Raw genomic sequence first — 111676 nt, forward strand, 5'->3', positions numbered from 1 at the left:
GGCAAGGCGTTGTCCCTGCGTTCGGCCAAACCTGCAGCGGCGCCTGCGAAAAAAGCGGCCGCCAAACCTGCAGCGAAAACACCGGCCAAAGCGCCTGCGAAAGCCCCAGTGAAAACCGCTGCAAAACCAGCCGCGAAGAAACCCGCAGCCGCCAGCGCTGCCAAACCTGCGGCGAAAACCACAGCGGCCAAACCAGCTGCCGCCAAACCGGCTGCTGCAAAACCAGCCGCCAAACCAGCGACGAAAACCGCTGCTGCGAAGGCGGCTCCGACCAGAACCGCCGCTGCAAAACCTGCTGCCAAGCCAGCCACCAAAGTGGCCGCTAAACCAGCAGCAAAACCAGCCGTTAAAGCCGCCGCTAAACCAGCCGCCAAAACGGCTGCTGCCAAGCCTGCGGCGAAAACCGCTGCCAAACCGGTTGCTGCCAAACCTGCTGCCAAAGCGGCGGCGAAACCAGCCGCCAAGCCTGCGGCAAAAGCGGCAACCAAACCCGCTGCAAAACCGGCTGCCGCCGCGAAGCCTGCAGCAACCGCAGCCAAGCCAGCGACCGCCGCTAAAGCGGCTGCCAAGCCAGCAGCAAAACCTGCTGCAAAACCTGCGGTGAAAAAACCTGCCGCTGCCAAGCCAGCAGCAAAACCAGCTGCAGCGAAACCGGCCACGGCGCCTGCTGCCAAACCTGCCGCACCGGCAACTCCGGCTGCGGCCGCAACGCCTGCACCCGCCACTACCTCGACCACCCCAACCACGCCATCCCCGGCGCCGGTGTCGAGCGTCGCCAGCAACCCTTCCAGCGCTTCCTAAGCGCCGGTCGCCGCGNCCTGCAGCGCGTCGCGGTTCAGGTTGGCCGCAGGGCCGGCCAGCACTTCCAGCCAGTCACTCGATTCCTTCGAATGACGCTTCCAGCCTTGCGCGGCGCCTTCAAGTCGCGACAGCAGCGCACGCTCCGCCTCCAGCTCCAATCCCTTGATCTGCTCGCGCATCCCCTTGAGCACCGGATCGGTGTCGGCCAGGGTTTTCCACTGCATGCGCAATGCGCGCAACGGTTGCACGACGTCCCGGTCCCAGGGCTCTGTCAGTTCCAGAAGCTGCCGCGCACGTGCCTCGTCACAGGTCGCATCGCGTTGTTCCAGCCATAAACCGCACAGCATCAGGCACACGTTGGCCCCCGCCGATTGCAGGCGCAGGCAGGCATCCTCCACGCCGGGACGGGCGTAGACGGCAAGGGCAAAGCTCCACAGGTCAGAGGACATCGTGCTACTCGCGCCAGTTGCGAACGAAGCTGGTAGACTCCGCCGCCATTATGATCCGACTTCAGAACCTGACTTTACAGCGTGGCCCGCAACGTCTGCTAGAAGACGCCGAGCTGACCCTGCACGCCGGCCACAAAGCCGGCCTCATCGGTGCCAACGGTGCCGGCAAATCCAGCCTGTTCGCCTTGCTCCGTGGTGAATTGCACCCGGACTCGGGCGACTGCCTGCTGCCGGCCGACTGGCGTATCGCCCACATGCGCCAGGAGGTCGACACGCTCGAGCGCCTGGCGGTCGATTATGTGCTCGACGGCGACCTGCGTCTGCGCGAAGTACAGCGTGAGCTCGCGGCAGCCGAAGAGGCCCACGACGGCACCGCGCTGGCCCGTCTGCACGCCGAGCTCGACAGCGCCGACGGCTACACCGCCGATGCGCGGGCACGCAAGTTGCTCGCCGGTCTCGGGTTCACCAATGAGCAGATGGATCGTCAGGTAGGAGATTTCTCCGGTGGCTGGCGGATGCGTCTTAACCTTGCGCAGGCTTTGATGTGCCCATCAGACCTGTTGCTGCTCGACGAACCGACCAACCACCTGGATCTCGACGCCATCATCTGGCTCGAAGAGTGGCTGAAAAGTTACCCCGGCACCTTGCTGCTGATTTCTCACGACCGAGACTTCCTCGATGAAGTGGTCGATCACGTGGCCCACGTCGATCAGCGCAAGCTGACGCTCTACCGTGGCGGCTACACCGCGTTCGAACGCGCCCGTGCCGAGCGTCTGGCCCAGCAGCAACAGGCCTACGAGAAGCAGCAGGCACAGCGTGCGCACATGGAAAGCTACATCGCCCGGTTCAAGGCCCAGGCGACCAAGGCCCGTCAGGCTCAGAGCCGGATCAAGGCGCTGGAGCGCATGGAAGAGCTGTCGGCCGCCCACGTCGACTCGCCGTTCGATTTCGTGTTCCGCGAGTCGACCAAGATCTCCAGCCCGCTGATCGATCTGTCCGATGCGCGTCTGGGTTATGGCGAGAAAACCGTGCTGGAGAAGGTCAAGCTGCAACTGACCCCCGGCGCGCGGATCGGCTTGCTCGGCCCCAACGGCGCGGGCAAGTCGACCCTGATCAAGAACCTTGCCGGCGAGCTGTCACCGCTGGCCGGGCGCCTGACTCGCGGTGAGAACACCGTGGTCGGCTACTTCGCCCAGCATCAGCTCGATTCGCTGGATTCCAAGGCCAGCCCGTTGCTGCACTTGCAGCGTCTGGCACCGACCGAGCGCGAGCAGACCCTGCGCGATTTCCTTGGTGGTTTCGACTTCCGGGGCGCGCGGATCGACGAGCCTGTGCTGAATTTCTCCGGTGGCGAAAAGGCCCGTCTGGCTCTGGCGTTGATCGCCTGGGAACGGCCGAACCTGTTGTTGCTCGACGAACCGACCAACCACCTCGATCTGGAAATGCGCCTGGCGCTGACCATGGCGTTGCAGGAATTCAGCGGCGCGGTGCTGGTGGTTTCCCACGATCGGCATTTGCTCAAGAGCACCACCGACAACTTCTTCCTGGTCGCAGACGGCAAGGTCGAGGAGTTCGATGGCGACCTCGAGGACTACGCCCGTTGGCTGGTGGAATACCGTCAGCGCAATGCGCCGGTCAGCAACACACCGGTCAACCCGGACAAGACCGACAAGAAGGCCCAGCGTCAAGCCGCTGCTGCGCTGCGTCAGCAACTGGCGCCGCACAAGCGCGAGGCTGACAAGCTCGAAGCCGAGCTCGGCAAGCTGCACGAGAAGCTGGCGAAGGTCGATGCCAGCCTTGGCGACAGCGACCTCTACGAGCCGGCGCGCAAGAACGAATTGCGTGACCTGCTGGCCGAACAGGCCAAGCTGAAAGTCCGCGAAGGCGAACTTGAAGAAGCGTGGATGCAAGCCCTGGAAACCCTGGAAAGCATGCAGGCGGAGCTGGAGGCGTTGTCCTGATGGAAGTCTTCAAACTTCCATTGCCGGCGATGTGGGTCGAGCCGATCTGGCTCGGCGTGCAGATTTTGCTGATCCTGTTGGCCGGCTACTTCGCCCAGCGCGTCGTCGCCCGATTCCTGACTCGCCTGGGCGAGAAGTATCCGTTCCCGCCGCAGTTGCTGATGCCGCTGCGGGGCGGTCTGCGCTGGCTGATCATGGGCAGTGCGCTGATCTTCGTGCTGGAGCGCCTCGGGGTCTCGGCCACAGTGCTGTGGACCGCACTGTCGGGCTTCGTCGCGGTGGCGGCGGTGGCGTTCTTCGCCATGTGGAGTGTGCTGTCGAACCTGCTCTGCGCAATTCTGATCTTCACCGTCGGCCCGTTCCGTCTTGGCGATGTGGTCGAACTGGTCGACACCACCGACAAGCCCGGCGTCAAAGGCCGGGTGGTGGCGATCAATCTGCTCTATACCACCTTGATCGAAGCTGAAGAGCTCGGCACCGGCAGCGCCATGGTGCAAGTACCCAACAGCCTGTTCTTCCAGCGTTCGGTGCGACGCTGGCGCGGCACGGATGTCTTTCCTTCCAGCGGTTTCGAAAAGTGACCGGACGCCGGCCACGTTGGTCGGCGGCCACAACATCCGACAAAAAAACGGTAGTCATCCAGTCCAAACCGCATTAGTTTTGAGGATTGTCACGAGTCCGAGTCGAGGTGTGCGATGGAGCTTCAAACATGGCTGGCGTTTTTTGCCGCCTGCTGGGTGATCAGTCTTTCTCCGGGTGCCGGCGCCATTGCGTCGATGTCCAGCGGCCTGCAGTACGGTTTCTGGCGCGGTTACTGGAATGCCCTGGGCCTGCAGATCGGCCTGGCTATGCAGATTGCCATTGTGGGCGCCGGCGTCGGCGCGATCCTCACCGCTTCGGCCACAGCGTTTCATGCGATCAAATGGTTCGGTGTTGCCTACCTGGTTTACCTCGCGATCAAGCAGTGGCGCGCACAGCCGATGGACATGAGTGACGACGCGGCGGTCCGGCCGATCGGCAAGCCGCTGGCTCTGGTGTTTCGTGGCTTTCTGGTGAACATCAGCAACCCCAAGGCGCTGGTGTTCATGCTGGCGGTGCTGCCGCAGTTCATCAATCCGCATGCGCCGTTATTTATCCAGTACGTGGTGATCGGTGTGACCATGATCGCGGTCGATCTGATCGTCATGGCCGGCTACACCGGTCTGGCGTCGAAGGTGCTGCGTCTGCTGCGCACACCGACACAGCAGCGACGCATGAACCGCACGTTTGCCGGGCTGTTCATCGGCGCCGCGGCGTTCATGGCGACATTGCGCAAAGCGGCCGCATAAAGCGTACAGGCACAAAAAAGGCGACCTTTTCAGGTCGCCTTTTTCGTTTCCGGCGGTTGATCAGCGCAGGATTACCGGCGCGGTATCTCGCGGCAGATTGTTGCGTTGCTGCGGCTCACGCGGCTGCTCGTAGCTTCCGCCGCCGAGCTGCATGCTCAGCTGTCCGGCCACGTCTTCGCCCAGCGCCTTCGACACGTCACGCACCACCCGCGGGCGGTTGAGCGAGATCCTGATGTCGCGATGGTTCACCAGTTTGGTGTCCTGCGCTTCACCCATCGCCGTGAAGGCCGAAGTGATTTCGAAGGTCTTGGTGTTGATCAGGCTGAAATCGGCCACCAGCGTCAGGCCCAGTACGGCGGAATAGCTGTCGGTGTTCGCCAGCTCGTTCACGTCCTGGGTGAAGTCGATGTCCGACACGGTGCCGAACAGCACGTAGTCGGCACCCTTGAAGTTGCCGGCCTTGATCCGCTTGATCACGTCGTAGACGTCACCCTTGGACGACGCGGTGTACGGCGTGCCCTGCACCAGCTGGAACATACCGGTACGCAGGATTTCACCCTTGATGTCGCCGGTGAATTTACGCAGTTCGGTCTGTTCGATATAGCTGGTGGTGGCTTCGAGCTCGTTGTAGCTCGAAGAACCGCTGGAGCTGTAGTAACCCTCACGGTAATTGTTCTGGGCCGAAACGATGTGGATGTACTGCTCCACACGTTCCTGGTACGCCAGATCCGTCACCGCGACTTTCGGGGCCGCTTGCACGCTGAACGCGCAAGCCAGGGCCATCATGCCAATCCATGTGCGCATCGATTAACGCTCCGTGGTTTTGCGGATCTCTTTCTCGTCCATCCACTCGGCCAGACCGCTTTCAACGTCGATCAGTTGCAGGCTGAATTTGTAGAAGACGTCCTTGTAGTCGCTGCTGCGCTTGACGATCGAGCTGATCGAACCTTCAAGACGGTATTTGGCGGCGATCATGTTGCCAGTCTTGGCCACGGTGCTCTTCTTGTACAGGCCACTCTGGTTTTGCAGCTTGAGCTGGTCGACCTGACTCTGCATCGCGGTGTTGTCGCTGGCGAAGCGGGCGGTGCCGGACTTCATCAGTTGGGTTTTGATGCTGGTGGTGATTTCGCGGGTGTCGATGTATTCGCTGGTCTTGTTCTTCACGTCGTAGACCTGCACCACAGGACGACCCTGCAGAATGCCGGACTGGGCCAGGGAACGGGTCATCGACTCGGCGATCATCTGCAGGTCGGTGGAACCGAACTCGTTGGTCACGGTTTCAACGGCCTTGGTGTCGCCGTAGCTGATGTTCTTGCTGCCCAGGGTCGGTGAAGTGTTGGCGCAACCGCTGGCCAGCAGGGCGAGGACGGCGATGAAGGAAAAGCGTGCAAACATGGGAATGCTCTCTGAATCGGGAATAGGGTGTCGGGCTTACGGCGTCTTGAGTTCCAGACGGAAATCCACGGCTTTCGGCGTCGGGGCAATGCCCTGGATGAAGCTGGTCTGGGCGCCGTACATCATCTGGCTTTTCCAGACTTCTTCTTCGGCGATCGGGAAACCTTCCGCGCCGAGCCAGGCGAAGCGGTAGTAGAACGTCTTGTTGCTGTTGAGGGTGTTGCTCAACTGCACGTTGACGGTCATGAAGCCGTTTTCCCGGGCCACGCGCATCGCGCCGACCACGATGTGTTTCTGCGGGCCCATGGCCACGACCTTGCTCGCGGCACTGCCCGGCTCCGGTGGTGGCGGTGTGGCGCAGCCGCTCGCCAAAAGGGCGAGGGCGGCGACAGCGATGAGTTTGAAGCGCATGCAAAGACTCCGTTCTTAAGGTTGTTTGAGGCTGGCCACGGCGGTGGCGCCAGCGCTCGGGGTGACGTGGGCGGCGATACCGGCAGCGAACACCTGATTGCCGACGGCGCGCAGGGTGATCACCTGATAACGCTGGTCGACGGTGACCTTGACCTGAGAGCCACCGACGGCGCTCGGCAGAGTGACTTGGTGCTCACCTTTCTTCAAGCGCAGACGGACCACTTGTGTGGTGTCCGGCAGGGTACGCCACGTACGGGTATCGGCACCTTCGAGCACAGCTGAAGAAATACCCACCGCCAGACCCGCCAGCGGGTTGGTTTCGTTGATCTTCTTCTGCGCCACACCTTTGGTGATCGCGCGCACGGTGGTGCGCAGGATGATCCCCGGCATGTCATCGCGCAGGGCGCGACGGGACATGGCGGTGGTGCTGTTCAGTGCGGTCAGGTCGACCTGTTGGCCATCGACGCCGATCTGCGCGAACGTCGCGGTGGAGGTGTCAGGCTTGATGATCGGGAACGACAGCGGAGTAATCACTACGTTGTTGGAGATTGGCAGCGGCAACGGCACGCGGATCGAATCGCGGGCCGGCGCCAGACCGCTTTGCACCACGATCAGAATGTCGCTGTCGTCGCTCTTGACCGGCTTGTCGAGATTGACCAGCGCCTGCTCCAGCAGCGGGGTGTTCGGGCGCAACTCGGCAGCCTTGCGGTAGCCCGGCGCAGCGAGGTCTTTCTCGCCCAGGGCTTCATAGACGAAACCGGCCAGGTAATGGCTGAACGCACTCTGGTAGCTGTTCTTCAGGCCGACCACTTCCGGCGCGTCGAGGCTGGCCATCGGGTAGCCCTGCAAATCCTTGTATTCGGTCTTGATGCCTTCTTTCTCGGCTTCCTCTTCGCTCTTGAGGTATTCCTTGTCGCGCAGGTCGGCGATCACCGCTTCGCGTTCATGAGTCTTCTTGATCGCGGTGCGGGCGCCGTCGAAATCGTTGACCGCCAGCAGGTTCAGGGCCATCTGCGTGGTCAGCATGACTTTTTCGTAGTCGTAGCCTTCGTAGCGGCGCACCTTGTCATTGACCAGGAAACTGCCGAACTGGGCCAGGTACTTGTCGGTGTCGAGCTTGACCGAGTCTTCCCACTTGCCCACCACCTGGTCGGCGCTGGTCCAGGCACTCTGGCTGCCGGACAGATCGCCCTTGGCGCGCAGCAGTTCACCCTTCTCGAAGTAATAGAGCAGGTCCTTGTCCGGGCCGGTGTTGTTCTTTTCCAGCAGGGTCAGGGCGGCGTCGACGTTGCCGGTAGCCAGTTGCTGGTTGGTCTGGGCCAGTTCGGAATCGTAGTTGCGAAACGCCGAACAGCCGGACAGCAGGGTGACAGCGCTGAGCGCGATCAGAGTGGGAGCGCGGAATGCCATGGGGGTACTTCTTCCATGAGTAGCGACAGCCTCGGGTGCGGGTCGGGCTGCTGGGACCGATCGGCAGTGGCGCTGGCCTCCTGCCAATTCCTCATAAAAAGAGGAGCTTTAATGCCGCAACGCGATAGCGCGGGCGCGGCATTATAAGCGGGCGATGCTGGCTATGTAATAGCTTTTTAATTGCATCGTTTAGTTGGGTGCCATTACTTATCCGGCAATCTGGCATTGCCGATGACGTTGGCGACATCTCTCAGAACTCGCAGGTTGACCAACTGGTGATCGCGGTCGATGCGCAGGATGACCGATGACGCTCCGGGTGCATCGGGCGCATTGGGCGCATTGAATCGATGATCGCCTTTCTTCAGTCGAATGCGTGCCACCAGTGTCTTGTCGGGGAGCGTGCGCCACGTTCGGGTGTCGGCTTCCTCAAAGGGGTCGTGCTCGGTGACGACCAGCGAGGCCTTGGCCGGATTGCGTTCGTTTTCCTGGGCCTGGGAAATGGCGGCCATGTTGGCGCGGAACATCGCCCGGGAAATGATCGCCGGCATGTCATCGCGCAGCGTACGAAACGCCATGTCGGTGACGCTGTTGATCACGGTCAGCGGGCGTTTGCGGCCATCCACCAGGATGTGGTCGAACGCCGGTGTGATGGTGTCCGGCACCAGGATGGGAAACGAGATCGGCGCGGTAATGACCAGATTTTCATTGAGCCGCACCGGGATCGGCACCGTTACCGAGCTGCGGGCCGGCGCCAGACCGCTCTGGACGACGATCAGAACATCGCTTTCATCATCCTTGGCCGGCGGTTTGTCGAGATTGCGCAACGCCTGTTCGAGGAAGGGCGTGTTCGGGCGCAACTCGATCGCCTGGCGATAACCCGGTGCGGCCAGATCCCGTTCACCCAGCGCTTCATAGGTGAATCCGGCCAGGTAATGGCTGAAAGCACTCTGGTAGCCGTTCTTCAGTTCAATCACCGCCGGCGCATCCAGGGTGGTGACGGGATAGCCCTGCAGATCCTTGTATTGCACGACGATGCCTTGAGCTTTGGCCTGTTCCTCGAGCTCTTCATACTGGCGCTCCCGCTGGCGGGCGATCAGTGCTTCACGTTCGTGGGTCTTCTTGATGTCTGCCCGGGCGCCGTCGAAATCACTTTCACCCAATTGGTTGAGGGCCATCTGTGTGGTCAGCATGACTTTTTCGTAGTCATAGCCTTCGTAGCGACTGAGCTTGTCATTGACCAGCATGGTGCCCATTTCATAGGCAAACCGGTTGAGCAGCTTCATGGGGGTGGAAGGCACGGCTTCTTCGCGCTGGAACACCATCCGGTCGGCGCTGCGCCAGGCTTTCTGGCTCTGCGGGCGGGCGTTGGCGAAGCTGAGAATCGAACCCTTCTCGAAGTAGTAGAGCAGGTCTTTGTCTTCCCACGGGTTGTGCCACTCCAGCACATCCAGGGCGCCCTGATAGTCGCCGAGCATCAACCGGTCATTGGTCTGCTGCATTTCCAGGTCGTAATTGCGGTAGGCGGCGCATCCGCTCAGTTGCAGGATCGTGCTGATGAATACCGGGAGTAGCAGGCGTTGGCGCATGGAGTGCAGCTCTTCCTGGAGCAGAGAGGCGAAAGGTGAAGGATTATAGGGGTGGGCAGTGGCCATGTGCCGGGTATTGGAGAGAAAGCTTGAGGGAATCGCGCTCGAAGTGAACAATATGTAACTTCGCATTTCCACTTGAGACTCATTCATGACTGCCGCGTCCCGATTTCTGGCCTGGCTGGTGTTCCCGTTGTGCGCCCTGAGCAGCTTCAATCTGCTGGCCGACACCGTGGAAGGCGCGCCGCAAGCGCTGCACCTGCTCGATTACATCAGCGCCGATTACCCGCCGACGGTCGAGGCAGGCAAGGTCATCGACGACGGCGAATACCGCGAGCAGCTGGAATTCACCCAGGTGCTGCAAGGGTTGATCGCCGGCCTGCCGGCCAAACCGGAGAAAGCGGCGCTGGAACAAGGCGTCAGTGCCTTGCACTCCGCGATCACCGCGAAACAGGACGGTGCAGACGTCGCCCGTCAGGCCCGGCAACTGGGGGCGAAACTGGCGGTGGCTTATGAAGTCAGCCAGGCCCCGATCATCACGCCCGATCCGACCCGTGGTGCGCCGCTCTACGCGCAAAACTGCTCGGTGTGCCACGGCGACGCGGGTGCCGGCGACGGCCCGGCGGGCCTCGGCATGACGCCGGCACCGGCCAATCTGCGCGACGCTGCGCGGATGGATCACCTGAGCCTGTATGCGATCTACAGCACCCTCGGCCAGGGCGTCGAAGGCACTGACATGCCAGCCTTTGCCGATCAATTGGACGACCGTCAGCGCTGGGATCTGGCGACCTATATCGCGCAGTTCAGCGCCGATCCGGCCACGGCCAAATCCGACAAGACCTACAACATCGCCGACCTCGCCCGCCAGACCCCGGCCGAAGTGCAGGCTGCCGAGGGCCCTGAAGCCGCCGCGATCTTCCGTGTGCAACGGGCGCAGCCGCCGCAGGTCAAGCGCGGCCCGGCGCAATTGCTCGACTACACCGCCGCGACCCTGGACAAGAGCCTGGCGGCGTACCGCGCCGGTGAGCACGATCAAGCCTATGACCTGTCGGTTGCGGCTTATCTGGAAGGCTTCGAACTGGTCGAAAGCTCGCTGGACAACGTCGACGCCAACGTGCGCAAGGACACCGAAAAATCCCTGATGGCCTATCGGCAATCGCTGCAGGACGGCTTGCCGGTGGAGCAGGCCGAGCAGCGTCTGGACGCGGCCAAGGCCAAGCTCAAGGAATCTGCCGGCCTGTTGGGCAGCGACGGTCTGAGTTGGTCGCTGAGCTACATCTCCGGTCTGTTGATTCTGCTGCGCGAAGGTCTGGAAGCGATTCTGGTGCTGGCGGCGATCCTTGCATTCCTGCGCAACACCGGCCAGCAATCGGCGGTGCGCAGCGTCAACGTCGGCTGGGGGCTGGCGTTGCTGGCTGGCCTGGGAACCTGGGCGCTGGCGGCCTATGTGATCGATGTCAGCGGCTCCCAGCGTGAACTGTTGGAAGGCGCCACGGCGCTGTTCGCCAGCGTCATGGTGTTGTGGCTCGGGGTGTGGATGCACGACCGTCGGCACGCGGCAGCCTGGCAGGATTACATCAAGCAGAGTCTGGTTGGCGGAGGCGGCCGTTTCGGGTTTGCGATCCTGGCGTTCTTCTCGGTGTACCGCGAACTGTTCGAAGTGATCCTGTTCTACGAAACCCTGTGGCTGCAGGCCGGTCCCGCCGGGCATAACGCGGTACTTGCTGGAGGTGCGACGGCGCTGGTGCTGCTGTTCGGTCTGGCGTGGGTGATCCTGCGCGGCTCGGCGAAACTGCCGCTGGCGCTGTTCTTCAGCATCAACGCGGCGCTGCTCTGCGCGCTGTCGGTGGTGTTTGCCGGTCATGGTGTGAAGGCGTTGCAGGAAGCCGGGATCTTCGGCACCCGGCCGGTGGCGTTCTTCGATTTCGACTGGCTGGGGATTCATGCCGATGCCTACTCGCTGACGGCGCAGGCCGTGGCGATTGCGGCGATCATCGTGCTGTATGGCCGCAGTTGGGTGGCTGAAAAGCGCCGAGTGGCGGCTTGAGATGATGCGCGTATGGATCGATGCCGACGCCTGCCCGAAGATGGCCAAGGAGCTGGTGGTGAAGTTCGCCCTCAAGCGTCGCTTCGAAGTGGTGCTGGTGGCGGGGCAGCCGCAGAGCAAACCGGCGCTGGCGATCGTCAAGCTGATCGTGGTGCCGAGCGGCCCGGATGCAGCGGATGATTATCTGGTGGAACACGCGGTGCCGGGCGAACTGGTGATCTGCAGCGACATCCCGCTGGCCGACCGGCTGGTGAAGAAGGGCGTTGCAGCGCTGGACCCGCGAGGCAAGGAGTTCGACGCGCAGAACATGGGTGAGCGGCTGGCGACTCGCAACCTGTTCACCGATCTGCGTGAGCAGGGCCAGGTCACTGGCGGCCCGGCGCCGTTCGGTGACCGCGAAAAGCAGGCGTTCGCCAATGCGCTGGACCGGATCCTCACCAGGCTCACCCGCAAAACCTGAACATTGATCGTTCCCACGTCGAGGCGTCGAACCGTCTGCGTGGGAATGCCTCTCGGGACGCTCTGCGTCCCGGCCTCACCGCCGATGCAAGGCAGACGCGGAGCGTCCAAGGCTGCATTCCCACGCGGAGCGTGGGAACGATCGCTATCGCCGGTCAGGCGTCGTTTTCGTGGGTCAGCTCAAGCACCCGATCCACCAGCTTGTTGATCCCCGAAGCCGCCTCGCTGATCGTCTGCGCCAGCATGTACGCCGGGGTGGTCACCAGTTTGCGTGCCTTGTCTTCGACGATATCGGTCACCGCGCAGTCTTCATGGGTGGCGCCCATCTTGTTCATGGCGGCGGCCGTGTCGGCATCGTTGCCGATGGTGCAGGTCACGCCCGGGCCGTAGATCTTCGCGGCCAGTGCCGGCGAGATGCAGATCAGGCCAACAGGCTTGCCCGCTTCGGCAAAGGCTTCGGCCAGTGCCAGCACTTGCGGCTGCACGCTGCAGCCGGCGCCTTCGATGGCGAAGTTCGACAGGTTCTTCGCCGCACCGAAACCGCCAGGCACGATCAGCGCATCGAAGTCCTCGACATCGGCCTCGCGCAGATCCTTGACGTTGCCCCGGGCGATGCGCGCCGATTCCACCAGCACGTTGCGCGACTCGGGCATTTCCTCACCGGTCAGGTGATTGATCACATGCAATTGCGCGATGTTCGGGGCGAAGCACTGTACCTGGGCACCGCGCTGGTCGAGGCGCAACAGGGTGATGACACTCTCGTGGACCTCGGCGCCGTCGTAAACGCCGCAACCGGACAGGATCACTGCAACTTTTTTGCTCATGGGTTTCTCTCCAGATTCATGGCGCTAAATGTCCTCTAATTTGTCGTTCGTTGCCATAGGATCAAGCCGCGGCTACGCCTAGGATCTGTGCTACAGACTCCGACCAGGGCGCGTCATGAACTTCATCCTGTATGCGGTACCGTTTTTCTTCGTGTTGATTGCGGCGGAGCTCATCGCCGACCGCTGGCGCGGGGTGAGCAACTATCGCCTGGCCGATGCGGTGAGCAGCATCAGCACCGGGGTGTTGTCGACCACCACCGGCCTGTTGACCAAAGGCGTGGGCCTGGTGACCTATGGGTTTGCCCTGGAGCATCTGGCGCTGTTCAGCTTGCCTGCGGACAGCGTCTGGGTCTGGGTGTTTGCCTTTGTCTTCTATGACTTCTGCTATTACTGGCTGCATCGCATGGGCCATGAACGGAACATCCTCTGGGCGGCGCATTCGGTGCATCACCAGAGCGAGGACTACAACCTTTCCACGGCCTTGCGCCAGACCAGCACCGGGTTCCTGCTGAGCTGGATCTTCTACCTGCCGATGGCCGTGCTCGGGGTGCCTTTGCTGGTGTTTGTCAGCGTTGCCGCGCTGAATCTGCTGTATCAGTTCTGGGTCCATACCCGGCACATTCCCAAGCTCGGCTGGTTCGAGTGGTGCTTCGTCACGCCGTCCAATCATCGGGCCCACCATGCACAGAACGCTCTCTACATGGATCGCAACTACGGCGGGGTGTTCATTATTTGGGACCGTCTGTTCGGCTCGTTCCAGGAAGAGGACGACAACGAGCCGGTGATTTTCGGCGTGACCACACCGCTGGCAAGCTGGAATCCGTTGTGGGCCAACCTGCAGTTCTACGCGCAGCTGTGGGACGATGCTCGCCGTGCCGAGCATGTGTGGGACAAGATCCGCATCTGGTTCATGCGCACCGGCTGGCGTCCGGCAGACGTTGCGGCGAAGTACCCGATGAACAAGCCGGACCTGAGTCAGTTCCGCAAATTCGAAGTGCCGCTGAACAGCCGTCAGCAGTGGTACGTGGGGTTGCAGTTTGCCGCCTATGTGGCGCTGGGCAGTTATCTGATGAATCTGGAACACAGTCTGCCCACCCGTGCATTGGTACTCGGCTGGGGCGCGGTGGCGTTCGGTTTGTTCGTGTTGGGCGTGGCCCTGGAGAATCGCCCGTGGGCGGGTAAGCTGGAAGTGCTGCGGCTGGCATCGAACCTGCCGCTGGTGTGGCTGGCGCCGCTGGTCGGGCTGTGGCCGGCCAGCCCGGGGATATGGGTCGGTCTGCTCTGTTACAGCCTGCTCAGCGGCATCGGGCTGTATGGCTGTCGCCAGCGGCTTAGTCGGCTGGCGTCTTAGGATCGGCGGCGTTGGTCATTTCGGTTTTGTGCCGTTCGGCCTTGGCCAGCAGCTCGGCCTGTTCTTCCTCGTAAACCTTTTTCGCCAGCCGGGCATTCTTGAACCGGCGGCGCAGCCACAGGCCCAGGCCGAGTATCAACAGCGCGCCCAGTACCCACAACTCATACTTCTTGATGCTGCCGAGCATGCCTTCGAGCACGGCGCCGAAGTGGTAGGCGGCAGCAGCCAGGGCGGTGGCCCAGATCGCGGCGCCGATACCGTTGAGCAGCAGATAACGTCCCGGCGGATAGCCCGAGAGGCCGATTGCCACCGGCATCACCGTGCGCAGGCCGTACACGAAGCGAAAGCTCAAGACCCAGATGTCCGGGTGCTTGCGGATGTGTTCCAGCGCGCGGTCGCCCATCATCTGCCAGCGCGGTTTGCGCGCCAGCAATTTGCGTCCGTGCTTGCGGCCCAGGAAGTACCACAGCTGATCACCGGCGTAGCTGCCGAAGAACGCCACGACCACCACCAGTTTGATGTCCATGTATTCACGGAACGCGAGGAAGCCCGCGAGCACCAGGATGGTTTCGCCTTCGAAAAACGTCCCGAGAAACAGGGCAAAGTAGCCGAAGTCATGCAGAAATTGTTGGAGCATTGTCTGGGTGCTGGCGAAATGAACGCGCAGCCTAACCCTTCGGACACATTCAGGAAAGTGTCGAAATGTGTCTCGACGTGAACATTTCCTACACGGACAATGGAAAGCGACTACCTGTCGCAGGGGTGCACATAACTGTCATACGACCGTCATAATGGCCATCTATAACTGTCACGCTCGCCCGTTTGCGCGGGCTCAGGAGTCTGCCGTGAGCTTTACCCCAGCCAACCGTCTGTTCCCTGCCACCCGCCTGCGTCGCAATCGCCGTGATGATTTTTCCCGGCGGCTGGTGCGTGAGAATGTGTTGACGGTCGATGACCTGATCCTGCCAGTGTTCGTGCTCGACGGTGAAAATCGCCGCGAAGCTGTGGCTTCGATGCCGGGTGTCGAGCGCCTGACCATCGATCTGCTGCTTGAAGAGGCCGCCAAATGGGTCGAGCTGGGAATTCCGGCGCTGGCGCTGTTCCCGGTCACCCCGCCTGAACTCAAATCCCTCGATGCCGCCGAAGCCTGGAATCCCGAAGGTATCGCCCAGCGCGCCACCCGTGCCCTGCGTGACCGATTCCCCGAGCTGGGCGTGATCACCGACGTCGCCCTCGACCCGTTCACCACACACGGTCAGGACGGCATTCTCGATGAAGAAGGCTATGTGCAGAACGACATCACCGTCGATGCACTGGTCAAACAAGCCTTGTCCCACGCTGCTGCGGGCGCCCAGGTGGTTGCCCCGTCGGACATGATGGACGGCCGCATCCAGGCGATCCGCGAAGCGCTGGAGCTGGCCGGTCACGTCAACGTGCGGATCATGGCCTACTCGGCCAAATACGCCAGCGCCTATTACGGCCCGTTCCGCGATGCCGTGGGTTCGGCGGCGAACCTGGGCAAGGCGAACAAGGCCTCCTATCAGATGGACCCGGCCAACAGCGACGAAGCCCTGCACGAAGTGGGCGCGGACTTGTCTGAAGGCGCGGACATGGTCATGGTCAAACCCGGCATGCCGTACCTGGACATTTTGTTCCGGGTAAAAGATGCCTTCAAAGTGCCGACCTTCGTCTATCAGGTCAGCGGCGAATACGCCATGCACATGGCGGCGATCCAGAATGGCTGGTTGAGCGAAGGCGTGATCCTCGAATCCCTGACCGCCTTTAAACGTGCCGGCGCTGATGGCATCCTGACTTACTTTGCTGTCCGTGCCGCTCAATTGTTACGAGAGCAGAAATAGCCCTCCCAGGAACATTCGATGAATACCGAAGGACTCACTGAAGTTGCCGTAAAAGACGCTCAACCCGTGGTCGAGCAGATTACCGAAACCCCGCCGGAACTCGAGCCTGCGCCACCCGCGCAGGCGGCAGAGCCCGTCGTGGCGGTTCCGGCGATCGCGATTCCCGGTCTGGATGACAGCAGCCTGTACATCCACCGGGAATTGTCGCAACTGCAGTTCAACATCCGCGTGCTGGAACAGGCGCTGGACGAGTCCTACCCGTTGCTGGAGCGGCTGAAGTTCCTGCTGATCTTCTCCAGCAACCTCGACGAATTCTTTGAAATCCGCGTCGCCGGCCTCAAGAAGCAAATCACCTTCGCCCGTGAACAGGCCGGCGCCGATGGCCTGCAACCGCACCAGGCCCTGGCCCGCATCAGCGAGCTGGTGCACGGTCATGTCGACCGCCAGTACGCGATCCTCAACGACATCCTGCTCCCAGAGCTGGAAAAGCATCAGGTGCGCTTCATCCGTCGTCGTCACTGGACGACCAAGATCAAAACCTGGGTGCGTCGCTACTTCCGCGACGAAATCGCGCCGATCATCACCCCGATCGGTCTCGACCCGACGCACCCGTTCCCGTTGCTGGTGAACAAAAGCCTGAACTTCATCGTCGAGCTCGAAGGTATCGATGCCTTCGGTCGCGACTCCGGTCTGGCGATCATCCCGGCGCCGCGTCTGTTGCCGCGGATCATCAAGGTGCCGGAAGAAGTCGGCGGCCCCGGCGACAACTATGTGTTCCTGTCGTCGATGATCCACGCCCACGCCGACGATCTGTTCCAGGGCATGAAGGTCAAGGGCTGCTACCAGTTCCGCCTGACCCGGAACGCCGACCTTGCGCTCGATTCCGAAGACGTCGAAGACCTGGCGCGCGCCCTGCGTGGCGAGCTGTTCTCCCGCCGTTACGGTGATGCCGTGCGTCTGGAAGTCGCCGACACCTGCCCGAAACACCTGTCGGACTACCTGCTCAAGCAGTTCAACCTGAGCGAGACCGAGCTGTATCAGGTCAACGGTCCGGTGAACCTGACGCGTCTGTTCAGCATCACCGGCCTGGACAGCCATCCGGAGCTGCAATACACGCCGTTCACGCCGCAGATTCCGAAACTGCTGCAAAACAGCGAAAACATTTTCAGCGTGATCAGCAAGCAGGACATCCTGCTGCTGCACCCGTTCGAGTCGTTCACCCCGGTGGTCGATCTGCTGCGCCAGGCCGCCAAGGATCCGCATGTTCTGGCCGTGCGCCAGACCCTGTACCGTTCCGGCGCCAACTCGGAAATCGTCGATGCGCTGGTGGACGCCGCGCGTAACGGCAAGGAAGTGACGGCGGTCATCGAGCTGCGTGCGCGCTTCGACGAAGAATCCAACCTGCAACTGGCCAGCCGTCTGCAAGCGGCCGGTGCGGTGGTGATCTACGGCGTGGTCGGCTTCAAGACCCACGCCAAGATGATGCTGATCCTGCGCCGCGAGCAGGGCGAGATCGTGCGTTACGCGCACCTCGGCACTGGTAACTACCACGCCGGCAACGCCCGCCTGTACACCGACTACAGCCTGCTGACTTCCGACGACGCCTTGTGCGAAGACGTCGGTAAACTGTTCAGCCAATTGATCGGCATGGGCAAGACGCTGCGCATGAAGAAGCTGCTGCATGCGCCGTTCACCCTGAAGAAGGGCATGCTCGACATGATTACCCGCGAGACGCAATTTGCGCTCGACGGCAAGCCGGCGCACATCATCGCCAAGTTCAACTCGCTGACCGATCCGAAGATCATCCGCGCGCTGTACAAGGCCAGCCAGTCCGGCGTGCGCATCGACCTGGTGGTGCGCGGCATGTGCTGCCTGCGTCCGGGCATCGCCGGGGTTTCGCACAACATTCACGTGCGCTCGATCATTGGTCGCTTCCTTGAACACACCCGGGTGTTCTACTTCCTCAACGGTGGCGAGGAGCAGATGTTCCTGTCCAGCGCCGACTGGATGGAGCGCAACCTCGACAAGCGCGTCGAGACTTGCTTCCCGGTGGAAGGCAAGAAGCTGCTGACCCGGGTCAAGAAAGAACTGGAGCTGTACCTGACCGACAACACCCACAGCTGGAGCCTGCAATCGGACGGCCGCTACATCCGCAACACGCCAACCGGCAACCAGAACCCGCGCAGTGCCCAGGCGACGTTGCTGGAGCGGTTGGGCAGCCCGATTCTACCGGTCAGCAGCTGACCGCAGGTTTCATAGCCATAAAAAAGGCGATCCATCCGGATCGCCTTTTTTGTGCCTGCCCGTTACTCAATGCACGGTCAGAACAATCCCCACCCGCGTCAGCCATTCGGCCTCAAGCCCGAAATCCGCCTGGGTCAGCTGATTTTCATCCAGCCAGTTCTCAGGGAATTCCACGTCGAGGTGGTTGCCGTTGGCATGCAGCGTCACTTGCGGCATCGCCTGGGTGCCACGGATGTGGTGGAACAGGATGGCGAAGCGCAGCAGCACGCATAGGCGGATCAGTTTGTCGCCGTCGTCGCCGAACTCGGCGAACTTGTCCTTGGGGATATTGCGGCGGTGGCCGCGCACCAGCAGGGCAAGCATTTGCTGATCTTCGCGGGAGAACCCGGCGAGGTCCGAGTGCTCAATGAGGTAAGCGCCGTGCTTGTGGTAGTGATAGTGAGCGATGTCGAGCCCGACTTCGTGGACTTTCGCCGCCCAGCCCAGCAGTTCGCGCCAGATGCCGTCTTCCAGTTCCCAGTCCTCTGCCACTTGATCAAAAGCATGCAGGGCTTTGCGCTCGACGCGCGCGGCCTGTTCCAGGTCGACGTGGTAGCGCTCCATCAGCGAGGTCAGGGTGCGTTCGCGCACGTCTTCGTGGTGATGGCGGCCGAGCAGGTCATACAGCACGCCTTCACGCAGCGCGCCCTCGCAGTGATCCATGCGTTGCAGTTCTAGGGCGTCGAAGATCGCTTCGAGAATCGCCAGGCCCGCCGGGAAGATCGCCCGACGATCCGGCTTGATGCCTTCGAAATCGATCTTGTCGACATCGCCGAGCTTGAACAGGCGGCGCTTGAGCCACGCCAGACCTTCGGCATTCACTTCGCCGGTGCCGTGACCGCCGGCCTTGAGCGCCAGGCCGATGGCGCGGATGGTCCCCGAGGAGCCGATGGCTTCATCCCAGGTCAGGCGATGCAGGGCGTGTTCGATGCTCATGATTTCCAGCCGCGCCGCCGTGTAGGCCTGGGCGTAGCGGGCCGGGGTGATCTTGCCGTCCTTGAAATAGCGCTGGGTGAAACTCACGCAGCCCATTTGCAGGCTTTCGCGCAGCAGCGGTTCGAAACGCTGGCCGATGATGAATTCGGTACTGCCGCCGCCGATGTCGGCGACCAGGCGTTTGCCCGGGGTGTCGGCGAGGGTGTGGGACACGCCGAGGTAGATCAGGCGGGCCTCTTCACGGCCGGAGATGACTTCCACCGGATGGCCGAGGATTTCTTCGGCACGGCGGATGAATTCGCCACGGTTGCGCGCCTCGCGCAGGGCGTTGGTGCCGACGATCCGCACGGCGCCCAGCGGCATGCCGTTGATCAGTTGGGCAAAGCGCTTGAGGCAGTCGAGGCCGCGCTGCATGGATTCTTCGTTGAGCTGGCGCTCATCGTCGATGCCGGCGGCCAGCTGAACTTTTTCTCCGAGCCGTTCGAGAATACGGATTTCGCCGTTCTGGGCCTTGGCCACGACCATATGGAAGCTGTTGGAGCCCAGGTCGATCGCGGCGATCAGGGACAGATTCTTGGCTTGGGATTGCGGCATGGTCAGGGGGTCTCGGTCGATAACCCCGACATCGTGCCACGATCAAACGCTGCCGCCAACGCGCATGGTTCAAACCCTTGATCCTGCGCATAAAAGCCAGGGACCGTTGCGCACTCAACGACGCTGATCGTTCCCACGCTCTGCGTGGGAATGCCTCAACGGACGCTCTGCGTCCGCTTTTGGGACGCGGAGCGTCCCGCGCTGCGTTCCCACGCAGAGCGTGGGAACGATCGGGTAGCAGGCTGTTTCAGGCAGTCGCTTCCACGGTGCCAATGAAATTCGCCAGTTCCGGCGTCTGCGGATCGGCAAACAGCACTTTCGGATCGCCCACCTCGTGCACCTTGCCCTGATGCATGAACACCAGTTTGTCCCCGACCTCCCGGGCGAAGCGCATTTCGTGGGTGACCATGATCAGCGTCATGCCTTCCTTCGCGAGCTGGCGGACCACGCTGAGCACTTCGTTGACCAGCTCCGGATCCAGCGCCGAGGTGATCTCGTCGCACAGCAGCACCTTCGGCGACATCGCCAGCGCCCGGGCAATCGCCACGCGCTGTTGCTGACCGCCGGAGAGACGCTCAGGGAAGGCATCGAACTTCTCACCCAGACCCACACGTTCCAGCATCCGCCGCGCGAGTTCCTGCGCTTTGGCCTTGGGCACTTTCTGTACCACTTGCGGCGCGAGCATCACGTTTTCGCCCACCGTCAGGTGCGGGAACAGGTTGAACTGTTGGAACACCATCCCGACCTTTTGCCGCAGGCTGCGCAGGTCGGCGCGGGCGGCGTCCAGGTATTCGCCGTCGACTTCGATCACGCCGTCGTTGATCGATTCCAGACCGTTGAGGGTGCGCAGCAGAGTGGATTTGCCCGAGCCGCTGCGGCCGATGATCGCCACCACCTGGCCTTCCTCGACGCTCAGGTCGATGCCTTTGAGCACGTGGTGATCGCCGTAGTATTTATGCAGGGCGGAAATTCTAAGCAGAGGCATGCAGTCTCCTTTCCAGGTAGCGCGCACTGAGGGACAGGGGGTAGCAGAGCAGGAAGTAGCCCAGGGCGACGAGGCCGTAGACCATGAACGGTTCGAAAGTGGCGTTGGCGAGCATGCCGCCGGTCTTGGTCAGTTCGGTGAAGCCGATGATCGAGGTCACCGCGGTCCCCTTGACCACTTGCACCGAGAAACCCACGGTTGGCGCTACGGCGATGCGCAGCGCCTGCGGCAGGATCACGTAGCGCAGTTGCTCCAGCGGATTCAGCGCCAGGCTCGACGAAGCTTCCCACTGACCGTGGGGAATCGCCTCGACGCAGCCGCGCCAGATCTCCGCCAGATAAGCACTGGTGAACAGCGTCAGGGCAATCGCCGCCGCCATCCACGGCGAAATCTCCACCCCGGCCAGCGCCACGCCGAAAAACACCAGAAACAGCTGCATCAACAGCGGTGTGCCCTGAAACAGTTCGATCCAGGTGCGGGCGATGCTGCTGGGCAGCGGGTTCTTCGAGATGCGCATGATCAGGATCAGCAACCCGACGATCCCGCCGCCGATGAACGCCACCAGCGACAGCGCCAGCGTCCATTGCAGGCCGGTGAGCAGGTTGCGCAGGATGTCCCAGAACGTGAAGTCGCTCATTGGCTGCTCCTTGCGCTGCTTTTCGAGAGGTAGCGCCGCCCGAGCCAGTTCAGCAACTGCCGGATCAGCAGCGCCATGCACAGATAAATGAGGGTGGTCAGGGCGTAGGTTTCAAAGGCGCGGAAGTTGCGCGACTGAATGAAGTTGGCGGCGAAGCTCAACTCCTCGGTGGCGATCTGCGAACACACCGCCGAACCGAGCATGACGATGATGATCTGGCTGCTCAGCGCCGGCCACACTTTGCCCAGTGCCGGCAGCAGCACCACGTGGCGGAACGCTTCGAAGCGGCTCATCGCCAACGCCGCCGCTGCTTCCAGCTGCCCGCGCGGAATCGCCTGGATGCCGGCGCGGATGATCTCGGTCGAGTACGCACCGAGGTTGATCACCATCGCCAGTACCGCTGCCTGCCACTCGGAAATCTGCACGCCAAGGGACGGCAGGCCGAAGAAAATGAAGAACAGCTGCACGAGGAACGGCGTGTTGCGGATCAATTCCACATACACACCGAAGATCGCCGAGAACGGGCGGATGTTCCACGCCCGTACCAGCGCCCCGACGATGCCCACGCCAACCCCGAACAGCGCGCCGATGGCCGTCAGCTCAAGGGTGAACAACGCCCCGCGCAGCAGCAGGTCGGTGTTTTCCACCACCGGCAAGAAATCGAACTGATAGGCCATGAAAGTCTCCCGCGTCGCCGATCAGAGGTCGGCCGGCAGCGGCTCTTTGAGCCAGGTCTGCGCATTTTTTTCCAGTGCGCCGTCAGCCTTGGCGGTGGTCAGGATCTCGTTGACCTTGCCCAGCAGCGCCGGCTCGTTCTTGTTCACGCCGACGTAGACTGGCGAATCCTTGAGCTTCACTTTCAGCGCCGGTACGCGTTTGGGGTTCTTTTCGCTGATCGCGACCATCACCACGTTGCCGCTGGCGATCAGGTCGACCTGGCCTGCGAGGTAGGCGGCGATGGTCGAGTTGTTGTCTTCGAAGCGCTTGATGGTCACGCCTTCGGGGGCGACCTTGGTCAGCTCGATGTCTTCGATGGCGCCCCGGGTGACGCTGATGGTCTTGCCCTTGAGGTCGTCGAGGGTGCTGACGGCCGCGTCCGGCGGGCCGAACACAGCGAGATAGAACGGCGCATAGGCGCGGGAGAAATCGATGACCTTCTCGCGCTCGGGGTTCTTGCCGAGGCTGGAAATCACCAGATCGACCTTGCCGGTGGTCAGGAACGGAATGCGGTTGGTGCTGTTGACCGGGGTCAGTTCGAGTTTGACCTTGAGCTGGTCGGCCAGCAGTTTCGCGGTGTCGATATCGAGGCCGCGCGGTTTCATGTCCGGGCCGACCGAGCCGAACGGCGGGAAGTCCTGGGGCACCGCGACTTTCAAGGTGCCGCGCTTGACCACGTCATCCAGACCGTCGGCATGGGCGGGGGCCTGGCTCAGCATCAGACCGGCAAACAGGGCGGCGAGGAGGGCGCTGTAACGCTTCGTCATGGACAATCTCCGGATCGGCGGGAAGTGAATTCTGCGATCGGACAGAGCACGGGCCGTGCCAAAACGCCGATTTCGCTACGCAAAGCCACGGGTTTAGCGGGTTTGTTCGGTCTTACTGGCCTGAACAGTCAGGTCGGGTTTCGCACTGCGATAGCGCATCGGCTTGCGCCGCCGAACCCCGCTGGGGCACGACTTGCCTGATGCCTCGAATAGCATTACAACTGGCCGCACCTTGGCCTGTCCGTCTGGAAAACCATGAACTCGATCTCCCGCGCCGTACCCGAAGTGGCGCTGCAAGCGATCCGCAAACTGATTACCGAGCAGGGCTTCGGCCCCGGCGATGCGTTGCCTTCTCAGCGGGATCTGGCGGTTCAGCTGGGCGTCAGCCGCGCGTCGTTGCGTGAGGCGTTGTCGTCCTTGAGTGCGCTGGGTGTGGTCAGCATTCAGCCGGGTAAAGGTGTGTTCGTGCAGGCGCCGGTCGAGTTGCCTCGTGGCGAGGGTGCACCGGCCTGGCCGTTTGCAGCCCAGGCTTCGCCGCTGGAAATCTTTCAGTTGCGCTACGCGCTGGAAGGGTTCGCGGCCGGGCTGGCGGCGGTGACGCTGAGCACGTTTGATCTGGACGAACTGGAAGACAACGTCGCGGCCATGCGCGAGCAGCTGCGCGCCTGTGACTTCGAGGCAGCGGCGAAACTGGATTTCGAATTCCACCGGCGGATCCTGCTGGCCAGCGGCAATCAGGCGATGCTGAGCATCCTCACCGCCAGCGCCGACATCTTTCTGGAAAGCCAGAAACTACCGTTCATCCGCGCCGAGCGGGCCATGGAAACCTGGCAAGAGCATCGCAAGATCCTTCGCGCACTGGCCCGTCGGGCGTCAGCCGCTGCACAGAAAGCCATGCAGGAGCACGTGCGCAACGCGGCCCTGCGCACCGGAATATCCTTCATCGCCCCCGCCAGCGCGTGACTTGAGCTATACCCAAACTCATCGAGTGCCATAGCAAGACTCAATCATCTGCGGCTTCCTGAACAAGGGAAGGGCGGCTATGATGGGCCACGTTTTTTTGCTTACAACCTGGAGAATTCCATGAGCAGCGATCTGATCAAACACGTTAGCGACGCTAGCTTCGAAGCCGACGTACTCAAGGCCGAAGGCGCTGTCCTGGTCGACTACTGGGCTGAATGGTGCGGCCCTTGCAAAATGATCGCTCCGGTTCTGGACGAGATTGCAGAGACTTACAAAGGCAAGCTGACCGTCGCCAAGCTGAACATCGACGAAAACCAGGAAACCCCTGCCAAGCACGGCGTACGTGGTATTCCGACCCTGATGCTGTTCAAGAACGGCAACGTGGAAGCGACCAAGGTCGGCGCTCTGTCGAAGTCGCAACTGGCTGCTTTCCTCGACGCCAACCTCTAAGCGTCGCGGTAAGGATTGTCCTGAAAAAGCCCCGCAAATTGCGGGGCTTTTTGCGTATTCAGGGCTAGACGCTCCGAAACTCAGGTGGTACATTCGGCCCCGCACTGGTTTCTCCACTGCCCCCTGCTAGCCGTCGCCGACGCACTCCTTTTCGAATAAGTAAGCGATCCTGTCGCCTTCTCCGCGGCGCGGCCTCATTAAGCCAAAAGCTTAATTTCCCCCCCTCCATAAATGATTACGTCATTCCTATATGAATCTGACTGAACTCAAGCAAAAGCCGATTACCGAACTGCTCGAATTGGCCGAACAGATGGGCATAGAAAATATGGCCCGTTCGCGCAAGCAGGACGTGATTTTCTCCCTGCTGAAAAAGCACGCTAAAAGCGGTGAGGAAATCTCCGGTGATGGCGTGCTGGAGATTCTCCAGGACGGCTTCGGCTTCCTGCGCTCCGCTGACGCTTCTTACCTCGCCGGTCCTGACGACATCTATGTCTCGCCGAGCCAGATCCGCCGTTTCAACTTGCGCACCGGTGACACCATCGTTGGCAAGATCCGTCCTCCGAAGGAAGGCGAGCGTTACTTCGCCCTGCTCAAGGTCGACACGATCAACTTCGATCGTCCTGAGAACGCGAAGAACAAGATTCTCTTCGAGAACCTGACCCCGCTGTTCCCGACCGTGCGCATGAAGATGGAAGCCGGCAACGGTTCCACCGAAGACCTGACCGGTCGTGTGATCGACCTGTGCGCCCCGATCGGCAAAGGCCAGCGCGGTCTGATCGTTGCACCGCCGAAAGCCGGTAAAACGATCATGCTGCAGAACATTGCAGCGAACATCGCCCGTAACAATCCTGAAGTTCACCTGATCGTGCTGTTGATCGACGAGCGTCCGGAAGAAGTGACCGAAATGCAGCGCACCGTGCGCGGCGAAGTGGTTGCCTCGACCTTCGACGAGCCGCCGACCCGTCACGTGCAAGTGGCTGAAATGGTGATCGAGAAGGCCAAGCGCCTGGTCGAACACAAAAAGGACGTGGTGATCCTGCTCGACTCCATTACCCGTCTGGCCCGTGCCTACAACACCGTGATCCCGAGCTCCGGCAAGGTGCTGACCGGTGGTGTCGATGCCCACGCCCTGGAGAAACCGAAGCGTTTCTTCGGCGCCGCGCGCAACATCGAAGAAGGCGGCTCGCTGACCATCATCGCCACTGCGCTGGTTGAAACCGGCTCGAAGATGGATGAAGTGATCTACGAAGAGTTCAAGGGCACCGGCAACATGGAGCTGCCACTGGACCGTCGTATCGCCGAGAAGCGTGTGTTCCCGGCCATCAACATCAACAAGTCCGGTACTCGTCGCGAAGAGCTGTTGACTGCCGACGATGAGCTGCAGCGTATGTGGATCCTGCGCAAACTGCTGCACCCGATGGACGAAGTGGCGGCCATCGAGTTCCTGGTCGACAAGCTGAAGACGACCAAGACCAACGACGAGTTCTTCCTGTCGATGAAGCGCAAGTAATACTCTGTTGTTTGAAAAAAGCGCCCCATAAGGGCGCTTTTTTTTCGCGTCGGATTATTTGTATCTGGATTGAAATGCACGTGGCTGATAACTTTCGCGCTTTCCAAGGACTCTGTATCCAGAACGAGAAAGGTCATGCACACGTTTGGCAGTCGCCGTGATATCGACGGATTACGAGCTCTGGCGGTTATTCCCGTCGTACTGTTTCATTTTGGATTCAGTACATTCAGTGGCGGCTTTGTCGGGGTTGACGTTTTTTTCGTCATTTCCGGCTTCCTGATCACAACGATTCTATTCCGCGAAATCAGCGCTCAACGCTTCAGCTTCATTGATTTCTGGGCACGCCGTGCCCGCCGCATCATTCCTGCCCTGAGCGTGGTCATGCTGGTGACGCTGGCACTGGGCTGGTTGCTGCTGACGGCCAAGGACTTCGCCGAACTCGGGCGAACAGTGCGCTATCAGTCGCTGTTCATCTCCAACATTCTGTTCATGCGCGAGGACGGCTATTTCCAGCCAGCCTCGGATCTGAAGCCGCTGCTGCATACCTGGTCGCTGGCGGTGGAAGAGCAGTACTACATCTTCTTTCCGCTGTTGATGGCGGTGCTGATCCGCTATTTCCGCCATTGGCGCTGGATGCTGTTCGCCGTGTTGCTGGTGTCGTTCGGCTTGAACATCGCCAACATCGAACACAAGCCGGAATTCACCTTCTTCTCGCTGCCTACCCGGGCCTGGGAGTTGCTCTGCGGTGCGATGCTCGCGGTAATTCCGGCGCCGAAGCAGGCGGTGCGTCCGTGGTTGTATCAGGCCGTGGGGCTGGCCGGCCTGGCGGCAGTGCTGGTCGCGGTGTTCACTTTTGACAAATCCACCGTGTTTCCGGGCTGGGCAGCGTTGTTGCCGGTGCTGGGGACGACGGCGCTGATCTGGTCGGGCGCGCAAGGTGCGAGCCTCACCGGGCGGCTCTTGAGTCTGCGGCCGTTGGTCTGGGTCGGCTTGCTTTCGTATTCGCTCTATCTTTGGCATTGGCCGGTGTTTGTCTACGCCAACGCGATTTCCATCGATGGCATTCAGCCTGTTGAAGCAATCGGCTGGATAGCCTTGGCGCTGGGCCTGGCCTGGCTGAGTCTGCGCTATATCGAGCTGCCGTTTCGCGAAAAACGCTTGCTCGCCTCGCGTAATGCAGTGCTGGCAGGCAGTCTGGCCGCCATCGTTGCACTCGTGGCGACGGGGTCGGCGATCCGTTCCGCCGACGGTGTCCCTCAGCGTCTGACCGGTAAAGCGCTGGAGTATGCACAGTCCCGTGAGTGGCGTGCAGGGCAGATGAAATGCATGCTGGTGACTCAGGATAAAGAGCTGGACAAGGCCTGTCTGGTGGGTGGCAACGAGGATGTTCCGGCCACTCAATTGTTCTGGGGCGACAGCCACGCCGCCGCCTTGCTGCCGGCCATCGAGAATAATGCCCGTCGCGAGGGGCGTCCGGTTTGGCTGTACAGCATGAGCGCGTGCCCGCCGATTCTCAGCGACGACCCGCGTCAGCGCTGCAAGGATTTCAACGAACAGACCATGGAACGTGTGCGCAGCCTCGGCATCAAGGATGTGGTGCTGGCGTCCAACTGGAGCCTTTACGTGTATGGCCGCGAAGACGGCGATAAGAAGGTGCTGCTCAATTCGCAAGACGATACCGTCCAGGCCGAGCAACGCATGGCCGCAGCGCTGAAAGCGCGGGTTGCCGCATTGAGGGCGACGGGGGCGCAAGTCTGGCTGTTCAAGGAGGTGCCGCTGCAACGCAAAGGCGCCATCAACCGCTTGACCAGCCTGGCGCGGATCGGAAGGTCCGCCGAAGGGCTGGGTCGTCCGCTTGAGGAACATCTGGCGCGCCAGCATTTCCTCAGCCGCCTGTTCGAATCCATGAGCGCCGCTGATCCGGGTGTGCACGTGATCGATCCAACACCGCTGATGTGCAGCAATGGCGTCTGCAGCATCGAGGTCAACGGCCATTCGCAGTACAAGGATGAGGATCATCTTTCGGACGCGGGGAGCTCCCGGCTGAGCCCGCTGTTTGCGCCTCTGCTGCTGGGGACGAGCCACAATTGAGCGAGGCCTGATGTTGACGGGCTGCTGTTTGCCCGTCAGAGCAGGTAGGATGTACGCCTATTTTGAGGGTGCCATCGTCAATGAAATTCAAGGATCTTCGGGATTTCGTGCAGCAGCTTGAGCAGCGCGGAGAGTTGAAACGCATCCAGATTCCCGTCTCGCCGGTGCTGGAAATGACCGAGGTGTGCGACCGCACGCTGCGGGCCAAGGGCCCGGCGCTGCTGTTCGAAAAACCGACCGGCTACGACATTCCGGTGCTCGGCAACCTGTTCGGCACTCCTGAGCGGGTGGCCATGGGCATGGGCGCCGAGTCGGTCAGCGAACTGCGCGAAATCGGCAAGCTGCTGGCGTTCCTCAAGGAACCGGAACCGCCGAAGGGCTTGAAGGACGCGTGGTCGAAACTGCCGATCTTCCGCAAGATCATCGCGATGGCGCCGAAAGTCATCAAAGACGCACCGTGCCAGGAAGTGGTCATCGAAGGCGACGACGTCGATCTGGCGATGCTGCCGGTGCAGACTTGCTGGCCGGGCGACGTGGCGCCGCTGATCACCTGGGGCCTGACCGTCACCAAAGGCCCGAACAAGGATCGACAGAACCTCGGCATCTACCGTCAGCAAGTGATCGGCCGCAACAAGGTCATCATGCGCTGGCTCAGCCATCGTGGCGGCGCTCTGGATTTCCGTGAGTGGTGCGAGAAGCATCCGGGCCAGCCGTTCCCGGTGTCCGTGGCCCTTGGCGCGGATCCTGCGACCATTCTTGGCGCGGTGACGCCGGTGCCGGACAGCCTCTCCGAATATGCCTTCGCCGGTCTGCTGCGGGACAGTCGCACCGAGTTGGTGAAGTGCCGAGGCAACGACCTGCAAGTGCCGGCGACTGCCGAAATCATCCTCGAAGGCGTGATTCATCCGGGCGAGATGGCCGATGAAGGCCCGTACGGCGACCATACCGGTTACTACAACGAAGTCGACAGCTTCCCGGTGTTCACCGTCGAACGCATCACCCACCGGATCAAGCCGATCTACCACAGCACCTACACCGGCCGTCCGCCGGATGAGCCGGCGATTCTTGGCGTGGCCTTGAACGAAGTGTTCGTGCCGATCCTGCAGAAGCAATTCCCGGAGATCACCGACTTCTACCTGCCGCCGGAAGGCTGCTCGTACCGCATGGCCGTGGTGACGATGAAGAAGTCGTATCCGGGCCACGCCAAGCGCGTGATGCTGGGTGTCTGGTCGTTTTTGCGACAGTTCATGTACACAAAGTTCGTTATCGTCACCGACGACGATATCAACGCGCGGGACTGGAACGACGTGATCTGGGCCATCACCACGCGCATGGACCCCAAGCGCGACACGGTGATGATTGACAACACGCCGATCGACTACCTCGACTTCGCCTCGCCGGTGTCGGGGCTTGGCTCGAAGATGGGCCTGGACGCCACCCACAAGTGGCCGGGCGAAACCACTCGCGAGTGGGGCCGCGTCATCGTCAAGGATGACGCCGTCACCCAACGGATCGATGCCATCTGGAATCAGTTAGGAATAGATTGATGCGTGTAACCCTGCAGCCCTCCGGAGCGGTGCTCGAGATACAGCCCGGAGAGCGGATTCTCGATGGTGCACGGCGCCTGGGCTACGAATGCCCGCAAAGCTGCCGCAATGGTAACTGCCATGTGTGTGCGGCGCTGCTGGTGGAAGGTCGGGTCGAACAGGCCGGCAAGGTGCACGACCACGGCGAGTTCTACACTTGCATAGCGGAGCCGCTGGAAGACTGCATCGTGCTGTGGGATGGCGTGCTCGCGCTGGGAGAACTGCCGGTGCGCAGCGTGTCGTGTCAGGTCATCGAATGCCGGGACGTCGGTGGCGATACCTTTCGTGTGCGCCTGCGGGCACCGGCCGGCAAGCCGCCGCGCTATCACGCCGGTCAGTATTTGATGATCGAGCGCGAGAACGGCGAGAAATCGGCGTTCTCCATGGCTTCGGCGCCTCACGGCGGGCGCGATCTGGAAATCCATGTGCTGGCGCGCGAATCCAGTGCGCTGAGCCTGATCGATCAGCTCAGGCGCAACCCGATGGTGCGGGTCGAACTGCCGTTCGGCGATACCCACCTGGCGGAACTGCCGGACGGGCCGCTGGTGCTGATCGCCGCTGGTACTGGCATGGGCCAGATCCACAGCCTGATCGAGCATTGCCGGGCCACGGGCTTCAAACACCCGGTGCATCTGTATTGGGGCGTGCGTCGTCCGGAAGATTTTTATGAAATCGAGCATTGGGACGAATGGCTGAAGTTGCCCAATCTTTTCCTGCACAAGGTCGTCAGTGATCAGTGCGGCTGGGAAGGGCGCTGCGGCATGCTGCACGAAGCGGTATGTGAGGATTTCCCTGATCTGAAATCGCTGCACGTCTATGCCAGTGGCTCTCCGGCCATGGTCTACGGCACGCTGGATGCGCTGGTCGAAGCCGGGATGGATGCCCATCAGATGCGTGCGGATGTGTTTGCTTACGCACCCCGCTCCTGACTTCGTTATAACTCTCCATATAGCCGATCGGTATTTATGTAATTACATAAATGCCGGTAGGTTATATATCCATCAGGCAATCAATTAAGCACTGTGCCATGGCACTCAAATTGCCTTAAAACATATGTGCCTTATTGTTACAGCGGTGCGTTCTATTAAGTAATTCTTCACCCGCGGGGAGCTGAACGCTATTCGCCATGAGCGCCATTGAAAACGCTTTTCTGAACCTGGCTTACCCTCCGCGGCTCGATCTTGGGCCGCAGCTGACGCACGAACAACTTCTCGCTTCCATGCAATCGACCATGGCACGCCACAAGGGCGGGCCGGTGTGGCTGTTCGCCTACGGTTCGCTGATCTGGCGGCCGGAATGCACAGCCGTCGAGCGGGTGCGCGGGCGCGTGCATGGCTACCATCGTGGCTTGTACCTGTGGTCTCACGAGCATCGCGGCACGCCGGAAATGCCGGGTCTGGTCTTTGGTCTGGATCGTGGCGGTTCGTGCAGCGGCTTCGCCTACCGGTTGCCGGAAGACAATCTGGACAGCGCGCTGTATGCATTATGGAAGCGCGAGATGCCGTTCCCGTCCTATCGGCCACACTGGCTCAACTGCCGACTCGAAGATGGCAGCCAGGTTCAGGCCTTGGGATTCGTATTGGAGCGACACCTGCCCAGCTATGCCGGTAACTTGCCGGATCATGTGCTGAGCCAGGTGTTCGAAAGCGCTTGCGGGCGTTACGGCACCACTCGCGATTATGTCGAGCAGACCGCCCACGCCCTGCGCAGCCACGCCATGCCAGACCGGAATCTGGAGGCGCGGCTCAAGCGCTGTAAGTCAAAGGCCGATCAGGCGACTGCTTCGCGGCTCTGACTGGCGACTTGCTTGTGCCACAGAGTCGGGGCCAGGAAGGCCATCGACAGCAGGCAAGCGCCCACCAGTAGCACGAAACCGCCATCCCAGCCGAAGTGGTCCACGGTGTAGCCCATCGCTGCACTGGCCGCGACCGAACCACCCAGATACCCGAACAGACCGGTGAAGCCTGCGGCAGTGCCGGCGGCTTTCTTCGGCGCCAGTTCCAGCGCCTGCAGGCCGATCAGCATCACCGGGCCGTAGATCAGGAAGCCGATGGAGAACAGCGCGATCATGTCGACGGTCGGGTTGCCGGCCGGGTTCAGCCAGTACACCAGCGTCGCCACGGTCACCAGTGCCATGAACACCATGCCGGTCAGGCCACGGTTGCCACGGAAGATCTTGTCCGACATCCAGCCGCACAGCAGCGTGCCCGGAATCCCCGCCCACTCGTAGAAGAAATAGGCCCACGAGGTTTTATCCACGGTGAAACCCTTGGCTTCCTTCAGGTAGGTCGGCGCCCAGTCCAGCACGCCGTAGCGCAACAGGTAAACGAAGACGTTGGCCATGGCGATGTACCAGAGCATTTTGTTGCGCAGCACGTATTTGACGAAGATTTCCTTGGCGCTGAATTCGTCTTCGTGGCTGGCGTCGTAGCCTTCCGGGTAGTCGTTCTTGTACTTCTCGATCGGCGGCAGGCCGACCGATTGCGGGGTGTCGCGCATGGTGACGAAAGCGAATACCGCTACTGCCAGGGCGACGGCAGCCGGGACGTAGAACGCTGCGTGCCAGTCGTTGAACAGGCCCATGCCGATCAGGAACAGCGGGCCGATCAGACCGCCACCGACGTTATGCGCCACGTTCCACACCGACACCACGCCGCCACGTTCCTTCTGCGACCACCAGTGCACCATCGTGCGTCCGCTCGGCGGCCAGCCCATGCCCTGGGCCCAACCGTTGATGAACAGCAGGATGAACATCATGGTCACGCTGGAGGTTGCCCAAGGCGCGAAACCGAAAATGAACATCACCCCGGCCGATACCAGCAGGCCGAACGGCAGGAAGTAACGCGGGTTGGAGCGGTCGGATACCAGGCCCATGAGGAACTTGGAAAGGCCGTACGCGATGGCGATGGCCGACATTGCCAGGCCCAGATCGCCACGGCTGTAGCCTTCGTCGATCAGGTACGGCATGGCCAGCGAGAAGTTCTTGCGCAGCAGGTAGTAACCCGCGTAGCCAAAGAAGATGCCGGCGAAGATCTGCCAACGCAGGCGTCGGTAGGTGCTGTCGATTTTTTCTTCAGGCAATGGAGCCTGATGTGCGGCAGGACGAAAGAAAGCAAACATTCAAGAGCTCCAGATTTCTTGTTTTGACTGCGGATGCGAATGTTACAGTTTCGTTACCGAAAATAGCACCGCTTCCCATCGGCAAAACAGTGGAAAATGTTGGAAGTCGCACGTTCTTTTACGAACCTGTCGCTCTGCTGTAAGAACAGGGCGTTTTCACTACTTGTGAATGTGGACTGGCTTAGACTCGCGATCCGTCGACCGATTGATCAGCAGAGATGAATGATGGCTTTGAAGGTTCGCATGCTCATGCGCCGATTATTGGCGGCGGCGGTTATCACTGTTGCGGTGCTGGGATTGATTTACGCCGATCACCCGGCCCAGTCCGGTTTGCGCAATGCCACGGTGCTGATCATCCGCCATGCGGAAAAGCCGACTGAGGGATCGGTGCTCAATGCCCGGGGCGAAGAACGGGCCCGCGCCTATGCCGACTACTTCAATCCATTGAAGCTCGATGGCCAGACGCTGATCCCGGAGCGGCTGATCGCCGCCGGCGACAGTCCCGAGAGCTCGCGCTCACGTTTGACCCTGACGCCGCTGGCCGAGCGTCTGAATCTGTCTATCGAGCAGCCTTATATCAACGGCGAGGTGCATGAACTGGTCAAGCTGTTGCGCAAGAGCAATCAGGCGCCGACGGTGCTGATCGCCTGGCACCACGGGCACATCAACAAACTGCTGAAAGCCTTCGGCGGCGACGCAACAGCGCTGATGGGGCAGCGAAAATGGCCGGATGATGTCTTCGACTGGCTGATCGTTCTGCGCTTCGACGACGAGGGTCGGCTGATTCCGTCTCGCAGCCTTAAGGTTCAGGAGCATCTGTTGCCGGGCGACACTGCACAGTCGCCCGGCAGTTGAGGCGAGCCGCGCCTTCAGCGCACCTGCACCACAACCTTACCCACTGCCTTGCGCTGTCCCAGGTCATTGATCGCCTGCGCCGCCTCGCCCAGCGGATAGACCTGCGACACCAGCGGCTTCAGCTTGCCCTCGGCAAACCAGCCGAACAATTGCTGGAAGTTCGCCGCGTTGTCCTGCGGCTGGCGTTGGGCGAAGGAGCCCCAGAACACGCCGAGTACCGCCGCGCCCTTGAGCAGAGCGAGGTTGACCGGCAGTTCGGGAATGCGTCCGCTGGCGAAACCGACTACCAGCAGGCGGCCGTTCCAGGCGATGGCGCGGATGGCCTGGTCGAACAGGTCGCCACCGACCGGGTCGTAGATCACGTCGGCGCCCTGGCCGTCGGTCAGACGCTTGATCTCGTCCTTGAGGCTGGTTTCGCTGTAGTTGATCAGTTCGTCGGCACCGGCAGCCTTGGCCACGGCAAGTTTTTCCGCGCTGCTGGCGGCGGCAATCACCCGGGCGCCCATGGCTTTGCCGATTTCCACGGCGGCCAGGCCAACACCACCGGAAGCGCCAAGCACCAACAGGGTTTCGCCCGGTTGCAGGTTGCCGCGCTGCTTGAGGGCGTGCATCGACGTGCCGTAGGTCATGCTGAACGCGGCGGCGGTGTTGAAATCCATCGAGGGCGGGATCGGCAGCACGTTATAGCCCGGCACTGCGACCTGCTCGGCGAAGCTGCCCCAGCCGGTCAGGGCCATGACCCGGTCGCCGACTTTCAGGTGACTGACCTTTTCACCCACTTCGCTGACCACGCCGGCGGCCTCGCCACCGGGCGAGAACGGGAAGGGCGGCTTGAACTGGTATTTGCCCTCGATGATCAGCGTGTCCGGGAAGTTGACCCCGGCGGCGTGCACGTCCAGCAGGATTTCATTCTTCTTGGCGACAGGACTGGCGACGTCTTCCAGCACCAGCGATTCGGCAGGGCCGAAGGCTTTGCACAGCACGGCTTTCATCAGGGCTATTCCTTTGGGAGTGATGGCCGATAAGTGTAGGTGTGGCAGTCAACGGGTCAACGAGCATGCCCGGCCCTGATAGTCCGCCATAAGCTTGTGCTTGCGCGGCGGGTCGTTATGCTAGGCCGCAAACCGGATAAGGAGCGAATTGTGAAAGCGTGGATCATGTTGTTGCTGGCCCTGTCTCTGCCTGTGGCAGCGCTGGCCGAAGAAGCCAAAGAGGGCGAGGCGCCGAAGGTCAACTACATCACCCTGAGCCCGCCGTTCGTGGGCAACTACGGGCTCGATGGCACCCCGAAGCTCAAGGTCTACAAGGCCGACGTGGCACTGCGGGTGACCGGCGAAGAGGCGACCAAACTGGTCAAGGCCAACGAGCCGCTGATCCGCAATCAGCTGGTGGCGCTGTTCACTCAGCAGACCACCGATGCGATGGGCAGCATCGAGGGCAAGGAAAAACTGCGTCAGGAAGCCTTGAAGCAGACCCAGCAGGTGATGAATGACGAGACCGGCAAGCCGGTGGTCGAGGATCTGTTGTTCAACAACCTGATCATTCAGTAAACATCGTCGCGGTTGTTCACGACGCCAGGCTCTTGCGAAACCGTGCCAGGGCGATGAAAAAGAACAGTAAACCGATCACGACCAGCGCCAGCAAATCAGGCCACACTACGCTCAGCCCGGCGTCGCGAAACAGGATCGCGGTGCCGAGGCTGACGAAGTGGGTGGACGGTGACCCTTGCATGACCCATTGCAACCACTGCGGCATGCTGTCCAGCGGTGTGCTGCCGCCCGACAACAGCAGCATCGGGATAATCACCGGGATGGCCAGCAGGCCGAACTGCGGTGTCGAACGCGCCAGCGTTGCCAGGAAGATACCCAGCGCGGTGCTGGCGAACAGATAAACGGCCGTGACCAGCAAAAACAGGCTCAATGAGCCGGATAAAGGTACGCCCAACGCACCTTTGACAATCACTTCCAGTGACAGCCAGGTGCATAGCACCACCACCAGCAGATTGCTCCAGACTTTCGCCAGCATGATTTCCAGTGCGGTCAGCGGCAGCACCAGCAAATGATCCAGGGTGCCGTGTTCGCGCTCGCGCAGGAGCGCGGTGCCGGTCAGAATGATCGCCAGAATGGTGATGTTGTTGACGATCTGAATCACGGCCAGAAACCAGCCGCCCTCAAGATTGGTATTGAACAGGGCTCGAGTCGTCAGTTGTACCGCAGACCCGGTCTGCACATCACCCTGGCCTGAATATGCCAATAATTCACGCTGAAATATTCGGCTGATGTAGCCGGCGCCCATGAACGCCTGGCTCATGGCGGTGGCGTCGACGTTGACTTGCAGGGCTGGCTGGCGACCCGCGAGCAGGTCGGTCTGAAAACCGGCGGGGATATTGATGACGAACGTGTATCGGCCGCTGTCCATGACTTCATCCAGTTGCTCGTAGGGCAGCGTTACCGGCGTCTGGAATTCCGGAGGCTGCAGCGCCTCAGCCAATTGGCGCGAAAGGGCGCTGTGATCCTCGTCGACAATCGCCACGCTGGCGTTATGCACGCCGATCACTGAACCGGCGGCTGGCATATAGATGGCCACGGTGAAGGCGTAGAACAGGAACAGCAGTAACACGCTGTCATGGCGCAGGCTCGTCAGTTCCTTGAGACCCAATCGCAGGATGTGTACGAGTTTGTGCATCAGGCCTCCTGCTTCTTCAGCATGATCAGGCTCAAGCCGGTGAACCCGATAAAAAAGCCGCCCAGCGCCAGACATTGTGGCCAGAGTTGACGCAGGTCCAGAGCTTTGGTGAACGTTCCTACGGCGATGTCGAGGAAGTGACCGGCCGGAAACAGCAAGCCCATCACGGCGGCGGCTCCTTCCAGCGAAGAACGCGGCACGATCAGACCCGAGAACTGGATGGTCGGCAGGCTGGTGATGATCATGGTGCCGAGGATCGCCGCGATCTGCGTTCGGGTGAACGCTGAAATCAGCAGGCCCATGCTGGTAGTGGCCAGTACATACAGCAGCCCGCCGAACGCAAGGGTCGGCAGGCTGCCCTTGAAGGGCACGCCGAACAGCCAGCGATTCATCGCCACGAGCACGGCGAGGTTGACCAGGCTGACCAGCAGATAGGGTAGTTGTTTGCCCAGCAGAAATTCGAGGCGGGTCAGGGGCGTGGCGTAGAAATTGGTGATCGAGCCCAGCTCTTTCTCGCGCACGATGCCGAGCGCAGTCAGCATCGCCGGAATGAAAGCCAGAATCAGCGCCATCACGCCGGGGCCGATGGCATTGACGCTGACCACATCCTGGTTATAGCGAAAGCGGGTCTGCAGCGTGGCCGGGGCTGACAGGGTCAATGCCGGGCTGCTTTGTTCGGCAAGTTGCTCAAGATTGGCCAGATGGACGGCCTCGACGTAGTTGCGACTGGTCTCGGCGCGAAAGGGCATGCCGCCATCCAGCCATGCCGCGACTTCCGGCCGATGTCCGGCGTACAGGTCGCGGCCGAATCCGGGCGGGATCTCCAGCGCCAGTTTGATTTCCGAGCGTTGCAGCCGGCGGTGCAGAGCCTGTGCATCTTCGATGGGCGGCTGTTCGGCGAAATAGCGGGAGCCGCGGAAGGCCTCCAGATAGGCGCGGCTTTGTGGCGTTTGATCCTGGTCATAAACGGCGAAGGCCAGGTTCTCTACATCCAGGGAAATCCCGAAGCCAAAAATCACCATCATGAAAATGGCACCCAGCAGTGCAAACGCCATGCGCACTTTGTCGCGGATCAGTTCTTTGCCTTCGCGGCGAGCCACTGCCGTCAGACGACCGAAACTGAAAACCTGCTCCCTGACGGAGCTGGCCGGCGCCTTCGGGGCCGGTGACGGCGCGGGAGGCGGAGCGGTTTCGGCACTACCCTGAGCCTGTTCAAGGCAGGTCACGAACGCCGCCTCCAGGGACTTGCCGCCAAACTGTTGTTGCAGTGCCGTCGGCGTGTCACAGGCCAGCACTTTGCCCGCGTGCATCAGGGAGATGCGGTCGCAACGCTGAGCTTCGTTCATGAAATGGGTGGAAAGGAAAATGGTCACGCCTTGATCACGGGACAGTTCGATCAACAGACGCCAGAAATCGTCTCGCGCCGCGGGATCAACTCCAGAGGTCGGCTCATCCAGAATCAGCACTTCCGGGCTGTGCAAGACCGCGACCGCCAGTGACAGGCGCTGGCGTATTCCCAGAGGCAAGGCCCCGGACGATTGATTGGCGACACCGTGCAGATCGAAGCGTTGAATCAGCGCGTCGATGCGCTGGGCGCTCTCGGTTTTCGGCAAATCGAACAGGCGTGCGTGCAGTTCAAGGTTCTGCCGCACGCTGAGTTCGCCATACAGCGAAAAGCTCTGAGACATGAATCCGACCCGTTTGCGCGTGGCCAGATCCTTCGCATCCACCGGATTGCCCAGCAGCGTTGCGCTACCTTCGCTGGCGGGCATCAGTCCGGTCAGGACTTTCATTGTGGTGGTCTTGCCGCAGCCATTGGAGCCAAGGAAACCGAAAATCTCGCCTCGCCCGATCGCGAAGCTGACGTGGTCCACAGCCGTAAAGTTGCCGAAACGCAACGTCAGGTCGTGAGCTTCGATGGCAATGTCGGTGCTGCCGGTGTAAGGCGGGATGTGCAGCGGTTGAGTGGCGTGACGGCTTTCGCCCTGAAAATGAGTGAAGGCGTCATCAAGCTTGCCGCTGGGCGTGACAGCAGCCAGTTCGCGGCTCAGACCGGTGGCGATCATCCGGCCGCCGTCGAGCATCAGGCAATGCTCGAATTGTTCAGCTTCCTCCATGTAGGCCGTGGCGACCAGCAGGGTCAGCTGCGGTCGTTGGCGCCGAACATCGTCGACCAATTCCCAGAACTTGCGGCGCGAGAGCGGATCGACGCCGGTGGTCGGCTCGTCGAGGATCAACAGATCCGGTTCGTGAATCAGCGCGCAACACAGTCCGAGTTTCTGTTTCATGCCACCGGAGAGTTTGCCGGCCGGTCGATCGGCGAACCTCAGCAGATCAGTGGCGAGCAACAGGTTGTGCAGGCGCTGCGCGCTTTCGTCGGCAGAGAGGCCGAACAAGGTGGCGAAAAATTGCACGTTCTCGCGGATCGACAGTTCCGGGTACAGGTTGCCGCCCAATCCCTGCGGCATGAAAGCGATACGCGCGTACAGCGTGTTGCGGTGGCTGCGATCCTGGATCGGACCGCCAAGCACTTCCAGTTGCCCTTGCTGGAGGGCTTTCACGCCCGCAATCAGCCCCAACAGACTGGATTTGCCCGCTCCGTCAGGGCCAATCAAGCCGCAGCGGGTACCGGCCGGCAGGCTGAACGCGATGCCATCCAGGGCTTGCCGCTCGCCATAGCGGTGAGTGATGGCGTTCGCGTGAACCGCGACGCTGTTCATTGCAGATGGGCCGGCCAGTCGATCGGCGCGGTGCGCACATAGCCCGTGCCGGGCATGCCGGGCTTGGCCTGGGGGACGTCGCCAGGTCGGGTCAGGCGCAACTTGACGCGAAAGACCAGTTTTTGCCGCTCGTCGCGGGTTTCGACCTCTTTGGGTGTGAATTGCGATTTGGCCGCCACGAAACTGACTCTCGCCGGCAATGCCTGGTCGGGCAGGGCGTCGAGCAGGATCCGCGCTTCATCGCCGACCGCCAGACGCCCGGCGACGGAGGCCGGCAAGTAAAGATTCATGTATTGGTCGCCGGGATCGATCAGCAGCAGGACTCGGCCGCCGGCACCCAGCACTTCGCCGGGTTCGGCCATGCGCAGCTGGATCAGCCCGTCGATCGGCGCGCGCAGACGGCTGTCATCGATCTCGCTGGCCAGTTGCGCAACCTGGGCCTGGGCTGCACCGATGGCCGCGCTGACTGCAGCGACCTGTGCCCGGGCAGCAGTCACAGCAGCGCTAGCGGTGCCGATCCGTGATTGCAGTTGATCGATGACCTGCGCGCTGACAAAACCATGCTTGAACAACGACTGTGAGCGGCCAAGTTCCTGCTGGGCCAGCAGTTGCTCGCTCAGGCGCAACTGTACGTTGGCCTGGGCGGCGGCGAGGTTCTCGCGGGCGCGGATAACCTCGGCTTCGGCCTGATTGCGCTGGGCCTCGAGGGTTCGGGTGTCCATTCGAGCAAGCAGTTGCCCTTTGCTGACCTTGTCGCCTTCATCGACCAAGACCTCGGCGAGACGTCCCGGAGTCTTGCTGGCGATCTGCACTTGCGTGGCCTCGAGTCGCCCGTTTGCGCTGTGAAGCCCCTCGGGAAGGCGGTTGCTCATGGACTTCCAGTAGCCGAAGCCTCCGGCCGCCATCAACAACAGGATGAGGGCGCCGGCGTATAACAGAGAGGAGCGTCGGTACGTTGACATGAGGGCATCCTGCGGCTTGGGCGTTCAGTCTGACGGGTAAAGCGATGGCATCGCTTGATGTCTGTCAAATGATCGGCGACGCAGGCAGCGCTGAGTCATGTCAGTCGCAAGGGGCAACGCCTCTCAGCGCAAACCGAGTACTGCCGCCCACTGCTCGGCCGTCACCGGCATCACCGACAGTCGCGAGCCCTTCTGCACCAGCGGCATCTCGGCCAACGCGGTCTGCTGTTTCAGATAATCCAGCTTCAAGACCCGGGTGAAAGTTTCGACGTGGGCGACATCAATCGCGCTCCAGGCGTTTTTATCCGGGGTGGCTTTCGGGTCGTAGTAATGGCTTTGCGGTTCCAGTGCGGTGGGATCCGGGTACGCGGCTTCGATTATTTTGCCGATTCCGGCAATTCCCGGCTCCGGGCAGCTGGAGTGGTAGAAAAAGAATTCGTCTCCCACCGCCATGGCCCGCAGGAAATTGCGTGCCTGATAGTTGCGAACCCCATCCCAGCGCGCTTTGCCGAGCTTCTCCAGGCCCTTGATCGAGAGCTCGTCGGGCTCGGATTTCATCAGCCAGTAGGCCATGGTGTGTGCTCCTCAAGCGGTCATTGGGCAGGTTGTCCGGCAATTTTATGACAAACCGACGGTCGGTTGACGTCAGCATTTGCGCAGAGGTTCACGTTGTCGCAAAATGCCGGCCTTTAAAGCTTGACGCTGCTGCACGGCCTACGAATGGAAACCGCTGCTGTCATCGTGATGATGTGCCTTGAGGGGGGCAATCGATGAAACGCAAACCGGATTTGCTGTGGACTTTGGTAATTTTGTTCGGTCTGGGCGTCGTGACCACCGGTTATGCGCAAAGTCTGTGGGCCAACAAGGCCGATGCACCGATTGAAGTGGCGCAACAAGTACAACAGTCGACAGCCTTCAAGCGCTGACACTGCCTTTTCGACGCCGCTGATCCGCGCGGCGTCTATCTCGCGAAATACCACGCCTTGTCTGTCACCGTTCCCTGCAACGGTACATCCCAGCTCGCTTGCGCGAGACGTTCGACTTTCTGACATTCATGGGCCAGGCCCAGCAGCGTCGGCTTGCGCCAGTTCTGTCGTCGGGCCAGATACGCCAGGCTGCGGTCGTAGAATCCGCCGCCCATACCCAGGCGTCCGCCGACATCGTCAAACCCCACCAGTGGCAACAACACCAGATCCAGCGCCCAGACCTTGCGCTGACGCGCCAGATTGGCGCGCGGTTCAAGAATGCGGAAACGGTTGGGTTTGAGTTTTTCGCCGGGGCGGATTTGCTGAAAGACCATTTTGGTCCGTGGCCAGGCACTGAGCACTGGCAGGTAGGTTTTCTTGCCCCGACGCTGGGCGGCGCGCAGCAACAGGCGCGGGTCGATTTCACCGTCGGTGGGCAGGTATAGGGAAATGTGTTTTGCCCGGCGAAAGTGCGGGTCTTGTGCCAGTTGTTTATACAGGCCTTCGGCGGCCTGGCGTTGTTCGCTTCGCGTCAGCGAGCGGCGGGCCTTGCGCAACAGGCGGCGCAGTTGGGGGCGGGGCAGCAACGCGGGTTCGGTCATGGTTCGGCTTCGGCAGGGTGGGACGAAAACGTACGCATAAAAAATCCGATGCCGGCATGCACCGGCATCGGATTCGAATCAGGCTCCCCGGATGAGCCGCTGTCGACTTAGCCCTTGAACCCGAGAGTTCAAGGTGGAGGATGCAGTAGGCTTTAAGGCTTTCCGTCTGGCGGACATGCACACCAGCCCAACGTGCAACCCCCAGGGTAGTGCAAATCGGCTCAGGGACATCGTCAACTGGCAAGCACCCCAGGGAGTGCGGCGAGTATAACTCAAGCGGCCTGGCGAATCAGCCCTTGCTGATGTCCGGATCGTCGGCCAGCACCAGATCGACACGATCGAGCAAGTCACGCACCTGTTCACGGGTCGAACCGCTGGCCTGGATGTCCGGACGCTCTTCTTTGTGCAAGAGATCGTGGGTGATGTTCAGCGCGGCCATCACGGCGATGCGGTCGGCGCCGATGACTTTGCCGCTGCTGCGGATTTCGCGCATCTTGCCGTCCAGGTAGCGGGCGGCGCTGATCAGATTGCTGCGCTCTTCCTGGGGACAGATGATCGAATACTCTTTGTCGAGGATCTGCACGGTAACGCTATTGCTTGAACTCATGAGTCTTGCTCCAGGGCCTTGAGGCGCGAAATCATCGATTCGACCTTACGCCGGGCGATTTCGTTTTTTTCAATGAGGTGCGCGCGTTCCTCGCGCCAGGTCTTTTCCTGAGCATGTAAGAGTGCATTTTGACTCTTTAGTTGCTCGACTCGGGTAATCAGCAGTTCGAGTCTGGCCATCAGCGCTTGCAGGTCGGTGTCTTCCATTGTGTCCACTGATTCGGTCTGATGGGTTTGGCTGGCGGACAGCCTTTAATGGTCTTGGCGAGTCTGTCGATGTAGGATACAAGGCCTTCATTCTAGACATAGCGCCGTCTGGCGCCTAGCTGCCCATGCCCATTCAGAATTCCCCGTACCAAGGCTTCGCCACCCTGCTGAACTCCAGCGGTCACTCCGTTTCGCCTGCCGAACTGCACGGCCTGTTGCTCGGCCGCAGTTGTGCCGGCGCCGGCTTCAATGCCGAAGAGTGGCTGATCGACGCCGCCGAGCTGCTTGAAAGCGAGCCGCAGGACAACGTTCGCAACGCGCTGATCGGTCTGCAGGAGATGGTCAAGAGCGAACTCACCGGCGACGACGTCACCGTGGTTCTGCTGCTGCCGAACGATGACGCACCTCTGGCCGAGCGCGCCGCCGCGCTGGGCGAATGGTGCCAGGGCTTCCTCACCGGTTTCGGCCTGAACTGCCGCGATAGCAGCATGCTGAGCACCGAAGCTACCGAAGTGTTGCAGGATTTGGCAGCGATCTCCCAGGTGCAAGACGCCCTGGAAGAATCCGAAGACGGCGAAAGCGACTATATGGAAGTCATGGAGTACCTGCGTGTAGCGCCGCTGCTGCTGTTCTCCGAAACCAAAAAGGCCGACGTGCCGCCAGCGGCCAAGCCGTCGCTGCACTGATCGCGTGCCAGGGAAAGCCATCTGCCCATGATCCATATCCCGAAAGCGGAATACGCCCGACGCCGCAAGGCGCTGATGGCGCAGATGGAACCCAACAGCATCGCGATCCTGCCGGCCGCCGCGGTCGCCATCCGCAACCGCGATGTCGAGCACGTCTATCGCCAGGACAGCGACTTCCAGTACCTCAGCGGTTTCCCCGAGCCACAGGCGGTCATCGTCCTCATGCCCGGTCGCGAACATGGCGAGTACGTGCTGTTCTGCCGTGAACGCAACGCCGAACGCGAACTCTGGGACGGCCTGCGCGCCGGCCAGGAAGGCGCGATCCGCGATTTCGGCGCCGATGACGCTTTCCCCATCACCGACATCGACGACATTCTGCCGGGCCTGATCGAAGGCCGCGACCGGGTGTATTCGGCGATGGGCAGCAACCCGGAATTCGACCGCCACCTGATGGACTGGATCAACGTGATCCGCTCCAAGGCGCACCTCGGCGCTCAGCCGCCGAACGAATTCGTTGCCCTGGATCACCTGCTGCACGACATGCGCCTGTATAAATCGGCGGCAGAAGTGAAAGTGATGCGCGAAGCGGCGCGGATTTCCGCCCAGGCCCACATCCGGGCGATGCAGGCCAGCCGTGCCGGGCTGTACGAGTACAGCCTCGAAGCCGAGCTCGATTACGAGTTCCGCAAGGGCGGAGCGAAAATGCCCGCCTACGGTTCGATCGTCGCTGCCGGGCGCAACAGCTGCATCCTGCATTACCAGCAAAATGACGCGCTGCTCAAGGACGGCGATCTGGTGCTGATCGACGCCGGTTGCGAGATCGACTGCTACGCCAGCGACATCACCCGCACCTGGCCGGTCAACGGCAAGTTCTCGGCCGAGCAGAAAGCGATCTACGAATTGGTATTGGCTTCGCAGGAAGCCGCGTTCGCCGAAATCGCTCCGAACAAACACTGGAACCAGGCGCACGAAGCCACGGTTCGGGTCATCACCGCCGGGCTGGTGAAGCTGGGGTTGTTGCAGGGCGAAGTCGACGAATTGATCGCTACCGAGGCCTACAAAGCGTTTTACATGCACCGCGCCGGCCACTGGCTCGGGATGGATGTGCATGACGTCGGCGAATACAAGGTCGGCGGCGAATGGCGGGTGCTGGAAGTCGGCATGGCGCTGACCGTGGAGCCGGGCATCTACATCGCCCCGGACAATCAGAACGTAGCGAAGAAATGGCGCGGCATTGGCGTGCGCATCGAGGATGACGTGGTAGTGACCAAGAGCGGTTGTGAAATCCTGACCGGCGGCGTGCCGAAAACCGTCGCCGAGATCGAAGCCCTGATGGCGCAAGCACGGACCTGCGCGGCATGAGTCGGGTCAATCTGGCAATCATCGGTGGCGGTCTGGTCGGTGCCAGTCTGGCGTTGGCCTTGCAGGCCGGGGCCAAGGCCCGTGGCTGGAAGATCGTGCTGATCGAACCGTTCGCCCCCGGTGACAGCTGGCAGCCGAGCTACGACGCGCGTTCCTCGGCGCTGTCTTTCGGTTCGCGGCAGATTTATCAGCGGCTGGGCGTGTGGCAGGAAATTTCCCGCCGCGCCGAGCCGATCAAGCAGATTCACGTGTCCGACCGTGGTCGTTTTTCCACCGCTCGCCTGTCGGCGATGGAAGAGGGCGTTCCGGCGCTCGGCTATGTCGTTGAAAACGCCTGGCTCGGCCAGTGCCTGTGGCAGCACCTCGACAAAGAGGTGATCAGCTGGCGCTGCCCGGCGGAAGTTTCCCGCATGGAACCGTTGCCCGACGGCTATCGCCTGACCCTCAACGATGAAACCTCGGTCGAGTGCGATCTGGCGGTGCTCGCCGATGGCGGCCGTTCCGGTCTGCGCGAGCAACTGGGCATCAACGTACGCAAGCGTCCGTATAACCAGAGCGCGCTGATCGCCAACATCACGCCGAGCGAAGCGCACAACGGCATGGCCTTCGAGCGCTTCACCGACGAAGGTCCGATGGCGCTGCTGCCGCTGCCGGAAAACCGCTGCGCGCTGGTCTGGACCCGTCTGGGCATGGACGCGCAACGGCTGGCCGACCTGAGCGAACGTGATTTCCTCAGCGAGCTGCAAGGCGTGTTCGGCTACCGTCTCGGCACCCTGAAGCAGGTCGGCGCGCGACATCTGTATCCGCTGTCGCTGGTGGAAGCCGAAGAGCAGGTGCGTTCGCATCTGGCCGTGCTCGGCAACGCCGCCCACAGCCTGCACCCGATTGCCGGGCAGGGTTTCAACCTGTCCCTGCGCGATGCCGATGCGTTGGCCGCCGCGCTGCTGGCCAGCGACAAACCGCTGGGAGATTTCGCCACGCTGCAGGCCTATCGCGAGCGTCAGCGTCTCGATCAGGACCTCACCGTCGGTTTCTCCGATCAGGTTACGCGCCTGTTCGGCAGCACCCAGCCGCTGGTGTCGCTGGGGCGCAACATCGGCCTGCTCGGCCTCGATCTGATGCCGCCGGCCAAACGCTGGTTCGCCCGTCAGGCCATGGGGCTGGGGACGCGGCCGGATGCGTGAGTGGCTGATCAGACGGTTTGGCAAGGCGCGGCTGATGCGCTGGATCATGACGCTCTACCCGCCGTACTTCGGCGCCGGTGTCCGGGTGCAGCACATCAGCGATGACTTTCGTGACATCCAGGTCTCGATGGGCCTGGGCTGGTACAACCGCAATTACGTCGGCACCCAGTTCGGCGGCAGTCTGTATTCGATGGTCGATCCGTTCTTCATGTTGATGCTCATGGAGAACCTCGGCTCGCGCTACATCGTCTGGGACAAGGCCGCCGACATTGATTTCATATCGCCGGGCAAAGGCCCGGTGTTCGCCCGGTTCAACATCGACGACACCCTGCTCGACGAGATCCGTCGGCAGACCGCCAGTGGCGAGAAATACCTGCCGCAGTTGCAGGTCGACATTCATGACGGCGCCGGCAATCTGGTGGCGCGGGTCGGTAAAACCCTTTACGTGCGGCTCAAGCCGCCAGCGAGACAGGCTTAAAGCATGGAAATGCGCGCGGATGTGCTGATTGTCGGAGCCGGAATGGTCGGCAGCGCCCTGGCGCTGGCGTTGCAGGGCAGCGGGCTGGAAGTCCTGCTGCTCGACGGCAGCCCGTTGAGCGTCAAACCCTTCAATGGCGACGCACCGTTCGAGCCACGGGTGAGCGCACTGTCGGCGGCCAGCCAGCGGATCCTCGATCGCCTCGGCGTATGGGACGGCATCGTCAATCGACGCAGCAGCCCTTACACCGACATGCACGTCTGGGACGGCAGCGGCACCGGGCAGATCCACTTCTCGGCCAGCAGCGTGCACGCCGATGTGCTCGGCCACATTGTCGAAAACCGCGTGGTCCAGGATGCCTTGCTCGACCGTCTGCACGATTGCGATATGGGCCTGCTGGCCAACGCGCGACTGGAGCAGATGCGCCGTTCCGGTGACGACTGGCTGCTGACCCTGGCCGACGGCCGCACCTTGCGCGCGCCGCTGGTGATCGCGGCAGACGGCGCCAATTCTGCGGTGCGCCGTCTGACCGGTGTCGCCACTCGCGAGTGGGATTACCTGCATCACGCCATCGTCACCAGCGTGCGCAGCAGCAAGCCGCACCGCATGACCGCGTGGCAGCGTTTCACCGATCACGGGCCGCTGGCGTTTTTGCCGCTGGAGCGTGACGGTCAGCAGGACTGGTGCTCGATCGTCTGGTCTACCACGCCGAGCGAAGCCGAACGGCTGATGGCGCTGGAGGAAGCGGACTTCTGCCGTGAGCTGGAGCGCGCGTTCGAAGGTTGCCTCGGCGAGGTCATCAGCGCCGACCCGCGCCTGTGTGTGCCGCTGCGTCAGCGTCACGCCAAGCGCTACGTGGCCGAAGGCCTGGCGCTGATCGGTGATGCCGCACACACCATTCACCCGTTGGCGGGGCAGGGTGTGAACCTCGGCTTCCTCGACGCCGCGGTGCTGGCCGAAGTGCTGTTGCAAGCGCACGAACGCGGCGAACGCCTGGCGGACGTGAAGGTCCTGAGCCGCTTCGAACGCCGACGTATGCCGCATAACCTGGCGCTGATGGCCGCGATGGAAGGCTTCGAGCGGTTGTTCCAGGCTGACCCGCTGCCGCTGCGCTGGCTGCGCAACACCGGGCTGAAAATCGTCGAGCAGATGCCCGAGGCCAAGGCGCTGTTTGTGCGTGAAGCATTGGGACTGACCGGGGACTTGCCGGCCCTGGCCAAGGCCTGACGACGGTCGTGCAACATCTGGTAACTCCTTGGGAAAGTGTTCGATTGAGCTCGTAAATGTGAGTCCTTATCATTTGGGCCACTTTTCCCGACCGAGAGACCGCTCCCATGTTGGCATCCAAGCGTGTTCTGACCGCACTGGCCCTGACCCTGATCGGCAGCACTGCCGCCCAGGCCGCCGACGAGGTGGTGGTCTACTCCTCGCGTATCGATGAGCTGATCAAGCCGGTGTTCGATGCCTACACCGCCAAGACCGGGGTGAAGATCAAGTTCATCACCGACAAGGAAGCGCCGCTGATGCAGCGGATCAAGGCCGAAGGCGAGAACGCCACCGCCGACCTGCTTTTGACCGTCGATGCCGGCAACCTCTGGCAGGCCGAGCAGATGGGCATTCTCCAGCCGTTTACCTCGAAAACCATCGACGCCAACATTCCCCTGCAATATCGCTCCTCCAGCCACGCCTGGACCGGCCTGAGCCTGCGCGCGCGGACCATCGCCTATTCCACCGAACGGGTGAAACCGGGCGAGCTGACGACCTACGAAGCATTGGCCGACAAGAACTGGGAAGGCCGCCTGTGCCTGCGCACGGCGAAGAAGGTCTACAACCAGTCGCTGACCGCCACCATGATCGAAGTCCACGGTGCCGAAAAAACCGAGAAGATCCTCAAGGGCTGGGTCAACAACCTGTCCACCGACGTGTTCTCCGACGACGTCGCGGTGCTGGAAGCGATCAACGCCGGCCAGTGCGACGTCGGCATCGTCAACACTTACTACTACGGCCGCCTGCACAAGCAGAAGCCGGAACTGCCGGTGAAGCTGTTCTGGCCGAATCAGGCGGATCGTGGTGTACACGTCAACCTGTCGGGCATCGGCCTGACCAAACACGCCCCGCACCCGGAAGCGGCCAAGGCTTTGGTCGAGTGGATGACCACGCCTGAGGCGCAGAAGATCTTTGCAGACGTGAACCAGGAGTTCCCGGCGAATCCGGCGGTGAAGCCTTCGGAAGAAGTGGCGGCGTGGGGACAGTTCGTGGCTGATACGCTGCCGGTTGAAGTGGCGGGCAAGCGTCAGGCTGAAGCGATCCGAATGATGGATCGGGCGGGTTGGAACTGAGTTTTTACATACAACAACATTGATCGTTCCCACGCTCTGCGTGGGAATGCAGTCCCCGACGCTCTGCGTCGCATCATCGACAGCGTGACGCGGAGCGTCACAGAATGTGTGCCCACGCAAAACGTGGGCACAATCATTTGAACGAGACTGTTTCCTTGGCCCACCCCGCCCAACGCCGCTGGTACCCCATCGTCTTCGCCATCGCCGCGTTGGTGCTGCTCCCCCTCAGCGTGCTCCTGCTCTCATGGCAAACCATCGACCACCAGATCTGGTCGCACCTGTGGGAAACCCAGATGCCACGCCTGCTGGGCAACACCCTGACGCTGGTATTCGGCGTCGGTGTCGGTGTGACACTGATCGGCGTAAGCCTCGCCTGGCTCACCAGCCTCTGCGAATTCCCCGGCCGCCGCTGGCTCGACTGGGCACTGATGCTGCCGTTCGCCATCCCGGCCTACGTGCTGGCGTTCGTCTTCGTCGGCCTGCTGGATTTCGCAGGCCCGGTACAAACCCTGCTGCGAGAATGGTTCGGCACCGGCCTGCGCCTGCCGCGAGTGCGCTCCACCGGCGGGGTGATTCTGGTGTTGGTGCTGGTGTTTTATCCCTATGTCTACCTGCTGGCGCGTACTGCGTTCCTGGCTCAGGGCAAGGGCCTGATGGAAGCGGCGCGAGTACTCGGCCAGTCACCGTGGCAGGCGTTCTGGCGTGTGGCATTGCCGATGGCGCGGCCGGCCATCGGTGCCGGCGTGGCGCTGGCGTTGATGGAAACCCTGGCGGATTTCGGTGCGGTGTCGGTGTTCAACTTCGACACCTTCACCACCGCGATCTACAAGACCTGGTACGGCTTCTTCAGCCTGCCAAGCGCCGCGCAACTGGCCAGCCTGTTGCTGCTGGTGGTGATGCTGGTGTTGTACGGCGAACGTCGCGCGCGCGGCGCCAATCGGGCGAGCAACGAGCGGCCACGGATCAAGGCGCTGTATCACCTGCGCGGGCCCAAGGCCTGGGCGGCGACCGGCTGGTGCGGTCTGGTGTTTGCCTGTGCATTTGTCATTCCGGTGCTGCAACTGGTGGTGTGGTTCTGGCAGCGCGGGCGCTTCGATCTGGATGAGCGCTACGCCGGGCTGATTCTCCATACGCTGTATCTGGGCGGCACGGCCGCGTTGATCACAGTCAGCGTGGCGATGTTGCTGGCCTTCGCCCGGCGTCTGGCGCCGACCCGGACGATCAACTCCGCAGTCGGTCTGGCCAATCTCGGTTATGCCTTGCCAGGCTCGGTGCTGGCGGTGTCGATCATGCTCGCGTTCAGTTATCTGGATCGGGAGCTGGTGATTCCGCTGTCCGGCTGGCTTGGCGGGGCGGGCAAGCCGTTGCTGCTGGGCAGTCTGGCGGCGTTGCTGCTGGCGTATCTGGTGCGGTTCGTGGCCGTGGCCTATGGGCCGCTGGAAAGCAGTCTGGCGCGTATACGGCCTTCTTTGCCTGAAGCGGCACGTAGCCTGGGTGTCAGTGGGCCGCGACTGTTTTTCAAAGTGTATCTGCCGTTGCTGCTGCCCGGCACGCTCAGCGCCGCGCTGCTGGTGTTCGTCGACGTGCTCAAGGAAATGCCCGCCACCCTGCTGATGCGCCCGTTTGGCTGGGACACGCTGGCGGTGCGGATTTTCGAAATGACCAGCGAAGGCGAATGGGCGAGGGCGTCGCTGCCGGCGCTGACGTTAGTGCTGGTCGGTCTGTTGCCGGTCATCGGTTTGATCCGACGCTCGGCGCACAGAAACACTTAGTCGTCAGTCCTGAATCATGCGGCTACAATGCGCGGCATTCGGTGCGGTCCGTCTGACAGACCCTGTCGCTGAAATCGGCTGAAAGCCCTTTTTGACAGGGTTTTCCGATCCGTGCAGCAGCGCCCCGCACCTTCGCCACGCCCGGAAGGAGAAACCCATGGGACAGCGTACGCCTCTGTATGACCTGCATCTCGCCCTTGGCGCGAAGATGGTCGATTTTGGCGGTTGGGACATGCCTCTGCATTACGGCTCGCAGGTCGAGGAACACCATCAGGTGCGTCGCGATTGCGGGGTGTTCGATGTTTCCCACATGACCGTGATCGATGTCACCGGCCCCCAGGCCAAGGCCTGGCTCCAGCATTTGCTGGCCAATGACGTCGAACGCCTGCACAGCCCCGGCCGTGCGTTGTACAGCACCATGCTCAACGAGCGCGGCGGTATCGTCGACGACATGATCGTCTACCGCCTCGAGGACGGTTATCGTCTGGTGGTCAACGCCTCCACCCGCGATCAGGACCTGGCCTGGATGCAGGCACAGTTGGGCAGCTTCGATGTTCAGATGACCGAACGCTCTGAGCTGGCGATGCTCGCCATTCAAGGTCCCCATGCCCGGCACAGGATTGCCGAGCTGGTGACCCAGTCCCGCGCCAACCTGATCCAGATGCTCAAGCCTTTCGAGGGCCACGTCGACGGCGACTGGTTCATTGCGCGCACCGGCTACACCGGTGAGGACGGTCTGGAAATCGCCCTGCCGGCCGATCAGGCCCCCGGATTCTTCAACGATCTGGTGGGCGCCGGCATTTCCCCCATCGGCCTCGGTGCCCGCGACACGCTGCGGGTCGAGGCCGGCATGAATCTCTACGGTCAGGACATCCACCAGGACGTTTCACCACTGGCCTCGAACATGGCCTGGAGCATCGCCTGGGAGCCGGCCACGCGTCGGTTCATCGGTCGCGACGCGCTGGAGGCGGAAAAAACCGCCGGCGTGCAGCACAAACTGGTCGGCCTGGTGCTTGAAGAGCGCGGGGTTTTGCGGGCCCATCAGGTGGTTCGTATCGCTGATGTTGGCGAAGGGGAGATCACCAGTGGTAGTTTCTCTCCTACGCTTAGCAAGTCGATTGCCCTGGCGCGTGTACCGATGGCGACTGCCGACCGCGCCGAAGTGGAAATCCGTGGCAAGTGGTATCCGGTACGCGTGGTCAAACCGACCTTTGTCCGTCACGGCAAAACCTTGATCTAAACCTTTTCCGGCGGGCACGACCGCTGACAATTTCTTGAGGACACCGAGCATGAGCAACATCCCAGCTGAACTGCGTTTTGCCGAAAGTCATGAATGGGCGCGTCTGGAAGCCGACGGCACCGTCACCGTGGGCATCAGCGATCATGCCCAGGAAGCGTTGGGTGATGTGGTGTTTGTCGAGCTGGCAGAAGTGGGCAAGGTGTTCGCCGCCGGTGATACCGCCGGTGTCGTCGAGTCGGTGAAGGCCGCTTCCGACATCTACTCCCCGGTCGGTGGCGAAGTGATTGCCGTCAACGAAGACCTGGCCGGTTCGCCGGAAGAACTGAACAACGATCCGTACGCCGCGTGGATCTTCAAGCTCAAGCCAAGCGACAAGGCCGAGCTGGACAAGCTGCTCGACGCTGCCGCCTACAAGGCTGCCATCGGCGAATAAGCTTCACGCAACACCGCAAAGCCCCGACCCGTCGGGGCTTTTTTCTGCCCGGGACTTTGGCCGTCGGGGTGGCTGCTATGCTGGTTTGACCGTGTTGCATTGACGCCGAGCCGCCAGCCAAGAGAGAGCCCGTCATGTCCCAGTTGCCATCCCTGAGCCAGTTACGCGATCCCCATGCCTTTCTGCGCCGCCACCTCGGCCCCGATGCTGCAGAGCAGCAGGCGATGCTCGACAGCCTCGGCCTCGGCAGCCGGGTCGAACTGATCGAGCAGACCGTGCCGCCGGGCATTCGCCTCAACCGCGAGCTGGACCTGCCACCGGCGCTGGACGAGCAGGCAGCGCTGGCCAGACTGCGCGGTTACGCCGAGCAGAACCAGGTCTGGACCAGCCTGATCGGCATGGGCTACCACGGCACCCTGACCCCGACCGTCATCCTGCGCAACGTGCTGGAAAATCCCGGCTGGTACACCGCCTACACGCCTTATCAACCGGAAATCGCCCAAGGCCGGCTCGAAGCGTTGCTCAACTTTCAGCAACTGACCATTGACCTCACCGGCCTTGAACTGGCCAACGCTTCGCTGCTCGATGAAGCCACCGCCGCGGCAGAAGCCATGGCCTTGGCCAAACGTGTGGCAAAGTCGAAAAGCAATCTGTTCTTCGTCGACGAAAACTGTCATCCCCAGACCATTTCCGTGGTGCAGACCCGCGCCGAAGGCTTCGGCTTCGAGCTGATCGTCGACGCTGTGGATAACTTGAAGCAGCACCAGGTGTTCGGCGCACTGCTGCAATACCCCGACACCCACGGCGAAGTCCGCGACCTGCGGCCGCTGATCGATCACCTGCACGCGCAGCAGGCGCTGGCCTGCGTGGCGGCCGATCTGCTCAGTCTGTTGCTGCTGACCCCGCCGGGCGAACTGGGTGCCGACGTGGTGTTCGGTTCATCCCAGCGCTTCGGCGTGCCGATGGGGTACGGCGGCCCGCACGCGGCGTTTTTCGCCAGCCGCGAGGAATACAAACGGGCGATACCGGGACGGATCATCGGCGTGTCGAAAGATGCCCGTGGCAACGTCGCGCTGCGCATGGCCCTGCAAACCCGCGAGCAGCATATTCGTCGGGAGAAGGCCAATTCGAACATCTGCACCGCCCAGGTGTTGCTGGCCAATATCGCCAGTTTCTATGCGGTCTATCACGGCCCGGAAGGGCTGAAACGAATCGCCCAGCGGGTGCACCGGCTGACCTGCATTCTCGCCGCCGGGCTCGAACGCCATGGCATCCAGCGCCTCAACCAACACTTCTTCGACACCCTCACACTGGACGTGGGCGGGGCGCAAACCGCGATCATCGAAAGCGCTCAGGCCGCACAGATCAACCTGCGCATCCTCGGCCGTGGCCAATTGGGTCTGAGCCTCGACGAGGCCTGTGATGAAAACACCGTGGCCAGACTGTTCGATGTGCTGCTGGGCGCCGATCACGGGTTGAGCATCGATGATCTCGACGCCGAAACGCTGGCCTCCGGTATTCCCGACACGCTGCAACGCAGCACGCCGTACCTGCGCCACCCGGTGTTCAACGCCCACCACAGCGAAACCGAGATGCTGCGCTACCTCAAGCAACTGGAGAACAAGGATCTGGCGCTCAACCAGTCGATGATCCCGCTGGGCTCCTGCACCATGAAACTCAACGCCACCAGCGAAATGATCCCGATCACCTGGCCGCAATTCGCCAATCTGCACCCGTTCGTGCCCCGGGAGCAGGCTGTCGGTTACACGCTGATGATCGAGGAGCTGGAGCGCTGGCTGTGCGCGATCACCGGGTTCGATGCGATCTGCATGCAGCCCAACTCCGGCGCCCAGGGCGAGTACGCCGGGCTGCTGGCTATCCGCAAATACCACGAGAGCCGCCAGCAGGGCGGGCGGGATATCTGCCTGATCCCTTCTTCGGCCCATGGCACCAACCCGGCCTCGGCACAGATGGCCGGGATGCGCGTGGTGATTGTCGAGTGTGACGACGCTGGCAATGTCGATCTGGAGGACTTGAAAGCCAAGGCGTCCGAGGCCGGGGCCAGGCTGTCGTGCCTGATGGCGACCTACCCGTCGACCCACGGCGTGTACGAGGAAGGCATCAGCGAAATCTGCGAAGTTATCCACCAGCACGGCGGCCAGGTTTACATGGACGGCGCCAACCTCAACGCTCAGGTCGGGCTGGCGCGGCCGGCGGACATCGGCGCCGACGTGTCACACATGAACCTGCACAAGACCTTCTGCATTCCCCACGGCGGAGGCGGGCCGGGCATGGGGCCGATTGGCGTGCGTGCGCACCTGGCGCCATTCGTTGCCAACCATCCGGTGATCCCGATCGACGGGCCGCAACCGCAGAACGGAGCGGTCAGCGCCGCGCCATGGGGCAGTGCGAGCATTCTGCCGATCAGCTGGATGTACATCGCGATGATGGGGCCGCAACTGGCGGATGCCAGCGAAGTGGCGATCCTTGCGGCGAATTACCTGGCGCAGCACCTGTCCGGTGCGTTCCCTGTTCTGTACACCGGTCGCAACGAGCGAGTCGCCCACGAATGCATTCTGGACCTGCGGCCGTTGAAGGCTGCCACCGGCATCAGCGAGGAAGACGTCGCCAAGCGCCTGATGGATTACGGCTTCCACGCGCCGACCATGTCGTTCCCGGTGCCGGGCACCTTGATGGTCGAGCCGACCGAGAGCGAGTCCAAGGCCGAACTGGATCGCTTCATCGGCGCGATGCTGAGCATTCGCGCAGAAATCACCGAGGTGCAGAACGGCAACTGGCCGGCCGAGGACAACCCGCTCAAACGGGCACCGCATACCCTGGCCGATATAACCGGCGTGTGGGAACGGCCGTACAGCATCGAGCAGGGCATCACGCCGGATGCGCACACCAAGGCGCACAAATATTGGCCGGCGGTGAACCGGGTCGATAACGTCTATGGCGACCGCAACCTGTTCTGTGCCTGTGTGCCGGTTGACGATTACCGCTGATCAGCGGGCAAAAAAATGCCGCTCGTGTGAGCGGCATTTTTGTTTGTCCGGAAGGTTATTCCGACGCCACGGCGTTCTTCGCCAGAATCGCGTTCGCCAGTTCCATGTCCGTTGCCTGCAGGCCCGGGTTGTCGGCGCGGACTTTCTGCATCGCGGCTTCCAGGTACGGGCCACGGATACCGCCGTCGCTGGCGACGAAACTGCCGGCGTCGTCCTGGGCGGCAACGATCAGTTTGTGATCCTTGAAAGTCAGGTAGGTCGAGCCGGTGGTGGCACCGGACGAAATGACGTTACGCCAAAAGCTGTCGGCCATCGCTGAACCAACAGGGAGGGACAGCAAGGCGAGGGTAGCGACAGCAAGTTTGAGACGCATGTTGGGTGACTCCACTGGTGTTGAATAACCGGTTGGATCGTCGTTTCCCCGATCCGGTTCCGTGAGCACTTATTTCTGCTCGCTCTGTGGTGTCACCCGCAATACTTCTTCAAGGGTTGTCAGCCCCGCCGCGACTTTCTGCGCACCGGACAAACGCAGGCTGCGCATGCCTTCCTTGAACGCCTGCCGGCGGATCGCGGTGAGATCGGTGTCGGGGCTGATCAAGGCCTTGAGGTTGTCGCTCAGTTGCATGATTTCGTAGACCCCGGCGCGACCGTGATAACCGGTGTCACGGCACTCCAGGCAACCGATGGCCCGTTGCGCATTGCCCGGCAGCGGTGCCTGCCACGGCCGGGTCAGGGTTTGCCAGTCTTCTTCGTCCAGAGTCAGCGGCGCCTTGCAGTGCGGGCACAGGGTTCGCACCAGTCGTTGCGCCATCACGCCGAGCACGGTGGCCTTGATCAGGTAATGCGGCACGCCGAGTTCCAGCAGGCGGCTGATGGCGCTCGGCGCGTCGTTGGTGTGCAGGGTCGAGAGCACCAGGTGTCCGGTCAACGCCGCCTGGATCGCCATTTCGGCCGTTTCCAGATCGCGGATCTCGCCGATCATGATGATGTCCGGGTCCTGCCGCATCAGCGCACGCACGCCGGCGGCGAACGTCAGGTCGATGTTGTGCTGGACCTGCATCTGGTTGAAGGCCGGCTCGACCATCTCGATCGGGTCTTCGATGGTGCAGAGGTTGACCTCCGGAGTCGCCAGTTTTTTCAGCGTGGTGTACAGCGTGGTGGTTTTGCCGGAACCGGTCGGCCCGGTGACCAGGATGATGCCGTTGGGCTGGCGGGTCATGTCCTGCCAGCGCCGCAGGTCGTCGGCAGAAAAGCCGAGCTGATCGAAATCCTTGAGCAGGACTTCCGGGTCGAAGATCCGCATGACCATTTTTTCGCCGAACGCGGTGGGCAGGGTCGACAGCCGCAACTCGACTTCACCGCCGTCCGGAGTCTTGGTCTTGACCCGGCCGTCCTGGGGTTTGCGTTTCTCGGCGACGTTCATCCGGCCAAGGCTTTTCAGGCGACTGACGATGGCCATCGTCACCTGCGGCGGAAATTGATAGACGTTGTGCAGCACGCCGTCGATGCGAAAACGCACCGTGCCTTGCTCGCGCCGGGGTTCGATGTGGATGTCACTGGCCCGTTGCTGGAAGGCGTACTGGAACAGCCAGTCGACGATGTTGACGATGTGCGCGTCGTTGGCGTCGGGCTCCTGATCGCTGGCGCCGAGGTTGAGCAACTGTTCGAAGTTGCCGAGGTTGCCGCCCTGCGCATCGGCATTGCTGGCGCCGCTGACCGATTTGGCGAGGCGAAAGAATTCGACGCTGAAACGCTGAATGTCCGCCGGGTTGGCCACCACCCGTTTGATCGGCAGTTTCAGGACGTGAGTCAGATCGGCCTCCCAGCCGCTGACGTAGGGCTGAGCGCTGGCCACGGTTACTGCATCGCGATCGACCGACACCGCGAGAATCTTGTGGCGCTGGGCAAAGGCATAGGACATCAGCGGCGTGATGGCGGCGACGTTGATCTTCAGCGGATCGATCCGCAGGTACGGCTGGCCGGCCTGCTGCGCCAGCCACAGCGTCAGACTTTCCAGGTCGAGGTGTTTGCCCGGACGGCTGAGATCGTCCAGTTGCTGGCTGGCGATGAATTCCAGCGGGTGTTTCTGGCCGTGGGCGGCATGCCGACGCCGGGCGTTGAGCGCTTGCTCCGCCGAGTCCTGGCAGATGAAGCCTTGGGCGACCAGTTCACGCAGTACCTCATTGAGATCCAGCCAGCGATCCTGAGTGGCGAGTTGAACGGACATGCGGGCTCCTTTTGAACGACAGTGCGCAAAGGATAGTCGTGGCCCTGCCGACCGTTGGGCCACTACCCGACGAAGACGTTTCGGTTCTTGTCAGCCGGCCGCCTGCGCCGGTGCATCCCACGCCGCGTCGGGGTTTTGCAGGTTCACCGAGCAGACGCTGATCAGGTTACGAAGTTTTTCCGCGATCACCTGGGCGCGGTGCCAGCTCAGGCCACCCATGATGATGTCGATCGACAGCAGATCGTCCAGCCGCTGGACATTGACCTGCTCCGGCGTGAGGCACTGCAAGGCGAACAGGTTCAGCACCCGCACCAGCAAATCCGGCTCGGCCTCAGCCAGGATCTGATATTGCGCAAGGCAATGGGCGTTGCTGGCGTTCCACACATCGGCACGGGGCGCAGGGGTGTTGACGGCTTCGAGGTGTGGCATGACAGGTCTCCGGAATCGGTGGAGGAATTTTTACATTCGATGCCGGGTATTTCTTGTCTAAGATGAGCTGAAAAGGCGATTGAATAGGCATATCAATTCGCCGCTGGATAATTTTGAGGATTATTTATGCACAGCGATCTGGACAGCTACGACCGGCGCATTCTCGCCCTGCTGCAAGAGGACGCTTCCTTGTCCAGCGCACAGATCGCCGAACAGGTGGGCCTGTCACAGTCGCCGTGCTGGCGGCGGATTCAGCGGATGAAGGAGGAGGGGATCATTCGCGGTCAGGTGACCTTGCTCGATCGCAAGAAGATCGGTCTGAACACGCAGATCTTCGCCGAGATCAAACTCAACGCCCACGGCCGTTCGAACTTCACTGAGTTCACCGAGGCGATTCGCGGCTTTCCCGAAGTGCTGGAGTGTTACGTGCTGATGGGGGCGGTGGATTTCCTGCTGCGGATCGTCGCGGCGGACATCGAGGCGTATGAGCGGTTCTTCTTCGAGAAGCTGTCGCTGGTGCCGGGGATTCAGGAAGTGAACTCGATTGTGGCGTTGTCGGAGATCAAGTCCACGACCAGTTTGCCGGTACTGCGCTGATCACGCGGGGGATGATCGTTCCCACGCAGAGCGTGGGAACGATCTTTCGCCGGAATTACATGCGCAGCAGCATTTTCCAGGCGCGATTCTGGTACACCGCAATCGCCTGATGCTTGCGTGCATCGAACAGTTCGTCGGTGATGGTCGGCTCGTTGGCCAGTTGCGCCAGTTTGTTCAGCTCGCCGTACAGACGATCCATTTCCGGGATTTCCAGCACGTTGCGCGCGTGGTGCAACCAGACCTGGATGCGCTCGATGCGCGGCAGTTGCTCGGCCAGATCTTCCGGCTGTTGCTGATAACGCTGCAATTGCAGCGAAGTGGCTTCTTCGCCCAGCAGGCGCGGCAGCCAGCTTTGCAACTGCGCGGCACCCTGGCGATTGCCACGGGTGTTGCGGTCGGCAGCCCAGGTGCGGGCCAGCAACCAGCGCGAAGCGTTCAGCGAGAACAGGCCCCAGCGCGGATCTTCCAGTTCTTCGAGGAACTGCTCCGGCGCGGCTTTGCGCACGTCTTCGTCTTCGATACCGACCTGTACCAGCGGACGCCAGTCTTCCAGCAGGGCATCAAGGGCAACGCGCAGGTCGTGGGTCGACGCACGCGGCGCGGCCTGGCCGAGGCTGCTGAGCAGGGCACGCATTTCCGCGAGGTTCTCGACCCAGTCCTGCAGCAGGCGCCAGTGGCCGTTGAAACGATACTGTTCGGCCAGACGCTGACTACTGCCGAGCAAGTGCCAGGCCAGGGCGGCGAAGGCGTCGTCCAGCGGGGTTTCGGAGGTAATGGCCGGCGCCGGCAGGCTCAGCGAGTAGCTGTTGGCGTCATACAGGCGATAGCCGCGCTCGGCCTTGCTGATGTCGCACGGCATCAGGGCCAGGGTTTCGGCCAGTTCGGCAGCCAGTTCCAGCAGCGCGGCAGGCTCGCCTTCGCGCAGTTCCAGTTCGAGCTCGCAGATTTCTTCTTTCTGTTTGCCGACTACCACGTGGCCCAGATCCAGCGCGGCTTCGATGACCACTTTGGTCTTGCCACGGCCCCAGGCGATTTCGGCGCGTTCGCGGACGAAATCGGTGGTGAAGATCGGCTTCAGGGTTTTCTTGTCCAGCTCGGCGAGGGACTCGGGCCAGCATTCGCCGTCGAGTTTCTTCACGTCGAGCTTGGCTTTGGGCAGGTTCCAGTCGTACTCGTTACGTTCGGACAGGCCGGCGACGCTCTGGCCACGGGTCTTGAGGGTCTGAATCACCTCTTCACCGTCCTTGCGCAGGCGCAGGGCAACCCTGGCCCGGGCCAGGTCACGCTCAGGCGTGTCGAAGTACTGATTCATCAACTCACGGCGTTCCCAGCCACTTTTGTTGCGTTTTTTCAGGAGAGGGTGCTCGCGCAGGGCGGCGAGGGTTTCGCGGCTGACGCGGAGTTTGATTTCGGTTTCTTTCTGCATGGCCGGAAAATCCAGGATCGGGAGCGCAGCCGGGGGAATGTGTGGCTGCCAAGGCCGTGCAGTGTACAGGACTGAACCTTCCTACGCTTTGCGGCGGTTTATTCTCGGCGCCGGATGGTTCTATGATGAACCTCAATCCGGGAGTTGGAGTCAGCGATGCCTTTGCCGTCCATGCAAGACCAGTTCGCTGCACTGATCGCCGCGCCGTCGGTCAGTTGCACCCAGCCGGGCCTCGACCAGTCCAACCGGGCGGTGATCGATCTGCTCGCCGGATGGCTGGGAGATCTGGGCTTCAGTTGCGACATCCAGCAGGTCAGCCCCGGAAAATTCAATCTGCTCGCCAGTTTCGGCAGCGGCCCCGGCGGGCTGGTGCTGGCCGGGCACAGCGACACGGTGCCGTACGACGATGCGCTGTGGAAAGCCGACCCGCTGAAACTCACCGAAGTCGATGGTCGCTGGGTCGGTCTCGGCAGTTGCGACATGAAGGGCTTCTTCGCCCTGATCATCGAAGCCGTGCAACCGCTGCTCGACCAGCCTTTCAAACAACCGCTGCTGATACTCGCCACCTGCGATGAAGAAAGTTCGATGTCCGGTGCCCGGGCGCTGGCCGAAGCGGGGCGCCCGCTGGGCCGGGCGGCGGTGATCGGCGAGCCGACCGGGCTCAAGCCGATCCGCATGCACAAGGGCATCATGATGGAGCGCATTGATATCCTCGGGCAGAGCGGCCATTCGTCGGATCCGCGTCTGGGACACAGCGCCCTCGAAGCGATGCACGATGCCATCGGCGAACTGCGCGGCCTGCGCCTGCTGTGGCAGCGCGAATTCAACAACCCGCAGTTCAGCGTGCCGCAACCCACCATGAACTTCGGCTGTATCCATGGTGGCGACAACCCCAACCGCATCTGCGGCCAGTGTTCGCTGGAGTTCGACCTGCGGCCGTTGCCGGGGATGGACCCGAAAGTCTTGCGCAGCGAGATTCTGCGCAAGCTCAACCCGGTCGCCGAACGGCATAAAGTGAAGATCGATTACGCGCCGCTGTTTCCCGAAGTGCCGCCGTTCGAGCAGGCCGAAGACGCGGAACTGGTGCGAATTGCCGAAAAACTCACCGGCCACACGGCCGAAGCGGTAGCGTTCGGCACCGAAGCGCCTTATCTTCAGCGCCTTGGCTGCGAAACCATCGTGCTCGGCCCTGGCGACATTGCCTGCGCGCACCAGCCGGACGAGTACCTCGAAATGTCACGTTTGCAGCCTACCGTGCATCTATTGCGGCAGTTGATCGAACATTACTGTCTCAAAACTGTATAAATTGCCCACACACCCACCCGTATTCATGAGGAGAGCGCGCGTGTCGCCAAGCCTGTTCCGACGATAACCATCAGCCCGCTGTGCGTTTTCCGTTTCGCCCCTTTTCCGGCTGCTATTTATTACAGGCCCAGGTTCATGCCCGAATACGTCAATTGGCTTCGCCACGCGTCTCCTTATATCAATGCTCACCGCGATTGCACCTTCGTCGTCATGCTTCCGGGCGACGGCGTCGAGCATCCGAATTTCGGCAACATCGTCCATGACATCGTATTGCTGCACAGCCTCGGCGTGCGGCTGGTGCTGGTTCACGGTTCTCGTCCACAGATCGAAACTCGCCTTGCCGCACGCGGCCTGACCCCGCATTACCACCACGGCATGCGCATCACCGATGCCGCGACCCTGGAGTGCGTGATTGATGCGGTCGGCCAGTTGCGCATCGCCATCGAGGCGCGGCTGTCGATGGACATGGCTTCGTCGCCGATGCAGGGCTCGCGCCTGCGGGTGGCCAGCGGCAACCTCGTGACGGCGCGGCCGATCGGCGTGCTGGAAGGTGTCGACTATCACCACACCGGCGAAGTGCGCCGGGTCGACCGCAAAGGCATCAACCGCCTGCTCGACGAGCGCTCCATCGTATTGCTGTCGCCGCTGGGCTATTCGCCGACCGGTGAAATCTTCAATCTGGCTTGCGAAGACGTCGCCACCCGCGCCGCCATCGATCTGGGCGCCGACAAGCTGCTGCTGTTCGGCGCCGACCTCGGTCTGATCGACGAAAACGGCAAACTGGTGCGCGAGCTGCGCCCGCAACAGGTGCCGGCACATCTGCAGCGTCTGGGCAGCAACTATCAGGCCGAACTGCTGGATGCCGCCGCCGAAGCCTGTCGTGGCGGCGTGGCGCGCAGCCATATCGTCAGTTATGCCGAGGACGGCGCGCTGCTGACCGAACTGTTCACCCGTGACGGTGGCGGCACGCTGGTGGCCCAGGAGCAATTCGAACTGGTGCGCGAGGCGGCGATTGAAGACGTCGGCGGCTTGCTCGACCTGATCAGTCCGCTGGAAGAGCAGGGGATTCTGGTGCGCCGTTCCCGTGAAGTGCTGGAGCGCGAGATCGAACAGTTCAGCGTGGTCGAACGTGAAGGGATGATCATCGCCTGCGCGGCGCTGTATCAGATTGCCGATTCGGATGCCGGCGAGCTGGCGTGCCTGGCGGTGAATCCCGAGTATCGCCATGGCGGTCGCGGCGACGAGCTGCTGGAACGCATCGAGACCCGTGCCCGGGCGCAGGGCCTGAAGACTTTGTTCGTCCTCACCACCCGCACTGCCCACTGGTTCCGCGAGCGCGGTTTCGAACCGAGCAGCGTCGAGCGCCTGCCGGCAGCGCGGGCTTCTCTCTATAACTATCAGCGCAATTCGAAGATCTTCGAAAAGTCTCTGTGATATGACGCCCTCATCGCGAGCAAGCTCGCTCCCACAAAGGTTCACTGAACCCGTGTGGGAGCGAGCTTGCTCGTGATAGCGGTTATTCGGCTACAAACTTCGCACTGACATACGGCGAGTAGTCAGGCAAAACGCTTTCGACCTTGCCCTGTTCCTTCAAAAACTTCGCCGTCTCGCCAATCGCCTTCGCCGTGCCGCCGTCCAGCAGCGCCGTGGTCTGTTGCGCCTTGGCGTCCGGGAAGGCCGAACCTGCGAGCAATTCCGGAACGTCGGCAGCATTGGCACCGGTCAGTTTGGCGATTTTCTGCACAGGCACCGAGTCGGCCGTCCAGCTGTCTTTATGGGCCGCGTAATCAGCGAACGAGTCCAGGGTCACTTTGGCGAACTTGGCCACGACTTCAGGATGCTTCTCGGCAAAATCCTTGCGCGCTACCCAGACCTCGAAGGTCGGCGCGCCCCATTGGCCGACCTGCGCGGCGTCGGTCAGGGTCTTGCCGGTCTTGCGGATTTCACCCAGCGCCGGCGACCAGACAAAGGCCCCGTCGATGTCGCCACGTTTCCAGGCGGCTGCGATTTCAGCGGGTTGCAGGTTCACCACTTTGACTTTCGAGGTGTCCAGGCCCCAGTGCTTGAGCGCGCCGAGCAGGCTGTAGTGGGAGGTGGAAACGAAAGGTGTGGCGATGGTCTTGCCGATCAGGTCTTCGGGCTTGTTGATACCGCTGCCGTTACGCACCACCAGCGCTTCAGCGGCATTGATCTGCGCCGAGACGATGAAGGCCACGATCGGCAGATTGCGCGACGCGGCGGCCGCCAACGGGCTCGAGCCGAGGTTGCCGATCTGCACATCACCGGAGGCAATGGCTGTCACAACTTCCGGGCCACTGTTGAACCGGCGCCAGTCGATCTTCTCGCCGATAGTCTTCTCGTATACGCCGTCGGCCTGGGGGACTTTGCTCGGGTCGATACCGGTCTGGTAACCCACGGTGAGGTTGGCGGCCTGGGTTGAAAAAGAAATCAGCGCCGATACACAAACTGTAACAAATTGACTAGATAGTGCGCGTTTGGCCATCATGGCGTCGCCTTTTTGATAGGGATTGACGAATCGGGGTTGCGTCAAAGCTAATCGATCTAAAAAAAGGCTAATAAATACCATTTAGTAATGAGCTTAGTCGCCGATACGCTGTATCCCGGTGAAGATGGCAAATGGCTGGCCATATAGCTGAAAGGTATCAAAAAGAATTAATAAATTCTTTTTGGGTTTATCAGGAAGTCTTTACCCTGCAGGGACCAAATAACTGCGATTAGACCTTGGTCGTAGACATACAAGGTTACGATTGACTTGTCAGTCACGGTCTGGCGCTAATCGCGCATCTTAGGATCCAGGGGCATCAGACCCCGGACCAGGAACACAAGAATTAGAAACGAGAGGAGCGATACATGAACAAGTCCACCTTGGCCCTGGCCGTGGCCGTAGGGGTTATTGCGCAGCAGGCAGGCGCAGCCGGTTTCATCGAAGACAGCAAGGCCACTCTGGGTCTGCGTAACTTCTACATCAACACTGACAACCGTGACAGCGCTGCCAAAACCGCTTCCGGCGTGCAGAACAAAAACGAAGAATGGGGTCAAGGCTTCGATCTGCGCTTCATCTCCGGTTACACCCAAGGCACTGTAGGCTTCGGTATCGACGCCATCGGCCTGCTGGGCGTGCGTCTGGATTCGGGCGGCGGCACCAACGGCGCCACTGCTACCTCTTACGGCGGCACTGTGTTCCCGAGCAAGTCCAACGGCGAAGCGGTGGATAACTTCTCCAGCCTGGGCCTGACTGCCAAAGCCAAGATCTCCCAGACCGAACTGAAGCTGGGTACCCTGCAGCCGAAGAACCCGGTCATCGTGACCAACGACGGTCGTCTGCTGCCTCAAACCTGGCAGGGCGGTCAGATCACTTCCGGCGAGATCAAGGACCTGACTCTGGTCGCTGGTCAAATCGAAGCGGTGAAAGGTCGTAACTCCAGCAACAACGAGAACCTGTCCATTGGCGGTGCGAACGCTCGCGTAGCCAATAGCAACAAGTTCTACTACGCCGGTGGTGACTACAAGATCACCAAGGACCTGACTGCCCAGTACTACTACGGCAACCTGGAAGACTTCTACAAGCAACACTTCCTGGGTCTGGTTCACAACTGGGCAATCGGCCCGGGCGTGCTGAAGTCTGACTTCCGTTACTTCCACAGCAGCGACGATGGCGCCAACAACAACACCGCAGCCTACTTCGGCAACGGTAACTATGTCGGCAACGTCAGCGGCAAAGGCCCGATCGACAACAACCTGTACAGCGGCTTGTTCCTTTACACCGTTGAAGGTCACACCTTCGGTGGTGGCTACCAGGTGTCCAACGGCAGCTCCGACTTCCCTTGGCTGAACCAGGGCGACGGCTCCTCGAACTACACCATCACCGACATGCAGATCCAGAAGTTCGGTCGTGCCGGCGAGAAAACCTGGCAAGCCCGCTACTCGTATGACTTCGCCAAGGTCGGCCTGCCAGGCCTGACTGCCGGTATGGTCTACCTGCGTGGCAGCGACATCGACACCGTGGGTTCCAACCGTCGTGAGAACGGCAATGGCAACTCCGAGTGGGAACGCGACTTCACCATCGGTTATGTGATTCCTGAGGGCCCGGCGAAAAACCTGGGTTTCATGTGGAAAAACGCTACCTGGCGCAACGACATTCCAGGTCAGCGTGACCAGGATGAAAACCGCCTGATCGTCAGCTACTCGATCCCGCTGCTGTAATAGCGCGATCCTGCACTGATGTAAAAAAGCCCCGTCCGGCATCGCGCCGGACGGGGCTTTTGCGTTTTCGGGTCCGGCTCACCCCCGTAAGCCTTTCCCGATGTTTCCCTCTTTACAGCAACTCAAGGCCTTCTCGAACCTTGAGGGCGATGTTCGTCGCGATGCTGCGGGGCGTCCAGTGAACAGATGTTTAATATTCGATAAAGATATAAATATCTAGTTATTTATTCTTTTTCAGAAGAACGAATCCCGAGCTACAGTTGAGGTCTCCAACCCCTTATCAGGAGCCGCACCATGAGCCTCAGACTTGGCGACATCGCCCCCGATTTCGAACAGGATTCCAGCGCCGGCAAGATTCGTTTTCACGAATGGCTGGGCGATAGCTGGGGCGTGCTGTTTTCCCACCCGGCGGACTTTACCCCGGTCTGCACCACCGAGCTGGGCTTCACTGCCAAGCTCAAGGACGAGTTCAGCAAGCGCGGCGTGAAAGCCATTGCCCTGTCGGTCGACCCGGTGGACTCGCACCACAAGTGGATCGAGGACATCAACGAAACCCAGAACACCATCGTCAACTTCCCGATCCTGGCCGATGCCGATCGCAAGGTTTCCGATCTGTACGATCTGATCCACCCGAACGCCAACGACACCCTGACCGTGCGTTCGCTGTTCGTGATCGATCCGAACAAGAAGATCCGCCTGACCATCACCTACCCGGCGAGCACCGGGCGCAACTTCCACGAGATCCTGCGGGTGATCGATTCGCTGCAGCTCACCGACAACTACAAGGTGGCCACCCCGGCCAACTGGCAGGACGGCGAAGAAGTGGTGATCGTGCCGTCGCTCAAGGACGAAGACGAAATAAAGCAACGCTTTCCGAAGGGCTATCGCGCGGTGAAGCCGTACCTGCGCCTGACCCCACAGCCCAACAAATAATCTTACTGGGCAGATCGTTCCCACGCTCCGCGTGGGAATGCCGCCCGTGACGCTCTGCGTCACAGTGGACGCGGAGCGTCCATGGATTCATTCCCACGCAGACGGTTCGACGCCTCGACGTGGGAACGATCATCATTGCTAGGGAGCGATCAGTACGAACACGATGCAGGGTTTCAGGCCGTTTTCACGGCCTGTTTTTTTGCCCGCTGGAAAGGGAAATGCATATCTCCATAAAGAATAACCAAATGAATAAATATGATTTATGGATATATGAATCAGCTGGTAAGGTCACTCACATCGAAGCGAGATCGCAACCCGCGAATCGCCTGTAACGCGCAAGGAATTCTCTGAATGCTGGTCGTCTCACTCGGTGGCAGTCCCAGTCAACGTTCCCGCTCCGGGGTGTTGCTGGAACGCTCGCAGCGCTGGTTGCAGCAGCAAGGGGTGGAAGTGGTGAGTTATCAGGTGCGGGACTTCCCGGCCGAAGACCTGCTTCACGCCCGCTTCGACAGCCCGAAGGTGCTCGACTTGCTGCAACAGATTGAAAACGCCGATGGCCTGCTGATCGCCACGCCGGTGTACAAGGCGTCGTTCTCCGGCGCCCTGAAGACCGTGCTGGATCTGCTGCCCGAGCGTGCGCTGAACCACAAGATTGTTCTGCCGATGGCCACCGGCGGCAGCATCGCCCACATGCTGGTGGTCGATTACGGCCTCAAACCGGTGCTGTCGGCATTGAAGGCCCAGGAAATGCTGCAAGGGATATTTGCCGAGGACAGTCAGATCGCTTACGGCGAAGGCAGTGCCCAGGCGCAGTTGGCTCCGGCGCTGGAGCAGCGGTTGCATGAAGCGCTGGACCAGTTTGTCAGCGCCATGGCCCGCCGGCCGAAGCCGCTGGAGCCGGGGCTGTTGAATGAACGTTTGTTGAGTGCTCGCTGGAGCATTTGAGCCACACCGAAACTTGAAGTACTCACCTTACTCAGCCGCCAACGGCCAAGCAGGTGCAGCCAAAACCCAACAGCAAAAAGGAGAGCGCTATGCGCACTGTATTTTTGCGTCGTGGTCTGGTCGCTCTGTTTGCTGCGGCTGTGTCCTTCGGCGCCATCACTCAAGCTCAAGCCGAAACCCTGCGTATCGGTTATCAGAAGTACGGCACGCTGGTGCTGCTCAAAGCCAAAGGCACGCTGGAAAAACGCCTCGCCGCCCAAGGCGTCGACGTGCAATGGACTGAATTCCCCGGCGGCCCGCAACTGCTGGAAGGCCTGAACGTCGGCTCGATCGACTTCGGTGTCACCGGCGAAACCCCGCCGGTCTTTGCTCAGGCAGCCGGTGCCGATCTGCTTTACGTCGCTTACGAGCCACCAGCGCCGAACAGCGAAGCGATCCTCGTGCCGAAAGATTCGCCGATCAAATCGGTGGCGGATCTCAAGGGCAAGAAAGTCGCCCTGAACAAAGGTTCCAACGTCCACTACCTGCTGGTGCGTGCGCTGGAAGACGCCGGCCTCAAGTACAGCGACATTCAAACCGTATTCCTGCCGCCGGCCGATGCCCGCGCCGCGTTCGAGCGTGGCAGCGTCGACGCCTGGGTCATCTGGGATCCGTACCAGGCCGCCGCCGAGAAACAACTGCAAGCGCACACCCTGCGTGACGGCAAAGGCATCGTCGATAACCACCAGTTCTACCTGGCGACCAAACCCTACGCACAGAAAAATCCCGAGGTGATCAAGACCCTCGTGGAAGAAGTGCGCGCCGTCGGCGAATGGTCCAAGGCCAACCCGGAAGACGTGACTCAACAGGTGTCGCCGCTGCTCGGCCTGCCGGCAGACATCACCCTGACCTCGGTGAAACGCCAGGGCTACGGCGCGCTGTTCCTGACCCCGGAAGTGGTCGCCGCGCAACAGAAAATCGCCGACACCTTCTACCAGCTCAAGTTGATTCCCAAGCCGTTGAGCATCAAGGACGTGATCTGGACCCCGCCGGCCGCTGTGGCCCAAAGCTCGGTCACCCAAGCCCAGTAAATCGAATCCCCAAGGAGACCACTCCATGAGCCTCAACATCTTCTGGTTCCTGCCTACCCACGGCGACGGCCATTACCTTGGCACCGCCGAAGGCGCCCGCGCCGTCGACCACGGCTATCTGCAACAGATCGCGCAAGCGGCGGATCGACTGGGTTTCGGCGGCGTGCTGATTCCCACCGGCCGCTCCTGCGAGGACTCGTGGCTGGTGGCGGCATCGCTGATCCCGGTGACCCAGCGTCTGAAATTCCTTGTCGCCCTGCGCCCCGGGATCATTTCCCCGACGGTGGCGGCGCGTCAGGCGGCAACGCTGGATCGCCTGTCCGGTGGCCGTGCGCTGTTCAACCTGGTGACCGGTGGCGATCCGGAAGAGTTGGCCGGCGACGGTCTGTTCCTCGATCACGAAGCGCGCTATCAGGCCTCGGTGGAATTCACCCGGATCTGGCGCCGCGTGCTGGAAGGTGAAACCGTGGATTACGACGGCGAGCACATCAGCGTGAAGGGCGCCAAATTGCTCTATCCGCCGATCCAGCAACCGCGTCCGCCGTTGTACTTCGGTGGCTCGTCAGAAGCGGCGCAGGATCTGGCCGCCGAACAAGTGGAAATGGTCCTGACCTGGGGCGAGCCGCCGGCGGCCGTTGCCGAGAAAATCGAACAGGTTCGCGCCAAAGCCGCCAAGCTCGGCCGCACCGTGCGCTTCGGCATTCGTCTACATGTGATCGTGCGGGAAACCAACGCTGAAGCCTGGCAAGCGGCAGATCGCCTGATCTCGCATCTGGACGACGACACCATCAAACGTGCCCAGGCTTCGCTGGCGCGGTTCGATTCGGTCGGCCAGCAACGCATGGCTGCGCTGCACGGTGGCAGCCGCGACAACCTCGAAGTCAGCCCGAACCTGTGGGCGGGCGTCGGTCTGGTGCGCGGCGGTGCCGGTACCGCGCTGGTTGGCGACGGCCCGACCGTGGCGGCACGCGTTAAGGAATACGCGGACCTGGGCATCGATACCTTCATCTTCTCCGGTTATCCACACCTCGAAGAATCGTATCGGGTGGCTGAACTGCTGTTCCCGCACCTCGACGTCGAGCGTCCGGAATTGCCAAAAAGCGCCGGTTACGTCAGCCCGTTCGGCGAGATGGTGGCCAACGACATTCTTCCCAAAGCCGCGTCCCAGAGCTGAGGCGCCGCCATGAAGAAATTTATCCACAGCCTCGCGCCCTGGGCGTTGCCGGTGCTGTTGCTGGCGGTGTGGCAGTTGTCGGTGTCGGCCGGTTGGCTGTCGACGCGGATTCTGCCGGCGCCGGTGGCGGTGATCGAAGCCGGTGTGAGCCTGGTGCGCAGCGGCGAAATCTGGACGCACCTGGCGATCAGCGGCTGGCGCGCCGCGCTGGGTTTCACCATCGGCGGCAGCATCGGTCTGGTACTGGGCTTCATCACCGGCCTGTCGAAGTGGGGCGAACGTTTGCTCGACAGTTCGGTGCAGATGATTCGCAACGTGCCGCACCTGGCGCTGATTCCGCTGGTGATCCTGTGGTTCGGCATCGATGAGTCGGCGAAGATTTTCCTGGTGGCGTTGGGCACTTTGTTCCCGATCTACCTCAACACCTATCACGGCATCCGCAACGTCGATCCGGCGCTGGTGGAGATGGCGCGCAGTTATGGCCTGTCCGGTTTCAGCCTGTTCTGGCAGGTGATTCTGCCGGGTGCGCTGCCCTCGATTCTGGTCGGCGTGCGCTTCGCCCTGGGCTTCATGTGGTTGACGCTGATCGTCGCGGAAACCATCTCCGCCAGCTCCGGCATCGGTTACCTGGCGATGAACGCCCGGGAGTTTTTGCAGACCGACGTGGTGGTGCTGGCGATTTTGCTCTACGCAGTGCTCGGCAAACTGGCCGACCTCGCGGCCCGTGGCCTTGAACGTGTTTGGTTGCGCTGGCATCCGGCGTATCAAGTGGCGAAAGGAGGTGCGGCATGACCGCTCAACAACCTCCGCGCCTGCTGCGCGGGATTCCGCTGGTGGTGCGCAACCTGCAAAAGACCTTCGGCACGCGACAAGTGCTGCGGGACATCGATCTGCACATTCCGGCGGGGCAATTCGTCGCCGTGGTCGGGCGCAGCGGATGTGGCAAGAGCACATTCCTGCGCTTGCTCGCAGGCCTTGATCAACCTAGTGGCGGCGATTTGCTTGCCGGAGCTGCACCGCTCAGCGATGCGCGGGATGACACCCGGTTGATGTTCCAGGAAGCACGGCTGCTGCCGTGGAAAAAGATCATCGACAACGTCGGTCTCGGCCTCAAGGGCAACTGGCGTGCGCAAGCCTTGCAGGCGCTGGATGCAGTCGGCCTCGCCGATCGCGCCAACGAATGGCCGGCGGCACTGTCCGGCGGGCAGAAGCAGCGCGTGGCGCTGGCCCGGGCGCTGATTCATCAACCGCGTCTGTTGCTGCTGGACGAGCCATTGGGCGCACTGGATGCGCTGACCCGGATCGAGATGCAGCAACTGATCGAACGTCTCTGGCAACAGCATGGTTTCACCGTGTTGCTGGTGACCCACGACGTCAGCGAAGCGGTGGCGGTTGCCGACCGGGTGATTCTGATCGAGGACGGCGAAGTCGGCCTTGACCTGCAAGTGGAGCTGCCGCGCCCTCGGGTCCGTGGCTCCCATCGCCTGGCGGCGCTGGAAACCGAAGTGCTCAACCGTGTGTTGTCCCTGCCCGGCGAACCGCCGGCGCCGGAACCCGTTTCACCCTTGCCTACGCAACTGCGTTGGGCGCAATGAAGCAGCTGCGAGCTTCAAGCCTCAAGCCGCAAGCGAAAGCAGATCGCTTTTACTTGCAGCTTGTAGCTTGCCGCTTGCCGCTCATTTCGATCCTAGGAGAAATGCCATGACTATCAAAGCCATCAACGTACGCAACCAGTTCAAAGGCGCGATCAAGGAGATTGTTCTCGGCGACGTGCTGTCGGAAATCGACGTGCAGACCGCTTCCGGCATCGTCACTTCGGTGATCACCACCCGTTCGGTCAAGGAACTGGAACTGGAGGTCGGCAGCGAAGTGATCGCCTTCGTGAAATCCACCGAGGTGTCCATCGCCAAGTTGTAAGCCTGTGAGTAAAAAACAACCCCGAAGGGTGTGAGCCCTTCGGGGTTTTTTGTTGATCGCTGATGTTGATCGTTCCCACGCTCCGCGTGGGAATGCCTCTGGGGACGCTCCGCGTCCAGTGACGCGGAGCGTCACGGGCTGCATTCCCACGCAGAGCGTGGGAACGATCATCGCTAGAGAATCCGTTTGGGCAGATAGGGCGGCAGATACAGCCCGATATAGGCATCAAACACCCGCATGCCTTCCTCGGCCATGCGCGGGGTGATCTGCCCGTGCTGCTGCACCGAACGGGCGTAGACGCGGTCGCCCAGCTCCATGGCCAGCGCGAACACATCGACGTCATCCGGCAGGCGCGGCAGTTCGAAGTGATGGTCGAACAGCTTGTGCATCAGGTCGCCCAGTTCGAGGTCGTGTTGGCGATCGGCCTGGGTGACTTCGGTGAGGCCGTGCTGCGCGAGGATCAGCTGGCGGGCGGCGGCATCCTCGCCGTAGATCTCCAGCATCCGCTCCTCGACCAGCCGCGACAGGTCGCGCCAGTCGCGCAGGGCATCGTGATCGATCGGTGCTTGCAGGCAGGCGCGGAAGGCTGCGTGCACATCTGCCGTCAGGGCTTCGAGCAGCGCCGGGACACTGGCGAAGAAGTGGTAGACGGAGGAGGGCGGAATCTGTGCGCGCTCGGCCACGCTGTAGATCGACAGGCTCGCCACACCCTCGGCGGCCAGCAGCGTGCGCGCGGCGTCGAGTATCGAATCGATCCGCGCCTGACTGCGGGCACGGGGTTTGCGTGGAGGGGCGAGTCGAGTCATGGAAGTCTCCTGCGAGGGCAGCAGGCATTGTACGAGGCGTCTGATGCCTTGTCTGTACAAGGCCTGCTGCCCGGACTGCCCGCCACTGCGGTTTAGCTACCGACGTGCACACTCCGGCCATTGAGTGGCTGAACCGGACGTGCATTCATCGGGTACAAGGCCTGGAAAGCCCGGAGTTGTGCCGACGAGAGCTGCACCACGCTGGAAAGCACCTGCCAGCGCACGCCTTCTGCACATGGAGGTGTCGTCAGAGATCCCATGTAGGCGTAGTAGTGATGCGATGCGGGCAGAAATGCTGCAATGTCGATTGATTCCAGGTTCACGACATCACCTGCGACCGTGGGCATGGCCGCCAGGATCACTTCCAGTGCCGGATTGTGTGCGCCCTCTTCAAACAACAGCGCAACCACCGCGAGTTCACCTGCTGCGTTGCGGTGAACCAGATGCGCGTCCATTGGATAGGTGCGGCCCTGAATGGATTCTTCACTTGGCGTGTGGAAGTGCATTTGCACAAAGCTGTAGTTGCCGGAGGCCAGCGTCAGACTGCCTGAGTCCGTCGGTGAAAGCTGGATTGTGTGGCCATTGTTCAGGACTGTCGCGGCGCTTGGCTGATAGGAGAAGACCAGTGGTGCAAGCGCTGTTACGGTCGCGTCGTTGATATCAATAGGCGACTGCACTTTGCCGGACGAACAAAGCGCGTACTCCTCATGCAAATCGCCCCAGTTTTCAGGACCGGTGGGCGCCGTGTAACTCCAGGCGGGGAGATGTCCCGGGCTCGCCCAGGTCGTGGTGTACACGCCGGCGATGATCAAAGTGAGCGTCGCGCCCAACAGTTGTTTTTTCAGGGTCATTGTTCTCTGTACTCAGGAAAGTTAGCCGGCCAAGTTGCGGCGTTTCCGAGTGTGAGAGTGCGGTCAGGGCCAATATGTAGGTCGTATCGGAGCAGTCCGTAGGACTGGTCCTTGTTTGTTGCGCCAATATTCAACGGAAAATGCCAGGCAAAAAAAACCGCAGGCTCAATAGCCTGCGGCGTTTTTTGTTACTGCAACCGTTTAAACGGTGTGCAGGTACCAGTTGTACTCAAGGTCGGAGATGGAATGTTCAAACTCTTCCAGCTCGCTTTCCTTACAGGCAACGAAGATATCGATGTATTTCGGATCGATGTACTTGGCCATCACCTCGCTGTCGTCCAGCTCGCGCAGGGCATCGCGCAAGTTGTTCGGCAGGCTCTGCTCGTTCTGCTCGTAGCTGTTGCCTTCGGTCGGAGGCGGCGGCTCGATCTTGTTGGTCAGGCCGTGATGCACGCCCGCCAGCACCGAAGCCATCAGCAGGTACGGGTTGGCGTCGGCGCCGGCTACGCGGTGTTCCAGACGGACCGCGTCGGCGGAGCCGGTCGGTACGCGCAGGGCCACGGTGCGGTTGTCCAGGCCCCAGCTCGGCGAGTTCGGCACGTAGAACTGTGCGCCGAAACGACGGTAGGAATTGACGTTCGGGCAGAGGAAAGCCATCTGCGCGGGCAGGGTCTCGAGCACACCGCCGATCGCGTGACGCAGCGCGGCGTTCTGCTCGGGATCCTCGCTGGCAAAAATGTTTTTGCCTTCTTTGTCGAGCACCGAAATGTGGACGTGCAGCCCGTTGCCTGCCTGGCCCGGATACGGCTTGGCCATGAAGGTGGTGTCCATTTCATGGTCGTAGGCGATGTTCTTGATCAGACGCTTGAGCAGGACCGCGTAGTCGCATGCCTTGATCGGGTCGGCGACGTGGTGCAGGTTCACTTCGAACTGCGCCGGGGCACTTTCCTTGACGATGGCGTCGGCCGGAATGCCTTGCTCTTTGGCGCCTTCCAGAATGTCCTGGAGGCAGTCGACGTATTCGTCGAGGTCGTCGATCAGGTAAACCTGGGTCGAATGCGGGCGTTTGCCGGAGATCGGCGAGCGCGGCGGCTGAGGGCGGCCGTTCACGTTTTCCTGGTCGATCAGGTAGAACTCGAGTTCGAACGCGGCGCAGATGGTCAGGCCGAGCTCGTCAAACTTTGCGACAACTTGACGGAGCACTTCGCGCGGGTCGGCGAAGAAAGGGTCACCTTCGAGTTCGTGCATGGTCATCAACAGTTGCGCGGTCGGGCGCTTCTGCCATGGCTCGTTGCACAGGGTATCGGGGATTGGATAGCAGATACGGTCGGCGTCGCCGATGTCCAGGCCCAGGCCGGTGCTTTCCACCGTCGAACCATTGATATCCAGAGCAAATAGAGAGGCCGGCAGGTTGATGCCTTTCTCGTAAACCTTGTGGAGGCTGGTGCGTTCGATGCGCTTGCCGCGCACCACACCATTCATATCCGCAATCAGAAGGTCAACGTACAGAACCTCAGGATGTTCCTTAAGGAACGCGTTCGCTTCGTTAAGCTGAACGGCACGCGGGGGTACCGACATGATGCAACACCTTTGTTGTTAAAAATATCAATCATTGATCTTTTCTGGTTTCAGTCAACCCGAACGGCCTGCCGAAGTCAAGCGAGGCCTTTTGTGCCCTGAAAAAGCGCCGCGAGGGCATTTATGGGGCACTTTGGGGCGTTTTTTTATCCGTGGAGGACGTGCCACCCGCAGGCTTGAGCAGGCCGTGTTGTATTTTTTACGGGGGTGTTGTGTAAAAAAATGAACAAGGCTAAGCTCCGATCAAACCCATAACAGCAATAATACCGGGGTGCTTCATGTCTCGCCTGCCGTTAATCGGCGTCACCGACTGCTCTTTGCAGTCCGGTCTGCATGCTTCTCACATCAGTGGCGACACGTCCGTCCGCAGCGTGGCCAGCAAGGCCTGCAACGTTCCTGCGATATCCCGATCCATGGCAGATCGAGCGGCAGCGTCCGATATTCTGGACGTGTGCGAAGGCACCCTCTTCAGCGGTACTCCTTTCAATATAGATCTCTTTCCCGCTCCCGGTCTGCATCGCGCCCGTCGCCGTGCCCGTGATTCTGCACACCCGGGATGTGCACAGGAAATGCAACGCCAGCGTAAAGGGCAGGTAAGCTCCTCCTTCATTGTCTATGCGCGGTGCCGGGCGTAAGCCGGCACTGCGCGCAAGCAAGGCCCTTTAACGCGACGCCAGGTGCGTCAAACATTGCCTGACATCTGTCAGGAGACTCAGCCCAGAGGCATATATGAGTAACAACCTCGACCAGCTCACCGATTGGTTGAAAGACCACAAGATCACAGAAGTCGAATGCATGATCGGCGACTTGACCGGCATCACCCGGGGCAAGATCTCGCCGACCAACAAATTCATCGCCGAAAAAGGCATGCGCCTGCCAGAGAGCGTTCTGTTGCAGACCGTGACCGGCGACTACGTCGAAGACGACATCTATTACGAACTGCTCGACCCGGCCGACATCGACATGATCTGCCGTCCCGACCAGAACGCCGTGTACCTGGTGCCCTGGGCCATCGAGCCGACCGCCCAGGTGATCCACGACACCTACGACAAGCAAGGCAACCCGATCGAACTGTCGCCGCGCAACGTCCTCAAGAAAGTCCTGAAACTCTATGCCGACAAGGGCTGGCAGCCAATCGTGGCGCCGGAAATGGAGTTCTACCTGACCAAGCGCAGCGACGACCCGGACTATCCGTTGCAGCCGCCGGTCGGTCGTTCCGGGCGCCCGGAAATCGGTCGCCAGTCGTTCTCCATCGAAGCGGCGAACGAATTCGATCCGCTGTTCGAAGACGTCTACGACTGGTGCGAATTGCAGGAGCTGGACCTCGACACGCTGATCCACGAGGACGGCACGGCGCAGATGGAAATCAACTTCCGTCACGGCGATGCCCTGTCGCTGGCCGACCAGATTCTGGTGTTCAAGCGCACCATGCGCGAGGCCGCGCTCAAGCACAACGTGGCGGCGACCTTCATGGCCAAGCCGATGACCGGTGAGCCGGGCAGTGCGATGCACCTGCACCAGAGCATCATCGACATCGAGACCGGCAAGAACGTGTTCTCCAACGACGACGGGACCATGAGCCAGCTGTTCCTGCACCACATCGGTGGCCTGCAGAAACTGATCCCGGAATTGCTGCCGCTGTTCGCACCGAACGTCAACTCGTTCCGCCGCTTCTTGCCGGACACCTCGGCACCGGTGAACGTGGAGTGGGGCGAAGAAAACCGCACCGTGGGCCTGCGCGTCCCGGATGCCGGCCCGCAGAACCGCCGCGTGGAAAACCGCCTGCCGGGCGCCGACGCCAACCCGTACCTGGCGATTGCCGCGAGCCTGCTCTGCGGCTACATCGGCATGGTTGAAGGCATCAACCCGAGCGCGCCGGTCGTGGGCCGTGGTTACGAGCGCCGCAACCTGCGCCTGCCGCTGACCATCGAAGACGCGCTGGAGCGCATGGAAAACAGCGCGACCATCGAGAAGTACCTGGGCAAGACCTTCATCACCGGCTACGTCGCGGTCAAGCGGGCCGAGCATGAAAACTTCAAGCGCGTGATCAGTTCCTGGGAGCGTGAGTACCTGCTCTTCGCCGTCTGATACGCCGGGCGCGGTGGGCAGCCGCCGCGCCTTCACCGATAACAAGGAGAATTGGCATGACCAGCAACAACCCGCAAACCCGTGAGTGGCAAGCCCTCAGCAGCGATCACCACCTGGCTCCGTTCAGCGACTTCAAGCAGCTGAAAGAAAAAGGTCCACGGATCATCACCAACGCCAAGGGCGTGTACCTGTGGGACAGCGAGGGCAACAAGATCCTCGATGGCATGGCGGGTCTGTGGTGTGTGGCGATCGGTTACGGGCGCGATGAGCTGGCCGATGCGGCCGCCAAGCAGATGCGCGACCTGCCTTACTACAACCTGTTCTTCCAGACCGCCCACCCGCCAGCACTGGAGTTGGCCAAGGCCATCGCCGACGTGGCGCCAGAAGGCATGAACCACGTGTTCTTCACCGGCTCCGGTTCCGAAGGCAACGACACCATGCTGCGTATGGTTCGCCACTACTGGGCGATCAAGGGCCAGCCGAACAAGAAAGTCATCATCAGCCGCAAGAACGGCTACCACGGCTCCACCGTGGCCGGCGCAAGCCTGGGCGGCATGACTTACATGCACGAGCAGGGCGATTTGCCGATTCCGGGTATCGTCCACATCGCTCAGCCGTACTGGTTTGCCGAAGGCGGCGACATGACCCCGGAAGAGTTCGGGATCTGGGCGGCCAATCAGCTGGAAGAAAAGATTCTGGAAGTCGGCGTGGACAACGTCGGTGCCTTTATTGCCGAGCCAATCCAGGGCGCTGGCGGCGTGATCATTCCGCCGGAAACCTACTGGCCGCGCATCAAGGAAATCCTCGCCAAGTACGACATTCTGTTCGTGGCCGATGAAGTGATCTGCGGTTTCGGCCGTACTGGCCAATGGTTCGGCAGCGATTTCTACGATCTCAAGCCGCACATGATGACCATCGCCAAAGGCCTGACGTCCGGCTACATCCCGATGGGTGGCCTGATCGTGCGCGACGAAGTGGTGGCGGTACTCAACGAGGGCGGCGATTTCAACCACGGCTTCACCTACTCCGGTCACCCGGTGGCGGCGGCGGTGGGTCTGGAAAACATCCGGATTCTGCGCGAAGAGAAAATCATCGAACGTGCCCATGAAGAAACGGCACCGTATTTGCAGAAACGTCTGCGCGAACTGAACGATCACCCGTTGGTGGGTGAAGTGCGCGGAGTCGGCCTGCTGGGGGCCATCGAGCTGGTGCAGGACAAGGCCACTCGCAAGCGTTACGAAGGCAAGGGTGTGGGCATGATCTGCCGCCAGTTCTGCTTCGACAACGGGCTGATCATGCGTGCCGTGGGCGACACCATGATCATCGCGCCGCCGCTGGTGATCAGTAAGGCGGAGATCGATGAACTGGTTACAAAGGCACGCAAGTGTCTGGACCTGACCCTCAGTGCGTTGCAGGGCTAAGTGCTAGGCTCAGAGCGATGGAGCTGTTGCGCTGTCGCTCTGAGCTGTCAGAAAGGCTGGTCTTTTCTTGAAAGACCGCCTCGGATCTTGCCAGACTAGCCGCGGTTCCAGTTGTCCGGGTTCGGCCGCTGAACAAAGTGGTTCAAAAAAGAAAAATTTGGAGCATTAACGCATGAAGGCATTAGGCAAAAAGCTCGCTGGCAAGACTCTGCTCGCCATGTCCCTGATGGGCGTGATGGCGGGTGCGGTCCAGGCGGACGACAAGGTGTTGCACGTTTACAACTGGTCCGACTACATCGCGCCGGACACGGTTGCCAATTTCGAAAAAGAGACGGGCATCAAGGTCGTCTATGACGTTTTCGACAGCAACGAAACCCTGGAAGCCAAGCTGCTGGCCGGCAAATCCGGTTACGACATCGTGGTGCCTTCCAACAACTTCCTGGCCAAGCAGATCAAGGCCGGCGTTTATCAGGAACTGGACAAGTCCAAGCTGACGAACTGGAAGAACCTCGACGAAGACCTGCTCAAGGCCGTTGGCGACGCCAGCGACCCGGGCAACAAACACGCGTTCCCGTACATGTGGGGTTCGATCGGCATCGGCTACAACCCGGCCAAGGTCAAGGCTGCACTGGGCATCGACAAGATCGATTCCTGGGACATCGTGTTCAAGCCTGAGAACATCGAGAAGCTGAAAAGCTGCGGCGTGAGCTTCCTCGACGCGCCGACCGAAATGATTCCCGCGGCTCTGCACTATCTGGGCAAGCCGACCAACAGCAAGGACAAGGCTGACCTGAAAGCCGCCGAAGACCTGTTCCTCAAGATCCGTCCTTCGGTGGCTTACTTCCACTCCTCGAAGTACATCTCGGACCTGGCCAACGGCAACATCTGCGTAGCGGTTGGCTACTCGGGTGACCTGGAACAATCCAAGACCCGCGCCAAGGAAGCCGGTGACAAGGTCAAACTGGCCTACACCATTCCGAAAGAAGGTGCCGGTACTTTCTACGACATGGTCGCCATTCCCAAGGATGCCGAAAACGTCGAAGCCGCCTACAAGTTCATGAACTACCTGCTCGAGCCGAAAGTGATGGCCGAAATCACCAACGCCGTACGTTTCCCGAACGGCAACAAGGCGGCCACCGCCCTGGTGGACAAGGAAATCACCAGCGATCCGAGCATCTACCCTTCGGCTGAAGTGAAGAAGCAGCTCTACGCGATCAGCGATCTGGACGCGGCCACCCTGCGCCTGATCACTCGCAGCTGGACCAAGATCAAATCCGGTAAATAAGCCGGTTTGAACCAGTCACCGCTGGCCGTCGCCCAAGCGAAGGCGGCCAGCGGTGCAATTAAATGACAGAAAGTTTTGCTGGAACGGTTTTTCGAAGGTAAGTTGCGCGCCGGTTTTGTTGCCGGGCAACCGTGACTGTCACGCAGCACGGGGCAACTTGGGCCCAACTAAATCAGAGGACCTCCACTTGCCTATTTTTTCTTCCTTGCGCAATGCACTGCTGGCCGCTGCCGGCCTGACGTTCGCTGTCGGTGCCCAGGCCGCCGGTACGGTGCATATTTATAACTGGTCGGATTACATCGGCGAGACCACTCTGGCCGATTTCCAGAAAGACACCGGGATCAAGCCGGTCTACGACGTGTTCGATTCAAACGAAACCCTGGAAGGCAAGCTGCTCGCCGGGCGTACCGGCTACGACGTGGTGGTGCCGTCGAACCACTTCCTCGGCAAGCAGATCAAGGCGGGCGCTTTCCAGAAGCTCGACAAGGCGCAGCTGCCGAACTACTCCAATCTCGATCCAGTGCTGCTCAAGCGCCTGGAGCAGAATGATCCGGGCAACCTGTACGCCGTGCCGTACCTGTGGGGCACCAATGGCATCGGCTACAACGTCGACAAAGTGAAAGCCGTGCTCGGCGTCGACAAGATCGACTCCTGGAGCGTGCTGTTCGAGCCGGAGAACATCAAGAAGCTGCACAGCTGCGGCGTGGCGTTCCTCGATTCGGCCGATGAAATGATGCCGACCGTGCTCAACTACATGGGCCTGAATGCCAACAGCACCAATACCAAGGATTACGAGAAGGCCACGGCCAAACTGTTGGCGGTACGTCCGTACGTGACCTACTTCCACTCCTCGAAATACATCGGCGATCTGGCCAACGGCGATATCTGTGTGGCCATCGGTTTTTCCGGCGACATCTTCCAGGCCAAACATCGCGCCGAAGAAGCCAAGAAAGGTGTGAACATCGCCTATTCGATTCCGAAAGAGGGTGGCGCGCTGTGGTTCGACATGCTGGCGATTCCGAAGGATTCGGCCAACGTCAAAGAGGCCCACGCCTTCATCAACTATTTGCTGAAACCTGAGGTGATCGCCCAGGTCAGTGATTACGTCGGTTATGCCAACCCCAATCCGGGTTCGGGCAAGCTGATGGAGCAGTCCATCCGCACCGACGAGTCGGTGTATCCACCGCAGGCTGTGCTCGACAAGACCTACGTGTCGACCGAGCTGCCACCGAACATTCAGCGTTTGATGACCCGCAGCTGGACCAAGGTCAAGTCGGGTAAATAGCTTCAACGTACAAACTATCCTGGGTTCGTCTTGCGTGGGCGAACTGCACTCTTTTTTTCTGGGAGTTTTGTAAATGGCAGTTGCCTCCGGCGCCTATAAGAAAGCCCTCGAGGGCGACCAGACACCGAAACAGGTGCTGGTCAAAATCGACCGGGTCACGAAGAAGTTCGACGAGACGGTTGCCGTGGACGATGTGTCCCTGGAAATCAAGAAGGGCGAGATCTTCGCCCTGCTCGGCGGTTCGGGATCGGGCAAATCCACTCTGCTGCGGATGCTGGCAGGGTTCGAACGGCCCACGGAGGGGCGCATTTTTCTCGACGGCGTCGACATCACCGACATGCCGCCGTACGAGCGACCGATCAACATGATGTTCCAGTCCTACGCCTTGTTCCCGCACATGACCGTGGCGCAGAACATCGCCTTCGGCCTGCAACAGGACAAGATTCCCAAGGCCGAGATCGACGCCCGCGTGGCCGAGATGCTCAAGCTGGTGCAGATGAGCCAGTACGCCAAGCGCAAGCCGCACCAGTTGTCCGGCGGCCAGCGTCAGCGTGTGGCGCTGGCGCGTTCGCTGGCCAAGCGGCCGAAACTGCTGCTGCTCGACGAGCCGATGGGCGCACTGGACAAGAAACTGCGTTCGCAGATGCAGCTGGAACTGGTTGAGATCATCGAGCGCGTGGGCGTGACCTGCGTGATGGTGACCCACGACCAGGAAGAGGCCATGACCATGGCCGAGCGCATCGCGATCATGCACCTGGGCTGGATCGCCCAGATCGGCAGCCCGATCGATATCTACGAAACCCCGACCAGCCGTCTGGTCTGCGAATTCATCGGTAACGTGAACATCTTCGAAGGCGAAGTGATCGACGACGCCGAAGGCCACGCGACCATCACCTGCAAGGACCTCGACCGGCAGATCTACGTCGGCCACGGCATCAGCACCTCGGTGCAGGACAAGTCCGTGACCTACGCGATCCGTCCGGAAAAACTGCTGGTCACCGCCGATCAGCCGACCTGCGAATACAACTGGTCGAGCGGCAAGGTGCATGACATCGCCTACCTCGGCGGTCACTCGGTGTTCTACGTCGAATTGCCAAGCGGCAAGCTGGTGCAGTCGTTCGTGGCCAACGCCGAGCGCCGTGGCGCACGTCCGACCTGGGGCGATCAGGTCTACGTGTGGTGGGAAGATGACAGCGGCGTGGTACTTCGCTCATGAACATGCGCAAATTCAAACGCCGGCTCAATCGAATAATTCCCGGTGGCCGTCAGCTGGTCATCGGGGTTCCGTTCATCTGGCTGTTCCTGTTCTTCATGTTGCCGTTCTTCATCGTCCTGAAGATCAGCTTCGCCGAAGCGGACGTGGCCATCCCGCCGTACACCGAGATCTACACCTACGCCGAGCAGAAGCTGCAATTGCTGCTGAACCTGGGCAACTACGCGATGCTCGGCGACGACGAACTGTACATCGCCGCCTACCTGGGCTCGCTGAAGATGGCGTTTTTCAGCACGCTGCTGTGCCTGTTGATCGGTTATCCGATGGCCTACGCCATCGCCAGCGCCCGCAAAGAGCTGCAAACGGTGCTGGTGCTGCTGATCATGATGCCGACCTGGACCGCGATCCTGATCCGCGTCTATGCGTGGATGGGCATCCTCAGCAATAACGGCCTGCTCAACGGTTTCCTGATGAGCATGGGTTTGATCGACGAGCCGCTGCAGATCCTCAACACCAACCTCGCGGTATACATCGGCGTCGTCTACTCGTACCTGCCGTTCATGATCCTGCCGCTGTACGCCAACCTGGTGAAGCACGACACCAGCCTGCTGGAGGCCGCGTCCGACCTGGGTTCGAGCACCTTCAACAGCTTCTGGAAAATCACCGTGCCGCTGTCCAAGAACGGCATCATCGCCGGCTGCATGCTGGTGTTCATCCCGGTGGTGGGCGAGTTCGTGATCCCGGAACTGCTCGGCGGTCCGGAAACCCTGATGATCGGTAAAGTGCTCTGGCAAGAGTTCTTCAACAACCGTGACTGGCCGGTGGCGTCCGCCCTGGCGGTGGTGATGCTGGCGATCCTGATCGTGCCGATCATCCTGTTCAACCGCAGTCAGGCCAAGGAAATGGAGGGTAAAGAATGAAGCGCTTCCGTTTCTCCAGCCTGATGCTGGTGCTCGGCCTGTTGTTCATCTACCTGCCGATGCTGATCCTGGTGATCTACTCGTTCAACGCCTCGAAACTGGTAACGGTGTGGGGCGGCTGGTCGGTGAAGTGGTACGTCGGCCTGCTCGACAACTCGCAGCTGATGGGTTCGGTGGTGCGCTCGCTGGAAATCGCCTGCTACACCGCGGTTGCCGCGGTGGCGCTGGGGACGCTGGCAGCTTTCGTGCTGACCCGCATCACCCGCTTCAAGGGCCGCACGCTGTTCGGCGGTCTGGTGACCGCGCCGCTGGTCATGCCTGAGGTGATTACCGGTCTGTCGCTGCTGCTGCTGTTCGTGGCGATGGCGCAGATGATCGGCTGGCCACAGGAACGTGGCATCGTCACCATCTGGATCGCGCACACCACGTTCTGTGCGGCGTATGTGGCGGTGGTGGTGTCGGCGCGCCTGCGCGAGCTGGACCTGTCGATCGAAGAAGCAGCGATGGACCTCGGTGCGCGGCCGTGGAAGGTGTTCCTCCTGATCACCATCCCGATGATCGCGCCGTCGCTGGCGGCGGGCGGCATGATGTCGTTCGCCCTGTCGCTGGATGACCTGGTATTGGCGAGCTTCGTCTCTGGCCCAGGGTCGACGACCCTGCCGATGGAAGTGTTCTCGGCGGTGCGCCTGGGCGTGAAGCCGGAGATCAACGCCGTGGCCAGCCTGATTCTGCTGGCGGTGTCGCTGGTGACCTTCCTGGTCTGGTTCTTCAGCCGCCGTGCCGAAGAAGCCCGCAAGAAAGCGATTCAGCAGGCCATCGAAGAAGGCGCTGCGGATTCGTGGAAGCAACCGGACGTGCGCCGGGCGCCGACGCCGGAAGCGGCTTAAGCCAGTGAGGTTGATCACAACTCTGTGATCAACCTCACTTCCTGTGGGAGCGGGNTGTCAGACCGCCATCGCGGGCAAGCCCGCTCCCACAGTGTTTTGTGGTGATCAGGAAGTCCACGGAGAACTGCGGATGACTTCAACGAAATTCATCGGCTTGAACCCCGGCACCTGATCCTTCAGCACATCGGTCTTCACATTGCCGAACGTCGTCTGTGGACGATGACGCAAGCCGTCGGCGAACGCGCAGATGATGCATTCCTTGAAGCCCTCGCCCCGTGGATGCGCATGCACCACCGCCTCACGCTGCACCGTAGTGAACGCCGCGTAGTCCATGCCCAGCACGTCCATCTCGACACCCGCCGTCACCAGCGCCACGGTCGGGCGCAGATGCTTCGGCACACCCGGCGTAGTGTGCAGGGCGATCGACAGCCAGACCTGCTCGATGTCGTCATCGCTCAACCCGTACGGCTTGAGAAACGCGGCGGCTGCGTTGGCACCATCGACTTCGAAGCGCTCGTCATCGCTGCGGTGCCCTTCGACCAGACCCAGGTCGTGAAACATCGCGCCGACGTACAGCAGCTCCGGATCGTAGGCCAGTTGCTGGCGTTCGCCGCTCAAGGCACCGAACAGGAACACCCGGCGCGAGTGGTGGTAAAGCAGGTCGGATTCGATGTCGCGGATGTATTCGGTGGTGGCCCGGGCGAGGGCGCTGTCGGGGATCCGGATACCGGCGATGGTCGTGGTCATGTTGAGCTTCCTCGTCGAAAACGCCGTCACGGCGCTGATGGGGAAAGTCTGTTCCCGGGGGCCAGACCGGACAATCGATCCATGGCTGCGATTCTTGCCATTGCACCTGCAAATCGTGCCAGCTCGCTTCTGCGGCTAGGATTGGCTAGGGTTGGCGCTGATCCGCCATTCCCCGGGAGCCTTCATTGCCATGAACAGAACCGTCGCCATCGTGGTGTTCCCCGGCGTGCAGGCGCTGGACGTCAGCGGGCCGATGGACGTGTTCGCCGAGGCGAACCGCTTCCTGGCGCCGGAGGATCATTACCGGCTCGAGGTGATTGGCGTCGAGCGCGGGCCGATGGCGTGTTCCAACGGGCTGACCCTGAGTGCGCATCGGCATTTCAGCGAAGCGTTGCAGGTTTACGATTTGCTGCTGGTGGCGGGTGGGCCGCAGTTGCCGTTCCTGGATTTCGGCGAGGCGTTCGATGTCTGGCTGCGTGACGCCTGTGGACGGGCGCGGCGATTCGGCTCGATCTGCAACGGTGCGTTCATGCTCGCCCGTGCAGGACTGCTGGACGGGCGCACGGTCACCACCCACTGGAACGACGCCGAGGCGCTGGCGCAGTTGTGCCCGTCGAGCCGGGTCGAGGCCGATCGGTTGTACGTCGAGGACGGCCAGCTCTACACCTCGGCGGGGGTGACGGCGGGGATCGATCTGTCGCTGTACCTGCTGGCGCGTGATCACGGGGCCGAGGTCGCGCTGAGCGTGGCCAAGCGGCTGGTGGTGTTCACCCAGCGCTCGGGCGGGCAGTCGCAGTTCAGCCCGTTCCTCACGCCCCATGCCGAGCCGACGTCGGCGGTGGCGATGGTGCAGTTGTACGTGCTGGCCAATCTCACCGGCGACCTGACCATTGCCGACCTGGCGAACGCTGCGAACATGAGTGCGCGGAATTTCTCCCGGGTGTTTGCGAGGGAGGCGAAAGTCACCCCGGCGGAGTTCGTCGAACGGGCGCGGGTGGATGCGGCGCGGGTGATGCTCGAAAGCACCACGGCGCCGCTGAAGACGGTGGCGTATCAGTGCGGGTTTCGCGATGCGCAACATATGCGCAGCGTGTTCAACCGGCGGCTGGGGGTGACGCCGCAGCAATTCCGGCTGAATTTTGCGGCGATGGTTTGAGTGGCGCTTATTGCGCCGCTCGCGCCGGCAACAGCTTCAAGGTACTGCGCGTATTCGCCGTAACCTCCTCATCACTGAAATGCGCCTGCACATACATCCCGTCCACATACGCTTCCGCCTGATCGTCATAGTGACTGTCGAACGGCACGCCGCTCTGGCCGACCGGGTTGATGGTCAGGCTGTGAGCCGGATCAGCGAAGTCCACCAACCGACGGGTCGACGGGCCGTAGGTCACCGGCCATGGTGCAGGGCCGATCTTCGCCGAGAGGTTGTTCGGCACTTCATGTGAGCCCGGTGCGGCGAACGGGCCGACGTTGAAAATGCGGTCCAGGGGCTTCTGCTGGCCCAGCGGATGACCATGGGTCAGCGTGTGGGCCTTGCCCCATTGCCAGCCGGAAGCGTCGTCGCCGAGGGTCGATTTCAGGTGCGCCATGCTCGCCTGCCACGCGGCGCGTACGACGTCGACGCGGGTTTCCTTGTTCGGCGTGCTGCGGTTGTCCCACCACGGTGAATCGGCATTCGCCGCGAGCCGGGGCAGGGCGGCATCGATCACTCGGGTCGACAGCAGGGTTTCGAAGAAATCATTGCCCAGCTCATCGCGCATTGCCGCGTCGGCGAGGTCGTAGAGGAACTGGTTGAACACCGTCGCACTGACCGAATCCAGCGGATAGTCGCCTTGCCATTGGCCCAGTTGTTCGATCAGCTTCTGCTCGGCGGGATTGCCCGCCACTTCACGCAGCACCGGCAGCAACGGTGCCAACAGACGCGGCCCATAACCGGTGGCAGTGCCCAGTTGCAGCTTCTGGTTGGCCTCGTTGTCCCACTTCACGTTCTTGTCGGCGAGCTGGCGGTTGAGCTTCTGGCCACGGTCGGCAAGATTGTAATAGCCGGGAATCTCCATGCCGGTGGGTGACACGGGCTGGAAGTTGGCCGAGACGATATAGCCCCGCGCCGGGTTCTCTTCCTGCGGGTTGGCGCTGAACGGGAAGTAGCCGTCCTTGTCCGCCTGATTGCTGCTGCCGTCGAGAATGAAGCCAGGCTTCACCCCGGCCGGACGCTTGGGCAGCAGCGCCGAGGCCCACCACGCGATATCGCCCTTGGCGTTGGCGTAGACGATGTTCAGCCCCGGTGCCTGCACCTTGGCGGCAGCGGCGCGGGCCTTGGCCAGGGTGTCGGCGCGGTTGAGCTGGTAGAAACCTTCGAGGATCGGGTTCGGTGTTTCCAGGAAGGCCCACCACATCGCAATCGGGGTTTTCCCGGCGGCGCTGCCGAGAGCATCGTTGATGATCGGGCCGTGGGGCGACTGGCGCAGGGTAATGGTCACCGGCGCCTGGCCTTTCACCGCAATCTGTTGCTCGGTGCTGACCATGTCGGTCCACTGGCCGCGATACCAGACCTGATCCGGGTTGTCCGGATTGACCTTCTCGGCGATCAGGTCGAGGTCGTCGTTCTGGAACATGGTCAGGCTCCAGCCGAAATCCAGGTTGTGGCCGAGAAACGCGAACGGCACCAGCGCCTGATGATGACCGTAGAGTTCGAAGCCCGGTGCCGACAGCTGCGCCTCGTACCACACCGACGGCACCGAAAAGCGGATGTGAGGATCGCCCGCCAGCAACGGCTTGGCGCTTTTGCTGCGGCTACCGGCGATCACCCAGGCGTTGCTGCCTTCGAACTGCGGCAGGCCTTTGTCGATCAGCGCCTGTTGGCTGACGCGGGCCAGAGTGTTCAGGTCTTTCCAGTCTCCGGCGGCGAGGGCCGGTGCGCTGCTGGCGTGGCCATTGGCGAGCACGCCCTTGGGCTGCCAGTCGAGGTCGAAGACGTTGAGGTAATCGGCGCCCAGTTGATCGCGCACATAGGTCAGCAGCGGTTCGGTGCGGAACGCGGCGGCAAAGCTGTAGGCCATGTAGCCGGCGACGCTGATGCTGTCTTCAGCGGTGAACGGCCGCTTGGGGATGCCCAGCACGTCGAACTCGACGGGGGCGGCGTGCGAGTCCTGATATTGATTGATGCCGTCCAGATAGGCTTGCAGGGCCTTCCACGCCGGTGACTGCTTGTCGAGACCGGCCACGTAACTGGCAGCGCGCTCGCGGATGCGCAGGCTGCGGAACAGCTTGTCGGTGTCGAGTAGTTTAGGCCCGAGCACTTCGGCCAGTTCGCCACGGGCTAGGCGGCGCATGGCCTCCATCTGAAACAGGCGATCCTGGGCGTGCACATAACCGAGGGCGCGGTAGAGGTCGATCTCGTTTTCCGCGCGGATGTGCGGCACGCCGCGCTCGTCGTAACGCACGGTCACCGAGCCTTGCAGGTTGCGCAACTCCACTTGGCCCTGACGCGTCGGTTGCTTGCTGTAGACATACCAGCCGCCGGTGGCGAGCAGGACAACGATGAGCAAGGCAAGAACGGTGAAGACGCGTTTCATGGTGACTCCTTGTGCATTCGGGGTTGCCGCCCGTGCGGGCTGCAAACAATTAGCACACGCCTCGTGTGCTGCGCATCGCCGTCCTTGAAATGTCCGGAATGCCTTACTTCGTCTCCGCCGGCCACGGGCAGTAGCAACCGACCGCCAACGTATGAGTCGCATTCACCGGGCGATCATCACTCAACGCTTGCAGGATCGGTTCGATAAAACTGTTGCTGGAGTTGCACGTAAGGCCTTCGCTGTACGGGCCAAAGTACGCCAGTCTGCCGCTGCGGTCCCAGATCGCCACGGCCGGGCTGGCGGGAATCTGCTCCGAACCGGGCAACACCGCGATGGTTTTGAGGCTGCTGAGGGTCGCCGGCAACTGGCCGTGGCTGCCGGCCTTCTGCACCGCAAAGAACTCCACGCCTTTGGGGCCGAACTGTTCGACCATCTCGGTCAGGTGCTGTTGATTGCCGACGTTGCATGGGCAGGCCGGGTCCCAGAAATGCACCAGACGGATATTGCCGGGGCCGGCGAGGTCGGCGGGCAGGCGCAGCGGATCGCCGGAAAATACGGCGGTGTGTTCGCTGAAGGCGCGCAGGTAGCGGCCCTGAAACCAGTTGTACGCGGCCCACAGCACGCCGGCACACACGATGGCGAGCAGGCTGGCAAACAGTGCGGTGCGGTAGGGCGAACGCATGGTTTTCGATCCTCGAGGGCCGGCTAGCTTGCCATGCTTGCCGCGACAGATGAATATCGCAGGCCGATAAAGTCCGTTTACCGTTCTGGAATTGCCCATGTCTGTTGCCTTTGATCCCGATCATCTGCGTGCGAGCCTCAAGCCTTTGGCCGAGTGGCAGCCGTTGTCCGAGGAGGCGAAGGCGTATCAGCGGTTCTACAAGACCGACTTTCCGGAGCGCGATGTCTGGCGTGGCATGGGCCGGTTCGACATCGATGGCTATCAACTGGTCAGCCATTGCTGGTGGCCGGCGGAAACGGCCAGGGCCACGCTGTTTCTGGTGCACGGTTTTTATGACCACACCGGCCTGTACCGGCATGTGATCGAGTGGGCACTGGATCAGGGGTTTGCGGTGATTGCCTGCGATCTGCCGGGGCATGGGTTGTCCAGCGGCGAGCGAGCAAGCATCCGCGATTTCTCCGAGTATCAGGATGCGCTGCAAGGCCTGTTCGCCGAGGCGCGTTCGATTGCACTGCCGCAGCCGTGGCATTTGTGCGGGCAAAGCACCGGCGGCGCGATCATTGTCGATCACGTGCTCAATCATGGTGAAAACAGCCCGGCGCAGGGGCAGTTGATTCTGCTGGCGCCGCTGGTGCGTCCGCGTGCCTGGGGCTGGTCGCAGTTCAGTTATTACCTGCTCAGGCCATTTGTCAGGGGCATCTCCCGGCGTTTCAGCGAGAACTCCAACGACCCGGATTTCCTGCCGTTCCTGCAGGCCGATCCGTTGCAGCCAAAACGCTTGCCGACCGCGTGGGTCGGGGCGTTGTCACGCTGGATCAACCGGGTCGAATACGCGAAGAAAAGTCCACGCCGGCCACTGATCGTTCAGGGCCAGGCGGACATGACCGTGGACTGGCAGCACAACCTGCAAGTGTTGAAATGGAAGTTCGACCGGCCACAGATTCTGTTGCTGGCCGAGGCGCGGCATCACCTGGCCAATGAAACGGCGGAAATGCGCGAGGAGTATTTCGAGTTCCTGAGCAAGCGGATCAAGGGCCGCAACCCCTAGATCACTGGCTGAGGTTCGAGGTGCTCTGGCCCACGGCCAGGCCGGCGCGGATTGCGGCCAGCGCGGCCTGATAGTAGGCCTTGCCTTCGGTGGATTCGGCAAAGGTCGCGAACTCTTCCAGCTCTTCATCCGACAGGTCGCGATAGACGTAGAGCAGCGTGTTGTTCAGGTCGGCGCCGATCTGATCCATCAGGCGCTGGCGTTGACCGTTCAACATGCCCTGGGCCTGACCGCCGCCTAGCAGGCCGGGGATCATCGAGCTCAGACTGTCCGCCGCCACGCCGGCAATCGCCAGGCTGACTTCGGCACCGGCTTCACGGGCGGGCAGGGCCTGGGCGAGGTGGCCGATGATCAGCAAACGACTGTCGCTGGCCGGCATCTTCGGCAGGCCCTTGGCGTTCTTTGCCAATTGATCGCGGCGGGTCGCCAGCAGTTCGGCGGCGACGATCTTCTTGCCCAGCGGTGACAGAAAGAACGACAGGGCCGGTTGCGGATCGGCGAGGTTCTTGCGCAGTTGCGCTTCGGCGCGTTGATCCACGGCCTGGGGGGCAAAGCGCTGGTTGCTGTTGTTCACCAGCGCCTGAAACACCGCCGGCGGCAGGCTGTTCTGGTAACGCTGCTGCGCGGCACTCAGGGCGTCGTTGAAATGCGCGCGTTGTTCTGGCCAGCCGGCGACCTTGTACAGCTGGTCGTGGCCGTCCGCCCAGGCGGGCAAAACGCAGAACATCAACAGTGAAAAAAGCAAACGGCGCATAAGGACTCCTGTCGGCAGCCGACTATTCTCCGTGCGGTGCCAGTACTTGTCGAGAATTCGTATCAAGCCGCCGCGTGGCTCTGTCGGATTTCTTGCCGCAGGCATACTATGCGCGCCATGCAAATATCCTCTGATCACCCGCTGCTGTTACGTATCGTCGACGACCTGGCCGAGCGCGGCTGGTCGCAGCAGAACATTTTCCTGCCTGCGGATTTGACCCGCGCACTGGCGGCCGAGTGCCGCAAACGTGACGCCGAAGGTGAACTGGCGCCGGCGGGGGTCGGACGTGGCCCATTTTCGGAGATCCGCGAGGGGATTCGTGGCGACCATATCCAATGGATCGACCCCGGTCAGGCCGAGGCCAGCGACCGCTACCTGAACCTGATGGACAGCTTGCGCGAAGCGCTCAACCGTGGCCTGTTTCTGGGGCTTGAAGACTTCGAGTGCCACTTCGCCCTGTACCCGCCGGGTGCTTTCTATCGCAAGCATGTCGACCGTTTTCGCGACGATGACCGGCGCATGGTCTCGGCGGTGATCTACCTCAATGACGGCTGGCTGCCGGAGGATGGCGGGCAACTGCGCATGTACCTGGAGAATGACCGCGTTCATGACGTGCAGCCTACGGGCGGTTGTCTGGTGGTGTTTCTCTCCGGCGAAGTCCCTCATGAAGTGTTGCCGGCCAATCGCGAGCGGCTGTCGCTGACAGGCTGGTTCCGCCGCCGTGGCAACGAGCCGTTCTGAGATGCACAGGATTCTGGTCAGTCGCTGCCTGCTGGGCCATCGCGTGCGTTACGACGGTGGAGCCAGTGGGCCGTTCGATCTGCTGGAACAGTGGATTGCCGAAGGTCGGGTAGTGCCGCTGTGTCCGGAAGTCGCCGGTGGATTGCCTACGCCACGAGCGGCGGCAGAGATTCCGGGCGGGCAGGGCAGCGAAGTGCTGGACGGACTCGCTTCGGTGATCACTACCGAGGGCGAAGATGTCAGTGCGCAGTTTCTGGATGGCGCGCGGCAGGCGCTGGCGCTGGTGCAAAAGCACGGGATTCGGGTGGCGGTGCTCAAGGCCAACAGCCCGTCGTGCGGGAATCTGTTGACCTATGACGGGACGTTCAGTGGGGTGAAGGTGAGTGGCGAGGGCGTTACCGCCGCGTTGCTGAAGCGCCATGGCGTACAGGTCTTCAGCGAACTCGAACTGCCGCAAGCCGCACAGGCCCTCAGCTTGCTCGACTAGTCACGCTCACTTCAGTTTTCCGTAGCTTGCACACTCAACCACTTCTTCGACAACGCCTCCAGCCGCCCATCCGCCCTGATCCGCTGCAACGCATTCTCCAGACTCGCGTGAAACGCCGGGTTACCCTTCTGAAACGGAATCGCCAGATCCACCGGCGGCCCAACCTTCGGTTTCTCCTCGGTCAGCGTCTGCACCAGCACCATCGGCCGAGGTTGCTCGTCCTTTTTCGCCAACAACTGCGCATTGACCTGCGTGTAAGGCTCGCTCACGTCGAAACGATCCTTGAGTTCCGGGGTCAGTGCTATGTGGTTGAGCGCGACGTCGTACTTGCCGCTTTCGACGCCCTGGAGCAGATCGGCCTCGTCAGTGACGATGAAGTCGGCGCGCACATCCAGTTCGTTGGCCAGCAGTTGCCCAAGCTCGACCTCGAACCCCGTGAGCGTGTCGCCGTCCTTGAAATTGAAGGGCGGTGTATTAGCCTCAAGGGCAATGCGCAACTCGCCACGGTCGTTGACGTCATCAATCAGTTCGGCGTGAGCCAGAGGGCTCAGAAGGGGAAGCAGGCAGATCAGGCCAGGCAGAAAACGCATGGTCACTCCTTTGAAATCGATATCGGCCTGTTTTCCAGGCTCGCTTTGCTATGGTTGTCGAGTGCCTTCGACAACGAATGGTCATGAAGTTGTCATGACCGTGCGGATTTTACGGAAAAACTGGAGAAGAAAATGAAAAGCTTTATGTCACGTGCAGCGTTGGCCGGTGTGCTGATGGGTGTTTCGGTACTGGCCAGTGCGGCCACACCGGCACCGAAGGGCGCCGAAGTGTTCATCGTTTCTCCCGAGGACGGAGCCACGGTTCCGCAGACCTTCACGGTCAAGTTCGGTGTAAAGGACATCGCGCTGGCACCGGCCGGTGACGTCACCAAGAACACTGGTCATCACCACCTGCTGATCGATGCCAAGGAAATCGTCCCGGCCGGCTCCGTCGTGCCAACCGACGCCAACCATATGCACTTCGGCAAGGCGCAGACCCAGGCTGACATCAAACTCGCGCCGGGCAAGCACACCCTGCAGCTGGAGCTGGGTGACAGCGGCCACATGGCGTTCGATCCGCCGATCGTGTCGAAGAAGATCACCGTCAACGTCGAATGACGTTTTCGCGTGCATTAAAAAGGGAGCCCGAAGGCTCCCTTTTTTGTCGCTCAACGCTTGATCAGAACAACACACGGCTACGGATGGTGCCGTTGACGTGTTGCAGCTTCTCTTGCGCCAGTTCCGAGTACTCGGCGTCGACGTCGATCACCACGTAGCCGACCTTCTCGTTGGTCTGCAGGAACTGACCGGAGATGTTGATGCCGTTTTCGGCGAAGACCTTGTTGATCTCGCTCATCACACCCGGGATGTTCTCGTGGATGTGCAGCAGGCGGTGCTTGCCAGGGTGCGCCGGCAGGGCCACTTCCGGGAAGTTCACCGACGATACCGAAGTACCGTTGTCGCTGTACTTGACCAGTTTTTCTGCCACTTCCAGACCGATATTGGCCTGCGCTTCAGCGGTGGAGCCGCCGATGTGCGGGGTCAGGATCACGTTGTCCAGGCCACGCAGCGGGCTTTCGAACTCTTCGTCGTTGGAGCGCGGCTCGACCGGGAACACGTCGATGGCGGCGCCGATCAGGTGCTTGTCCTTGATCGCAGCGGCCAGGTGATCCAGTTCGACCACGGTGCCGCGTGCAGCGTTGATCAGGATGCCGCCCTTCTTGATGGCGCGGATTTCCTTCTCGCCGATCATCCACTGGGTCGCAGCGGTTTCCGGAACGTGCAGGGTGACGATGTCGGACATGCCCAGCAGCTCGTGCAGGTTGCCGACCTGGGTGGCATTGCCCAGTGGCAGCTTGGTCACGGTGTCGTAGAAGAACACCTGCATGCCCAGACCTTCAGCCAGGACCGACAGCTGGGTACCGATCGAGCCGTAGCCGACGATGCCCAGTTTCTTGCCACGGATCTCGAAGGAGTTGGCTGCGGACTTGATCCAGCCACCACGGTGGCAGGAAGCGTTTTTCTCAGGGATGCCGCGCAGCAGCAGGATCGCTTCGGCCAGCACCAGCTCGGCCACGGAGCGGGTGTTGGAGTACGGTGCGTTGAACACGGCGATGCCGCGCTCGCGGGCCGCTTCCAGGTCAACCTGGTTGGTGCCGATGCAGAAACAGCCGACCGCGACCAGCTTCTTCGCGTGATCGAAGATCTCTTCGGTCAGCTGGGTGCGTGAGCGAATGCCGATGAAGTGAGCGTCAGCGATCTTTTCCTTGAGCTGGGCTTCCGGCAGGGAGCCTGTCAGGTATTCGATGCTGGTGTAGCCCGCCGCCTTGAGGACGTCGACAGCCGATTGGTGGACGCCTTCGAGAAGAAGGAACTTGATCTTGCTCTTATCGAGAGAAGTCTTGCTCATCTGCGTAAACCTGTATCCCGGAGAAAAATGGCAGGAAATGGTCAACAGACATTGACCTGGACGACAAGAAAGCCGTCACCGCAGAACCGGCCTTGGGCACTGGCCTGCGGGGTCGGTATGCTAGCATAGCCACCCCGCTAATCACTCATTCCTGCGACGTGAAGCGTTCTCAGGATGACCATGAATTGTTCGAGAGTTCCGTCGATGACCAATCCTGCCCTGATTGATGAACTGAAGACCCTGGTCGAGCCTGGCAAAGTCCTGACCGATGCCGACTCCCTGAACGCTTACGGCAAGGACTGGACCAAACACTTCGCCCCGGCGCCCAGCGCCATCGTGTTCCCCAAGACCATTGAGCAGGTGCAGGCCGTCGTCCGCTGGGCCAACGAACATAAAGTGGCGCTGGTGCCGTCGGGCGGGCGCACCGGTCTTTCCGCCGCGGCCGTGGCCGCCAATGGCGAAGTAGTCGTGTCGTTCGACTACATGAATCAGATTCTCGACATCAACCTGACCGACCGCACCGCCGTCTGTCAGCCGGGCGTGGTCACCGAGCAATTGCAGAACGCTGCCGAAGAACATGACTTGTACTACCCGGTGGACTTCGCTTCGGCCGGTTCCAGTCAGATTGGCGGCAATATCGGCACCAATGCCGGCGGAATCAAGGTCATTCGCTACGGCATGACCCGCAATTGGGTGGCCGGCATGAAAGTCGTGACTGGCAAGGGCGATGTGCTGGAACTGAACAAGGATCTGATCAAGAACGCCACCGGTTATGACCTGCGGCAGCTGTTCATCGGCGCCGAAGGCACCCTGGGTTTCGTGGTCGAGGCCACCATGCGTCTGGACCGTGCGCCGAAAAACCTGACCGCAATGGTCCTCGGCACCGCCGATTTCGATTCAATCATGCCGGTACTGCACGCCTTTCAGGGCCGGCTCGACCTGACTGCGTTCGAATTCTTCTCCGACAAGGCCCTGGCCAAGGTCATGGGCCGTGGCGATGTGCCGGCGCCGTTCGAAACCGACTGCCCGTTCTATGCCTTGCTGGAATTCGAGGCGACCACCGAAGAAGTGGCCAACACCGCATTGGAAACCTTCGAGCATTGCGTGGAACTGGGCTGGGTGCTGGACGGTGTCATGAGCCAGAGCGAAACCCAGTTGCAGAATCTGTGGAAGCTGCGCGAGTACATCTCCGAAACCATCTCCCACTGGACGCCGTACAAGAACGACATCTCGGTCACGGTCTCGAAAGTCCCTGCGTTTTTGCAGGAAATCGATGCGATCGTCGGCGAACATTACCCGGACTTTGAAATCGTCTGGTTCGGCCACATCGGCGACGGCAACCTGCACCTGAACATCCTCAAGCCGGACAACCTGAGCAAGGACGAGTTTTTCGCCAAGTGCGCCACCGTCAACAAGTGGGTGTTCGAAACCGTCGAGAAATACAACGGTTCGATTTCCGCCGAACACGGCGTGGGCATGACCAAGCGCGACTACCTGACCTACAGCCGCTCGCCGGTGGAAATCGAATACATGAAAGCGGTCAAGGCGGTGTTCGACCCGAACGGCATCATGAACCCGGGCAAGATTTTCGCGGTTTGATTGGCAATCCCTGATGAATCAATGAAGGCAGGAGTCGGTAATGAGCTATCAGCACCAGTATGTCGACGGTACGCGGATTCATTTTCCGCTGGGGAAGGTGGTGTGCATCGGCCGTAACTACGCCGAACACGCCAAGGAACTGGACAACCCGGTGCCTACCGAGCCGTTGCTGTTCATCAAGCCCGGCAGTTGCGTGGTGCCGCTGGAAGGCGGTTTCAGCATTCCGACCGAGCGTGGCTCGGTGCATTACGAGGCGGAAATCGCCGTGTTGATCGGCAAGCCGCTGTCGACCAAACCGAGCCGTGAAGAAGTGCTGGACGCGATCTCCGGTTTCGCCCCGGCGCTGGACCTGACCCTGCGCGACAAGCAGGCCGAGCTCAAGTCCAAGGGCCTGCCGTGGGAAATCGCCAAGTCGTTCGACGGCGCAGCGGTGATTGCGCCGTTCGTGGTCAGCAGCACTTTCGCCGACCTGACCGACATCGGCATCCGCCTGACCATCAACGGCGAAGTACGCCAGGACGGCAACAGCAGCGCGATGCTCAACCCGATCGTGCCGATGATCCAGCACATGGCCGGCTGCTTCTCGCTGCAGGCCGGTGACGTGATCCTGACCGGCACGCCGGTGGGCGTCGGCCCGCTGAACGTTGGTGATGAGATCGTGCTGGAGCTGCCGGGCGCCAGTCGCTTCACCAGCAGCGTTCGCTGACGGCAACACTGAAATACCTTTGTGGGAGCCAGCCCGCTGGCGATGAGGGACTGTCAGTTGATGTTTCATTCGACTGATCCACCGTCATCGCCAGCAGGTCGGCTCCCACATTTGTTTTTGTGTGGTCGCTCGCAAAGGCATAAGGCAATCCGGCCATTTGCCGTTTTTTTCACATTTTGTCCGGATAATTCCGGTCATTCTGGCGTCTGAGCCGGCCTCTTTGTGCTATTACCCGTAGCCTGAATTTTCGGAACGCGTCCTTCGATGTCATCTCAAACTCAGCTCAAACCTGCTCGCCGTTCACGCTTCGCCCTGCGCTGGTATTCCTGGCTTTTGTTGGCAGCCGTCGCTGCGTACGGGCTGGCGTTTGCCATGCATTGGGATGACCGGGGTGTGCTGTGGGTGCTGGAACGCTTCGAGAGTCCGGCCGAGAAGCTGGACAGCGTCTGGCTCCCGGACTACCGGGTGGTCATCGACGCCAAGCTGCTGCCGGGCATGGAAAAGGACGAAGCTTCGGATTTGTCCTATAACCCGCAGACCAAAACCCTGTTTTCAGTGATGGGCAAGAATCCGTTTCTGGTCGAGCTGACCTTGCAGGGTGACGTGCTGCGCAAGATGCCGCTGGTGGGCTGGAGCAATCCGGAAGGCCTGACGGTGATGGAGAACGGCTTGATGGCGATTGTCGATGAGCGCGAGCATCTGCTTTCCATCGTCAAGGTCGATGCCGCGACTCGCGAGCTAAAGCGCGATGATTTCCCGAAATACGACCTGGGCCCGTCCAAGGATCAGAACAAAGCCTTCGAAGCCATCACCTGGGACGCCCGCAACCAGCAACTGCTGCTGGGCGAGGAGCGTCCGCCGGCGCTGTTCACCTGGAAAAGCGACGGCAGCCAGACCCTCAAGGGCGACAAGCAGAAACTCGACAGCGACGAACTCGATATTCGCAATCTGTCGGCCCTGGCGATCGACCCGCGCACCGGGCACACCCTGGTGCTGTCTGCCGATTCGCACCTGTTGCTGGAGCTGGACGAGAAGGGCGAACAAGTCAGCTTCATGACCCTGCTCGGCGGTTTCAACGGTTTGAAGAAAACCATTCCCCGCGCCGAAGGCGTGACCATGGACGACTCGGGCACGCTGTACATGGTCAGTGAGCCGAACCTGTTCTACCGCTTCGAAAAGCAGAAGTAACGACTCCTACAGCAATTGCAGATCTGTGGAGTTGTGGCTTGAGGCAAGTGGCCATTAAGCTTCAGTTCAGACAGGCGTGATATTTCATCCGCCTGTTTTGATACCGAGCCTGCCCCGAATGCGTCGACTTGCCCGTCCCAAGCCTCTATTCATCATCCTGTCGGTGATTGCCCTGATCGCGCTGATTGCGATCGGCCAATACATGCGTCTGTTCGAGCGTGCCTGGTTCAACCTGCATGCGCTCTGGCAACCGATGAGCAGCGAGGCGATCGGGCTGGATCAGTATCGGGTGGAGATCGAAGCGAAGGTCATCGACGGGCTGGACGACGATGTCTCGGCGCTGACTTACGATCCGGTGCGCAAAAGCCTGTTCACCGTAACCAACAAGAATGCCGAACTGATCGAGCTGTCGCTGGACGGCACGATCCTGCGCCGTGTCGCCTTGATCGGCTTTGGCGATCCGGAGGCGGTGGAGTTCATCAGTGCCGACACCTACGTGATCACCGACGAGCGCCAGCAGCGGCTGATCAAGATTCACCTGGAGCACGACACCACGTTCCTCGATGCAGCGGATGCCGAGCAAATGACCCTCGGTGTGCACATGAGCGGCAACAAGGGCTTTGAAGGCCTGGCTTACGACTCGGTGGGCAAGCGCCTGTTCGTGGCCAAGGAGCGGGATCCGATGCTGATTTATGAAGTGCACGGTTTCCCGCACTTCAATCCGGAAAAGTCCTACGCAGTGCACGTGATCAACAATCCCAAGCGCGATGCCGGGATGTTCGTGCGCGATCTGTCGAGCCTGCAATACGACGAGCGCAGCGGCCATTTGCTGGCGCTGTCCGACGAGTCAAGGCTGATTCTGGAGCTGGATGTGGACGGGCGCCCGTTGAGCACCATGTCGTTGAACGGTGGCCGGCAGGGCCTGAAGAAAACCGTGCCGCAGGCGGAAGGTATCGCGATGGATGATGACGGGACGTTGTATCTGGTGAGCGAGCCGAATCTGTTCTACGTCTTCAGAAAGCCTGCGCAAAACTAATTCGCACCACAAAACACTGTGGGAGCGAGCTTGCTCGCGACGAGGGAGGATCAGTCGCCAAACAAGTCGAATGACACACCGCTATCGCTGGCAAGCCAGCTCCCACAGGTTTTTCATCTGCCCACAAAAAATGTGAGCAGTTTCGGCTTACTCGGCCTTCAATGTTTTCACACCTTCGGAAGTACCCAGCAACAACAGATCCGCCGGACGCGCCGCGAACAGACCGTTGGTGACCACGCCGACGATCGCATTGATCTGCGCTTCCAGCTCCACCGGGTTAGTGATCTGCAAGTTGTGCACGTCGAGGATGATGTTGCCGTTGTCGGTCAGCACGCCTTCGCGGTAGACCGGGTCGCCGCCCAGTTTCACCAGCTGGCGGGCGACGTGGCTGCGGGCCATCGGGATCACTTCCACCGGCAACGGGAAGGCGCCGAGCACCGGTACCAGTTTGCTGGCGTCAGCGATGCAGATGAAGGTCTGGGCCACGGCCGCGACGATCTTCTCGCGGGTCAGGGCTGCGCCGCCGCCCTTGATCAGGTTCAGGTGCTCGTCGCTTTCATCGGCGCCGTCGACGTAGAACTCCAGGTTGCTCACGGTGTTCAGCTCATACACCGGAATCCCGTGGCCCTTGAGGCGCGCAGCGGTGGCTTCGGAGCTCGCGACCGCGCCATCGAACGCGCCCTTGTGCTGGGCGAGGGCGTCGATGAAGCAGTTGGCGGTGGAGCCGGTGCCGACGCCGACGATGCTCTTGTCGTCGAGTTTCGGAAGGATGAAGTCGACGGCGGCCTGGGCCACGGCCTGTTTGAGTTGATCCTGGGTCATGCGGGCTCCGGAAGCGGGCAAGGTAAGAACGGAAAGGCCGGCATTATAGCCTCAAGCCGGGCTAAAACCTCTGGATTCGTGTGGTCGTGCGCCCAAAAGGCGGGTTAGACTCGCTGGTCCCGCCCAACCGCCAGTGATGCTTTCCGATGCTCGAACAGTACGTCAAGAAGATCCTCACCTCGCGCGTTTATGACGTTGCCGTAGAAACCCCGCTGCAGAACGCCCGCCAGCTCTCCGAGCGGCTGGGCAACGACATCTGGCTCAAGCGCGAAGACTTGCAGCCGGTGTTCTCGTTCAAGATTCGCGGCGCCTACAACAAGCTGACCCAGTTGAGCGATGAAGAGCGCGCCCGTGGCGTGGTCACCGCGTCGGCGGGCAACCACGCCCAGGGCCTGGCCCTGGCGGCGAAAGTGCTGGGCGTGAAAGCCACCATCGTGATGCCCAAGACCACCCCGGAGATCAAGGTCGAAGGCGTACGCTCCCGTGGCGGCAAGGTGGTGCTGCACGGCGATTCGTTCCCGGAAGCCTTGGCCTACTCGCTGAAACTGGTCGATGAAAAAGGCTACGTCTACATCCACCCGTACGACGATCCGCACACCATTGCCGGGCAGGGCACCGTGGCGATGGAAATTCTGCGCCAGCACCCCCAGCCGCTGGATGCGATCTTCGTTCCAGTGGGCGGCGGCGGTCTGATCGCCGGCATCGCGGCGTACGTGAAATACCTGCGTCCGGACATCAAGGTCATCGGCGTCGAGCCCGACGACTCCAACTGCCTGCAAGCGGCGATGGCGGCAGGCGAACGCGTGGTGCTGCCGACTGTAGGCATCTTCGCCGACGGCGTGGCGGTGGCGCAGATCGGCCAGCACACCTTCGACATCTGCAAGGATTACGTCGACGAAGTGATCACCGTCAGCACCGACGAAATCTGCGCGGCGATCAAGGACATCTACGACGACACCCGCTCGATCACCGAACCGGCCGGCGCCCTCGGCGTGGCCGGGATCAAGAAGTATGTCGAGCAGCGCGGCGTCAGCGGCCAGACCTTCGTGGCCATCGACTCCGGGGCCAACGTCAACTTCGACCGCTTGCGCCACGTCGCCGAGCGCGCCGAACTGGGTGAAGGCCGCGAAGCGATCATCGCCGTGACCATCCCCGAGAAGGCCGGCAGCTTCAAGGCCTTCTGCGAGGCCATCGGCAAGCGCCAGATCACCGAATTCAACTACCGCTACAACAATGGCAGCGAAGCGCACATCTTCGTCGGCGTGCAGACCCACCCGGACAACGACCCGCGCAGTGCGCTGCTGGCGAGCCTGACCGAGCAGGGTTTCCCGGTACTCGACCTGACCGACAACGAACTGGCCAAACTGCACATCCGCCACATGGTCGGCGGTCGCGCCGCGCATGTGGTCGATGAAGTGGTGCTGCGATTCGAGTTCCCGGAGCGTCCGGGCGCGCTGTTCAACTTCCTCAACAAGCTCGGCGGTCGCTGGAACATCTCGATGTTCCACTACCGCAACCACGGCGCAGCAGACGGACGAGTAGTGGCGGGCCTGCAAGTGCCCCACGACGAACGTCATCTGGTGCCCGCAGCCCTTGAGGAAATCGGCTACCCGTACTGGGACGAAAGCGACAACCCTGCCTATCAGCTGTTTCTTGGCTGAACGGCTACGCTGATGGGCAGGCCATAAGGAAATCGGATCATGGAAACGTTAACCGCCCTGAAAGCGGCGCACATGCTGGCAACTGCGGTGCTGTTGCTCGGTGCGCTGGGCCTGGGAATCTGGGTCTGGCGCGCACGGCGCAACGGTGATGCGACGGCGGGCAGCCGTACGTTGCAGCGGCCATGGCTGTTTGTCTGGCTGTTGATCGTGTTGGCGCTGGTGAGCATGCCGTTCACTGGCTGGTGGATGGTGCATCTGGTGGGCTGGCCGCTGGGGCAGACGTGGATTCTGGCCTCGAGCGTGCTCTACACCGTGGCGGCGCTGGCGTGGTTCTGGCTGCTGGTGCGCTTGAACCGGTTGCGCAAGACGCCGGGCGGCGTGGGCCGGTTCAGTCTGGGGCTGGCGTTGTTCGGGTTGGTCTGCTTTATCGCGATTGCCGGGCTGATGGGCGCCAAGCCGGTTTAAGGCTTCACACCGAGTCGACCCAATCGCTGGCAAGCCAGCTCCCACAGGGGATTGTGTGCGACACAGATCCAATGGGGGAGCGTGCTTGCTCCGGGCGGCGTTCCGACGAAGGCGTAGTCAGTCGCGCAGACTGATTACCGGCCAGCCACGTTTCTCGGCTTCGGCCCGCAGGTTCGGATCCGGATCGACCGCCACAGGATTCGCCACCTGCTCCAGCAGTGGCAGGTCATTCATCGAGTCGCTGTAGAAATAGCTGCCTTCCAGCGAATGCCCGGTTTCCTCCAGCCAGCGGTTCAGGCGCGTCACCTTGCCTTCGCGAAAGCACGGCACGTCGGTGCTGCGTCCGGTGTAGCGGCCGTCCTGCATTTCGCACTCGGTGGCGATCAGGGTTTCGACGCCCAGGCGCACGGCGATCGGTGCGGTGACGAAGCGGTTGGTGGCAGTGATGATCACCAGTTTGTCGCCGGCGTCGCGGTGCTTTTTCAGCAGCTCAAGCGCCTTGGGCAGAACGATCGGCTCGATGCAGTCGCGCATGTAATCGTTGTGCCATTGCTCAAGCACGGCCATCTCGGTGCGGCCGAGGATTTCCAGGCAGAAGTTCAGGTAGGCCGCGTTATCCAGTTTGCCGGCCAGGTAATCCTGGTAGAACTCGTCGTTGCGTGTCTTGTAGGCGATCGGGTCGAGGAAGCCGCGCTCGCACAGATAGTCACCCCAGGCGTGATCGCTGTCGCCGCCCAGAAGGGTGTTGTCCAAATCGAATAAAGCCAGGCGCATTGCAGTTACCCGCTGAAAAGTCAGTAAAAAGGTGACCAGAATACGGTCTTTTCACAAGAGTGCACATAAGGTAGGAAGCCTCGTTGCCGCCTTCACAACCTTTGTGGAACAATGCGGCGACATGCGTTTGCGAGGTTGTTGCCGTGATCGACCCCGATGGTTTCCGCCCTAATGTCGGGATCATTCTGACGAATGACGCCGGCCAGGTGCTATGGGCTCGCCGTATCAATCAAGATGCCTGGCAGTTTCCACAAGGGGGAATCAACCCCGAGGAGACGCCCGAAGACGCCTTGTACCGCGAGCTGAACGAAGAAGTTGGCCTGGAACGCGAAGATGTTGAAATTCTCGCCTGTACCCGGGGCTGGTTGCGCTATCGTTTGCCGCAACGTCTGGTGCGAACCCACAGCCAACCGCTGTGCATCGGCCAGAAACAGAAGTGGTTTCTCCTGCGCCTGATCTCCAACGAGCAGCGGGTGCGGATGGATTTGACCGGTAAACCGGAGTTCGATGGCTGGCGCTGGGTCAGTTATTGGTATCCGTTGGGCCAGGTGGTGACATTCAAGCGCGAAGTGTATCGCCGCGCTCTCAAAGAGCTTGCCCCGCGCCTTTTAGCGCGCGACTGACGACGGAGTTCGACCCCGAGCCATGCTCAATACGCTGCGCAAGATCGTCCAGGAAGTTAACTCCGCCAAGGATCTCAAGGCGGCGTTGGGGATTATTGTGTTGCGCGTCAAAGAGGCCATGGGCAGCCAGGTCTGCTCGGTCTACCTGCTTGATCCAGAGACCAACCGCTTCGTGCTGATGGCCACCGAGGGCTTGAACAAGCGCTCGATCGGCAAGGTCAGCATGGCACCCAACGAAGGTCTGGTCGGCCTGGTCGGCACGCGTGAAGAACCCCTGAACCTCGAAAACGCCGCGGATCACCCGCGCTACCGCTACTTCGCCGAGACCGGCGAGGAGCGCTACGCCTCGTTCCTCGGGGCGCCGATCATTCACCACCGCCGCGTCGTCGGCGTGTTGGTCATCCAGCAGAAAGAACGCCGCCAGTTCGATGAGGGTGAAGAAGCCTTCCTCGTGACCATGAGCGCGCAGCTCGCGGGCGTAATCGCTCACGCCGAGGCCACAGGTTCCATCCGTGGTCTGGGCCGTCAGGGCAAGGGCATTCAGGAAGCCAAGTTCGTCGGCGTGCCGGGTTCACCGGGTGCGGCGGTCGGTACCGCGGTGGTCATGTTGCCACCGGCGGATCTGGACGTGGTGCCGGACAAAACCATCACCGACATCGACGCGGAGCTGGCGCTGTTCAAGACCGCCATCGAAGGCGTGCGCGCCGACATGCGTGCGTTGTCGGCCAAACTGGCGACCCAGCTGCGTCCGGAAGAGCGCGCGCTGTTCGACGTCTATCTGATGATGCTCGACGATGCCTCGCTGGGCAGCGAAATCACCAACGTGATCAAGACCGGTCAATGGGCCCAGGGCGCGCTGCGCCAGGTCGTGACCGATCACGTCAATCGCTTCGATCTGATGGACGACGAGTACTTGCGTGAGCGGGCGTCGGACGTCAAGGACCTCGGCCGCCGGCTGCTCGCCTATCTGCAGGAAGAGCGCCAGCAAAACCTGGTCTACCCGGAAAAAACCATTCTGGTCAGCGAAGAACTGACGCCGGCGATGCTCGGCGAGGTGCCGGAAGGCACGCTGGTCGGTCTGGTCTCGGTACTGGGCTCGGGCAACTCCCACGTTGCGATCCTCGCCCGGGCCATGGGTATCCCGACGGTGATGGGCCTGGTCGACCTGCCGTACGCCAAGGTTGACGGCATCGACATGATCGTCGATGGCACCAAGGGTGAGGTCTACACCAACCCCAGCGAAGTGCTGCGCAAGCAGTTCACCGAGGTGGTGGAGGAAGAGAAGCAACTGGCGCTGGGTCTCGATACCCTGCGCGACCTGCCGTGCGTGACCCTTGATGGCCACCGCATGCCGCTGTGGGTCAACACCGGCCTGCTGGCGGACGTGGCGCGGGCGCAGAAGCGCGGCGCCGAAGGTGTCGGTCTGTACCGCACCGAAGTGCCGTTCATGATCAACCAGCGCTTCCCGAGCGAGAAGGAACAACTGGCGATCTACCGCGAGCAGCTCGCCGCGTTCCACCCGCAACCGGTGACCATGCGCAGCCTGGACATTGGCGGCGACAAGTCGCTGTCGTACTTCCCGATCAAGGAAGACAACCCGTTCCTCGGCTGGCGCGGGATCCGCGTCACCCTCGACCACCCGGAAATCTTCCTGGTGCAGACCCGCGCGATGCTCAAGGCCAGCGAAGGCCTGAACAACCTGCGGATCCTGCTGCCGATGATCTCCGGCATCCACGAGCTCGAAGAGGCGCTGCACCTGATCCACCGGGCCTGGGGTGAAGTGCGCGACGAAGGCACCGACGTGCCGATGCCGCCGGTGGGCGTGATGATCGAAATTCCGGCGGCGGTTTACCAGACCCGGGAACTGGCGCGGATGGTGGACTTCCTGTCGGTCGGCTCCAACGACCTGACCCAGTACCTGCTGGCGGTGGACCGCAACAACCCACGGGTGGCCGATCTCTACGACTACCTGCACCCGGCGGTGCTGCAAGCCCTGCAAACCGTGGTACGTGACGCCCATGCCGAAGGCAAGCCGGTGAGCATCTGCGGCGAGATGGCCGGTGACCCGGCGGCAGCGGTGCTGTTGATGGCGATGGGCTTCGACAGCCTGTCGATGAACGCCACCAACCTGCCGAAGGTGAAGTGGATGCTGCGTCAGATCAACCTGAGCAAGGCCAGGGATCTGCTGGCGGAACTGATGACCATCGACAACCCGCAGGTGATCCACAGCTCGCTGCAACTGGCGTTGAAGAATCTTGGGTTGGCGAAGATGGTCAATCCGGCGGCGGTCAAATCCCTCTGAAATTCTGAGGGCCTCATCGCTGGCAAGCCAGCTCCCACAGTTTCCTCCAGTGTTCACAAAATATGTGTCCACCGAGCATCCTGTGGGAGCTGGCTTGCCAGCGATGGCGTCCGTATAGCAACGCCTAAATCAGAATTTCCACTTCCCCCAAGTGCCCGCCATACGGCCCGAAACTGCGCTCCACCATCCGCCGCGTCCCATCAGCCTGCACGATCAACGCCGTACTCGCCCGCGTCCCGTAACTCTGGCTGGCAATAAACACACTCGACAACAACGACTCGGTCGCCAGCCCCACGCCGGTGTCCGGCAGATCGGCAAACGGTGCCGTTTGCGCATCGCTCAATAAAGCCAACAACCGCTCGGGCTGCGGATCATCCAGCACAGCACTCAATGCCGCTTTGGCCTTGAGCAGTTTCGGCCACGGTGTATCCAGCCCGGCGTTGGACAGACCATAGACGCCGGGCTGCAACATCACCGGTTCCGAAGACCGCGCATTGAAGTGCCACAGCTCGTTGGCATTGCCCAGCAGCAGGTTGAAGCCGGCATAGTCCGGCGAACGGGCGACAACGTCGGACAAGTAGTCATCGATCGACAGGTTTGCGGTCAGAAATCCCGCCACCAGCTCGCCCCGAGAACGTCGGGCCGGCGGCTGATGCGGATCGCGAATGTTGGTCAGCGCCGCGAAACGACCGTTGGCACCCAGTCCGAGCCAGGTTCCCCCGGCCTCAAGGTCCCGTCCGGCATGAACCTGCGGCGACTCGGGCCATTGCGCCAGCGGCAGGCTGGGCCGGGCGTAGAATTCGTCACGGTTGGCCGCGACGATCAGTGGCTGGGCATGCCCCGGCCGCCAGGCGAAAACAATCAGGCACATAAGGTGGTCCTTGTGTGTTTTTTGCCCACTCTACGCAGACATCGTCCGTGCATCCATCGCCAGTGGAGCCGAAGGGTATCCATCCGTTACCATGCCGCTCCGGTTTTGGGGACGTGCCTTGGGAGGCAGTCATGGAATTTCTGCTCTATCTGGCGCTGGGCGCCTGTGCGGGCGTACTGGCCGGGCTGTTCGGGGTGGGCGGCGGGATCATCATCGTCCCGGTGCTGGTGTTCAGTTTCACCTTGCAGGGCTTCGATCCGTCGATCCTGACCCATCTGGCGGTCGGCACGTCCCTGGCGACGATCATCTTCACGTCGGTCAACGCGGTGCGCGAGCATCATCGACGCGGCGCGGTGCGCTGGCCAATCTTCCGCTGGATGACCGTCGGCATTCTGCTCGGCGCCGGTTTCGGTGCATTGACCGCCGAAGCGATCTCCGGACCCAACCTGCAAAAGATCATCGGTGTATTCGCCCTGGTGATCGCGGCGCAGCTGGCGCTGGACGTCAAGCCCAAGGCCAGCCGAACGGTGCCGGGTAAACTCGGTCTGACCGTGGCCGGCAGTGTGATCGGCTGGGCATCGGCGATTTTCGGGATTGGCGGCGGCTCGCTGACCGTGCCGTTCCTGACTTGGCGCAGCGTGCCGATGCAGCAGGCGGTGGCGACCTCGTCGGCCTGCGGTCTGCCGATTGCTGTGGCCAGTGCAATAAGTTTCATGATTCTGGGCTGGCATGATCCGTTGCTGCCGGCCCATAGTCTCGGTTTTGTGTATTTGCCGGCACTGCTCGGCATTGCGCTGACCAGCATGGTGTTCGCCCGTCTCGGCGCGCGGCTGGCGCACAGGATGTCGCCGAAGTTGCTGAAACGGCTGTTCGCGGCTTTGCTGTTTTGCGTGGGCCTGAGCTTTCTGTTCTGAGCCGTCGGTTTTGGCAGGTCGCAATCCTGGCTTAATCCTGAGGTGACAGCGTCGCCCGGGAATTTTTGAAGATTTGAATGCTAACGAGGAGTCGCAATGCTGCCTTACCCGCAGATCGATCCGGTGGCTTTGGCCATCGGTCCGCTGAAAATCCACTGGTACGGCCTGATGTACCTGGTCGGCATCGGCGGCGCGTGGCTGCTGGCATCGCGCCGGCTCAACCGTTTCGACCCGACCTGGACCAAGGAAAAGCTGTCCGACCTGGTGTTCTGGCTGTCGATGGGTGTGATTGTCGGCGGGCGTCTGGGCTATGTGCTGTTCTACGACCTGAGCGCTTACCTGGCCAACCCGACACTGATTTTCGAAGTGTGGAAGGGCGGCATGTCGTTCCACGGCGGTTTCATCGGCGTGATGCTGGCCGCGCTGTGGTTCGGCAAGCGTAACGGCAAGTCGTTCTTCCAACTGATGGACTTCGTGGCGCCGATGGTGCCGATCGGTCTGGGCGCCGGACGCATCGGCAACTTCATCAACGCCGAGCTGTGGGGCAAGGCTACCGACGTGCCGTGGGCCATGGTATTCCCGCCGTTCAGCGACCCGGCGCAACTGCCGCGTCACCCGTCGCAGCTGTATCAGTTCGCTCTGGAAGGCGTGGCGCTGTTCCTGATCCTCTGGCTGTTCTCGCGCAAGCCGCGGCCGACCATGGCGGTCTCGGGCATGTTCGCGCTGTTCTATGGCATCTTCCGTTTCATCGTCGAATTCGTCCGCGTGCCGGACGCGCAACTGGGCTATCTGGCCTGGAACTGGCTGACCATGGGTCAGGTACTCTGCGTACCGATGATCATCGGCGGGCTGTTCCTGATCTGGCTGGCCTACCACCGCGCCCCGGCGGCGCCGGTTGCACCGACAGCTTAAATATTCGAACCCCGGCGACGTCTGCCGGGGCTCAAGGACACAGGTAACTCATGAAGCAATATCTCGATCTGGTGTCGCACGTCATCAACAACGGCACCAAACAGGCCAACCGTACCGGCGTGAACACCATCAGCTTTCCGGGCGCCATGCTGCGCTTCGATCTGCAGGAAGGTTTCCCGGCGATCACCACCCGCAAGATGGCCTTCAAATCGGCCATCGGCGAGATGTGCGGCTTTCTGCGTGGCGTGAACAACGCCGCCGAATTCCGTGCGCTGGGCTGCAAGGTCTGGGATCAGAACGCCAACGAAAACGCCCAGTGGCTGGCCAATCCGTTCCGTCAGGGCGAAGACGACCTCGGCGAAATCTACGGCGTGCAATGGCGCAAATGGCCGGCGTACAAGCAGATCCCGCTGAGCAACACCACCGCCATCGAACAAACCCTGAGCAACGGCTACAAGCAGATTGCCCAGGGCGAAGAAGACGGCCAGGCCTACGTGGTGCTGTACAAAGCCATCGATCAGGTGCGCCAGTGCGTCGACACGATCATCAAGGACCCGGGCAGCCGGCGCATCCTGTTCCACGGCTGGAACTGCGCCCAGCTCGATGAAATGGCCTTGCCGCCGTGCCATCTGCTGTACCAGTTCCACCCGAATGTCGAGACCAAAGAGATTTCTCTGACCCTCTACATCCGCTCCAACGACCTGGGCCTGGGCACGCCGTTCAACCTCACCGAAGGCGCTGCGCTGCTGAGTCTGATCGGTCGCCTGACCGGCTACACGCCGCGCTGGTTCACCTATTTCATCGGTGACGCCCACGTCTACGAAAACCACCTGGACATGCTCAACGAACAGCTCAAGCGCGAGCCGTTCGCCATGCCGAAGCTGAAGATTTCGGACCGCGTGCCGGAGTTTGCCAAGACCGGTGTTTATCAGCCGGAATGGCTGGAGCTGGTGGAGCCGAGGGACTTCTCGCTGGAAGGCTACGAGCACCATGCGCCGATGACCGCGCCGATGGCGGTCTAGTCGGCAGGATCGTTCCCACGCTCTGCGTGGGAATGAATCCCGTGACGCTTCGCGTCACTTTGGACGCGGAGCGTCCATGGCGGCATTCCCACGCGGAGCATGGGAACGAGCGTCAATCGTTAGTGGCCGTGGCTTCTGCCCACATGGGAATGTTCGACTTCGGTTGCCACAACCCCGCCACTGACTTCCAGCCGCTGCAAAATCCCGCACTGATCCGCTTCCGGCCCTTCGCCACAACGCTGGCGCAGGTCGAGCAGTTGCATCTGCAATGCCTGTAACCCATCGATTCGCGCCTTGACGTGCTGGATGTGCTCGTCGATCAGCGCATTCACGCTTTCGCATTGATCCTGCGGGCTGTCGCGCAAGGCGAGCAGGCTGCGGATTTCTTCGAGGGTCATGTCGAGGGTGCGGCAGTTGCGGATGAAGGTCAGGCGCTCGGCGTGGGCCTGGGTGTAGACACGGTAGTTGCCGTCGCTGCGGGCCGGCTCCGGCAGCAGGTTTTCGCGCTCGTAGTAGCGGATGGTTTCCACAGCGCAATCAGTCTGTTTCGCCAGTTCTCCGATCTTCATGACAGCGATCTCCAAAAGGGTGCTTGACCCTATAGTGGCTACAGGGTCTTTACTTGGCAACAGGCACCTTCATGGACGCGACCAATGAGCGATTCCCTGCACACCCACAAGCCCGGCGACGGGCACGACCACAGTCACAGACTGCAGCCTGTGCATAAACATGCCCACGGTGGCGATTCCTGCTGCGGGTCGAAAACCGTTACGCCTGCGCCGGCTCATTCGAGTGAAGACTCGTGCTGCTCGTCGAAAGCCGCTGCGCCGTCACTGGTGCAACTGAGCGAGGCAAAAAGCGCCGACGCCCGGCTGAGCAGCTTCCGCATCGAAGCGATGGACTGCCCGACCGAACAGACCCTGATTCAGAACAAGCTCGGCAAACTGGCCGGGATCCAGCAGCTGGAATTCAACCTGATCAACCGCGTGCTCGGCGTGACCCACAATTTGCCGGACACCGCGCCGATCATCGACGCGATCAAATCCCTCGGCATGCAGGCCGAGCCGCTGGAGGCGGGCGTGGATTCCCCGACCGCCGCTCCCGTCAAGAAACACTGGTGGCCGCTGGCACTGTCCGGCGTTGGTGCGCTCGCTGCCGAAGTAATCCACTTCACCAGCGCCGCCCCGACCTGGGTGGTGGCGATCATCGCGCTGATCTCGATCCTCAGCGGCGGCCTCACCACCTACAAGAAGGGCTGGATCGCCCTGAAGAACCGCAACCTCAACATCAACGCCCTGATGAGTATCGCCGTGACCGGCGCCTTATTGATCGGCCAATGGCCGGAAGCGGCGATGGTGATGTTCCTTTTCACCGTGGCCGAGCTGATCGAAGCGCGCTCGCTGGACCGCGCACGCAACGCCATCAGCGGCCTGATGCAGATGACGCCGGAGCAGGCCACTGTGTTGCAGGCGGACGGCAACTGGGTCGAAATGGATGTGAAAAGCATCGATCTCGGCGCCCGCGTGCGGGTGAAACCAGGCGAGCGTATTGCGCTGGACGGAGAAGTCGTCAGCGGCAGTTCGACCATCGATCAGGCGCCGATCACTGGCGAAAGCCTGCCGGTGGAAAAAACCATCGGGGACAAAGTCTTCGCCGGCACCATCAACCAGGCCGGTTCGCTGGAATATTCGGTGACCGCAGCGGCGAACAATTCCACCCTGGCGCGGATCATCCACGCCGTGGAACAGGCGCAAGGCGCGCGGGCGCCGACCCAGCGCTTCGTCGATCAATTCTCGAAAATCTACACCCCGGTGGTTTTCGTTTTGGCCTTGGCTGTGGCGATCATCCCGCCGCTGTTCATGGGCGCCGCGTGGTTCGACTGGATCTACCGCGCGCTGGTGCTGCTGGTGGTCGCTTGCCCGTGTGCGCTGGTGATTTCCACTCCGGTGACCATCGTCAGTGGCCTCGCGGCTGCGGCGCGCAAAGGCATTCTGGTCAAGGGCGGCGTGTACCTGGAGGGCGGTTTCAAGCTCGACTATCTGGCCCTCGACAAGACCGGCACCATCACCCACGGCAAACCGGTACAGACCGATTACCTGTCCCTCGACCCGACCGCCGACGCCACGGCCCCGGCGATTGCCGCCGCGCTGGCCGGTCGCTCCGATCACCCCGTATCGCTGGCCATCGCCAATGCGGCTGTGGATAAAGGTTTCGCGGCTCTGCTTGTGGATAACTTCGAAGCGCTGGCCGGCCGTGGGGTAAAGGGCGAGGTCAACGGTCAGGTCTACCACTTGGGCAACCACCGTCTGGTGGAAGAACTGGGCCTGTGCTCGCCGCAACTGGAAGAAAAGCTGTTCGCGCTGGAGAAACAGGGCAAGTCCGTGGTGCTGCTGCTCGACCGCTCCGGCCCGCTGGCGCTGTTCGCCGTGGCGGATACGGTCAAGGAAACCAGCCGCGAGGCGATCCGCCAACTGCACGAACTGGGCGTGAAAACCCTGATGCTCACCGGCGACAACGTCCACACCGCGCAGGCGATTGCGGCGCAGGTCGGCATCGATCAGGCCAAGGGCGACTTGTTGCCGACCGACAAACTGCAGGCCATCGAAGAGCTGTACGCGCAGGGCCGTCGGGTCGGTATGGTTGGCGACGGCATCAACGATGCGCCGGCACTGGCTCGGGCGGAGATCGGTTTTGCGATGGCGGCGGCCGGTACCGATACGGCGATTGAAACCGCCGATGTCGCCCTGATGGACGACGATCTGCGCAAGATTCCGGCCTTCATCAGCCTGTCGCGCGATACCGCCACTATCCTGAAACAGAACATCGCACTGGCGCTGGTGATCAAAGCGATCTTTCTTGGGGTAACCTTCGCCGGGCTCGCCACCATGTGGATGGCGGTGTTTGCCGACATGGGCGTGAGCCTGCTGGTGGTGTTCAACGGTTTGCGCCTGCTGCGCAAATAGAGGAAGAGGGGCGGTTGTGCTGAGTGCCGAGCTGAAAGCGTTTTACATGGTGGCCCGCTTGGGCAGCATCACGCTGGCGGCGAAAAAGCTCGGCCTCAGCCAACCGACCGTGACCACCCAGATCCGCAATCTGGAAAGCC

General features: G+C 61.5%; 105 protein-coding genes and 1 other RNA gene (2 of these 106 only partly in view). 65 read left to right on the forward strand and 41 right to left on the reverse strand.

From position 1 onward, the window contains the following. On the forward strand, positions 1-801 hold the 3' portion of the coding sequence (locus tag ACTJK7_RS10235; protein WP_440779440.1) for an AlgP family protein. It extends 378 nt beyond the left edge of the window; only the last 801 of its 1179 coding nucleotides appear in the window; its start codon lies beyond the left edge, outside the window; the stop codon is at positions 799-801. Here ACTJK7_RS10235 and ACTJK7_RS10240 read toward each other — a convergent pair. Beyond that, a complete protein-coding gene (locus tag ACTJK7_RS10240; protein ID WP_440819227.1) occupies positions 798-1250 on the reverse strand; it encodes a TIGR02444 family protein in 453 nt (150 codons plus the stop codon). The genes ACTJK7_RS10235 and ACTJK7_RS10240 overlap by 4 nt on opposite strands. Positions 1251-1300: 50 nt before the next feature. On the opposite strand from ACTJK7_RS10240, the gene ACTJK7_RS10245 reads away from it, so the two are divergent. From ACTJK7_RS10245 to ACTJK7_RS10255, 3 genes are all read left to right on the forward strand, one after another. Beyond that, a complete protein-coding gene (locus ACTJK7_RS10245; protein WP_108563533.1) occupies positions 1301-3211 on the forward strand; it encodes an ATP-binding cassette domain-containing protein in 1911 nt (636 codons plus the stop codon). Next, entirely contained in the window at positions 3211-3792 is a 582-nt protein-coding gene (locus tag ACTJK7_RS10250; protein WP_064379908.1) for a mechanosensitive ion channel family protein, read from the forward strand. Before ACTJK7_RS10245 ends, ACTJK7_RS10250 begins: the two co-directional genes overlap by 1 nt. Before the next feature lie 114 nt (positions 3793-3906). Then, positions 3907-4539, forward strand: a complete 633-nt coding sequence (locus ACTJK7_RS10255) for a LysE family transporter (RefSeq protein ID WP_064379910.1) — start codon at positions 3907-3909, stop codon at positions 4537-4539. Positions 4540-4599: 60 nt separating this feature from the next. On the opposite strand, the gene ACTJK7_RS10260 is transcribed toward ACTJK7_RS10255, so the two are convergent. The 5 genes from ACTJK7_RS10260 to ACTJK7_RS10280 form a co-directional block, all read right to left on the reverse strand. Further along, complete coding sequence (locus ACTJK7_RS10260; protein WP_064379912.1) at positions 4600-5343, reverse strand: hypothetical protein; 744 nt, start codon at positions 5341-5343, stop codon at positions 4600-4602. 3 nt (positions 5344-5346) lie between these two features. After that, complete coding sequence (gene lpoB / locus ACTJK7_RS10265) at positions 5347-5934, reverse strand: penicillin-binding protein activator LpoB (RefSeq protein ID WP_007951848.1); 588 nt, start codon at positions 5932-5934, stop codon at positions 5347-5349. 36 nt (positions 5935-5970) lie between these two features. Continuing rightward, a complete protein-coding gene (locus ACTJK7_RS10270; RefSeq protein ID WP_064379914.1) occupies positions 5971-6345 on the reverse strand; it encodes a YcfL family protein in 375 nt (124 codons plus the stop codon). Between the two features lie 15 nt (positions 6346-6360). After that, complete coding sequence (locus ACTJK7_RS10275; RefSeq protein ID WP_440779446.1) at positions 6361-7755, reverse strand: COG3014 family protein; 1395 nt, start codon at positions 7753-7755, stop codon at positions 6361-6363. A 203-nt stretch (positions 7756-7958) separates the two neighbouring features. Then, complete coding sequence (locus tag ACTJK7_RS10280) at positions 7959-9341, reverse strand: COG3014 family protein (RefSeq protein ID WP_108563531.1); 1383 nt, start codon at positions 9339-9341, stop codon at positions 7959-7961. Positions 9342-9492: 151 nt separating this feature from the next. Here ACTJK7_RS10280 and ACTJK7_RS10285 point away from each other — a divergent pair, with 151 nt between their 5' ends. Both ACTJK7_RS10285 and ACTJK7_RS10290 read left to right on the forward strand, forming a co-directional pair. Further along, positions 9493-11388, forward strand: a complete 1896-nt coding sequence (locus ACTJK7_RS10285; RefSeq protein WP_440779448.1) for an FTR1 family protein — start codon at positions 9493-9495, stop codon at positions 11386-11388. 4 nt (positions 11389-11392) lie between these two features. After that, a complete protein-coding gene (locus tag ACTJK7_RS10290; RefSeq protein ID WP_085654031.1) occupies positions 11393-11848 on the forward strand; it encodes a YaiI/YqxD family protein in 456 nt (151 codons plus the stop codon). 154 nt (positions 11849-12002) lie between these two features. Here the strand turns inward: ACTJK7_RS10290 and elbB are convergent, their stop codons facing one another. After that, positions 12003-12671, reverse strand: coding sequence for an isoprenoid biosynthesis glyoxalase ElbB (gene elbB, locus ACTJK7_RS10295; protein WP_440779450.1), 669 nt, complete (start codon positions 12669-12671; stop codon positions 12003-12005). 115 nt (positions 12672-12786) lie between these two features. Here elbB and ACTJK7_RS10300 point away from each other — a divergent pair, with 115 nt between their 5' ends. Then, positions 12787-14022 (forward strand): sterol desaturase family protein, encoded by a 1236-nt coding sequence (locus ACTJK7_RS10300; protein WP_440779452.1) that lies wholly within the window; start codon positions 12787-12789, stop codon positions 14020-14022. Here ACTJK7_RS10300 and ACTJK7_RS10305 read toward each other — a convergent pair. Beyond that, the gene (locus ACTJK7_RS10305) at positions 14003-14659 is read right to left on the reverse strand and encodes a DedA family protein (protein WP_285354317.1); all 657 of its coding nucleotides are present in this window, start codon (positions 14657-14659) and stop codon (positions 14003-14005) included. The two genes, ACTJK7_RS10300 and ACTJK7_RS10305, sit on opposite strands and share 20 nt — an antisense overlap. A gap of 208 nt (positions 14660-14867) precedes the next feature. Here ACTJK7_RS10305 and hemB point away from each other — a divergent pair, with 208 nt between their 5' ends. Then, positions 14868-15881, forward strand: a complete 1014-nt coding sequence (gene hemB, locus ACTJK7_RS10310; protein WP_007951836.1) for a porphobilinogen synthase — start codon at positions 14868-14870, stop codon at positions 15879-15881. A gap of 18 nt (positions 15882-15899) precedes the next feature. After that, positions 15900-18125 (forward strand): polyphosphate kinase 1, encoded by a 2226-nt coding sequence (gene ppk1, locus ACTJK7_RS10315; protein WP_011336493.1) that lies wholly within the window; start codon positions 15900-15902, stop codon positions 18123-18125. A 66-nt stretch (positions 18126-18191) separates the two neighbouring features. On the opposite strand, the gene ppx is transcribed toward ppk1, so the two are convergent. From ppx to ACTJK7_RS10340, 5 genes are all read right to left on the reverse strand, one after another. Further along, the gene (gene ppx / locus ACTJK7_RS10320) at positions 18192-19694 is read right to left on the reverse strand and encodes an exopolyphosphatase (RefSeq protein ID WP_064379928.1); all 1503 of its coding nucleotides are present in this window, start codon (positions 19692-19694) and stop codon (positions 18192-18194) included. Between the two features lie 247 nt (positions 19695-19941). Next, positions 19942-20679, reverse strand: coding sequence for an amino acid ABC transporter ATP-binding protein (locus ACTJK7_RS10325; RefSeq protein ID WP_011336491.1), 738 nt, complete (start codon positions 20677-20679; stop codon positions 19942-19944). Further along, positions 20666-21316, reverse strand: a complete 651-nt coding sequence (locus ACTJK7_RS10330) for an amino acid ABC transporter permease (RefSeq protein ID WP_011336490.1) — start codon at positions 21314-21316, stop codon at positions 20666-20668. The genes ACTJK7_RS10325 and ACTJK7_RS10330 overlap by 14 nt, the downstream gene beginning before the upstream one ends. Further along, positions 21313-21993: an amino acid ABC transporter permease gene (locus ACTJK7_RS10335; RefSeq protein ID WP_039765327.1), complete on the reverse strand. Its 681-nt coding sequence runs from the start codon at positions 21991-21993 to the stop codon at positions 21313-21315. Before ACTJK7_RS10335 ends, ACTJK7_RS10330 begins: the two co-directional genes overlap by 4 nt. Before the next feature lie 21 nt (positions 21994-22014). After that, complete coding sequence (locus ACTJK7_RS10340) at positions 22015-22800, reverse strand: transporter substrate-binding domain-containing protein (RefSeq protein ID WP_064379930.1); 786 nt, start codon at positions 22798-22800, stop codon at positions 22015-22017. A 255-nt stretch (positions 22801-23055) separates the two neighbouring features. On the opposite strand from ACTJK7_RS10340, the gene ACTJK7_RS10345 reads away from it, so the two are divergent. The 7 genes from ACTJK7_RS10345 (at position 23056) to ACTJK7_RS10375 (ending at position 31195) form a co-directional block, all read left to right on the forward strand. Next, positions 23056-23763, forward strand: coding sequence for a FadR/GntR family transcriptional regulator (locus ACTJK7_RS10345; protein ID WP_108563527.1), 708 nt, complete (start codon positions 23056-23058; stop codon positions 23761-23763). Positions 23764-23883: 120 nt separating this feature from the next. Further along, the gene (gene trxA / locus ACTJK7_RS10350; protein WP_064379931.1) at positions 23884-24213 is read left to right on the forward strand and encodes a thioredoxin TrxA; all 330 of its coding nucleotides are present in this window, start codon (positions 23884-23886) and stop codon (positions 24211-24213) included. A gap of 250 nt (positions 24214-24463) precedes the next feature. Next, complete coding sequence (gene rho, locus ACTJK7_RS10355) at positions 24464-25723, forward strand: transcription termination factor Rho (protein ID WP_011336486.1); 1260 nt, start codon at positions 24464-24466, stop codon at positions 25721-25723. Between the two features lie 135 nt (positions 25724-25858). Beyond that, the gene (locus ACTJK7_RS10360) at positions 25859-27814 is read left to right on the forward strand and encodes an acyltransferase family protein (protein WP_064379933.1); all 1956 of its coding nucleotides are present in this window, start codon (positions 25859-25861) and stop codon (positions 27812-27814) included. A gap of 80 nt (positions 27815-27894) precedes the next feature. Continuing rightward, positions 27895-29361: a 4-hydroxy-3-polyprenylbenzoate decarboxylase gene (ubiD, locus tag ACTJK7_RS10365; RefSeq protein WP_064379935.1), complete on the forward strand. Its 1467-nt coding sequence runs from the start codon at positions 27895-27897 to the stop codon at positions 29359-29361. Continuing rightward, positions 29361-30329 (forward strand): CDP-6-deoxy-delta-3,4-glucoseen reductase, encoded by a 969-nt coding sequence (locus tag ACTJK7_RS10370; protein ID WP_064379936.1) that lies wholly within the window; start codon positions 29361-29363, stop codon positions 30327-30329. Before ubiD ends, ACTJK7_RS10370 begins: the two co-directional genes overlap by 1 nt. Positions 30330-30526: 197 nt before the next feature. Continuing rightward, a complete protein-coding gene (locus ACTJK7_RS10375; protein ID WP_039765337.1) occupies positions 30527-31195 on the forward strand; it encodes a gamma-glutamylcyclotransferase in 669 nt (222 codons plus the stop codon). Here the strand turns inward: ACTJK7_RS10375 and glpT are convergent. After that, positions 31171-32520 (reverse strand): glycerol-3-phosphate transporter, encoded by a 1350-nt coding sequence (gene glpT, locus ACTJK7_RS10380; RefSeq protein WP_007951819.1) that lies wholly within the window; start codon positions 32518-32520, stop codon positions 31171-31173. The two genes, ACTJK7_RS10375 and glpT, sit on opposite strands and share 25 nt — an antisense overlap. 225 nt (positions 32521-32745) lie before the next feature. Here glpT and ACTJK7_RS10385 point away from each other — a divergent pair, with 225 nt between their 5' ends. Then, positions 32746-33375: a flagellar basal body-associated protein FliL gene (locus ACTJK7_RS10385; RefSeq protein WP_323150887.1), complete on the forward strand. Its 630-nt coding sequence runs from the start codon at positions 32746-32748 to the stop codon at positions 33373-33375. A gap of 14 nt (positions 33376-33389) precedes the next feature. Here the strand turns inward: ACTJK7_RS10385 and ACTJK7_RS10390 are convergent, their stop codons facing one another. Beyond that, positions 33390-34367: an NADPH:quinone oxidoreductase family protein gene (locus tag ACTJK7_RS10390; protein WP_108563524.1), complete on the reverse strand. Its 978-nt coding sequence runs from the start codon at positions 34365-34367 to the stop codon at positions 33390-33392. Positions 34368-34517: 150 nt separating this feature from the next. On the opposite strand from ACTJK7_RS10390, the gene ACTJK7_RS10395 reads away from it, so the two are divergent. After that, positions 34518-34925, forward strand: a complete 408-nt coding sequence (locus ACTJK7_RS10395; protein WP_007951814.1) for a flagellar basal body-associated protein FliL — start codon at positions 34518-34520, stop codon at positions 34923-34925. A 16-nt stretch (positions 34926-34941) separates the two neighbouring features. Here ACTJK7_RS10395 and ACTJK7_RS10400 read toward each other — a convergent pair whose 3' ends face one another. The 4 genes from ACTJK7_RS10400 to ACTJK7_RS10415 form a co-directional block, all read right to left on the reverse strand. After that, a complete protein-coding gene (locus ACTJK7_RS10400) occupies positions 34942-36060 on the reverse strand; it encodes an ABC transporter permease (protein WP_064379942.1) in 1119 nt (372 codons plus the stop codon). Further along, positions 36060-38780 carry a ribosome-associated ATPase/putative transporter RbbA gene (rbbA, locus tag ACTJK7_RS10405; protein ID WP_323150886.1) on the reverse strand — a complete coding sequence of 907 codons (2721 nt, stop codon included), beginning with the start codon at positions 38778-38780 and terminating at the stop codon, positions 36060-36062. Before rbbA ends, ACTJK7_RS10400 begins: the two co-directional genes overlap by 1 nt. Next, entirely contained in the window at positions 38777-39742 is a 966-nt protein-coding gene (locus tag ACTJK7_RS10410; RefSeq protein ID WP_323150885.1) for an HlyD family secretion protein, read from the reverse strand. The genes rbbA and ACTJK7_RS10410 overlap by 4 nt, the downstream gene beginning before the upstream one ends. Before the next feature lie 123 nt (positions 39743-39865). Beyond that, the gene (locus ACTJK7_RS10415) at positions 39866-40315 is read right to left on the reverse strand and encodes an EVE domain-containing protein (protein WP_440779458.1); all 450 of its coding nucleotides are present in this window, start codon (positions 40313-40315) and stop codon (positions 39866-39868) included. A 197-nt stretch (positions 40316-40512) separates the two neighbouring features. On the opposite strand from ACTJK7_RS10415, the gene ACTJK7_RS10420 reads away from it, so the two are divergent. Beyond that, positions 40513-40668: a hypothetical protein gene (locus ACTJK7_RS10420; RefSeq protein ID WP_007911192.1), complete on the forward strand. Its 156-nt coding sequence runs from the start codon at positions 40513-40515 to the stop codon at positions 40666-40668. 35 nt (positions 40669-40703) lie between these two features. Here ACTJK7_RS10420 and ACTJK7_RS10425 read toward each other — a convergent pair whose 3' ends face one another. The 4 genes from ACTJK7_RS10425 to ACTJK7_RS10440 form a co-directional block, all read right to left on the reverse strand. Beyond that, complete coding sequence (locus ACTJK7_RS10425; RefSeq protein ID WP_108563521.1) at positions 40704-41309, reverse strand: 5-formyltetrahydrofolate cyclo-ligase; 606 nt, start codon at positions 41307-41309, stop codon at positions 40704-40706. An 80-nt stretch (positions 41310-41389) separates the two neighbouring features. Further along, positions 41390-41568, reverse strand: a non-coding RNA gene (gene ssrS, locus ACTJK7_RS10430) — 6S RNA. A gap of 30 nt (positions 41569-41598) precedes the next feature. After that, on the reverse strand, positions 41599-41916 hold the full coding sequence (locus ACTJK7_RS10435; RefSeq protein WP_007951811.1) for a cell division protein ZapA: 318 nt from the start codon (positions 41914-41916) through the stop codon (positions 41599-41601). After that, entirely contained in the window at positions 41913-42122 is a 210-nt protein-coding gene (locus ACTJK7_RS10440; protein WP_064379955.1) for a TIGR02449 family protein, read from the reverse strand. The genes ACTJK7_RS10435 and ACTJK7_RS10440 overlap by 4 nt, the downstream gene beginning before the upstream one ends. 125 nt (positions 42123-42247) lie before the next feature. Here ACTJK7_RS10440 and ACTJK7_RS10445 point away from each other — a divergent pair, with 125 nt between their 5' ends. From ACTJK7_RS10445 to gcvP, 10 genes are all read left to right on the forward strand, one after another. Continuing rightward, complete coding sequence (locus ACTJK7_RS10445) at positions 42248-42808, forward strand: YecA/YgfB family protein (protein ID WP_007951810.1); 561 nt, start codon at positions 42248-42250, stop codon at positions 42806-42808. 27 nt (positions 42809-42835) lie between these two features. Continuing rightward, the gene (pepP, locus tag ACTJK7_RS10450; RefSeq protein ID WP_007951809.1) at positions 42836-44170 is read left to right on the forward strand and encodes a Xaa-Pro aminopeptidase; all 1335 of its coding nucleotides are present in this window, start codon (positions 42836-42838) and stop codon (positions 44168-44170) included. Next, complete coding sequence (gene ubiH, locus ACTJK7_RS10455; RefSeq protein ID WP_108563520.1) at positions 44167-45354, forward strand: 2-octaprenyl-6-methoxyphenyl hydroxylase; 1188 nt, start codon at positions 44167-44169, stop codon at positions 45352-45354. Before pepP ends, ubiH begins: the two co-directional genes overlap by 4 nt. Next, entirely contained in the window at positions 45347-45832 is a 486-nt protein-coding gene (locus ACTJK7_RS10460) for a DUF4442 domain-containing protein (protein WP_085653958.1), read from the forward strand. Before ubiH ends, ACTJK7_RS10460 begins: the two co-directional genes overlap by 8 nt. A 9-nt stretch (positions 45833-45841) precedes the next feature. Continuing rightward, positions 45842-47059 carry a 2-octaprenyl-3-methyl-6-methoxy-1,4-benzoquinol hydroxylase gene (locus ACTJK7_RS10465; protein ID WP_199913042.1) on the forward strand — a complete coding sequence of 406 codons (1218 nt, stop codon included), beginning with the start codon at positions 45842-45844 and terminating at the stop codon, positions 47057-47059. A gap of 107 nt (positions 47060-47166) precedes the next feature. After that, a complete protein-coding gene (locus ACTJK7_RS10470) occupies positions 47167-48171 on the forward strand; it encodes an extracellular solute-binding protein (protein WP_085746745.1) in 1005 nt (334 codons plus the stop codon). A gap of 155 nt (positions 48172-48326) precedes the next feature. After that, positions 48327-49943 (forward strand): ABC transporter permease, encoded by a 1617-nt coding sequence (locus tag ACTJK7_RS10475; RefSeq protein WP_108563517.1) that lies wholly within the window; start codon positions 48327-48329, stop codon positions 49941-49943. 157 nt (positions 49944-50100) lie between these two features. Beyond that, positions 50101-51183, forward strand: a complete 1083-nt coding sequence (gene gcvT, locus ACTJK7_RS10480) for a glycine cleavage system aminomethyltransferase GcvT (RefSeq protein ID WP_064379969.1) — start codon at positions 50101-50103, stop codon at positions 51181-51183. A gap of 49 nt (positions 51184-51232) precedes the next feature. Further along, a complete protein-coding gene (gcvH, locus tag ACTJK7_RS10485; RefSeq protein WP_011336464.1) occupies positions 51233-51616 on the forward strand; it encodes a glycine cleavage system protein GcvH in 384 nt (127 codons plus the stop codon). 134 nt (positions 51617-51750) lie between these two features. After that, on the forward strand, positions 51751-54624 hold the full coding sequence (gcvP, locus tag ACTJK7_RS10490; protein WP_440779463.1) for an aminomethyl-transferring glycine dehydrogenase: 2874 nt from the start codon (positions 51751-51753) through the stop codon (positions 54622-54624). 55 nt (positions 54625-54679) lie between these two features. Here gcvP and ACTJK7_RS10495 read toward each other — a convergent pair whose 3' ends face one another. From ACTJK7_RS10495 to ACTJK7_RS10505, 3 genes are all read right to left on the reverse strand, one after another. Then, entirely contained in the window at positions 54680-54997 is a 318-nt protein-coding gene (locus ACTJK7_RS10495) for a DUF2388 domain-containing protein (protein ID WP_007951791.1), read from the reverse strand. Positions 54998-55066: 69 nt separating this feature from the next. Next, entirely contained in the window at positions 55067-56851 is a 1785-nt protein-coding gene (locus ACTJK7_RS10500; protein ID WP_440779465.1) for a GspE/PulE family protein, read from the reverse strand. Positions 56852-56941: 90 nt separating this feature from the next. Further along, entirely contained in the window at positions 56942-57280 is a 339-nt protein-coding gene (locus tag ACTJK7_RS10505; protein WP_197867150.1) for a hypothetical protein, read from the reverse strand. Between the two features lie 126 nt (positions 57281-57406). Here ACTJK7_RS10505 and ACTJK7_RS10510 point away from each other — a divergent pair, with 126 nt between their 5' ends. Then, positions 57407-57877, forward strand: coding sequence for an Lrp/AsnC family transcriptional regulator (locus tag ACTJK7_RS10510; protein WP_064379977.1), 471 nt, complete (start codon positions 57407-57409; stop codon positions 57875-57877). 55 nt (positions 57878-57932) lie between these two features. Here the strand turns inward: ACTJK7_RS10510 and ACTJK7_RS10515 are convergent, their stop codons facing one another. Then, entirely contained in the window at positions 57933-59303 is a 1371-nt protein-coding gene (locus ACTJK7_RS10515; protein ID WP_108563513.1) for a CYTH domain-containing protein, read from the reverse strand. Between the two features lie 156 nt (positions 59304-59459). On the opposite strand from ACTJK7_RS10515, the gene argE reads away from it, so the two are divergent. Next, a complete protein-coding gene (gene argE / locus ACTJK7_RS10520; protein ID WP_108563512.1) occupies positions 59460-60608 on the forward strand; it encodes an acetylornithine deacetylase in 1149 nt (382 codons plus the stop codon). 135 nt (positions 60609-60743) lie between these two features. Continuing rightward, the gene (gene argA / locus ACTJK7_RS10525; protein WP_007951778.1) at positions 60744-62042 is read left to right on the forward strand and encodes an amino-acid N-acetyltransferase; all 1299 of its coding nucleotides are present in this window, start codon (positions 60744-60746) and stop codon (positions 62040-62042) included. Between the two features lie 82 nt (positions 62043-62124). Here argA and tauA read toward each other — a convergent pair whose 3' ends face one another. Further along, positions 62125-63114 (reverse strand): taurine ABC transporter substrate-binding protein, encoded by a 990-nt coding sequence (tauA, locus tag ACTJK7_RS10530; RefSeq protein ID WP_064379983.1) that lies wholly within the window; start codon positions 63112-63114, stop codon positions 62125-62127. Between the two features lie 365 nt (positions 63115-63479). Here tauA and ACTJK7_RS10535 point away from each other — a divergent pair, with 365 nt between their 5' ends. From ACTJK7_RS10535 to ACTJK7_RS10570, 8 genes are all read left to right on the forward strand, one after another. Beyond that, positions 63480-64832, forward strand: a complete 1353-nt coding sequence (locus ACTJK7_RS10535) for an OprD family porin (protein ID WP_064379984.1) — start codon at positions 63480-63482, stop codon at positions 64830-64832. A gap of 294 nt (positions 64833-65126) precedes the next feature. Beyond that, positions 65127-65765, forward strand: coding sequence for a peroxiredoxin (locus tag ACTJK7_RS10540; protein ID WP_016772650.1), 639 nt, complete (start codon positions 65127-65129; stop codon positions 65763-65765). A gap of 351 nt (positions 65766-66116) precedes the next feature. After that, a complete protein-coding gene (gene ssuE, locus ACTJK7_RS10545) occupies positions 66117-66710 on the forward strand; it encodes an NADPH-dependent FMN reductase (RefSeq protein ID WP_108563510.1) in 594 nt (197 codons plus the stop codon). A gap of 89 nt (positions 66711-66799) precedes the next feature. Further along, the gene (locus ACTJK7_RS10550; protein WP_011336453.1) at positions 66800-67780 is read left to right on the forward strand and encodes a sulfonate ABC transporter substrate-binding protein; all 981 of its coding nucleotides are present in this window, start codon (positions 66800-66802) and stop codon (positions 67778-67780) included. Positions 67781-67805: 25 nt separating this feature from the next. After that, the gene (ssuD, locus tag ACTJK7_RS10555; RefSeq protein WP_440779468.1) at positions 67806-68954 is read left to right on the forward strand and encodes an FMNH2-dependent alkanesulfonate monooxygenase; all 1149 of its coding nucleotides are present in this window, start codon (positions 67806-67808) and stop codon (positions 68952-68954) included. Between the two features lie 9 nt (positions 68955-68963). After that, a complete protein-coding gene (gene ssuC, locus ACTJK7_RS10560; protein ID WP_011336451.1) occupies positions 68964-69746 on the forward strand; it encodes an aliphatic sulfonate ABC transporter permease SsuC in 783 nt (260 codons plus the stop codon). Next, the gene (ssuB, locus tag ACTJK7_RS10565) at positions 69743-70549 is read left to right on the forward strand and encodes an aliphatic sulfonates ABC transporter ATP-binding protein (RefSeq protein ID WP_108563509.1); all 807 of its coding nucleotides are present in this window, start codon (positions 69743-69745) and stop codon (positions 70547-70549) included. Before ssuC ends, ssuB begins: the two co-directional genes overlap by 4 nt. Before the next feature lie 106 nt (positions 70550-70655). After that, the gene (locus tag ACTJK7_RS10570; protein WP_007953520.1) at positions 70656-70871 is read left to right on the forward strand and encodes a TOBE domain-containing protein; all 216 of its coding nucleotides are present in this window, start codon (positions 70656-70658) and stop codon (positions 70869-70871) included. Positions 70872-71044: 173 nt separating this feature from the next. Here ACTJK7_RS10570 and ACTJK7_RS10575 read toward each other — a convergent pair whose 3' ends face one another. The 3 genes from ACTJK7_RS10575 to ACTJK7_RS10585 form a co-directional block, all read right to left on the reverse strand. Further along, the gene (locus ACTJK7_RS10575; RefSeq protein ID WP_085653969.1) at positions 71045-71677 is read right to left on the reverse strand and encodes a TetR/AcrR family transcriptional regulator; all 633 of its coding nucleotides are present in this window, start codon (positions 71675-71677) and stop codon (positions 71045-71047) included. A gap of 92 nt (positions 71678-71769) precedes the next feature. Then, positions 71770-72528 carry a carbonic anhydrase gene (locus tag ACTJK7_RS10580; protein ID WP_440779471.1) on the reverse strand — a complete coding sequence of 253 codons (759 nt, stop codon included), beginning with the start codon at positions 72526-72528 and terminating at the stop codon, positions 71770-71772. A 201-nt stretch (positions 72529-72729) separates the two neighbouring features. Beyond that, positions 72730-74106, reverse strand: a complete 1377-nt coding sequence (locus tag ACTJK7_RS10585; protein ID WP_039765386.1) for a glutamine synthetase family protein — start codon at positions 74104-74106, stop codon at positions 72730-72732. A gap of 729 nt (positions 74107-74835) precedes the next feature. Between ACTJK7_RS10585 and ACTJK7_RS10590 the strand changes: the two genes are divergently transcribed. From ACTJK7_RS10590 to ACTJK7_RS10620, 7 genes are all read left to right on the forward strand, one after another. Next, positions 74836-76194 carry a glutamine synthetase family protein gene (locus ACTJK7_RS10590; RefSeq protein ID WP_011336448.1) on the forward strand — a complete coding sequence of 453 codons (1359 nt, stop codon included), beginning with the start codon at positions 74836-74838 and terminating at the stop codon, positions 76192-76194. A gap of 56 nt (positions 76195-76250) precedes the next feature. Further along, on the forward strand, positions 76251-77615 hold the full coding sequence (locus tag ACTJK7_RS10595) for an aspartate aminotransferase family protein (protein ID WP_440779474.1): 1365 nt from the start codon (positions 76251-76253) through the stop codon (positions 77613-77615). Positions 77616-77787: 172 nt separating this feature from the next. Further along, positions 77788-78900, forward strand: coding sequence for a polyamine ABC transporter substrate-binding protein (locus tag ACTJK7_RS10600; RefSeq protein ID WP_011336446.1), 1113 nt, complete (start codon positions 77788-77790; stop codon positions 78898-78900). 187 nt (positions 78901-79087) lie between these two features. Next, on the forward strand, positions 79088-80185 hold the full coding sequence (locus ACTJK7_RS10605; RefSeq protein ID WP_064379991.1) for a polyamine ABC transporter substrate-binding protein: 1098 nt from the start codon (positions 79088-79090) through the stop codon (positions 80183-80185). A gap of 73 nt (positions 80186-80258) precedes the next feature. Beyond that, complete coding sequence (locus tag ACTJK7_RS10610; RefSeq protein WP_007953506.1) at positions 80259-81401, forward strand: ABC transporter ATP-binding protein; 1143 nt, start codon at positions 80259-80261, stop codon at positions 81399-81401. Positions 81402-81436: 35 nt separating this feature from the next. Beyond that, positions 81437-82318, forward strand: coding sequence for an ABC transporter permease subunit (locus ACTJK7_RS10615; RefSeq protein ID WP_170844921.1), 882 nt, complete (start codon positions 81437-81439; stop codon positions 82316-82318). After that, entirely contained in the window at positions 82315-83205 is an 891-nt protein-coding gene (locus ACTJK7_RS10620) for an ABC transporter permease subunit (RefSeq protein WP_440779477.1), read from the forward strand. Before ACTJK7_RS10615 ends, ACTJK7_RS10620 begins: the two co-directional genes overlap by 4 nt. A 105-nt stretch (positions 83206-83310) precedes the next feature. On the opposite strand, the gene ACTJK7_RS10625 is transcribed toward ACTJK7_RS10620, so the two are convergent. After that, a complete protein-coding gene (locus ACTJK7_RS10625) occupies positions 83311-83952 on the reverse strand; it encodes an HD domain-containing protein (RefSeq protein ID WP_085653971.1) in 642 nt (213 codons plus the stop codon). A 190-nt stretch (positions 83953-84142) separates the two neighbouring features. Here ACTJK7_RS10625 and ACTJK7_RS10630 point away from each other — a divergent pair, with 190 nt between their 5' ends. After that, positions 84143-85108 carry a GlxA family transcriptional regulator gene (locus ACTJK7_RS10630; protein ID WP_085653972.1) on the forward strand — a complete coding sequence of 322 codons (966 nt, stop codon included), beginning with the start codon at positions 84143-84145 and terminating at the stop codon, positions 85106-85108. A gap of 7 nt (positions 85109-85115) precedes the next feature. Here the strand turns inward: ACTJK7_RS10630 and ACTJK7_RS10635 are convergent, their stop codons facing one another. Beyond that, a complete protein-coding gene (locus tag ACTJK7_RS10635; RefSeq protein WP_440779479.1) occupies positions 85116-87527 on the reverse strand; it encodes a penicillin acylase family protein in 2412 nt (803 codons plus the stop codon). Positions 87528-87630: 103 nt separating this feature from the next. After that, positions 87631-88209 carry a DUF6436 domain-containing protein gene (locus ACTJK7_RS10640; protein ID WP_440779481.1) on the reverse strand — a complete coding sequence of 193 codons (579 nt, stop codon included), beginning with the start codon at positions 88207-88209 and terminating at the stop codon, positions 87631-87633. A 97-nt stretch (positions 88210-88306) separates the two neighbouring features. Between ACTJK7_RS10640 and ACTJK7_RS10645 the strand changes: the two genes are divergently transcribed. Further along, on the forward strand, positions 88307-89257 hold the full coding sequence (locus tag ACTJK7_RS10645) for an alpha/beta hydrolase (RefSeq protein ID WP_440779483.1): 951 nt from the start codon (positions 88307-88309) through the stop codon (positions 89255-89257). A 1-nt stretch (position 89258) separates the two neighbouring features. Here ACTJK7_RS10645 and ACTJK7_RS10650 read toward each other — a convergent pair whose 3' ends face one another. Continuing rightward, the gene (locus ACTJK7_RS10650) at positions 89259-90011 is read right to left on the reverse strand and encodes a hypothetical protein (RefSeq protein ID WP_440779485.1); all 753 of its coding nucleotides are present in this window, start codon (positions 90009-90011) and stop codon (positions 89259-89261) included. 108 nt (positions 90012-90119) lie between these two features. On the opposite strand from ACTJK7_RS10650, the gene ACTJK7_RS10655 reads away from it, so the two are divergent. Continuing rightward, positions 90120-90752 carry a 2OG-Fe(II) oxygenase gene (locus ACTJK7_RS10655; RefSeq protein WP_085667373.1) on the forward strand — a complete coding sequence of 211 codons (633 nt, stop codon included), beginning with the start codon at positions 90120-90122 and terminating at the stop codon, positions 90750-90752. A 1-nt stretch (position 90753) separates the two neighbouring features. Beyond that, a complete protein-coding gene (locus ACTJK7_RS10660; protein ID WP_258712554.1) occupies positions 90754-91239 on the forward strand; it encodes a DUF523 domain-containing protein in 486 nt (161 codons plus the stop codon). Between the two features lie 11 nt (positions 91240-91250). Here ACTJK7_RS10660 and ACTJK7_RS10665 read toward each other — a convergent pair whose 3' ends face one another. Beyond that, entirely contained in the window at positions 91251-91829 is a 579-nt protein-coding gene (locus tag ACTJK7_RS10665) for a transporter substrate-binding domain-containing protein (RefSeq protein WP_323150988.1), read from the reverse strand. Between the two features lie 132 nt (positions 91830-91961). On the opposite strand from ACTJK7_RS10665, the gene ACTJK7_RS10670 reads away from it, so the two are divergent. After that, positions 91962-92387: a DUF4399 domain-containing protein gene (locus tag ACTJK7_RS10670; protein ID WP_007953489.1), complete on the forward strand. Its 426-nt coding sequence runs from the start codon at positions 91962-91964 to the stop codon at positions 92385-92387. Between the two features lie 61 nt (positions 92388-92448). On the opposite strand, the gene serA is transcribed toward ACTJK7_RS10670, so the two are convergent. Next, positions 92449-93678 carry a phosphoglycerate dehydrogenase gene (gene serA / locus ACTJK7_RS10675; protein WP_007953487.1) on the reverse strand — a complete coding sequence of 410 codons (1230 nt, stop codon included), beginning with the start codon at positions 93676-93678 and terminating at the stop codon, positions 92449-92451. Between the two features lie 204 nt (positions 93679-93882). On the opposite strand from serA, the gene ACTJK7_RS10680 reads away from it, so the two are divergent. The 4 genes from ACTJK7_RS10680 to ACTJK7_RS10695 all read left to right on the forward strand — a co-directional run bounded on the left by ACTJK7_RS10680 (position 93883) and on the right by ACTJK7_RS10695 (position 98207). After that, positions 93883-95277: an FAD-binding oxidoreductase gene (locus tag ACTJK7_RS10680; RefSeq protein WP_108563504.1), complete on the forward strand. Its 1395-nt coding sequence runs from the start codon at positions 93883-93885 to the stop codon at positions 95275-95277. A 40-nt stretch (positions 95278-95317) separates the two neighbouring features. Next, on the forward strand, positions 95318-95983 hold the full coding sequence (locus ACTJK7_RS10685) for a fumarylacetoacetate hydrolase family protein (protein WP_085653976.1): 666 nt from the start codon (positions 95318-95320) through the stop codon (positions 95981-95983). A 264-nt stretch (positions 95984-96247) separates the two neighbouring features. Further along, the gene (locus tag ACTJK7_RS10690; RefSeq protein ID WP_108563503.1) at positions 96248-97171 is read left to right on the forward strand and encodes an SdiA-regulated domain-containing protein; all 924 of its coding nucleotides are present in this window, start codon (positions 96248-96250) and stop codon (positions 97169-97171) included. A gap of 118 nt (positions 97172-97289) precedes the next feature. Continuing rightward, positions 97290-98207 (forward strand): SdiA-regulated domain-containing protein, encoded by a 918-nt coding sequence (locus ACTJK7_RS10695; RefSeq protein ID WP_108563502.1) that lies wholly within the window; start codon positions 97290-97292, stop codon positions 98205-98207. A gap of 147 nt (positions 98208-98354) precedes the next feature. Here the strand turns inward: ACTJK7_RS10695 and rpiA are convergent, their stop codons facing one another. Next, a complete protein-coding gene (gene rpiA / locus ACTJK7_RS10700; RefSeq protein WP_007953476.1) occupies positions 98355-99029 on the reverse strand; it encodes a ribose-5-phosphate isomerase RpiA in 675 nt (224 codons plus the stop codon). Between the two features lie 146 nt (positions 99030-99175). Here rpiA and ilvA point away from each other — a divergent pair, with 146 nt between their 5' ends. After that, entirely contained in the window at positions 99176-100690 is a 1515-nt protein-coding gene (gene ilvA, locus ACTJK7_RS10705) for a threonine ammonia-lyase, biosynthetic (RefSeq protein WP_011336426.1), read from the forward strand. A gap of 39 nt (positions 100691-100729) precedes the next feature. After that, positions 100730-101155, forward strand: a complete 426-nt coding sequence (locus ACTJK7_RS10710) for a DUF2269 family protein (protein ID WP_108563500.1) — start codon at positions 100730-100732, stop codon at positions 101153-101155. Between the two features lie 117 nt (positions 101156-101272). Here the strand turns inward: ACTJK7_RS10710 and ACTJK7_RS10715 are convergent, their stop codons facing one another. Next, positions 101273-101929 carry an HAD family hydrolase gene (locus ACTJK7_RS10715; RefSeq protein ID WP_007953472.1) on the reverse strand — a complete coding sequence of 219 codons (657 nt, stop codon included), beginning with the start codon at positions 101927-101929 and terminating at the stop codon, positions 101273-101275. Positions 101930-102072: 143 nt separating this feature from the next. On the opposite strand from ACTJK7_RS10715, the gene ACTJK7_RS10720 reads away from it, so the two are divergent. Next, positions 102073-102552, forward strand: a complete 480-nt coding sequence (locus ACTJK7_RS10720; RefSeq protein ID WP_003229203.1) for an RNA pyrophosphohydrolase — start codon at positions 102073-102075, stop codon at positions 102550-102552. Positions 102553-102574: 22 nt separating this feature from the next. Next, positions 102575-104854, forward strand: coding sequence for a phosphoenolpyruvate--protein phosphotransferase (ptsP, locus tag ACTJK7_RS10725; RefSeq protein WP_064380023.1), 2280 nt, complete (start codon positions 102575-102577; stop codon positions 104852-104854). Between the two features lie 124 nt (positions 104855-104978). Here the strand turns inward: ptsP and ACTJK7_RS10730 are convergent, their stop codons facing one another. Continuing rightward, positions 104979-105725, reverse strand: coding sequence for an NRDE family protein (locus ACTJK7_RS10730; protein ID WP_440779489.1), 747 nt, complete (start codon positions 105723-105725; stop codon positions 104979-104981). A 131-nt stretch (positions 105726-105856) separates the two neighbouring features. Here ACTJK7_RS10730 and ACTJK7_RS10735 point away from each other — a divergent pair, with 131 nt between their 5' ends. From ACTJK7_RS10735 to ACTJK7_RS10745, 3 genes are all read left to right on the forward strand, one after another. Continuing rightward, positions 105857-106639, forward strand: coding sequence for a sulfite exporter TauE/SafE family protein (locus tag ACTJK7_RS10735; protein ID WP_108563497.1), 783 nt, complete (start codon positions 105857-105859; stop codon positions 106637-106639). A gap of 96 nt (positions 106640-106735) precedes the next feature. Further along, complete coding sequence (gene lgt, locus ACTJK7_RS10740; protein ID WP_039767887.1) at positions 106736-107551, forward strand: prolipoprotein diacylglyceryl transferase; 816 nt, start codon at positions 106736-106738, stop codon at positions 107549-107551. Positions 107552-107601: 50 nt separating this feature from the next. Next, a complete protein-coding gene (locus ACTJK7_RS10745; protein WP_108563496.1) occupies positions 107602-108573 on the forward strand; it encodes a thymidylate synthase in 972 nt (323 codons plus the stop codon). A 119-nt stretch (positions 108574-108692) separates the two neighbouring features. Here the strand turns inward: ACTJK7_RS10745 and cadR are convergent, their stop codons facing one another. After that, positions 108693-109142: a Cd(II)/Pb(II)-responsive transcriptional regulator gene (gene cadR, locus ACTJK7_RS10750; RefSeq protein WP_108563495.1), complete on the reverse strand. Its 450-nt coding sequence runs from the start codon at positions 109140-109142 to the stop codon at positions 108693-108695. 84 nt (positions 109143-109226) lie between these two features. Here cadR and ACTJK7_RS10755 point away from each other — a divergent pair, with 84 nt between their 5' ends. Continuing rightward, positions 109227-111536 carry a heavy metal translocating P-type ATPase gene (locus ACTJK7_RS10755; protein WP_108563494.1) on the forward strand — a complete coding sequence of 770 codons (2310 nt, stop codon included), beginning with the start codon at positions 109227-109229 and terminating at the stop codon, positions 111534-111536. 16 nt (positions 111537-111552) lie between these two features. Continuing rightward, positions 111553-111676: the 5' end (the start) of a LysR family transcriptional regulator gene (locus tag ACTJK7_RS10760; RefSeq protein ID WP_108563493.1), read on the forward strand. Its footprint extends 740 nt past the window's final position; 124 of the gene's 864 nt are visible here — the first part of the coding sequence; its start codon is at positions 111553-111555; its stop codon lies beyond the right edge, outside the window.

The sequence above is a fragment of the Pseudomonas sp. 22085 genome (genome assembly GCF_052045815.1).
In the GTDB taxonomy this organism is placed as follows: Bacteria; Pseudomonadota; Gammaproteobacteria; order Pseudomonadales; family Pseudomonadaceae; genus Aquipseudomonas; species Aquipseudomonas glycinae.

What these genes read in the sequence shown, in the direction of transcription:
- pepP (WP_007951809.1), top strand. Translation starts at nt 42,836, where the DNA reads ATGATCCATATCCCGAAAGCGGAATACGCCCGACGCCGCAAGGCGCTG.
- ssuD (WP_440779468.1), top strand. Translation starts at nt 67,806, where the DNA reads ATGAGCCTCAACATCTTCTGGTTCCTGCCTACCCACGGCGACGGCCAT.
- ACTJK7_RS10285 (WP_440779448.1), top strand. Translation starts at nt 9,493, where the DNA reads ATGACTGCCGCGTCCCGATTTCTGGCCTGGCTGGTGTTCCCGTTGTGC.
- ACTJK7_RS10415 (WP_440779458.1), bottom strand. Translation starts at nt 40,315, where the DNA reads ATGGCCTACTGGCTGATGAAATCCGAGCCCGACGAGCTCTCGATCAAG.
- ACTJK7_RS10660 (WP_258712554.1), top strand. Translation starts at nt 90,754, where the DNA reads ATGCACAGGATTCTGGTCAGTCGCTGCCTGCTGGGCCATCGCGTGCGT.
- ACTJK7_RS10325 (WP_011336491.1), bottom strand. Translation starts at nt 20,679, where the DNA reads ATGCCTCTGCTTAGAATTTCCGCCCTGCATAAATACTACGGCGATCAC.
- ACTJK7_RS10590 (WP_011336448.1), top strand. Translation starts at nt 74,836, where the DNA reads ATGAGTAACAACCTCGACCAGCTCACCGATTGGTTGAAAGACCACAAG.
- gcvP (WP_440779463.1), top strand. Translation starts at nt 51,751, where the DNA reads ATGTCCCAGTTGCCATCCCTGAGCCAGTTACGCGATCCCCATGCCTTT.
- ACTJK7_RS10540 (WP_016772650.1), top strand. Translation starts at nt 65,127, where the DNA reads ATGAGCCTCAGACTTGGCGACATCGCCCCCGATTTCGAACAGGATTCC.
- cadR (WP_108563495.1), bottom strand. Translation starts at nt 109,142, where the DNA reads ATGAAGATCGGAGAACTGGCGAAACAGACTGATTGCGCTGTGGAAACC.
- ACTJK7_RS10280 (WP_108563531.1), bottom strand. Translation starts at nt 9,341, where the DNA reads ATGCGCCAACGCCTGCTACTCCCGGTATTCATCAGCACGATCCTGCAA.
- ACTJK7_RS10270 (WP_064379914.1), bottom strand. Translation starts at nt 6,345, where the DNA reads ATGCGCTTCAAACTCATCGCTGTCGCCGCCCTCGCCCTTTTGGCGAGC.
- ACTJK7_RS10645 (WP_440779483.1), top strand. Translation starts at nt 88,307, where the DNA reads ATGTCTGTTGCCTTTGATCCCGATCATCTGCGTGCGAGCCTCAAGCCT.
- ACTJK7_RS10550 (WP_011336453.1), top strand. Translation starts at nt 66,800, where the DNA reads ATGCGCACTGTATTTTTGCGTCGTGGTCTGGTCGCTCTGTTTGCTGCG.
- ACTJK7_RS10735 (WP_108563497.1), top strand. Translation starts at nt 105,857, where the DNA reads ATGGAATTTCTGCTCTATCTGGCGCTGGGCGCCTGTGCGGGCGTACTG.
- ACTJK7_RS10625 (WP_085653971.1), bottom strand. Translation starts at nt 83,952, where the DNA reads ATGACCACGACCATCGCCGGTATCCGGATCCCCGACAGCGCCCTCGCC.
- ACTJK7_RS10305 (WP_285354317.1), bottom strand. Translation starts at nt 14,659, where the DNA reads ATGCTCCAACAATTTCTGCATGACTTCGGCTACTTTGCCCTGTTTCTC.
- ptsP (WP_064380023.1), top strand. Translation starts at nt 102,575, where the DNA reads ATGCTCAATACGCTGCGCAAGATCGTCCAGGAAGTTAACTCCGCCAAG.
- ACTJK7_RS10360 (WP_064379933.1), top strand. Translation starts at nt 25,859, where the DNA reads ATGCACACGTTTGGCAGTCGCCGTGATATCGACGGATTACGAGCTCTG.
- ACTJK7_RS10670 (WP_007953489.1), top strand. Translation starts at nt 91,962, where the DNA reads ATGAAAAGCTTTATGTCACGTGCAGCGTTGGCCGGTGTGCTGATGGGT.
- ubiH (WP_108563520.1), top strand. Translation starts at nt 44,167, where the DNA reads ATGAGTCGGGTCAATCTGGCAATCATCGGTGGCGGTCTGGTCGGTGCC.
- ACTJK7_RS10685 (WP_085653976.1), top strand. Translation starts at nt 95,318, where the DNA reads ATGAGCTATCAGCACCAGTATGTCGACGGTACGCGGATTCATTTTCCG.
- lgt (WP_039767887.1), top strand. Translation starts at nt 106,736, where the DNA reads ATGCTGCCTTACCCGCAGATCGATCCGGTGGCTTTGGCCATCGGTCCG.
- ACTJK7_RS10695 (WP_108563502.1), top strand. Translation starts at nt 97,290, where the DNA reads ATGCGTCGACTTGCCCGTCCCAAGCCTCTATTCATCATCCTGTCGGTG.
- ACTJK7_RS10710 (WP_108563500.1), top strand. Translation starts at nt 100,730, where the DNA reads ATGGAAACGTTAACCGCCCTGAAAGCGGCGCACATGCTGGCAACTGCG.
- serA (WP_007953487.1), bottom strand. Translation starts at nt 93,678, where the DNA reads ATGAGCAAGACTTCTCTCGATAAGAGCAAGATCAAGTTCCTTCTTCTC.
- ACTJK7_RS10745 (WP_108563496.1), top strand. Translation starts at nt 107,602, where the DNA reads ATGAAGCAATATCTCGATCTGGTGTCGCACGTCATCAACAACGGCACC.
- ACTJK7_RS10330 (WP_011336490.1), bottom strand. Translation starts at nt 21,316, where the DNA reads ATGAGCGACTTCACGTTCTGGGACATCCTGCGCAACCTGCTCACCGGC.
- gcvT (WP_064379969.1), top strand. Translation starts at nt 50,101, where the DNA reads ATGGGACAGCGTACGCCTCTGTATGACCTGCATCTCGCCCTTGGCGCG.
- ACTJK7_RS10610 (WP_007953506.1), top strand. Translation starts at nt 80,259, where the DNA reads ATGGCAGTTGCCTCCGGCGCCTATAAGAAAGCCCTCGAGGGCGACCAG.
- lpoB (WP_007951848.1), bottom strand. Translation starts at nt 5,934, where the DNA reads ATGTTTGCACGCTTTTCCTTCATCGCCGTCCTCGCCCTGCTGGCCAGC.
- ACTJK7_RS10650 (WP_440779485.1), bottom strand. Translation starts at nt 90,011, where the DNA reads ATGCGCCGTTTGCTTTTTTCACTGTTGATGTTCTGCGTTTTGCCCGCC.
- ACTJK7_RS10390 (WP_108563524.1), bottom strand. Translation starts at nt 34,367, where the DNA reads ATGAAAGCCGTGCTGTGCAAAGCCTTCGGCCCTGCCGAATCGCTGGTG.
- argE (WP_108563512.1), top strand. Translation starts at nt 59,460, where the DNA reads ATGCCTTTGCCGTCCATGCAAGACCAGTTCGCTGCACTGATCGCCGCG.
- ACTJK7_RS10340 (WP_064379930.1), bottom strand. Translation starts at nt 22,800, where the DNA reads ATGACGAAGCGTTACAGCGCCCTCCTCGCCGCCCTGTTTGCCGGTCTG.
- ACTJK7_RS10510 (WP_064379977.1), top strand. Translation starts at nt 57,407, where the DNA reads ATGCACAGCGATCTGGACAGCTACGACCGGCGCATTCTCGCCCTGCTG.
- tauA (WP_064379983.1), bottom strand. Translation starts at nt 63,114, where the DNA reads ATGATGGCCAAACGCGCACTATCTAGTCAATTTGTTACAGTTTGTGTA.
- ACTJK7_RS10505 (WP_197867150.1), bottom strand. Translation starts at nt 57,280, where the DNA reads ATGCCACACCTCGAAGCCGTCAACACCCCTGCGCCCCGTGCCGATGTG.
- ACTJK7_RS10730 (WP_440779489.1), bottom strand. Translation starts at nt 105,725, where the DNA reads ATGTGCCTGATTGTTTTCGCCTGGCGGCCGGGGCATGCCCAGCCACTG.
- ACTJK7_RS10620 (WP_440779477.1), top strand. Translation starts at nt 82,315, where the DNA reads ATGAAGCGCTTCCGTTTCTCCAGCCTGATGCTGGTGCTCGGCCTGTTG.
- ACTJK7_RS10635 (WP_440779479.1), bottom strand. Translation starts at nt 87,527, where the DNA reads ATGAAACGCGTCTTCACCGTTCTTGCCTTGCTCATCGTTGTCCTGCTC.
- ACTJK7_RS10580 (WP_440779471.1), bottom strand. Translation starts at nt 72,528, where the DNA reads ATGACCCTGAAAAAACAACTGTTGGGCGCGACGCTCACTTTGATCATC.
- ssuC (WP_011336451.1), top strand. Translation starts at nt 68,964, where the DNA reads ATGAAGAAATTTATCCACAGCCTCGCGCCCTGGGCGTTGCCGGTGCTG.
- ACTJK7_RS10250 (WP_064379908.1), top strand. Translation starts at nt 3,211, where the DNA reads ATGGAAGTCTTCAAACTTCCATTGCCGGCGATGTGGGTCGAGCCGATC.
- rpiA (WP_007953476.1), bottom strand. Translation starts at nt 99,029, where the DNA reads ATGACCCAGGATCAACTCAAACAGGCCGTGGCCCAGGCCGCCGTCGAC.
- ACTJK7_RS10640 (WP_440779481.1), bottom strand. Translation starts at nt 88,209, where the DNA reads ATGCGTTCGCCCTACCGCACCGCACTGTTTGCCAGCCTGCTCGCCATC.
- ACTJK7_RS10630 (WP_085653972.1), top strand. Translation starts at nt 84,143, where the DNA reads ATGAACAGAACCGTCGCCATCGTGGTGTTCCCCGGCGTGCAGGCGCTG.
- ACTJK7_RS10655 (WP_085667373.1), top strand. Translation starts at nt 90,120, where the DNA reads ATGCGCGCCATGCAAATATCCTCTGATCACCCGCTGCTGTTACGTATC.
- glpT (WP_007951819.1), bottom strand. Translation starts at nt 32,520, where the DNA reads ATGTTTGCTTTCTTTCGTCCTGCCGCACATCAGGCTCCATTGCCTGAA.
- gcvH (WP_011336464.1), top strand. Translation starts at nt 51,233, where the DNA reads ATGAGCAACATCCCAGCTGAACTGCGTTTTGCCGAAAGTCATGAATGG.
- ACTJK7_RS10570 (WP_007953520.1), top strand. Translation starts at nt 70,656, where the DNA reads ATGACTATCAAAGCCATCAACGTACGCAACCAGTTCAAAGGCGCGATC.
- ACTJK7_RS10435 (WP_007951811.1), bottom strand. Translation starts at nt 41,916, where the DNA reads ATGAGTTCAAGCAATAGCGTTACCGTGCAGATCCTCGACAAAGAGTAT.
- ACTJK7_RS10575 (WP_085653969.1), bottom strand. Translation starts at nt 71,677, where the DNA reads ATGACTCGACTCGCCCCTCCACGCAAACCCCGTGCCCGCAGTCAGGCG.
- ACTJK7_RS10260 (WP_064379912.1), bottom strand. Translation starts at nt 5,343, where the DNA reads ATGCGCACATGGATTGGCATGATGGCCCTGGCTTGCGCGTTCAGCGTG.
- ACTJK7_RS10690 (WP_108563503.1), top strand. Translation starts at nt 96,248, where the DNA reads ATGTCATCTCAAACTCAGCTCAAACCTGCTCGCCGTTCACGCTTCGCC.
- ACTJK7_RS10515 (WP_108563513.1), bottom strand. Translation starts at nt 59,303, where the DNA reads ATGCAGAAAGAAACCGAAATCAAACTCCGCGTCAGCCGCGAAACCCTC.
- ACTJK7_RS10715 (WP_007953472.1), bottom strand. Translation starts at nt 101,929, where the DNA reads ATGCGCCTGGCTTTATTCGATTTGGACAACACCCTTCTGGGCGGCGAC.
- ACTJK7_RS10375 (WP_039765337.1), top strand. Translation starts at nt 30,527, where the DNA reads ATGAGCGCCATTGAAAACGCTTTTCTGAACCTGGCTTACCCTCCGCGG.
- ACTJK7_RS10300 (WP_440779452.1), top strand. Translation starts at nt 12,787, where the DNA reads ATGAACTTCATCCTGTATGCGGTACCGTTTTTCTTCGTGTTGATTGCG.
- ACTJK7_RS10585 (WP_039765386.1), bottom strand. Translation starts at nt 74,106, where the DNA reads ATGTCGGTACCCCCGCGTGCCGTTCAGCTTAACGAAGCGAACGCGTTC.
- ACTJK7_RS10600 (WP_011336446.1), top strand. Translation starts at nt 77,788, where the DNA reads ATGAAGGCATTAGGCAAAAAGCTCGCTGGCAAGACTCTGCTCGCCATG.
- argA (WP_007951778.1), top strand. Translation starts at nt 60,744, where the DNA reads ATGCCCGAATACGTCAATTGGCTTCGCCACGCGTCTCCTTATATCAAT.
- ACTJK7_RS10665 (WP_323150988.1), bottom strand. Translation starts at nt 91,829, where the DNA reads ATGCGTTTTCTGCCTGGCCTGATCTGCCTGCTTCCCCTTCTGAGCCCT.
- rbbA (WP_323150886.1), bottom strand. Translation starts at nt 38,780, where the DNA reads ATGAACAGCGTCGCGGTTCACGCGAACGCCATCACTCACCGCTATGGC.
- ACTJK7_RS10420 (WP_007911192.1), top strand. Translation starts at nt 40,513, where the DNA reads ATGAAACGCAAACCGGATTTGCTGTGGACTTTGGTAATTTTGTTCGGT.
- ACTJK7_RS10465 (WP_199913042.1), top strand. Translation starts at nt 45,842, where the DNA reads ATGCGCGCGGATGTGCTGATTGTCGGAGCCGGAATGGTCGGCAGCGCC.
- ACTJK7_RS10400 (WP_064379942.1), bottom strand. Translation starts at nt 36,060, where the DNA reads ATGCACAAACTCGTACACATCCTGCGATTGGGTCTCAAGGAACTGACG.
- ssuB (WP_108563509.1), top strand. Translation starts at nt 69,743, where the DNA reads ATGACCGCTCAACAACCTCCGCGCCTGCTGCGCGGGATTCCGCTGGTG.
- ACTJK7_RS10535 (WP_064379984.1), top strand. Translation starts at nt 63,480, where the DNA reads ATGAACAAGTCCACCTTGGCCCTGGCCGTGGCCGTAGGGGTTATTGCG.
- ssuE (WP_108563510.1), top strand. Translation starts at nt 66,117, where the DNA reads ATGCTGGTCGTCTCACTCGGTGGCAGTCCCAGTCAACGTTCCCGCTCC.
- ACTJK7_RS10245 (WP_108563533.1), top strand. Translation starts at nt 1,301, where the DNA reads ATGATCCGACTTCAGAACCTGACTTTACAGCGTGGCCCGCAACGTCTG.
- ppx (WP_064379928.1), bottom strand. Translation starts at nt 19,694, where the DNA reads ATGCCGCAATCCCAAGCCAAGAATCTGTCCCTGATCGCCGCGATCGAC.
- ACTJK7_RS10425 (WP_108563521.1), bottom strand. Translation starts at nt 41,309, where the DNA reads ATGACCGAACCCGCGTTGCTGCCCCGCCCCCAACTGCGCCGCCTGTTG.
- ACTJK7_RS10460 (WP_085653958.1), top strand. Translation starts at nt 45,347, where the DNA reads ATGCGTGAGTGGCTGATCAGACGGTTTGGCAAGGCGCGGCTGATGCGC.
- ilvA (WP_011336426.1), top strand. Translation starts at nt 99,176, where the DNA reads ATGCTCGAACAGTACGTCAAGAAGATCCTCACCTCGCGCGTTTATGAC.
- ACTJK7_RS10755 (WP_108563494.1), top strand. Translation starts at nt 109,227, where the DNA reads ATGAGCGATTCCCTGCACACCCACAAGCCCGGCGACGGGCACGACCAC.
- ACTJK7_RS10470 (WP_085746745.1), top strand. Translation starts at nt 47,167, where the DNA reads ATGTTGGCATCCAAGCGTGTTCTGACCGCACTGGCCCTGACCCTGATC.
- elbB (WP_440779450.1), bottom strand. Translation starts at nt 12,671, where the DNA reads ATGAGCAAAAAAGTTGCAGTGATCCTGTCCGGTTGCGGCGTTTACGAC.
- ACTJK7_RS10410 (WP_323150885.1), bottom strand. Translation starts at nt 39,742, where the DNA reads ATGTCAACGTACCGACGCTCCTCTCTGTTATACGCCGGCGCCCTCATC.
- ACTJK7_RS10500 (WP_440779465.1), bottom strand. Translation starts at nt 56,851, where the DNA reads ATGTCCGTTCAACTCGCCACTCAGGATCGCTGGCTGGATCTCAATGAG.
- trxA (WP_064379931.1), top strand. Translation starts at nt 23,884, where the DNA reads ATGAGCAGCGATCTGATCAAACACGTTAGCGACGCTAGCTTCGAAGCC.
- ACTJK7_RS10345 (WP_108563527.1), top strand. Translation starts at nt 23,056, where the DNA reads ATGAACTCGATCTCCCGCGCCGTACCCGAAGTGGCGCTGCAAGCGATC.
- ACTJK7_RS10445 (WP_007951810.1), top strand. Translation starts at nt 42,248, where the DNA reads ATGCCCATTCAGAATTCCCCGTACCAAGGCTTCGCCACCCTGCTGAAC.
- ACTJK7_RS10680 (WP_108563504.1), top strand. Translation starts at nt 93,883, where the DNA reads ATGACCAATCCTGCCCTGATTGATGAACTGAAGACCCTGGTCGAGCCT.
- ubiD (WP_064379935.1), top strand. Translation starts at nt 27,895, where the DNA reads ATGAAATTCAAGGATCTTCGGGATTTCGTGCAGCAGCTTGAGCAGCGC.
- ACTJK7_RS10595 (WP_440779474.1), top strand. Translation starts at nt 76,251, where the DNA reads ATGACCAGCAACAACCCGCAAACCCGTGAGTGGCAAGCCCTCAGCAGC.
- rho (WP_011336486.1), top strand. Translation starts at nt 24,464, where the DNA reads ATGAATCTGACTGAACTCAAGCAAAAGCCGATTACCGAACTGCTCGAA.
- ppk1 (WP_011336493.1), top strand. Translation starts at nt 15,900, where the DNA reads ATGAATACCGAAGGACTCACTGAAGTTGCCGTAAAAGACGCTCAACCC.
- ACTJK7_RS10370 (WP_064379936.1), top strand. Translation starts at nt 29,361, where the DNA reads ATGCGTGTAACCCTGCAGCCCTCCGGAGCGGTGCTCGAGATACAGCCC.
- ACTJK7_RS10255 (WP_064379910.1), top strand. Translation starts at nt 3,907, where the DNA reads ATGGAGCTTCAAACATGGCTGGCGTTTTTTGCCGCCTGCTGGGTGATC.
- ACTJK7_RS10440 (WP_064379955.1), bottom strand. Translation starts at nt 42,122, where the DNA reads ATGGAAGACACCGACCTGCAAGCGCTGATGGCCAGACTCGAACTGCTG.
- ACTJK7_RS10385 (WP_323150887.1), top strand. Translation starts at nt 32,746, where the DNA reads ATGGCTTTGAAGGTTCGCATGCTCATGCGCCGATTATTGGCGGCGGCG.
- ACTJK7_RS10275 (WP_440779446.1), bottom strand. Translation starts at nt 7,755, where the DNA reads ATGGCATTCCGCGCTCCCACTCTGATCGCGCTCAGCGCTGTCACCCTG.
- ACTJK7_RS10290 (WP_085654031.1), top strand. Translation starts at nt 11,393, where the DNA reads ATGCGCGTATGGATCGATGCCGACGCCTGCCCGAAGATGGCCAAGGAG.
- ACTJK7_RS10335 (WP_039765327.1), bottom strand. Translation starts at nt 21,993, where the DNA reads ATGGCCTATCAGTTCGATTTCTTGCCGGTGGTGGAAAACACCGACCTG.
- ACTJK7_RS10495 (WP_007951791.1), bottom strand. Translation starts at nt 54,997, where the DNA reads ATGCGTCTCAAACTTGCTGTCGCTACCCTCGCCTTGCTGTCCCTCCCT.